The 115,343-nt window shown below is 40.3% G+C and carries 112 protein-coding genes, 3 rRNA genes, 1 pseudogene and 1 other annotated feature (1 of these 117 running past the window's edge); of the genes and pseudogenes, 81 read left to right on the forward strand and 35 right to left on the reverse strand.

Translation table 11 applies throughout. The features are described 5' to 3' along the window. The 10 genes from IQ283_RS11590 to IQ283_RS11640 all read left to right on the forward strand — a co-directional run. Positions 1-645, forward strand: a 16S ribosomal RNA gene (locus IQ283_RS11590); the annotation flags it as partial. 234 nt (positions 646-879) lie between these two features. After that, positions 880-3,808 (forward strand): 23S ribosomal RNA (locus IQ283_RS11600). A 117-nt stretch (positions 3,809-3,925) separates the two neighbouring features. Beyond that, positions 3,926-4,042 (forward strand): 5S ribosomal RNA (rrf, locus tag IQ283_RS11605). A 742-nt stretch (positions 4,043-4,784) separates the two neighbouring features. After that, positions 4,785-6,203 carry a cryptochrome/photolyase family protein gene (locus tag IQ283_RS11610; protein ID WP_194220320.1) on the forward strand — a complete coding sequence of 473 codons (1,419 nt, stop codon included), beginning with the start codon at positions 4,785-4,787 and terminating at the stop codon, positions 6,201-6,203. Positions 6,204-6,309: 106 nt separating this feature from the next. Continuing rightward, positions 6,310-7,800, forward strand: a complete 1,491-nt coding sequence (locus tag IQ283_RS11615; RefSeq protein ID WP_242057329.1) for a spore germination protein — start codon at positions 6,310-6,312, stop codon at positions 7,798-7,800. Positions 7,801-7,812: 12 nt separating this feature from the next. Further along, a complete protein-coding gene (locus IQ283_RS11620) occupies positions 7,813-8,904 on the forward strand; it encodes a GerAB/ArcD/ProY family transporter (RefSeq protein ID WP_194220322.1) in 1,092 nt (363 codons plus the stop codon). Next, positions 8,901-9,962, forward strand: coding sequence for a Ger(x)C family spore germination protein (locus IQ283_RS11625; protein ID WP_194220323.1), 1,062 nt, complete (start codon positions 8,901-8,903; stop codon positions 9,960-9,962). Before IQ283_RS11620 ends, IQ283_RS11625 begins: the two co-directional genes overlap by 4 nt. A 133-nt stretch (positions 9,963-10,095) precedes the next feature. Continuing rightward, positions 10,096-11,604, forward strand: a complete 1,509-nt coding sequence (gene hutH, locus IQ283_RS11630; protein ID WP_194220324.1) for a histidine ammonia-lyase — start codon at positions 10,096-10,098, stop codon at positions 11,602-11,604. Positions 11,605-11,686: 82 nt separating this feature from the next. Next, positions 11,687-12,187, forward strand: coding sequence for an Lrp/AsnC family transcriptional regulator (locus IQ283_RS11635; RefSeq protein WP_194222199.1), 501 nt, complete (start codon positions 11,687-11,689; stop codon positions 12,185-12,187). Then, a complete protein-coding gene (locus IQ283_RS11640) occupies positions 12,184-13,365 on the forward strand; it encodes an aminotransferase (RefSeq protein ID WP_194220325.1) in 1,182 nt (393 codons plus the stop codon). The genes IQ283_RS11635 and IQ283_RS11640 overlap by 4 nt, the downstream gene beginning before the upstream one ends. Positions 13,366-13,402: 37 nt before the next feature. Here the strand turns inward: IQ283_RS11640 and IQ283_RS11645 are convergent, their stop codons facing one another. After that, positions 13,403-13,645, reverse strand: coding sequence for a hypothetical protein (locus IQ283_RS11645; protein ID WP_194220326.1), 243 nt, complete (start codon positions 13,643-13,645; stop codon positions 13,403-13,405). Between the two features lie 262 nt (positions 13,646-13,907). Between IQ283_RS11645 and queD the strand changes: the two genes are divergently transcribed. From queD to queC, 3 genes are read left to right on the forward strand one after another with little or no spacing between them, the layout of a single operon-like run. Next, the gene (gene queD / locus IQ283_RS11650) at positions 13,908-14,384 is read left to right on the forward strand and encodes a 6-carboxytetrahydropterin synthase QueD (protein ID WP_194220327.1); all 477 of its coding nucleotides are present in this window, start codon (positions 13,908-13,910) and stop codon (positions 14,382-14,384) included. Next, complete coding sequence (locus IQ283_RS11655; RefSeq protein WP_194220328.1) at positions 14,377-15,105, forward strand: 7-carboxy-7-deazaguanine synthase QueE; 729 nt, start codon at positions 14,377-14,379, stop codon at positions 15,103-15,105. Before queD ends, IQ283_RS11655 begins: the two co-directional genes overlap by 8 nt. Position 15,106: 1 nt before the next feature. After that, positions 15,107-15,781 carry a 7-cyano-7-deazaguanine synthase QueC gene (gene queC / locus IQ283_RS11660; protein ID WP_194220329.1) on the forward strand — a complete coding sequence of 225 codons (675 nt, stop codon included), beginning with the start codon at positions 15,107-15,109 and terminating at the stop codon, positions 15,779-15,781. 182 nt (positions 15,782-15,963) lie between these two features. Here the strand turns inward: queC and IQ283_RS11665 are convergent, their stop codons facing one another. Further along, a complete protein-coding gene (locus tag IQ283_RS11665) occupies positions 15,964-17,049 on the reverse strand; it encodes a citrate synthase/methylcitrate synthase (RefSeq protein ID WP_194220330.1) in 1,086 nt (361 codons plus the stop codon). Positions 17,050-17,164: 115 nt separating this feature from the next. On the opposite strand from IQ283_RS11665, the gene IQ283_RS11670 reads away from it, so the two are divergent. After that, positions 17,165-18,043 carry a LysR family transcriptional regulator gene (locus IQ283_RS11670; protein WP_194220331.1) on the forward strand — a complete coding sequence of 293 codons (879 nt, stop codon included), beginning with the start codon at positions 17,165-17,167 and terminating at the stop codon, positions 18,041-18,043. A 140-nt stretch (positions 18,044-18,183) separates the two neighbouring features. Here IQ283_RS11670 and IQ283_RS11675 read toward each other — a convergent pair whose 3' ends face one another. Further along, positions 18,184-18,585: a hypothetical protein gene (locus IQ283_RS11675; RefSeq protein WP_194220332.1), complete on the reverse strand. Its 402-nt coding sequence runs from the start codon at positions 18,583-18,585 to the stop codon at positions 18,184-18,186. Positions 18,586-18,696: 111 nt separating this feature from the next. Here IQ283_RS11675 and IQ283_RS11680 point away from each other — a divergent pair, with 111 nt between their 5' ends. Then, entirely contained in the window at positions 18,697-19,527 is an 831-nt protein-coding gene (locus tag IQ283_RS11680) for an SPL family radical SAM protein (protein ID WP_194220333.1), read from the forward strand. Positions 19,528-19,586: 59 nt separating this feature from the next. Here the strand turns inward: IQ283_RS11680 and IQ283_RS11685 are convergent, their stop codons facing one another. Continuing rightward, a complete protein-coding gene (locus IQ283_RS11685; protein WP_194220334.1) occupies positions 19,587-20,750 on the reverse strand; it encodes a S1C family serine protease in 1,164 nt (387 codons plus the stop codon). Positions 20,751-20,772: 22 nt separating this feature from the next. Continuing rightward, positions 20,773-21,930, reverse strand: coding sequence for a zinc-ribbon domain-containing protein (locus IQ283_RS11690; RefSeq protein ID WP_194220335.1), 1,158 nt, complete (start codon positions 21,928-21,930; stop codon positions 20,773-20,775). 699 nt (positions 21,931-22,629) lie between these two features. Between IQ283_RS11690 and IQ283_RS11695 the strand changes: the two genes are divergently transcribed. From IQ283_RS11695 to coaW, 8 genes are all read left to right on the forward strand, one after another. Next, positions 22,630-23,214: a TetR/AcrR family transcriptional regulator gene (locus IQ283_RS11695; protein WP_194220336.1), complete on the forward strand. Its 585-nt coding sequence runs from the start codon at positions 22,630-22,632 to the stop codon at positions 23,212-23,214. Between the two features lies 1 nt (position 23,215). Then, positions 23,216-23,539 (forward strand): DMT family transporter, encoded by a 324-nt coding sequence (locus IQ283_RS11700; protein WP_194220337.1) that lies wholly within the window; start codon positions 23,216-23,218, stop codon positions 23,537-23,539. Between the two features lie 12 nt (positions 23,540-23,551). Beyond that, positions 23,552-23,869, forward strand: a complete 318-nt coding sequence (locus IQ283_RS11705; protein WP_194220338.1) for a DMT family transporter — start codon at positions 23,552-23,554, stop codon at positions 23,867-23,869. A 56-nt stretch (positions 23,870-23,925) separates the two neighbouring features. Beyond that, complete coding sequence (locus IQ283_RS24290) at positions 23,926-24,054, forward strand: RAxF-45 family protein (RefSeq protein WP_276511833.1); 129 nt, start codon at positions 23,926-23,928, stop codon at positions 24,052-24,054. A 197-nt stretch (positions 24,055-24,251) separates the two neighbouring features. Further along, positions 24,252-26,111 carry a ribosomal protection-like ABC-F family protein gene (gene abc-f / locus IQ283_RS11710; protein ID WP_408962616.1) on the forward strand — a complete coding sequence of 620 codons (1,860 nt, stop codon included), beginning with the start codon at positions 24,252-24,254 and terminating at the stop codon, positions 26,109-26,111. Continuing rightward, positions 26,108-26,914, forward strand: a complete 807-nt coding sequence (locus IQ283_RS11715) for an aminoglycoside N(3)-acetyltransferase (protein ID WP_194220340.1) — start codon at positions 26,108-26,110, stop codon at positions 26,912-26,914. Before abc-f (IQ283_RS11710) ends, IQ283_RS11715 begins: the two co-directional genes overlap by 4 nt. A gap of 152 nt (positions 26,915-27,066) precedes the next feature. Next, the gene (locus tag IQ283_RS11720; protein WP_194220341.1) at positions 27,067-28,908 is read left to right on the forward strand and encodes a PAS domain-containing sensor histidine kinase; all 1,842 of its coding nucleotides are present in this window, start codon (positions 27,067-27,069) and stop codon (positions 28,906-28,908) included. A gap of 142 nt (positions 28,909-29,050) precedes the next feature. Then, the gene (gene coaW, locus IQ283_RS11725) at positions 29,051-29,857 is read left to right on the forward strand and encodes a type II pantothenate kinase (protein WP_194220342.1); all 807 of its coding nucleotides are present in this window, start codon (positions 29,051-29,053) and stop codon (positions 29,855-29,857) included. A gap of 60 nt (positions 29,858-29,917) precedes the next feature. Here coaW and IQ283_RS11730 read toward each other — a convergent pair whose 3' ends face one another. Next, positions 29,918-31,030, reverse strand: a complete 1,113-nt coding sequence (locus IQ283_RS11730) for a diguanylate cyclase (protein ID WP_194220343.1) — start codon at positions 31,028-31,030, stop codon at positions 29,918-29,920. 144 nt (positions 31,031-31,174) lie between these two features. Here IQ283_RS11730 and IQ283_RS11735 point away from each other — a divergent pair, with 144 nt between their 5' ends. From IQ283_RS11735 to IQ283_RS11750, 4 genes are all read left to right on the forward strand, one after another. After that, entirely contained in the window at positions 31,175-31,849 is a 675-nt protein-coding gene (locus IQ283_RS11735) for a response regulator transcription factor (RefSeq protein WP_194220344.1), read from the forward strand. Continuing rightward, entirely contained in the window at positions 31,846-33,213 is a 1,368-nt protein-coding gene (locus IQ283_RS11740) for a sensor histidine kinase (protein WP_194220345.1), read from the forward strand. Before IQ283_RS11735 ends, IQ283_RS11740 begins: the two co-directional genes overlap by 4 nt. 166 nt (positions 33,214-33,379) lie before the next feature. Beyond that, positions 33,380-36,451, forward strand: coding sequence for an efflux RND transporter permease subunit (locus IQ283_RS11745; protein WP_194220346.1), 3,072 nt, complete (start codon positions 33,380-33,382; stop codon positions 36,449-36,451). 98 nt (positions 36,452-36,549) lie between these two features. Continuing rightward, positions 36,550-37,050 (forward strand): carboxymuconolactone decarboxylase family protein, encoded by a 501-nt coding sequence (locus IQ283_RS11750; RefSeq protein WP_194220347.1) that lies wholly within the window; start codon positions 36,550-36,552, stop codon positions 37,048-37,050. A 181-nt stretch (positions 37,051-37,231) separates the two neighbouring features. Here IQ283_RS11750 and IQ283_RS11755 read toward each other — a convergent pair whose 3' ends face one another. Continuing rightward, positions 37,232-38,983, reverse strand: a complete 1,752-nt coding sequence (locus IQ283_RS11755) for an N-acetylmuramoyl-L-alanine amidase (protein WP_194220348.1) — start codon at positions 38,981-38,983, stop codon at positions 37,232-37,234. 552 nt (positions 38,984-39,535) lie between these two features. Here IQ283_RS11755 and abc-f (IQ283_RS11760) point away from each other — a divergent pair. Further along, positions 39,536-41,218, forward strand: a complete 1,683-nt coding sequence (gene abc-f / locus IQ283_RS11760) for a ribosomal protection-like ABC-F family protein (protein ID WP_194220349.1) — start codon at positions 39,536-39,538, stop codon at positions 41,216-41,218. Here the strand turns inward: abc-f (IQ283_RS11760) and IQ283_RS11765 are convergent. Further along, a complete protein-coding gene (locus IQ283_RS11765; RefSeq protein WP_098442379.1) occupies positions 41,215-41,397 on the reverse strand; it encodes a hypothetical protein in 183 nt (60 codons plus the stop codon). The two genes, abc-f (IQ283_RS11760) and IQ283_RS11765, sit on opposite strands and share 4 nt — an antisense overlap. 126 nt (positions 41,398-41,523) lie before the next feature. Between IQ283_RS11765 and IQ283_RS11770 the strand changes: the two genes are divergently transcribed. Both IQ283_RS11770 and IQ283_RS11775 read left to right on the forward strand, forming a co-directional pair. Further along, entirely contained in the window at positions 41,524-42,261 is a 738-nt protein-coding gene (locus IQ283_RS11770) for an MOSC domain-containing protein (RefSeq protein WP_322098327.1), read from the forward strand. A 263-nt stretch (positions 42,262-42,524) separates the two neighbouring features. After that, positions 42,525-44,216: a M3 family oligoendopeptidase gene (locus IQ283_RS11775; protein ID WP_194220350.1), complete on the forward strand. Its 1,692-nt coding sequence runs from the start codon at positions 42,525-42,527 to the stop codon at positions 44,214-44,216. A gap of 69 nt (positions 44,217-44,285) precedes the next feature. On the opposite strand, the gene IQ283_RS11780 is transcribed toward IQ283_RS11775, so the two are convergent. Then, the gene (locus IQ283_RS11780) at positions 44,286-44,567 is read right to left on the reverse strand and encodes a hypothetical protein (RefSeq protein ID WP_194220351.1); all 282 of its coding nucleotides are present in this window, start codon (positions 44,565-44,567) and stop codon (positions 44,286-44,288) included. A 171-nt stretch (positions 44,568-44,738) separates the two neighbouring features. On the opposite strand from IQ283_RS11780, the gene IQ283_RS11785 reads away from it, so the two are divergent. Together IQ283_RS11785 and IQ283_RS11790 are read left to right on the forward strand one after the other, a co-directional pair. Next, positions 44,739-45,227, forward strand: a complete 489-nt coding sequence (locus IQ283_RS11785) for an NUDIX domain-containing protein (RefSeq protein WP_242057330.1) — start codon at positions 44,739-44,741, stop codon at positions 45,225-45,227. 11 nt (positions 45,228-45,238) lie between these two features. Further along, entirely contained in the window at positions 45,239-45,646 is a 408-nt protein-coding gene (locus IQ283_RS11790; RefSeq protein WP_194220352.1) for a GNAT family N-acetyltransferase, read from the forward strand. 108 nt (positions 45,647-45,754) lie between these two features. Here the strand turns inward: IQ283_RS11790 and IQ283_RS11795 are convergent, their stop codons facing one another. Then, positions 45,755-46,351 carry a DedA family protein gene (locus IQ283_RS11795; protein WP_194222202.1) on the reverse strand — a complete coding sequence of 199 codons (597 nt, stop codon included), beginning with the start codon at positions 46,349-46,351 and terminating at the stop codon, positions 45,755-45,757. 214 nt (positions 46,352-46,565) lie between these two features. Between IQ283_RS11795 and IQ283_RS11800 the strand changes: the two genes are divergently transcribed. The 3 genes from IQ283_RS11800 to IQ283_RS11810 all read left to right on the forward strand — a co-directional run bounded on the left by IQ283_RS11800 (position 46,566) and on the right by IQ283_RS11810 (position 48,151). Next, positions 46,566-47,345: a hypothetical protein gene (locus IQ283_RS11800; RefSeq protein WP_194220353.1), complete on the forward strand. Its 780-nt coding sequence runs from the start codon at positions 46,566-46,568 to the stop codon at positions 47,343-47,345. Between the two features lie 86 nt (positions 47,346-47,431). Continuing rightward, positions 47,432-47,929, forward strand: a complete 498-nt coding sequence (locus IQ283_RS11805; protein WP_194220354.1) for a GNAT family N-acetyltransferase — start codon at positions 47,432-47,434, stop codon at positions 47,927-47,929. 66 nt (positions 47,930-47,995) lie between these two features. Beyond that, entirely contained in the window at positions 47,996-48,151 is a 156-nt protein-coding gene (locus IQ283_RS11810) for a hypothetical protein (protein ID WP_194220355.1), read from the forward strand. A gap of 70 nt (positions 48,152-48,221) precedes the next feature. On the opposite strand, the gene IQ283_RS11815 is transcribed toward IQ283_RS11810, so the two are convergent. Then, positions 48,222-48,857: an FMN-dependent NADH-azoreductase gene (locus tag IQ283_RS11815; RefSeq protein ID WP_194220356.1), complete on the reverse strand. Its 636-nt coding sequence runs from the start codon at positions 48,855-48,857 to the stop codon at positions 48,222-48,224. Positions 48,858-48,969: 112 nt separating this feature from the next. On the opposite strand from IQ283_RS11815, the gene IQ283_RS11820 reads away from it, so the two are divergent. The 4 genes from IQ283_RS11820 to IQ283_RS11835 all read left to right on the forward strand — a co-directional run bounded on the left by IQ283_RS11820 (position 48,970) and on the right by IQ283_RS11835 (position 51,816). Continuing rightward, a complete protein-coding gene (locus IQ283_RS11820) occupies positions 48,970-49,545 on the forward strand; it encodes a DNA-3-methyladenine glycosylase I (protein ID WP_194220357.1) in 576 nt (191 codons plus the stop codon). After that, positions 49,545-49,922 (forward strand): DUF4937 domain-containing protein, encoded by a 378-nt coding sequence (locus IQ283_RS11825; RefSeq protein ID WP_276511834.1) that lies wholly within the window; start codon positions 49,545-49,547, stop codon positions 49,920-49,922. Before IQ283_RS11820 ends, IQ283_RS11825 begins: the two co-directional genes overlap by 1 nt. Continuing rightward, the gene (locus IQ283_RS11830; protein WP_194220359.1) at positions 49,919-50,521 is read left to right on the forward strand and encodes an SGNH/GDSL hydrolase family protein; all 603 of its coding nucleotides are present in this window, start codon (positions 49,919-49,921) and stop codon (positions 50,519-50,521) included. Before IQ283_RS11825 ends, IQ283_RS11830 begins: the two co-directional genes overlap by 4 nt. A 65-nt stretch (positions 50,522-50,586) precedes the next feature. Continuing rightward, the gene (locus IQ283_RS11835; RefSeq protein WP_194220360.1) at positions 50,587-51,816 is read left to right on the forward strand and encodes an MFS transporter; all 1,230 of its coding nucleotides are present in this window, start codon (positions 50,587-50,589) and stop codon (positions 51,814-51,816) included. Here the strand turns inward: IQ283_RS11835 and IQ283_RS11840 are convergent. The 3 genes from IQ283_RS11840 to IQ283_RS11850 form a co-directional block, all read right to left on the reverse strand. Continuing rightward, complete coding sequence (locus IQ283_RS11840; RefSeq protein WP_194220361.1) at positions 51,733-52,557, reverse strand: AraC family transcriptional regulator; 825 nt, start codon at positions 52,555-52,557, stop codon at positions 51,733-51,735. The two genes, IQ283_RS11835 and IQ283_RS11840, sit on opposite strands and share 84 nt — an antisense overlap. Positions 52,558-52,578: 21 nt before the next feature. Beyond that, positions 52,579-53,196, reverse strand: coding sequence for an NUDIX hydrolase (locus IQ283_RS11845; protein ID WP_194220362.1), 618 nt, complete (start codon positions 53,194-53,196; stop codon positions 52,579-52,581). A 77-nt stretch (positions 53,197-53,273) separates the two neighbouring features. Further along, entirely contained in the window at positions 53,274-53,651 is a 378-nt protein-coding gene (locus IQ283_RS11850; RefSeq protein ID WP_194220363.1) for a thiol-disulfide oxidoreductase DCC family protein, read from the reverse strand. Between the two features lie 148 nt (positions 53,652-53,799). Between IQ283_RS11850 and fabG the strand changes: the two genes are divergently transcribed. From fabG to IQ283_RS11865, 3 genes are all read left to right on the forward strand, one after another. Next, on the forward strand, positions 53,800-54,561 hold the full coding sequence (gene fabG, locus IQ283_RS11855) for a 3-oxoacyl-ACP reductase FabG (protein ID WP_194220364.1): 762 nt from the start codon (positions 53,800-53,802) through the stop codon (positions 54,559-54,561). A 111-nt stretch (positions 54,562-54,672) separates the two neighbouring features. Beyond that, positions 54,673-56,394, forward strand: a complete 1,722-nt coding sequence (locus tag IQ283_RS11860) for a pyruvate oxidase (protein ID WP_194220365.1) — start codon at positions 54,673-54,675, stop codon at positions 56,392-56,394. A gap of 70 nt (positions 56,395-56,464) precedes the next feature. Then, positions 56,465-56,851: a gamma-glutamylcyclotransferase family protein gene (locus IQ283_RS11865; protein ID WP_194220366.1), complete on the forward strand. Its 387-nt coding sequence runs from the start codon at positions 56,465-56,467 to the stop codon at positions 56,849-56,851. 66 nt (positions 56,852-56,917) lie between these two features. On the opposite strand, the gene IQ283_RS11870 is transcribed toward IQ283_RS11865, so the two are convergent. Beyond that, positions 56,918-57,511: a hypothetical protein gene (locus IQ283_RS11870; RefSeq protein WP_194220367.1), complete on the reverse strand. Its 594-nt coding sequence runs from the start codon at positions 57,509-57,511 to the stop codon at positions 56,918-56,920. A gap of 209 nt (positions 57,512-57,720) precedes the next feature. Here IQ283_RS11870 and IQ283_RS11875 point away from each other — a divergent pair. Beyond that, a pseudogene (locus IQ283_RS11875) lies at positions 57,721-58,218 on the forward strand (NUDIX hydrolase). Positions 58,219-58,289: 71 nt separating this feature from the next. Here IQ283_RS11875 and IQ283_RS11880 read toward each other — a convergent pair. Further along, complete coding sequence (locus tag IQ283_RS11880) at positions 58,290-59,177, reverse strand: DMT family transporter (protein WP_194220368.1); 888 nt, start codon at positions 59,175-59,177, stop codon at positions 58,290-58,292. Between the two features lie 242 nt (positions 59,178-59,419). On the opposite strand from IQ283_RS11880, the gene IQ283_RS11885 reads away from it, so the two are divergent. Further along, a complete protein-coding gene (locus tag IQ283_RS11885; protein WP_194220369.1) occupies positions 59,420-60,244 on the forward strand; it encodes a DUF368 domain-containing protein in 825 nt (274 codons plus the stop codon). 36 nt (positions 60,245-60,280) lie between these two features. Here the strand turns inward: IQ283_RS11885 and IQ283_RS11890 are convergent, their stop codons facing one another. From IQ283_RS11890 to IQ283_RS11900, 3 genes are read right to left on the reverse strand one after another with little or no spacing between them, the layout of a single operon-like run. Next, a complete protein-coding gene (locus IQ283_RS11890) occupies positions 60,281-60,736 on the reverse strand; it encodes a GtrA family protein (protein WP_194220370.1) in 456 nt (151 codons plus the stop codon). 16 nt (positions 60,737-60,752) lie between these two features. Continuing rightward, positions 60,753-61,895: a glycosyltransferase family 4 protein gene (locus tag IQ283_RS11895; RefSeq protein ID WP_194220371.1), complete on the reverse strand. Its 1,143-nt coding sequence runs from the start codon at positions 61,893-61,895 to the stop codon at positions 60,753-60,755. 30 nt (positions 61,896-61,925) lie between these two features. Beyond that, a complete protein-coding gene (locus tag IQ283_RS11900; protein ID WP_194220372.1) occupies positions 61,926-63,074 on the reverse strand; it encodes an NAD-dependent epimerase/dehydratase family protein in 1,149 nt (382 codons plus the stop codon). Positions 63,075-63,508: 434 nt separating this feature from the next. Here IQ283_RS11900 and IQ283_RS11905 point away from each other — a divergent pair, with 434 nt between their 5' ends. Next, positions 63,509-64,687, forward strand: coding sequence for an MFS transporter (locus tag IQ283_RS11905; protein ID WP_194220373.1), 1,179 nt, complete (start codon positions 63,509-63,511; stop codon positions 64,685-64,687). A gap of 109 nt (positions 64,688-64,796) precedes the next feature. On the opposite strand, the gene IQ283_RS11910 is transcribed toward IQ283_RS11905, so the two are convergent. Both IQ283_RS11910 and IQ283_RS11915 read right to left on the reverse strand, forming a co-directional pair. Continuing rightward, positions 64,797-66,371: an IS1182 family transposase gene (locus IQ283_RS11910; protein WP_194218178.1), complete on the reverse strand. Its 1,575-nt coding sequence runs from the start codon at positions 66,369-66,371 to the stop codon at positions 64,797-64,799. A 177-nt stretch (positions 66,372-66,548) separates the two neighbouring features. Then, a complete protein-coding gene (locus IQ283_RS11915) occupies positions 66,549-66,737 on the reverse strand; it encodes a hypothetical protein (protein WP_194220374.1) in 189 nt (62 codons plus the stop codon). 140 nt (positions 66,738-66,877) lie between these two features. Here IQ283_RS11915 and IQ283_RS11920 point away from each other — a divergent pair, with 140 nt between their 5' ends. The 5 genes from IQ283_RS11920 to tyrS all read left to right on the forward strand — a co-directional run bounded on the left by IQ283_RS11920 (position 66,878) and on the right by tyrS (position 70,851). Next, a complete protein-coding gene (locus IQ283_RS11920) occupies positions 66,878-67,081 on the forward strand; it encodes a helix-turn-helix transcriptional regulator (RefSeq protein ID WP_194220375.1) in 204 nt (67 codons plus the stop codon). Between the two features lie 2 nt (positions 67,082-67,083). Further along, on the forward strand, positions 67,084-67,458 hold the full coding sequence (locus IQ283_RS11925; protein ID WP_194220376.1) for a permease: 375 nt from the start codon (positions 67,084-67,086) through the stop codon (positions 67,456-67,458). 76 nt (positions 67,459-67,534) lie between these two features. Next, positions 67,535-67,885, forward strand: coding sequence for a hypothetical protein (locus tag IQ283_RS11930; RefSeq protein ID WP_194220377.1), 351 nt, complete (start codon positions 67,535-67,537; stop codon positions 67,883-67,885). Positions 67,886-68,259: 374 nt separating this feature from the next. Beyond that, positions 68,260-69,195 carry a ferrochelatase gene (gene hemH, locus IQ283_RS11935; RefSeq protein WP_194220378.1) on the forward strand — a complete coding sequence of 312 codons (936 nt, stop codon included), beginning with the start codon at positions 68,260-68,262 and terminating at the stop codon, positions 69,193-69,195. A 128-nt stretch (positions 69,196-69,323) separates the two neighbouring features. After that, positions 69,324-69,547 (forward strand) — a binding site (T-box leader). A 56-nt stretch (positions 69,548-69,603) separates the two neighbouring features. Continuing rightward, positions 69,604-70,851, forward strand: coding sequence for a tyrosine--tRNA ligase (gene tyrS, locus IQ283_RS11940; RefSeq protein ID WP_194220379.1), 1,248 nt, complete (start codon positions 69,604-69,606; stop codon positions 70,849-70,851). A 38-nt stretch (positions 70,852-70,889) separates the two neighbouring features. On the opposite strand, the gene IQ283_RS11945 is transcribed toward tyrS, so the two are convergent. Together IQ283_RS11945 and IQ283_RS11950 are read right to left on the reverse strand one after the other, a co-directional pair. Beyond that, a complete protein-coding gene (locus IQ283_RS11945; RefSeq protein ID WP_194220380.1) occupies positions 70,890-71,648 on the reverse strand; it encodes a FixH family protein in 759 nt (252 codons plus the stop codon). Positions 71,649-71,891: 243 nt separating this feature from the next. Next, the gene (locus tag IQ283_RS11950) at positions 71,892-72,698 is read right to left on the reverse strand and encodes a GNAT family N-acetyltransferase (protein WP_194220381.1); all 807 of its coding nucleotides are present in this window, start codon (positions 72,696-72,698) and stop codon (positions 71,892-71,894) included. Positions 72,699-72,821: 123 nt separating this feature from the next. On the opposite strand from IQ283_RS11950, the gene IQ283_RS11955 reads away from it, so the two are divergent. After that, the gene (locus IQ283_RS11955; protein WP_194222203.1) at positions 72,822-73,493 is read left to right on the forward strand and encodes an HAD family hydrolase; all 672 of its coding nucleotides are present in this window, start codon (positions 72,822-72,824) and stop codon (positions 73,491-73,493) included. Positions 73,494-73,497: 4 nt separating this feature from the next. On the opposite strand, the gene IQ283_RS11960 is transcribed toward IQ283_RS11955, so the two are convergent. Beyond that, positions 73,498-74,025 carry an isochorismatase family protein gene (locus IQ283_RS11960; protein ID WP_242057331.1) on the reverse strand — a complete coding sequence of 176 codons (528 nt, stop codon included), beginning with the start codon at positions 74,023-74,025 and terminating at the stop codon, positions 73,498-73,500. A 175-nt stretch (positions 74,026-74,200) separates the two neighbouring features. Between IQ283_RS11960 and IQ283_RS11965 the strand changes: the two genes are divergently transcribed. Continuing rightward, positions 74,201-74,620, forward strand: coding sequence for an organic hydroperoxide resistance protein (locus tag IQ283_RS11965; RefSeq protein ID WP_194220382.1), 420 nt, complete (start codon positions 74,201-74,203; stop codon positions 74,618-74,620). An 81-nt stretch (positions 74,621-74,701) separates the two neighbouring features. Here the strand turns inward: IQ283_RS11965 and IQ283_RS11970 are convergent, their stop codons facing one another. Then, on the reverse strand, positions 74,702-75,541 hold the full coding sequence (locus IQ283_RS11970) for a transporter substrate-binding domain-containing protein (RefSeq protein WP_194220383.1): 840 nt from the start codon (positions 75,539-75,541) through the stop codon (positions 74,702-74,704). Between the two features lie 238 nt (positions 75,542-75,779). Between IQ283_RS11970 and IQ283_RS11975 the strand changes: the two genes are divergently transcribed. From IQ283_RS11975 to IQ283_RS11985, 3 genes are all read left to right on the forward strand, one after another. Then, a complete protein-coding gene (locus IQ283_RS11975) occupies positions 75,780-76,013 on the forward strand; it encodes a hypothetical protein (protein WP_194220384.1) in 234 nt (77 codons plus the stop codon). Positions 76,014-76,210: 197 nt separating this feature from the next. Continuing rightward, positions 76,211-77,800, forward strand: coding sequence for a BCCT family transporter (locus tag IQ283_RS11980; protein WP_194220385.1), 1,590 nt, complete (start codon positions 76,211-76,213; stop codon positions 77,798-77,800). 138 nt (positions 77,801-77,938) lie between these two features. Then, entirely contained in the window at positions 77,939-78,292 is a 354-nt protein-coding gene (locus IQ283_RS11985; protein WP_194220386.1) for a hypothetical protein, read from the forward strand. Between the two features lie 83 nt (positions 78,293-78,375). On the opposite strand, the gene IQ283_RS11990 is transcribed toward IQ283_RS11985, so the two are convergent. Together IQ283_RS11990 and IQ283_RS11995 are read right to left on the reverse strand one after the other, a co-directional pair. Continuing rightward, positions 78,376-79,185 (reverse strand): ZIP family metal transporter, encoded by an 810-nt coding sequence (locus tag IQ283_RS11990; RefSeq protein ID WP_194220387.1) that lies wholly within the window; start codon positions 79,183-79,185, stop codon positions 78,376-78,378. 181 nt (positions 79,186-79,366) lie between these two features. Then, a complete protein-coding gene (locus IQ283_RS11995) occupies positions 79,367-79,939 on the reverse strand; it encodes a thioredoxin family protein (protein WP_194220388.1) in 573 nt (190 codons plus the stop codon). A 152-nt stretch (positions 79,940-80,091) separates the two neighbouring features. Between IQ283_RS11995 and IQ283_RS12000 the strand changes: the two genes are divergently transcribed. The 16 genes from IQ283_RS12000 to IQ283_RS12075 all read left to right on the forward strand — a co-directional run bounded on the left by IQ283_RS12000 (position 80,092) and on the right by IQ283_RS12075 (position 94,187). Further along, positions 80,092-80,649, forward strand: a complete 558-nt coding sequence (locus IQ283_RS12000; RefSeq protein ID WP_194220389.1) for a tyrosine-type recombinase/integrase — start codon at positions 80,092-80,094, stop codon at positions 80,647-80,649. 15 nt (positions 80,650-80,664) lie between these two features. Then, complete coding sequence (locus IQ283_RS12005) at positions 80,665-82,137, forward strand: potassium/proton antiporter (protein ID WP_194220390.1); 1,473 nt, start codon at positions 80,665-80,667, stop codon at positions 82,135-82,137. 170 nt (positions 82,138-82,307) lie between these two features. Further along, the gene (gene nei / locus IQ283_RS12010; RefSeq protein WP_194220391.1) at positions 82,308-83,132 is read left to right on the forward strand and encodes an endonuclease VIII; all 825 of its coding nucleotides are present in this window, start codon (positions 82,308-82,310) and stop codon (positions 83,130-83,132) included. Between the two features lie 78 nt (positions 83,133-83,210). Beyond that, positions 83,211-84,200, forward strand: coding sequence for a LacI family DNA-binding transcriptional regulator (locus IQ283_RS12015; protein WP_194220392.1), 990 nt, complete (start codon positions 83,211-83,213; stop codon positions 84,198-84,200). Beyond that, positions 84,193-85,083 (forward strand): ribokinase, encoded by an 891-nt coding sequence (gene rbsK / locus IQ283_RS12020; protein ID WP_194220393.1) that lies wholly within the window; start codon positions 84,193-84,195, stop codon positions 85,081-85,083. The genes IQ283_RS12015 and rbsK overlap by 8 nt, the downstream gene beginning before the upstream one ends. Further along, complete coding sequence (gene rbsD, locus IQ283_RS12025) at positions 85,080-85,472, forward strand: D-ribose pyranase (RefSeq protein ID WP_194220394.1); 393 nt, start codon at positions 85,080-85,082, stop codon at positions 85,470-85,472. The genes rbsK and rbsD overlap by 4 nt, the downstream gene beginning before the upstream one ends. Positions 85,473-85,486: 14 nt before the next feature. Further along, positions 85,487-86,977, forward strand: coding sequence for a sugar ABC transporter ATP-binding protein (locus IQ283_RS12030; protein WP_194220395.1), 1,491 nt, complete (start codon positions 85,487-85,489; stop codon positions 86,975-86,977). After that, complete coding sequence (gene rbsC / locus IQ283_RS12035; RefSeq protein WP_194220396.1) at positions 86,970-87,923, forward strand: ribose ABC transporter permease RbsC; 954 nt, start codon at positions 86,970-86,972, stop codon at positions 87,921-87,923. Before IQ283_RS12030 ends, rbsC begins: the two co-directional genes overlap by 8 nt. A 10-nt stretch (positions 87,924-87,933) precedes the next feature. Beyond that, positions 87,934-88,857, forward strand: coding sequence for a ribose ABC transporter substrate-binding protein RbsB (gene rbsB / locus IQ283_RS12040; RefSeq protein ID WP_194220397.1), 924 nt, complete (start codon positions 87,934-87,936; stop codon positions 88,855-88,857). Between the two features lie 99 nt (positions 88,858-88,956). Continuing rightward, positions 88,957-89,976 carry a phosphotransferase enzyme family protein gene (locus tag IQ283_RS12045; protein WP_194220398.1) on the forward strand — a complete coding sequence of 340 codons (1,020 nt, stop codon included), beginning with the start codon at positions 88,957-88,959 and terminating at the stop codon, positions 89,974-89,976. Between the two features lie 64 nt (positions 89,977-90,040). Continuing rightward, positions 90,041-90,976, forward strand: a complete 936-nt coding sequence (locus IQ283_RS12050; protein ID WP_194220399.1) for an aldo/keto reductase — start codon at positions 90,041-90,043, stop codon at positions 90,974-90,976. Positions 90,977-91,107: 131 nt separating this feature from the next. Beyond that, positions 91,108-91,299, forward strand: coding sequence for a hypothetical protein (locus tag IQ283_RS12055; protein WP_194220400.1), 192 nt, complete (start codon positions 91,108-91,110; stop codon positions 91,297-91,299). A 6-nt stretch (positions 91,300-91,305) separates the two neighbouring features. Further along, the gene (locus IQ283_RS12060) at positions 91,306-91,731 is read left to right on the forward strand and encodes an NUDIX hydrolase (protein ID WP_194220401.1); all 426 of its coding nucleotides are present in this window, start codon (positions 91,306-91,308) and stop codon (positions 91,729-91,731) included. 143 nt (positions 91,732-91,874) lie between these two features. Next, positions 91,875-92,564: a Na-translocating system protein MpsC family protein gene (locus IQ283_RS12065; RefSeq protein WP_194220402.1), complete on the forward strand. Its 690-nt coding sequence runs from the start codon at positions 91,875-91,877 to the stop codon at positions 92,562-92,564. A 139-nt stretch (positions 92,565-92,703) separates the two neighbouring features. Further along, positions 92,704-92,889: a hypothetical protein gene (locus tag IQ283_RS12070; protein ID WP_194220403.1), complete on the forward strand. Its 186-nt coding sequence runs from the start codon at positions 92,704-92,706 to the stop codon at positions 92,887-92,889. Positions 92,890-92,969: 80 nt separating this feature from the next. After that, entirely contained in the window at positions 92,970-94,187 is a 1,218-nt protein-coding gene (locus tag IQ283_RS12075) for a protein phosphatase 2C domain-containing protein (RefSeq protein ID WP_194220404.1), read from the forward strand. A 61-nt stretch (positions 94,188-94,248) separates the two neighbouring features. Here the strand turns inward: IQ283_RS12075 and chrA are convergent, their stop codons facing one another. Then, positions 94,249-95,436 carry a chromate efflux transporter gene (chrA, locus tag IQ283_RS12080; RefSeq protein ID WP_194220405.1) on the reverse strand — a complete coding sequence of 396 codons (1,188 nt, stop codon included), beginning with the start codon at positions 95,434-95,436 and terminating at the stop codon, positions 94,249-94,251. A 12-nt stretch (positions 95,437-95,448) separates the two neighbouring features. Then, positions 95,449-95,757, reverse strand: coding sequence for a PadR family transcriptional regulator (locus IQ283_RS12085; protein WP_194220406.1), 309 nt, complete (start codon positions 95,755-95,757; stop codon positions 95,449-95,451). A gap of 328 nt (positions 95,758-96,085) precedes the next feature. Between IQ283_RS12085 and IQ283_RS12090 the strand changes: the two genes are divergently transcribed. The 4 genes from IQ283_RS12090 to IQ283_RS12105 all read left to right on the forward strand — a co-directional run bounded on the left by IQ283_RS12090 (position 96,086) and on the right by IQ283_RS12105 (position 101,659). Then, positions 96,086-97,570, forward strand: a complete 1,485-nt coding sequence (locus tag IQ283_RS12090) for an MDR family MFS transporter (protein WP_194220407.1) — start codon at positions 96,086-96,088, stop codon at positions 97,568-97,570. Positions 97,571-98,002: 432 nt separating this feature from the next. Then, complete coding sequence (locus IQ283_RS12095; RefSeq protein WP_194220408.1) at positions 98,003-99,961, forward strand: LTA synthase family protein; 1,959 nt, start codon at positions 98,003-98,005, stop codon at positions 99,959-99,961. A gap of 213 nt (positions 99,962-100,174) precedes the next feature. Further along, entirely contained in the window at positions 100,175-100,996 is an 822-nt protein-coding gene (locus IQ283_RS12100) for a hypothetical protein (RefSeq protein WP_194220409.1), read from the forward strand. Between the two features lie 297 nt (positions 100,997-101,293). Continuing rightward, entirely contained in the window at positions 101,294-101,659 is a 366-nt protein-coding gene (locus IQ283_RS12105; protein ID WP_194220410.1) for a cupin, read from the forward strand. Between the two features lie 64 nt (positions 101,660-101,723). Here the strand turns inward: IQ283_RS12105 and IQ283_RS12110 are convergent, their stop codons facing one another. Next, positions 101,724-101,924 (reverse strand): cold-shock protein, encoded by a 201-nt coding sequence (locus IQ283_RS12110; protein WP_098442444.1) that lies wholly within the window; start codon positions 101,922-101,924, stop codon positions 101,724-101,726. A gap of 478 nt (positions 101,925-102,402) precedes the next feature. Between IQ283_RS12110 and IQ283_RS12115 the strand changes: the two genes are divergently transcribed. The 5 genes from IQ283_RS12115 (at position 102,403) to dhaM (ending at position 106,322) form a co-directional block, all read left to right on the forward strand. Continuing rightward, entirely contained in the window at positions 102,403-103,215 is an 813-nt protein-coding gene (locus IQ283_RS12115) for an STAS domain-containing protein (RefSeq protein WP_194220411.1), read from the forward strand. A 324-nt stretch (positions 103,216-103,539) separates the two neighbouring features. Further along, the gene (locus IQ283_RS12125; RefSeq protein ID WP_194220413.1) at positions 103,540-104,175 is read left to right on the forward strand and encodes a YczE/YyaS/YitT family protein; all 636 of its coding nucleotides are present in this window, start codon (positions 103,540-103,542) and stop codon (positions 104,173-104,175) included. Between the two features lie 129 nt (positions 104,176-104,304). Continuing rightward, a complete protein-coding gene (dhaK, locus tag IQ283_RS12130) occupies positions 104,305-105,303 on the forward strand; it encodes a dihydroxyacetone kinase subunit DhaK (RefSeq protein WP_194220414.1) in 999 nt (332 codons plus the stop codon). 12 nt (positions 105,304-105,315) lie between these two features. Further along, positions 105,316-105,936 (forward strand): dihydroxyacetone kinase subunit DhaL, encoded by a 621-nt coding sequence (dhaL, locus tag IQ283_RS12135; RefSeq protein ID WP_194220415.1) that lies wholly within the window; start codon positions 105,316-105,318, stop codon positions 105,934-105,936. Further along, on the forward strand, positions 105,936-106,322 hold the full coding sequence (dhaM, locus tag IQ283_RS12140) for a dihydroxyacetone kinase phosphoryl donor subunit DhaM (protein ID WP_194220416.1): 387 nt from the start codon (positions 105,936-105,938) through the stop codon (positions 106,320-106,322). The genes dhaL and dhaM overlap by 1 nt, the downstream gene beginning before the upstream one ends. Before the next feature lie 56 nt (positions 106,323-106,378). Here the strand turns inward: dhaM and IQ283_RS12145 are convergent, their stop codons facing one another. The 5 genes from IQ283_RS12145 to IQ283_RS12165 all read right to left on the reverse strand — a co-directional run bounded on the left by IQ283_RS12145 (position 106,379) and on the right by IQ283_RS12165 (position 113,743). Beyond that, positions 106,379-109,546, reverse strand: a complete 3,168-nt coding sequence (locus tag IQ283_RS12145; protein WP_194220417.1) for a bifunctional cytochrome P450/NADPH--P450 reductase — start codon at positions 109,544-109,546, stop codon at positions 106,379-106,381. A 73-nt stretch (positions 109,547-109,619) separates the two neighbouring features. After that, entirely contained in the window at positions 109,620-110,192 is a 573-nt protein-coding gene (locus IQ283_RS12150; protein WP_408962595.1) for a TetR/AcrR family transcriptional regulator, read from the reverse strand. 307 nt (positions 110,193-110,499) lie between these two features. Then, positions 110,500-110,979 (reverse strand): site-2 protease family protein, encoded by a 480-nt coding sequence (locus IQ283_RS12155; RefSeq protein ID WP_194220419.1) that lies wholly within the window; start codon positions 110,977-110,979, stop codon positions 110,500-110,502. Positions 110,980-111,205: 226 nt separating this feature from the next. Beyond that, positions 111,206-112,306 (reverse strand): M24 family metallopeptidase, encoded by a 1,101-nt coding sequence (locus tag IQ283_RS12160; RefSeq protein ID WP_194220420.1) that lies wholly within the window; start codon positions 112,304-112,306, stop codon positions 111,206-111,208. Between the two features lie 42 nt (positions 112,307-112,348). Next, entirely contained in the window at positions 112,349-113,743 is a 1,395-nt protein-coding gene (locus IQ283_RS12165; protein ID WP_194220421.1) for a sodium:solute symporter family protein, read from the reverse strand. Positions 113,744-114,287: 544 nt separating this feature from the next. Here IQ283_RS12165 and IQ283_RS12170 point away from each other — a divergent pair. Next, a protein-coding gene (locus tag IQ283_RS12170; protein ID WP_194220422.1) for an MBL fold metallo-hydrolase crosses the window boundary here: on the forward strand, positions 114,288-115,343 show its 5' portion. It continues 354 nt past the right edge of the window; the window shows 1,056 of its 1,410 coding nt (coding positions 1-1,056); it begins with the start codon at positions 114,288-114,290; its stop codon lies beyond the right edge, outside the window.

Below are 115,343 nucleotides of genomic sequence, written 5' to 3' on the forward strand. Positions count from 1 at the left end.
AAGGTTGAAACTCAAAGGAATTGACGGGGGCCCGCACAAGCAGTGGAGCATGTGGTTTAATTCGAAGCAACGCGAAGAACCTTACCAGGTCTTGACATCCTCTGACAATCCTGGAGACAGGACGTTCCCCTTCGGGGGACAGAGTGACAGGTGGTGCATGGTTGTCGTCAGCTCGTGTCGTGAGATGTTGGGTTAAGTCCCGCAACGAGCGCAACCCTTGATCTTAGTTGCCAGCATTTAGTTGGGCACTCTAAGGTGACTGCCGGTGACAAACCGGAGGAAGGTGGGGATGACGTCAAATCATCATGCCCCTTATGACCTGGGCTACACACGTGCTACAATGGACGGTACAAAGGGCAGCAACACCGCGAGGTGAAGCGAATCCCATAAAGCCGTTCTCAGTTCGGATTGCAGGCTGCAACTCGCCTGCATGAAGCCGGAATTGCTAGTAATCGCGGATCAGCATGCCGCGGTGAATACGTTCCCGGGCCTTGTACACACCGCCCGTCACACCACGAGAGTTTGTAACACCCGAAGTCGGTGGGGTAACCTTTATGGAGCCAGCCGCCGAAGGTGGGACAAATGATTGGGGTGAAGTCGTAACAAGGTAGCCGTATCGGAAGGTGCGGCTGGATCACCTCCTTTCTATGGAGAATTACGAAGGTAACTTACGTTACCAACCTTACATGAGCGTTTCGTTTAGTTTTGAAAGAATGATTTATTCTTTCAAAATAGGTGAAGTGATGAAGCTTAGGCGGATTCAAGTAGTAGCCTTGTTCCTTGAAAACTAGATAGCACAAACAACGACATCCAATAATTATTTTTATGCAATAACTTAGTAATAACTGATGCGTGATGGCTTACGCCACACAAATCGAAGGTTAAGCTACTAAGGGCGCACGGTGGATGCCTTGGCACTAGAAGCCTAAGAAGGACGGGACGAACACCGATATGCTTCGGGGAGCTGTAAGTACGCTTTGATCCGGAGATTTCCGAATGGGGGAACCCACCATCTTTAATAGGATGGTATCCATTTCTGAATACATAGGGAATGGAAGGCAGACCCGGGGAACTGAAACATCTCATTACCCGGAGGAAGAGAAAGCAAACGCGATTTCCTGAGTAGCGGCGAGCGAAACGGAATCAGCCCAAACCAGAGGGCTTGCCCTCTGGGTTGTAGGACGTCTCTTTGGAGTTACAAAGGCACGGATAGACGAAGCGACCTGGAAAGGTCCATCAGAGAAGGTAACAATCCTGTAGTCAAAATCCGATGCCCTCCGAGACGGATCCTGAGTACGGCGGGACACGTGAAACCCCGTCGGAATCCGGGAGGACCATCTCCCAAGGCTAAATACTCTCTAGTGACCGATAGTGAACCAGTACCGTGAGGGAAAGGTGAAAAGCACCCCGGAAGGGGAGTGAAAAAGAACCTGAAACCGTGTGCCTACAACTAGTTGGAGCCCGTTAATGGGTGACAGCGTGCCTTTTGTAGAATGAACCGGCGAGTTACGATCCCGTGCAAGGTTAAGCTGAGAAGGCGGAGCCGCAGCGAAAGCGAGTCTGAATAGGGCGAAATAGTACGTGGTCGTAGACCCGAAACCAGGTGATCTACCCATGTCCAGGGTGAAGTTCAGGTAACACTGAATGGAGGCCCGAACCCACGCATGTTGAAAAATGCGGGGATGAGGTGTGGGTAGCGGTGAAATGCCAATCGAACCTGGAGATAGCTGGTTCTCTCCGAAATAGCTTTAGGGCTAGCCTCGCGGCAAGAATCTTGGAGGTAGAGCACTGATTGGACTAGGGGTCCTTACCGGATTACCGAATCCAGTCAAACTCCGAATGCCAACGATTTATCCGCGGGAGTCAGACTGCGAGTGATAAGATCCGTAGTCGAGAGGGAAACAGCCCAGACCACCAGCTAAGGTCCCAAAGTATACGTTAAGTGGAAAAGGATGTGGCGTTGCTTAGACAACCAGGATGTTGGCTTAGAAGCAGCCATCATTTAAAGAGTGCGTAATAGCTCACTGGTCGAGTGACGCTGCGCCGAAAATGTACCGGGGCTAAACGTATCACCGAAGCTGTGGATTGTCTTACGACAATGGTAGGAGAGCGTTCTAAGGGCTGTGAAGTCAGACCGAAAGGACTGGTGGAGCGCTTAGAAGTGAGAATGCCGGTATGAGTAGCGAAAGACAAGTGAGAATCTTGTCCGTCGAAAGCCCAAGGTTTCCTGAGGAAGGCTCGTCCGCTCAGGGTTAGTCGGGACCTAAGCCGAGGCCGAAAGGCGTAGGCGATGGATAACAGGTTGATATTCCTGTACCACCTCCTTTCCGTTTGAACGACGGGGGGACGCAGAAAGATAGGGAGAGCGCGCTGCTGGAAATGCGCGTCCAAGCGATTAGGCTGGTGAATAGGCAAATCCGTTCACCGCGCGAGCTGAGTCGTGATGGCGAGGGAAATTTAGTACCGAAGTCCTTGATTCTACGCTGCCAAGAAAAGCCTCTAGTGAGGAAAAAGGTGCCCGTACCGCAAACCGACACAGGTAGGCGAGGAGAGAATCCTAAGACGATCGGGAGAACTCTCGTTAAGGAACTCGGCAAAATGACCCCGTAACTTCGGGAGAAGGGGTGCTTCCTCGGGTTTATAGCCCAGGGGAGCCGCAGTGAAAAGATCCAAGCGACTGTTTAGCAAAAACACAGGTCTCTGCAAAGCCGTAAGGCGAAGTATAGGGGCTGACACCTGCCCGGTGCTGGAAGGTTAAGAGGAGGGGTTATCCCTTACGGGAGAAGCTCTGAATCGAAGCCCCAGTAAACGGCGGCCGTAACTATAACGGTCCTAAGGTAGCGAAATTCCTTGTCGGGTAAGTTCCGACCCGCACGAAAGGTGCAACGACTTGGATACTGTCTCAACGAGAGACCCGGTGAAATTATAGTACCTGTGAAGATGCAGGTTACCCGCGACAGGACGGAAAGACCCCATGGAGCTTTACTGTAGCCTGATATTGGATTTTGGTACAGCTTGTACAGGATAGGTAGGAGCCATAGAAGTCGGACCGCCAGGTTCGATGGAGGCGTCGGTGGGATACTACCCTGGCTGTACTGACATTCTAACCCAGCACCGTGATCCGGTGCGGAGACAGTGTCAGGTGGGCAGTTTGACTGGGGCGGTCGCCTCCTAAAGTGTAACGGAGGCGCCCAAAGGTTCCCTCAGAATGGTTGGAAATCATTCGCAGAGTGTAAAGGCACAAGGGAGCTTGACTGCGAGACCTACAAGTCGAGCAGGGACGAAAGTCGGGCTTAGTGATCCGGTGGTTCCGCATGGAAGGGCCATCGCTCAACGGATAAAAGCTACCCTGGGGATAACAGGCTTATCTCCCCCAAGAGTCCACATCGACGGGGAGGTTTGGCACCTCGATGTCGGCTCATCGCATCCTGGGGCTGAAGTAGGTCCCAAGGGTTGGGCTGTTCGCCCATTAAAGCGGTACGCGAGCTGGGTTCAGAACGTCGTGAGACAGTTCGGTCCCTATCCGTCGCGGGCGCAGGAAATTTGAGAGGAGCTGTCCTTAGTACGAGAGGACCGGGATGGACACACCGCTGGTGTACCAGTTGTTCCGCCAGGAGCATAGCTGGGTAGCTACGTGTGGAAGGGATAAGTGCTGAAAGCATCTAAGCATGAAGCCCCCCTCGAGATGAGATTTCCCACAGCATTAAGCTGGTAAGATCCCTTAGAGATGATGAGGTAGATAGGTTCGGGGTGGAAGCGTGGCAACACGTGGAGCTGACGAATACTAATCGATCGAGGGCTTAACCGATTAAATTGGAAAACGTTGCGAGTGCTATCTAGTTTTCAGGGAACACCTGAAACAAGGAAGTTCGATTAAGTGCCACCACGTCCTGTGGTGAACATCGAACGGCTAACATCCTGTTAGTCTAGTGATGATGGCGAAGAGGTCACACCCGTTCCCATGCCGAACACGGAAGTTAAGCTCTTCAGCGCCGATGGTAGTTGGGGGATCTCCCCCTGCAAGAGTAGGACGTCGCTGGGCAACTAAGAGAAGCGAGAGACTTGAGAGGTTCTCGCTTTTTTGTATCTATAAAAGTGTTGAAAACTCGCAAGAGAAAAAAGCTTCATGTCAAACAATCAAAACTTCTTCGAAAGCTTCGTAGGGGTGGGAGAAGCAAGAAATTCGAGGAAGCAAGTGATGTCAGACCGGAGTGGATATTCGAGAGATCCATGAGGATCTGGCATCGCGCAGCTGACGAAGAAGTTCGCCGCTTATCGCGCCCCGTATGAGAACACGGAAGTTAAGCTCGAGCGCCGATGGTAGTTGGGGGATCTCCCCCTGCAAGAGTAGGACGTCGCTGGGCAACATAAGAGAAGCGAGAGACCTGAGGGTTTCTCGCTTTTTTTTGTTTGTTTTTTCACTTTCGCGGAATTAATGGGTAATGATAAGCTTATTGGTATTATAAAAATGACAGAGATTTCTTAAAAGAACAGGTGAATTGTATAAGATAATGCCTTAAAATCGAGGGAAAGAACTAGAATCTACTATTAATGGAGTGAACCCTTTTGGAACAGCTTCTTTTCAATCTTAATCATTGTAATAACAATTTGGTCAATGATTAAAGTGTTACATATCGCGTTTAAGAGATTCGAACAAATTATTCATTTGTCTTATAGGTAGATCACTTATTTAGTAGCTACAGTATCGTTAGTTCGCATCTATAGCACATTCAAACTGTAAACCACCCTTTCTTCGAACTAAAATGATAGTAGAGGTGAATGTGATGAGTGAAATCGTTATCGTTTGGTTTAGACGGGATTTTCGTTTAAACGACCAAACTGCTCTTGAAAAGGCTATCGCCTATTGTGAAGAAAATGATGCTAACTGGGTAGGGATTTTCCAGCTTGATCCCCATTTTACGAATACAATCGATCTCCACCACGATTATTTCTTTCAGACGGTGGCTGAATTTCAAGAACGCTGTAAAAACGAGAAACTTCCCTTTCAAATTAGCTATGGAACTCCAAAAGATGTATTTGATAAGATAACGGCTCGTTTAAATGTAACGGCCATTTTCTTTAATGAAGATGAAGCAGGAAACGGAGCGAAGCGCGATCATGAAGTGAGTAACTTGCTGAAAGAGAAGGGTATTAAAGTATTTTCTTATAAAGATTACTACCTTCATGGTTCTAAAGAAGTTAGGAAACATGATGATACGATGTATAAGGTATTTACGCCCTATTATAAGCAATGGCGGACGTTAAGAAAGCCACCAGTCATTCAGAATGATTTTAAGAAGGTTAAGAAGTATGCTCATTCGTTAGATCATACCCTTGATCCTGAATCTGAAGCCGAATTTGCAAATATTTTAAATAAGTGTGAAGCAAATTGGCAAGCGATTGGTGAAAAGAGTGCAACTCAACGGGCGAAGCGTTTTGTGAAAGAAAGAATCAAGGATTATGATAACCATCGAGATGTTCCTTCACTTGTGGGGACAAGTAAGTTATCACCGTATTTAAAAACAGGTGCTCTCTCTGTCCGCACCCTTTTTCATATGGTATCAGAATATGATCATAAAGGGGCAGAAACGTTTATTCAGGAACTTTCCTGGCGTGATTTTTATGGAATGGTTCATTCAGAGTTTCCTGAATTTCGAGATCGTGAATTTCAGTCCAAATATCGAGGTATTCCGTGGAATGACGATGAAGAAAAATTGCAGAAGTGGAAAGAGGGTAAAACCGGCTTTCCAATCGTTGATGCTGGAATGAGGCAACTAAATCAGGAAGGCTGGATGCATAATCGACTTCGTATGATTACAGCTTCATTTCTTACAAAAGATTACCTTATCGATTGGAGACTTGGTGAGCGTTACTTTGAGGAAAAGCTGATTGATTATGATGAGTCTTCCAATACTGGAGGGTGGCAGTGGGCATCTTCTACTGGTACAGATGCTGTCCCTTATTTCCGTATCTTTAATCCGACAACTCAGGCAGAACGATTTGATCCGTACGGTGTTTATATTAAGAAGTACGTTGAAGAGTTAAAAGATGTGCCTAAGAAGTATATCCATCAACCATCAAAAATGACTGAAGAAGAGCAAAAGGAAAATAACTGTGTCATTGGGGAAGATTACCCACTTCCAACTGTGGATCATAAAGTACAGCGCCAAAAGGTGCTAAGTGTTTATAAAGAAAGAACGTGATAAAAAGGTCAGGTGCTATATACGCGCCTGATCTTTTTTGATGGATAAGAGGACAAGAAATGCGCATGCTAATTGGAAGAGAATGTTAAGTGCGGAGCTGATTCATGTGAAATGGTTTAAGAAAGGCGCTTCTGAAAAGCCATCTACGTTAGAGGAAATGATAAAAGACCTTAAACAATCGATCGATTTTGTGGCATATGAAAATAAAGCGAGCGATCAGCCTTATCGGTTAATCTATTTTGCATCGCTTGTTGATTCTGAACAGCTCCACCGTGACATATTGCCAGTGATTAAAGAATGTAAGTCAAAATCACTTGAAGACTTAAAAGGCATTCTTCCAATCGAAAATATTGAGATTTCATCAGAGCTATCAGTCATCCAAGAACGGTTGTTAGAAGGTTATCTTGCCATCCAACTTTCACGAGGTCAAAAGGTTCTCCTTGTAAACATTAGTCTTCGCAAATCAAGAGATTTATCTGCTCCTGAAATTGAATTTAGTGTGATGGGACCGAAAGAAGGTCTAGTCGAAGATCTTCATACAAATATGAATTTAATTCGTAGAAGAATCCCGCATCCCAGGTTGAGAATGAAAGAGATTACCGTTGGAACGATTAGTAAAACGAAGGTTGTCGTTGCCTTTATTGAGGGTGTGGCTAGTGAACAGAATATTAATACCGTTATGCAGCGCCTCGAGGATCTCGATTTTGATATTATTTCTGACTCTTCCTTTATTGGTCAGATGTTAGAAGACAATTCTCTGTCTGTTTTTCCGCAAATGATTGATACGGAGCGAACGGATCGTATTACAGGACATATGAATTTTGGTGCATTTGCGATCTTAACAGAAGGGTCTTCTAATGCTCTAATTGGTCCAATTAATTTTGGGCAATTGTTAGTATCCTTTGAAGATTACTATCTTGGATGGAATATTGCTTCCTTTTTTCGTGTCGTCCGCATGATTGCCATTCTAGCGTCGATTATCGCTACTCCTTTGTACGTTGCAGTTTTAACGTATCATTATGAATTATTTCCTTCTAAGTTATTAGCAACGTTAATTTCATCAAGAAGTGACATCCCTTTCTCTCCTGTTATTGAAGTGTTTTTTCTTGAAGTGACAATCGATTTGCTACGAGAGGCGGGGGCAAGGATGCCGACGAAGGTTGGGCAAACACTCGGTATTGTAGGAGGTATTGTTATTGGAACGGCTGCTGTTGAGGCTTCTTTAACTAGTAATATTCTGTTGATTTTGGTTGCCTTATCAGCTCTTGCTTCTTTTACAACACCAGTTTATCGCATGACTAATACGATTCGTTTTTTACGCTATCCTTTAATTGTGTTCGCACAATTTCTTGGCTTAATCGGAGTAGCGCTGTTTGGACTATTTATTCTAACGCATATGATCAGGTTAACATCATTTGGAAACCCATATCTCGCGCCGCTTTATCCTCCGAGGGTAAAAGATTGGTACGATTCTTTCTTTCGTTTACCTTATGTCATGCAAAAAAACAGATTTCAATTTTTTCGAGGGAAACAGACGAAGCGATTTGAGGATAAGAAAAAACGCCAAAAGCATCATTTGGATTTCGATGAGCAGTAGAGGGTGAGTTGCATGGAACAGAGCAAGCGAAATGATCTTCTTATATCTCCCTTTCTGATCATGTTTATTATTCACAGTAATCAGGTGGGAGTTGGGATACTAGGCTTTCCTAGATATATCGCGGCTTATGCAGGAAATGATGCCTGGATTGTCGTTATTATTACAGGTGTTGTTTTTCATGTGTTCATATGGATGATGTATCGAATTCTTAGTGATGGTTCTTACGACATTATTGACCTTCATAATAAGTGGTTCGGGAAGTGGATTGGATCGTTTTTTAACATTGCACTAATGATGTATTTACTGTTAGGGACGATTGTTATTCTTCGTACGTTTATAGAAGTCATTCAGGCCTGGATGTTTCCTGAACTAGCCACTTGGATACCTGTAGGAATGTATTTGTTGTTAACGTATTATGTGCTTGCTGGTGGATTTCGAACGGTAGCAGGAATCTGTTTCTTTGGAGTGATCATTCCAGTTTGGTTAGTATTTACGGCAACGGCTCCTCTAAAATTCTCTACATTTAGCAATTTGTTTCCCATGATGGATCATACATTACAGGAATTTGCTCTTGGAACAAGGCAGATGACGCTAAGCTATGTTGGCATAGACATCTTATTACTTGCTTATCCATTCCTAAAAAATCCGAAGAGCTCTCGTATGTGGGCACACATGGGCGTTTTATTAACGACATTGATTTACACGATGGTTATGGTAATTTCTCTTGCATTTTATAGCGAGGGGCAACTTCAGCAGTCTATATGGTCTACGTTGATTGCGTGGAAAGTTGTAGAGTTACCATTTGTAGAGCGATTTGAGTATATTGGAATTACATTCTGGTGTTTCGTTGTTTTTCCTAATATATGCTTAACAATGTGGGGAGCAAGTCGAGTTGGAAAAAAGGTGTTACATATAAAACAAAAGTACTTTGTTTTCATTTTGATTGCGTTTGTTTTTACAGCGTGTGTGATGGTTACGAATCGTGACCAGGTGGACTATCTTAATACGATTACTTCTATAATAGGCACCTATGTTTATTACTTTTATATTCCATTTATTTTCCTATACAGCATGATTTGGAGGAGAGTGAAAAGGCGAACATGAAATATTGCAGCTTAATAGTCCTTTGTATCCTTCTGACAGGATGTGTAGCAGAGGAAATAATTGATGAAGTACCCATTCTATTTATTGTTGGCTATGACAATGGTAAAGAAGGGAAAATCAAAGGAACGATCTCTCTCCAAACGTTTGATCCAAATCAAGAAGTTGAGACAAGATCATTTGAAGCTGAGGCATATACGAGTAAAGGACTTCGCAATCAATTAAGCGGTTTACCTAAGCCCATTTCGATAGGGAAGATGGCGGTATTGTTATTTAGTGAAGATATGGCTGAAGAGGGAATCATAGATGTGCTAGATAGTTTTCTAAGAGACCCAGCAGCTGGTCGTCTCATTTATGTTGGTGTAGTAGAAGGGAGTGCAGGCGAACTCATCAAAAATGAGTTTCAATATTTACAGGGAATCGGCCCATTTCTACAGAATCTTATTAAACAATCGATTGAGTATGGAAATATGCCCCAAAATAATATTCACTTGTTTGATTATAAATATTATGGCGATGGGATGGATCCAGTCGTTCCTATACTTAAGAAGGAAAAGACTGAAGTAAAAATAACTGGTTTAGCTTTGTTTGAAGATGAGAAAATGGTTGGAAAATTGAACTTGGACGAAATGTTTATGTTCGCATTAATTAATAAAAGTTTTAGCGCAGGTTTATATGAGTTAGAACTTCCAGATGGAGAGTATGCAAATCTACAAAAGATCAAATCAAAAGTGAAGTATAAGGTGAAAAATGGGAATACCAATCCTTCAGTAAACATATCAATTAAGTTAAATGGAAATATTGTAGAGTACACAGGGGATAAGTTGAGTAAAGAGACAAAACAAGAAATTGCAAAAACGCTTGAACGTAAAGTGAAAGCGCATGGTGACGAGATGGTTAAGAAATTTCAAGAATTAGGAATAGATCCTTTCTCAATCGGTGATCATGCTCGTAGTCAGACTAGAAATTTTGATTTTAAAAAATGGTATGACCGATATCCTGATGTTCCTGTAACGATTGATGTTAAAGTGAATATTGGAGAATCAGGAATCATTGATTGAGGAAAGGTGTGAAGGGCTCATGAGCAATTACACACAATATAGGAAAAAAACTCGTTTTAAAAATCGATTCGATTTTTAAAACGAGTTTTTTATGTACCTTTACTTAGATAATATGGTAGAGGAGTGGTAGTAAATGATTTTACTCGATGGTTATCAGTTATCATTAAATGATCTTAGAAAACTTTTATATAACGGTGCGCGCGCTAGTTGTTCGAAAGAGAGTCTAAAGCGAGTTGATCAAAACAGAAAAGCAGTGGAAACGATTGTTGCAAACGGGGAGACAGTGTACGGTATTACAACAGGATTTGGCAAGTTAAGTGATGTTCATATTCAAACTTCAGATGTTGATCAGCTTCAGTTGAACCTTATTTATTCCCATGCATGTGGTATCGGTGAACCCTTTCCACCTCTTGTATCAAAAGCTATGCTTTTGCTTCGAGCGAATGCTTTACTGAAAGGATTTTCAGGAATTAGGCGTGAAGTGATTGAAAGACTATTGCTTTATGCCAACGAAGAAATTCTACCCGTTGTACCGCAGCAAGGATCACTTGGAGCAAGCGGTGACCTGGCCCCTTTAGCTCATCTTGTTCTTCCGTTATTAGGTGAAGGAGAGGTATTCTACCGGGGAAAGCGAGAGAACGCGACTGTTCCAATGAAAGAGAAAGGAATCGAACCGATTAAATTAACCGCTAAGGAAGGTCTTGCGCTTATTAATGGCACACAGGCGATGACGGCGATGGGCGCTGTCACTTATCTTGAAGCAGAAAAACTCGCCTACGAAGCGGATGGTATCTCATCTCTTACATTAGAAGCCTTGAGAGCTATTACAGACGCCTTCGATGAGGACATTCATTTGGTCAGAGGTTACCCAGAACAAGTGGATGTGGCTAGAAGGTTAAGAAAGCTATTAAAAGGGAGTCAGTTAACAACGAGGCAAGGAGAGATAAGGGTTCAGGATGCTTATTCCCTCAGATGTATTCCTCAAGTTCATGGTGCCTCCTGGCAAGCCCTTGCTTATGTAAAAGAAAAACTTGAAATTGAAATGAACGCGGCCACGGATAACCCACTTATTTTTGATGGGGGCGCGAAAGTACTATCGGGAGGGAATTTTCATGGACAGCCCATTGCCCTTGCAATGGATTTTCTTTCGATTGCGATGGCTGAATTTGGGAGTATTGCAGAACGTCGTATTGAACGGCTCGTGAACCCGCAATTGAATGATCTTCCTGCATTCTTAAGTCCCAAACCAGGGTTACAATCAGGGGCAATGATTATGCAATACGCAGCAGCATCTCTTGTCTCAGAAAACAAAACCCTTGCCCATCCGGCTTCAGTTGATTCCATTCCATCCTCAGCCAATCAGGAGGACCATGTTAGTATGGGAACGATTGGCTCTCGTCACGCTGCACAAATTACAACAAATGTGAGAAGAATTCTAGCGATTGAAGCGATTTGTGCAATGCAAGGAATTACCTATCGAGATCCCACAAAGCTTGCACCAAAAACGAAAAAAATATATGAAGCAGGAAGAGGCATTGTTCGAGAAATAGACTGCGATCGGATTTTTTCATATGATATCGAACGATTGACCGATTGGTTAAAGGAAAATGGGGATATCGAGAAAATTGTGATAGGTGTGTAGGAACATCCTTCCGTGCAAATAACAAAATGAAATAAAAGTAGAAGAATGATATAGTAGATGAAATAGATGGAAAGCAGGGGGCATTACAGTGAATGAAAAAGAAATCGAAATCCTAGAAATTTTAGAGGATAATGCACGCGTACCAATGGATGTTTTAGCTGATATGGTTGAATTATCAGTTGAAGAAGTAGAGAAAATCATTAAGAAACTTGAAGAACAGGATATTATTTTAAGCTATTCATCCGTCATTAATTGGGATAAAACTTCTGGCAAAGACGGTGTTGCAGCCATGATTGATGTGAAGGTAACCCCAAAAAGAGATGTTGGCTTTGATGAGATTGCTGAGCGTATTTATCGTTTTCCGGAAGTGAAAGCGGTGTACTTAATGTCAGGAGCGTTTGATTTGTCTGTTCAGATCGAAGGGAAAACGATGAAGGAAGTTGCTTTCTTTGTTTCTAACAAGCTTTCAACACTTGATTCAGTTTTGTCGACAACAACGCATTTCTTACTTAAAAAATATAAACACGACGGTGTAATTTTTGAACCGGAACAGAAGGATAAGCGGATTGTGGTGTCACCATGAAGGAAGTTCAACAGCAGTATATTTCTAAAACAGCTTCTCAATTAAAACCTTCAGGTATCCGAAAATTCTTTGATCTTGCTTCCCAAATGGATAATGTTATTTCACTTGGTGTTGGTGAGCCAGATTTTGTTACACCGTGGAATGTATGTGAAGCGGGCTACGCTTCACTTGAAAGCGGCTATACAGCTTATACGGCAAATGCAGGTCTGCTAGAGCTAAGGGAAGAAATTTCGTCTTACTTAGATGAACAATTTTCACTGAGCTATTCAGCTGAATCACAAATCATATTAACTGTTGGAGCGAGTCAGGCGATTGATCTGGCTTTTCGAGCGGTGATTGATCCGGGTGATGAGGTTATTATTGTCGAACCAGGCTTTGTTGCTTATTCACCAGCTGTAACGCTCGCAGGTGGGAAACCTGTCTCTTTGGAAACAAAGGCAGAGGACGAGTTTAAAATAACGCGTGAGTCGCTTGAAAAAGTGATTACGAAGCGAACAAAAGCGATCCTTCTGTGTTTCCCGAGTAACCCTACTGGTGCCACAATGTCTGAAGCAGAATTGAAAAACGTAACAGACATCATTGAAGAACATGACCTACTCGTACTTTCGGATGAGATTTATGCGGAATTAACGTATGATGAGACGCATTATAGCATTGCCCGAGCTGATGGCATGAAAGAGCGTACAATTCTTATTTCAGGTTTCTCGAAGGCATTTGCTATGACAGGTTGGAGACTTGGTTACGTGACGGGTCCTGAAGAAATCATTGCGGCGATGTTGAAAATTCATCAGTATACAATGATGTGTGCGCCGACAATCGCTCAGCACGGGGCACTCGAAGCTTTGAAAAGTGGAAGAGACGATCTTGAGAGAATGAAGAAAAGCTATCGTCAGCGAAGAAACTTTCTTGTTAAAGCATTTAACAACATCGGACTTTCCTGTCATATGCCAGGTGGTGCATTCTACGCATTTCCATCCGTACAGGCAACTGGGATGACATCAGATGAATTTGCTGAAAAGTTATTAGAAGAAGAGCAGGTTGCTGTTGTGCCAGGGCATGTCTTTGGTGCTGGTGGAGAAGGCTATGTGCGCTGTTCTTACGCAACGTCAATCGATTCTTTGCAGGAAGCTGTTAAGCGAATCGAACGGTTTGTTAACCGTCACAATTCAAAGGGATAATTAGGAACGCCGTCCTCAGTGAGGACGGCGTTATGTATTAATAGGAAGTTGGATCCTCTTTGCTTGTTGAAATACTTGAAGACGTTTGTTTGGAAAGTAACTGTCTGAGCAATTCATTCTGCTCTTGATCAGCAGCGTTCTTTCTTTTCATATAGCTCATCGCTTTAAATAGGAATACGATCGTTAATACAACGATAAATAAAATAATGACCATATATAGAAAACCAAATAATCCAAAAAGCATGCCAAATCCATCCATGCCACCACTATTAGACATCATCAAATCACCTCCTCATCTGATGTTGATTTTACCACTATTTCCTAAATTCCAAACGCGGTATTTTCCTTCAATAGAAGAGCTTTAGCATACGTCTCCTTTTCTAATATGACGTGTTATGATATTATTATCAAGTTGGAGAGTTCGTAATTCCCTCCTCTCGTAAAACAAAACTAGGGACCGTGAAAAGTGTAGCCCAGTTCTCTGATTGGAGATGGGGTTTTTCATGCGTCTCCCTTACTGAATAAAGAAGGGGGCTTTTTTTATGTCTTTTATGATTCCAAAGAAAGTTGAATTACTTGGAGAAGATATTCAGAAAAGCGAATTAAAGTATCATCATAAACGAGTAGCGGTAACAAAGGAATTTACATTCGATGCTGCGCATCATTTGCACTGCTACGAAGGTAAGTGCAAAAGCATGCATGGTCATACGTATAAAGTGGTCATCACAATCAGCGGATTTGTGAATGAAATCGGCATTTCAGTGGATTTTGGTGAAATTAAAACCCTGTTTAAAGAAGTGATTGATTCGAAGTTGGATCATCATTATTTAAATGAAGTCCTTCCGAACATGAACACGACAGCTGAAAATATGATTGTTTGGATGTGGGAGCAGTTAGATCAAGCTCTGACTGAGCGCAATATGAAAGATCTTGGTCAGCGCATCGAAGAACTAGTTCTCTATGAAACACCAACAAGCTACGCAACGCTGAAGCGGGAATGGATGGAAGAAAATGAGTAAATGGGTGCTACCGGAACAATCCGAATATATGAAGTGGGAACTACCGATGGTGGAGGTGTTTGAGACAGTAGAAGGAGAGGGAACGCGCGCTGGTTTTCCAACAGTATTTGTACGCGTCTTTCACTGTAACTTGCGCTGTAGCTGGTGTGACACGCCGTATAGCTATGCACCGGATAAAGCTGAATACACAGGCTCAATTGCCTCTATAATCGATCAAATCAAACAATATAATAGCCGTCACATCTGTTTTACAGGTGGGGAGCCGTTAATTCATCGTGAGAAATCAATGGCGCTTATTCAAGCGATGGTAGATCTTCCACATATTGAAGACATTCATATCGAAACGAACGGAGCGATTGATCTTACGCCATATGAAGCGGTTCGAAAAGGTGATGAAGCCTGGCAGGAGAAAGTTCGTTTTGTGATGGACTATAAGCTGCCTGATTCTGGTGAACAGCATCGCATGCTTCACGAGAACTTTGAACTTCTTGATAAACAAGATGAAATTAAGTTCGTGATCGGCTCTGATGAAGATTTCACAGTAGCAACTGAAGTTGTCTCAGAAAATCATCAAAAAGGTCAGGTATTGTATAGTCCAGTGTGGGAAACCATGCCTCCACACAAACTTGTTGAAAAAATTCTAGAAGCAGGACTAAGCAAAGTGAAGCTAAGTATGCAGCTTCATAAGATTATTTGGGATCCTAATAGAAGAGGTGTGTAACGTGAATAAAAAAGCAGTGATTGTATTGAGCGGTGGTTTAGATAGTACAACATGCATGGGAATCGCGAAGGAAAAAGGCTATGAGCTTTATCCGATTACATTCCACTACGGCCAAAAGCATAACCGAGAAGTAGAGCAGGCGAAGAAAGTAGCGGAATATTACAATGCACCCGATCATCGCATTGTGAACATTAGTTTTCTAAATCAAATTGGGGGCAGTGCCCTTACGGATGATTCCATTGATGTACCAACAGATATGGATGAAGACGAGATTCCAGTTACTTACGTGCCAGCTCGTAATATGATCTTTCTTTCACTTGCCTCTGCTTACGCAGAAGTGATTGGAGCTGAAGCGATCTACATCGGTGTATCTGCCGTTGACTACAGTGGATACCCGGATTGCCGACCAGAGTTTATTGAAAGCATGAATGAAACGGTTAATCTAGCTACAAAAGCTGGAGCAACAGGTAGTGAAATGAAGATTGATACGCCGTTAATTAACTTGACGAAAGCAGATACGGTTAGTGAAGGCTTACGTTTAAGCGTTCCTTATGAACTAACGACATCTTGCTACAATGGTGAAGAAGAAGCATGCGGCGAGTGTGATAGCTGTCGTCTGCGTCTGAAAGGCTTTGAAGAAGCTGGAGCGGTAGATCCGATACCTTATAAAGTGTAATAAAAAGCTGCCGGAGGATACTCCGACAGCTTTTTTTGGTTTGGCCAATAAAAATGAGAATTGGCCAATAAAATGGGATTTTGGCTCATATATTTCAGTTTTGGCCAATATACTCAGAATTTGGCCAATAAACTTCCAACGGAGGAGTGGTTCGACATATAGCGCGGGTGACAGGCACCCGCTTACTCAGGCATTTCCCCGCTATAAACAGAAGATGGGCGGATGATTCGGTTATTGTCATTTTGCTCGTACACGTGTGCGATCCAACCTGCCGTTCTGGCTGCTGTAAATGTTGGGGTAAACAGTTCTGTTGGTAGCTCGATCGCTCTTAAGATGGCCGCTGCATAGTACTCCACATTCGCATAAAGTTTTCGGTCAGGTTTGTACTCCTGGAGAAGGCGTACTGCCGTGTCTTCTACTTCGTGTGCAAGTTTAAACTCAGCATCGTCATAGAAGTCTGAAGTAATCTCGCTTAAAGCGGCGGCACGGGGGTCGCGCGTTTTATAAACCCGATGTCCAAAGCCCATTAGCTTCTCACGATTTTCAAGTTTACGTCGCAATACTTTCTCAGCATCGCCGTCGCGCTTAATTTCTTCTAATAAATCAATAACCCCAGTTGGCGCCCCGCCATGAAGAGGTCCTTTCATAGCGCCAATAGCCCCTGTAATAGCTGATGCGAGATCACTTTCAGTTGATGAAATCACCCTAGCTGTAAAGGTAGAGGCGTTTAATCCATGCTCCATCGTTAAAATGAAGTAGGCAGTTAACGCTTTAATGTGATTTTCCTGAGGACGTTCTCCTGTCAACATATATAAATAGTTCCCAACGTGAGACAACGTTACGTCTGGCTCGATCTGAGATAATCCATTTTGATTGCGGTAGCGATAGGCAATAATAGTTGGAACGATACTCAGTAGGTGAATTCCCTGTTCCTGTGTCGCTGGGAACTGATATGAGTGATCTCCCATGGAAGATAAGACCGTTCGAATAACGCTCATCATCTCCATTTTTTCAGGTAAACGATTTATGATTTCCTTCTGATTTGGTGATAAGTGTCTTGCTTCACCAAGTGCGGAGGTGAAAGCAGCTAGCTGTTTTTCAGTAGGAAATGAACCATTCCATAGGAAGTAGGCGGCTTCTTCGAATGATTTTTCTTTCGCAATTTCTTTTGCCCAGTGTCCTCGATAGACAAGCAAACCGTTCTCTCCGTCTACAAGGCTGATATTGGAATCAGCCGCAATGATTCCTTCTAATCCGGCATGAATCATAAACTCAACTCCATTTCATTCGTCTTGTATCTAGTGTATCGATTCGATATGATTATGACTAATAAATAATTACTGAATAATTAATAGAGAAACGCTATCAATAAGGGTGATAAGAATGAATCTAAACTGGTTGAAAACATTTGTCACAGCTGCTTCGTATGAAAATTTCAGGGAAACATCGGAAAAACTCTATCTTGCTCAACCTACTGTTACGGTTCACATTCAACAACTTGAAAAGCAGATTGGCAGTAAGCTATTTATGAAGAGCGGTAGAAGAGTGATGCTCTCTGAAGCAGGAAGACAATTTCTTCCGCATGCGAGGGAGTTAGTTGAGCAGTATGAGACAAGCTTACGTCATATGAACGGGTGGAGGCAGGGGTACCATCGAAAGTTGACGATTGCTGTATCCCCTTTAATTGCTGCTACGGTTCTACCTAACGTCCTTCAGCAATTTATGAAAGCTTATCCATCGATTGAGGTCGTTGTAAAAGTAAGTGAGTCTAATGAAATTGGAGAGATGATCACCAAGAATGATGCAGATTTTGGTCTTTCAAGAATGAAATCTTTGCAGGCATATGTGAAAAATGAACAAATTGGAGCCGATCCGATTGTTTTAGTTGTGCCACACGATGGGGGAGATGCGGAAACGAGTCTGCCTTTATCTTTAAGTGAGTTTTGTTTGAGATCAACGTTACTCACGCATAATCATCCTGATTATTGGGAAGATCTTTTAGTTGAGCTACGTTCTAAATATGACGGTGTTCGAACGATGGTGGTATCGCAAGTACACATTACAAAGCGATTTATTGAGGAAGGGCTTGGGTTCTCTTTTTTACCATGGTCATCTGTTCGGCGTGAGGTATTTGAAGGGAGAATTCTTCAAGTGGATACTGAGGAAATCAAACTGCCTGAGGTTCACACATACATGGTCTATCAACATCTTTCGGAGGAAACAGAAATATTTAAACAATTTATTGAGAAAAGCATGAATTAAGCCCGATCAGCGTCCTGATCAGGCTATACTCTTATTTTCCGAGTGTGAAATAAGAGTGTGGGATGGTTGCGTGTCATAGATCCTAACGGCTAGCTTACACGCTTGAGTAGTATGTGCGAAGTAAAAGAAAATATACACATTTAGTAAGTAGTTAGTCCCCAAACTTTCCAACCCCTTTCCTCTTTAGAAGCAAAAAGGTGCATGCGTACGGGGAGCTGAGAAGATTTCTTTGTTACGAGGACATCAATGAGGTAAGTGTGGTTTGCGACTTTTTTTTCACAGGTTTTAACAGCTGGCGCGTAATAGGGTGACTTCTTTTTTAAAGGTGACATGCTAATGATCTGCCATGAATTTGTATCGGGAGTATTGGCCATTAAGCCTGAAAGAATCGTTGTAGCTTTCATTGTAAGGCCTTTTTTTGATGCCGATTGATCTAGTGATGTTGGACACTTTCCTTGAATGAGCTGAATCGGACCAGCTGCATAAGCATGAATTGGTAAAAGAAGAAGTAAGAAAAGGAGACAGCTTACTGTACGTTTCATCAATTTATACCACCTTTCACCTTTACCGTGCCCGCTTAGTGAAAAATTATTCGTAATAATCGAATGCATGTTCGGTTTATGGTACACTAATGGAAGAAGGAGGGATAGCCATTGCAGCCTTCAATTCAGAAGCGAACATCTCGGTCTATTTTAACAAAAGGTAGTGGATTTCTTAATGGATATAGTCACACTCTGAACCCTTACGCTGGATGTGCCTTCGGTTGTTCTTATTGCTATGTAAGAAGAATGCCTATTGCCCTTTTTAGGGAAGAGGATTGGGGAGAATGGGTAGATATTAAAGAAAACGCTGTGGATCTTGTGAAAAAAGAGATTCCGAAAGCTCGGAAAAAAGGAGAAGTATCGATTTTTATGTCTTCTTCGACAGATCCTTATCAGCCTATTGAATTTAAGACTGATTTAACAAGAGGATTACTTGAGGCTATGGTAGAAGAAATGCCTGATTTTCTATTTCTTCAAACCCGCTCTCCACTCGTCACTAGAGATATTGATTTGTTAAAAAAATTCGGCAAAAAGGTTCTGGTCAGTATGACAGTAGAAACAGACCTTGATTCAGTGCGCAAAATTTTTGCGCCATCAGCACCGCCAATTGCAGCAAGGTTAAAGGCGCTACAAACGTTACGAGCAAACGGTATTCCTGTACAAGCGGCAGTGGCACCACTTCTCCCGTGTTCTGAACATTTCCCTAAGAAGTTAGCTGAAGTAACGGATCGCCTCACGCTTGATGACTTTTTCATGGGTGATGGGAGCGGTGGTAAAAGAACAGAGCAGCTTGGCATTCGTAAGCTCTTTGAAGAAGCGGGTCTAGAAGGTTGGTATCAACGTAAAGCCTATTTGAAAATAAAGAAGCGATTACAGGCCTTTTTTCCTGATAGCGCCATTTATATTTCTCAAGAAGGTTTTTCACCTCCAGACGAGGGCTAGTTTAAATAAATAATAACAAATAGGCTAGAGAATGTACCTCTAGCCTTATGTTGCCTACTTTACTTTAATTTTTCAGCCTTACCACTTAGAATTTTCAATTGGTCATTTTCATAACCAACCTGGTAAGTGACGTTGTATAGAGAAGTTGTTGTCTTCTTATCCTCGGTTCGTTCTTGTGCTTTAATAGTAGCTGTTACCTTTACTTGATCATTCGTTTGATTTAAACTTCCGGTCATATTTGAAACTTCCACGTCAAGGGTATGGATATAGCCACTTCGAAAATCTTCATACAGCATTTCACTCTGCCAGCGACTGCCAAGTAAGGAGTAGCCAGTGACATAGTCTTGAGTAGACAAGCTTTCATAGAAATATCCAATAAGATAGGTAGCATTATTTTTAAAGTCTTCTCCTGTGAGTCCCTGTGGTGTTGATACTTCTTCCTTACTTTCATCATCTACCGTTATTTCTACTGGGTCATCAGACCAATTTTTAATTTGCTCAATAACGTTGGGGAGCGGAATGCTAAAGCCGATTGCCCCTGAGTCTGTTCCTGCGGAATTAATGGCGATTGCCTCTCCTGTATTTGCATCAATAAGGGGACCTCCGCTGTTACCTTTTGTAATTGGGGCAGAGATTTGATAGATATGCTCATAGCGATAGGGCTCTAAGATGAATTCTCGATCGAGACCACTGACAATCCCTGTTGTAACGGTGTTCTGAAGTCCGAGTGGGCTACCAAGAGCAATGATATCGTCCCCAACTTCCGCCATGCGCTCTTCTGCAACAATTAGGGGATCATTTCCCTCTAGTCCTGGAACGCGAATCACCGCAACATCTATCGTATCACCCATACCAATGATTTGAGCTTCGAATTGTTTAGCATCAGAGGTTTTAACGGTAATCTTTTGAGCGCCTTCGACAACATGAGCGTTCGTAATGACGTCTCCGTTCGTATTGTAGAGGAAGCCTGATCCAGAAGAAGTGCCATCTTTTAAGGCGACTTCAATTTGCACAACGCTTTTTTGTGTCTCATGAATGACGGATTTTAAGTCTGAATCATTCTTTTGGTTCTCTGGAGCATTTGTTTTCTCTCCTAGAGAAGATGTTGCTTCAACGGTTGTATTCGAATAGTAATCATGTAAAAAATAAAAACCTGCGCCGCCCCCAATCAGAATAAAGAGGGAGCTTGCAAGGGATAGTAGCAAAGCCAATTTCTTAGACATCCGTCTTGAATACTCCTTTCTGCTAATCCAAGTACCATGTGAAATGATCAATTTCGACTGTGAATTGATCAAGATCCTTCACGTCTTCACCTACATCGTAGATCATAAAGTCAAATTTACCTGTATCGTCAGGATAAAGTTTGTCGGGGTTAATATAAACCTCCCCTTTATCAAACTCTTTTCCATCTCCGTCCAATACTTTATAAGAAGCCCCGATCGAATTGACGGGAACAGTGGCTTTGCTTGTGACCGTACCTGTTACTTTTAATTCATTGTAATCTGTCACCTTTGTTTCTAATTCATTGAGCTCAATCGCGCTTGTACGATTCATTTCTTCTTCTTTTGCTGCAGCAACCATAGCATGTTCAATTCGCTTCTGTTGCTCCTCCTCAAACGAATTTCGTCTCTTTTCAATTACGGTTTGGAGGTTTGATAGCTTTTCGTTACCTTTATTGATTTCTAAGCCTTCTTCTACTGAGTTTAATGCTTCCGTAAAGTGGTTCTCTTCCAAATAACCATTTGCTTCATTAATTGAGAAGTCGACAATTTGATTTCGAATTTGTCCGGCTATGTCTTGGGCTTCATCTACTTGTAAACTTTCAGCCCTTGTTAACACAGGTTTCAATTCATCAATGGATTCTTTCCCTTTCATATCATACTTTAATTCGGCAACCATCACAGTTGTCCGAACCGTTCCGATGTCTTCTTGTAAAGTAGAGAAAAGATCACCTTTATAGGATGCTGAGGTTTGCTCAGCTTCTTTAATCAAATCTAAGGCATTACTGTAGTTATCTTTTTTTCTTGCGGTTTCCGCCTGTTTTAAAGTCTCTTCAACGTTTAATGCGATCGTTACAATATTTTCGTTTTTTTGGGCAGCTGGGAAACGAGGTCGGTTTTTTTGGGCCTCATTAAACTCATTTTGTGCTTCTTCCAGCTTGCCGTTTTTAGCTAATTCCTCTCCCTTTTCAAAAGAGCGAATCGCTGCCTTTGACGTTGATTCTTCATAAAAATAATAGCCGGCAAGTGTGCTAGAAAGAAGAAAAAACACCATCACTGGTAACCAACGCCACAGAATGGATAGGCTATGCTTAGATTTATTTTGAGTGACTAGTTCTTTTCCACAAGAGAAGCAAAATTGTTCATCATCGCCTCTTTTTTTTCCACAATGTGGACAGTACATCCTTATTCCACCTGCTTTCAATCTCAATTGCTAGTTATATTTTGACACATTTCCCTTGTAAGGGAAATATTTTTCAGTAGGTTGTTGGGGAATTGAAATATAAAGCAATTTTCGCTCAAATCGAGTAAGAGCTTACTTATAAAATAGCCTATAAAGTGGGGGAGGGATTGATTCAAAAGACATATTTTTTCTTGCTATGATTAAAAGTGAACAGATTGTACTAGTTCAAAGGACATTAAATGATAAAAAAGAAGTTACTTCGTTCGATTGTACCGGTATTGAAGGACCTGTTCACACCTATACTCCTTTGATAAGATGACCCTAAGACCCCCTTTCAAATATTCCGTTACCAGGAAGACCGGCATTTGCCGGTCCTTTTTTTGCCCCGATATATGTGTAGCATTCATTTTCGCTATAATCGATCAATGACAAATCACTCTCTTTTTTGTAGATAATCCTAGAATAAGAATGAAATGAAAAAAATCTTCTTTTTTTGAAACCTCATGAGGTAGTTGCTCGTCTAATTAGTTGAAAACCCTTATTCCCTTAGATGTAGCCACTACGATATTTACCTAGTGGCTGCTTTTTTTTTGTGATCGTTGCATATGATAGGTATTGTTGATATAATAACTAACGAGTGGTAGGCAAATGCCTGCGTTTTTTATTTGTTAACAACTAACGATCGGTAGGTAATGATATATGAAAAAAGAATCGACTCAGGATCGAATTAAAGAGGTGGCCCTCATTCTATTTGCACGTAATGGATTTGAAGGGACTTCCCTTTCGGATATTGCTAAAGGAGTAGGCATAAAAAAACCTTCCTTATATGCGCATTATAAAAGTAAAGAAGATTTATTTTTAGGTGTGATTCATAAAGTATCAGTTGATTACAATGCGTTTTTTGTAAAGACGGCTGAACGATTAAGCAATCAATCACCTGAGAAACAATTATATGACCTTCTTCGTGAAAATACAGAGTATTTACGGAATGATGAAATGGGACTTATTTTCAAAAGAATGATGCTATTTCCACCAGAGTCGTTACGGAAGGAAATCGCTCAAATGTTTGAAAAAACGGAGAATGTGATGAAGAGAGTGATTAAGTCTATTCTCGAGCAGATGCTCCCAAATGAGGAATGGGAACGAGTTTTTGATGCTTATTTATGTTTACTTGACGGTATGTTTGAACAAATTTTCTACTATTCACCTGAAGAACATAATAAACGGTTAGAAAATTCCTGGACTCTATTTATTAGAGGCGTTCATAGTAAGGAGGAGAAATAAGATGGCATGGATCTATCTTGTGATCGGTGGTCTGATGGAAGTATTATGGGCTATTGGATTAAAATATTCAGATGGCTTTACGAAACCACTTATAAGCTTGTTAACGATCGTTGGTATTGCAACAAGCTTTTACTTTTTCGCTAGGGCATTAAAATATTTACCTGTAGGTACAGCATACGCCATATTTACAGGATTAGGCGCAGCAGGGACAGCTGTGATTGGAATGATGTTCTTAAATGAATCGATTAGTTTCATAAAACTATTTTTTATCTTATTGCTTATTTCTTCTATTATCGGTTTGAAGTTAAATGCAAAGGAAGCTTAGGAGGGAAGCAAAATGGCATGGATTGCATTGTTAATCGCTGGTCTAGGTGAAGTTGGCGGTGTTATTAGCTTGAAGTTATCAGAAGGGTTTACAAAATTAAAGCCTTCTATTTTTACAATTCTTTTCGGAAGCATGAGCTTTTTTATGTTGTCTTTATCATTAAAAGCTCTACCGGTAGGAACAGCCTATGCGATATGGACTGGCATAGGATCAGCGGGCAGTGTATTGATCGGTATGTATTGGTTTAAAGAACCCAAAAATAGAATGCAATTAGTGTTAATATCTTGTGTTGTCATTTCTGTCATTGGTCTTCGCGTAGCTGAAGGTTGATTTTGTCAGAGCATTCAGATAGAATGAAAGTATTAATTTAAGGAGGTGAGGAAGGGATGTCTAACGCTTTTGTACGTACGGAATTTATGGATTATGTATCAATTTGCCGTGCGATTTTTCATGAAGTAGCTGCCGATGGGACAGGTGTGTCCAAAAACAGCAACTTCATAGGAAACAAAGCGTAAGGCTCTCTTACCCTGCTTCAGGCGGAATGTATAAATTTACTGAAAAGAGAGCGGCAAATTTGTCGCTCTTTTTTATTTGCTTTAAGTATCTTAAGGTTTTAGTAGACTTAAAGTGAAATGATGCCATATTCAACCACAGGTGAGGTGTATCCTTATCTGTGGTTTTTTGTATGCTTATCTGAATGAAAGGACTGATTATAATGATCGTTACAGCACAAACGATTAGTAAGATGCTTGGTGGGACTCTTATTTTTGAACATATATCTTTTGAGATAAATGCGAAGGAACGTGTAGGTATTGTTGGAAGGAATGGTTGTGGAAAGACGACTCTTTTTCAATTGTTAGCAGGTGTTGAGCAGGTAGATGATGGAATGATTTATTATAAAAAAGGGACAGAGATCGGATACTTAGCCCAAATTCCAAACTATCCAGGGGTACTGGTAGAAGATGTCTTAAGAAAAGCTTTTAGTGATCTTGTAGAAATGCAAGAACGAATGAACGTACTTGAATCTCAAATGGCGAATGGACAAGAAACCAAACGTGAACTCAAAGAATATGGGCAATTGCTTGAGAGTTTTACTTGTATGGGAGGATATGAAATAGATTCATCTATTCAAAGTGTAGCGAATGGACTTGGTATTCAGCATTTGTTGAATGCATCATTCGATCGTTTGAGTGGAGGAGAGAAGACAAAAATAAGTCTAGGGTTACTGTTATTAAAAGAACCAGATTTGCTCTTACTTGATGAGCCAACAAATCACCTTGATGTGGAAGCGGTTGAGTGGCTTGAAAGCTTTTTGAAGCAATATAGTGGAACGGTCTTAATGATCTCACATGATCGGTATTTTCTTGATGAAGTGGTTACGAAAATCATGGATCTTGAAGATGGTGAGTTAACCGTCTATCACGGATCTTATAGTGAGTTTGTAAAGAAAAAAGAAGAGCTGTTGCTCACAGAGTTTGCTGCCTATCAGGAACAGCAAAAGAAAATCAAAAAAATGAGAGAAGCGATCAAACGTTTAAGAGAGTGGGCTAATCAAGCTAATCCTCCGAATGCCGCCCTTCATAAGCGTGCAAGAAATATGGAGCGTGCTCTAGAGCGTATGGACAAATTGAGACGTCCGGTTTTAGATCGGAAGAAAATTGGCCTGGACTTTGAGGTGAAGGAGCGCAGTGGAGAAGATGTTCTCTCTTTTGAAAATGTTACAGCGGGTTATAAACAAAACGTATTATTTACTGAAGTTGATTTGCACGTAAGGTACGGTGAGCGGGTCGCTATTGTTGGGAGAAACGGAAGTGGAAAGACAACGCTTCTAAATGTTCTGCTCGGAAATGTAGATCCTTCTATTGGACAAGTAAAGGTAGGCGGAAGTGTGAAAATCGGTTACCTTTCTCAACATGTCCTAGAAGATCGTGGAGAAGAACGTGTCATTGATGTCTACCGTGAATCAGCAAAAGTATCAGAAGGAGACGCTAGACATGAATTAGCTCGATTTTTATTTTACGGATATGACGTTTTTGCTAAGATTTCTTCCTTGAGTGGTGGCGAGAAGATGCGTTTACGTCTTGCTGAATTGATGAGTAAGGATCTAAATTTATTAGTTCTTGATGAGCCAACAAATCATCTCGATATTGACTCCAGAGAGGTATTAGAGGATGCGATTGAGCGCTTTCCTGGGACGATCGTTTGTGTCTCGCATGATCGCTATTTTCTGAATAAGTGTTTTCCAGTGACATATTGGATTGAAAATCAACACCTTTACCAGCATTTGTATAGTTATTCAGAAGCTAAGATAAAGCACGAGGAAATGATTAATGGTTGGAGGTCAAGGAAGAGTATAGTCCCGTCACCTCCCATTCAGAAGGTGGAAAATAAAACGAAATCGAATTCAATAGAATGTGAGCTTGAGGAAATTGAGTCCCTGATTGATCAAATCGATCAGATGCTTAATGAAATGAAGGACCTTACAGAGCTTCAAGCCTTATTTGATGAAAAAGAGAAGCTGAGCATCAAACGAGAATCATACTATGACATCTTACTGGAGGAAGAATCATGACAGAGAGAAATGTAATGAATAAGGTATATTTCCCCCTTACAATCGATAGTCTTGAAAAAGATTTGAAAGAGCTTGGGGTAAAGGACGGAATGACATTAATCGTTCATACATCTTTAAGCTCGTTAGGATGGGTATGCGGGGGTGCAGAAGCTCTTATATTAGCATTGATAAGAGCTGTTGGAGAAGAAGGAACGATTGTCATGCCAGCGCAGTCAGCGAGTAATTCAGAGCCAGCAGACTGGATGAATCCGCCAGTTCCAGAAGAGTGGTGGCCTATTATTCGAGAGAATATGCCAGCATTTTGCTGTGATACCACTCCTACGCGTGGCATGGGAGTGGTAGCGGAGTTGTTTAGAACATTCCCAGGTGTCGTGCGCAGTTATCATCCGATGTATTCGTTTGCTGCCTGGGGCAAACATAAATACTTCATTACAAATGACCATTCAATTGAGAATGGTTTTGGAGAGAACTCTCCTCTTGGAAAGATATATAAGCTTGATGGAAAAATCCTTATGCTTGGAGTAGGTCATGATAGTAACACTTCATTTCACCTTTCTGAACACGCTTCAACCAAGAAGGAACGCTCAGAAAAGTCTGCAGCATTAATCGAAAATGGTGAACGAGTATGGAAAACATATACAGAGATTGATTATGATTCAGATTGCTTTGATCAAATTGGGTTTCAATTTGAAAATAAAGAACACTTTAGAAGAATGAAGATAGGTGCTGCCATATGCAAACTTTTTAATCAACGAGATCTCGTTGATTTTGGACGTAGGTGGTACGAAGAACGTTCTAATTGAATAAAGGAGGAGAAGATAACGTCATTTGTTATCTTCTTTTTTTGAATTAAAGAATAGTTGCAGGAAAACGGCTATTTTTAAAGAAGATATGTAAGTATTCATATCCCTCAAAAGACCCGCTGCACGAATATCATATTTTAGAAGGAGAAGCTATGAATCATAACGAGAATACAGCTATCTATAGACGTTCGGGCCCTCCTCCTGAGAATGAAACTAAGGAACCGAGGGATGATAAATTAGCAGGATTAGTTAAGTACTACGAAAGTTCTACTACAGCACTAGTTGTTCAAAAAGAAGAAAAGTGGCTTTATTTAAATGATGCGGCCGTTCATCTTCTCGGGTTTGAACACTTCAGTGAACTCGAAGGTAAGTCAATTTGGGAGACGGTTCATCCAGAAAATAGAGAGGTTGTTTCAAAGCGGATCGAAGCTTCTATTAATGGTGTTAACCCTGGAGTGCTCGTTCAAAGATGGTTGAAAAAGGACGGATCCTATATCCCTGTTGAAGTTACTGGGATTCCTGTGGAGAATTTTCTTGGGCAAACGACAGCGATTATTAAAAAGGTGGATTATGATCGTGCCAATGTACAAAATACTCTTGAAAACTATCAACTCATTACAGAGAATATGAATGAAATTATAAGCTTACTTGATCCTAAAGGAAATCTACTATACGTTTCACCTTCATATAGAGCCTACGCAAGAGAAGGAATTGAAGATGAAATTGGACGTAGTTCAATTCGATATGTGCATGAAGAAGACAAGGAACGTGTAAGAAAAGAATTTTTTAAATTAGTCAAATATCGACAGCCACTTATCATTCAATACCGCATGCAGCGTAAGGATGGGATATATCGTTACATTGAATCACAGGGGACATGTATTTCTAATGAAAATGAGCGATCTTATGTTGTCGTTTCAAGAGATGTTACGGAGAGGCATGAGGCCGAAATGCTGCTTCATTGGAATGAAAAAAAGCATCGTATGATTCTAGAACATAGCAATGATTTAATTTGTATGATGAATAATGAAGGAACATCTGTTTATGCATCACCTTCTTATAAGGAAGTATTAGGATATGAACAGAATGAAGTTGTAGGAAAAGATATTTTAACATTTATTCATCCAGAGGATTTTGAAAAGTGTCAGAGAGCCATTCAGAAATTAACTGAAACCAAACAGCCTATTACGACTATTTATCGTAAACTGCATGCTTCTGGACATGATATTATACTTGAAGCAAAAGGAATGGCCGTTATTGATGAAGAGGGAAACGTCAATCATTTCGTGTTTATTTCAAGAGATATCACTGAAAAGATTCAACTTCAACAATACCGCGAAAATATTGAGAAACTTGCATTGATAGGGGATGTAGCAGCTGGATTTGCCCATGAAATTCGGAATCCTCTTACTTCCATAAAGGGGTTTGTAAAGCTTCTAGCAAGGCAGGAGGAAAGTGATCGTACGTATCACCAAATCATTGAAGATGAGCTTACCAATATCGAAGAAGTTGTGAATGGCTTTATTTCTCTTGGTAAGCCTGAGGCTTCTGAGGTAGCTGAAGTAAGTTTGCTGAAGCTAATAAAAAACGCGATTACAGTCCTTACGCCACAAGCTTCATCAAAAAACATAAGGATTAATATAAGTAGTCAGCTCAAGTCAATTGTTATTCGATGTCAGAGAAACCAAATGAAACAGGTATTTATCAATATTCTTAAAAATTCGGTTGAAGCCATTGAGCAAGACGGACAAATTGATGTGATTCTTGAAGAAAATCAGAATGGGGTCATCATTGAGATTCATGATAATGGCATGGGAATTGACGAAGAACGTCTCGAGCGGATCGGGGTCCCTTTCTATACCAATAAAGAAAAAGGAATTGGTCTTGGAATGACTGTTAGTAATAAAATCATAACCGAGCATAGAGGACGACTTAAAATTGAGAGTAAGCCAGGACAAGGTACAAAGGTATTAATTCAACTACCGAAAGAGTGATCCATTCATTCGTGCAAAGCCCCTCTATCCTTTCAAAGGATAGAGGGGCTTATTTTGACTCTTTCTGACTATGTTTTACTTGTTCAAACGAACTGGGATAGAATAAAACTATCTCATTAAAATAGGGAAAGAAGGGGTGAGTATGGCAAACAAAATAGGCATCGATGCTGGTGGGACGTTAATTAAAACTGTGCATCTTGAGAATGAAAAATACTGCTATCAGACTTTTTCAACGAGTAATATAAGCGATGTTGTGTCATGGGTAAATAACCATAAGGAAGCAAAGTTAATGATTACTGGTGGGAAGCAAATGGCTCTTGCTAAGCTTGTGGAAAATGAAGTCGAAATGGTTCCGGAATTTGAAGCGACTACATCAGGCTTCCGAGCTCTAGTGGATCGAGCAAAGCTTCATTTACCTGATAACTATTTAGTAGTGAACGTTGGCACTGGTACATCCATTCATTCTGTTAATGGCCAGAGTGCTGAAAGACTTGGAGGAACTGGAGTAGGCGGTGGAATGCTCATGGGACTTGCTTACTTATTGACTGGGCGAACAGATTTTCATGAGATTACTCGACTAGCAGAAAAAGGTGATCGAAATGGCATCGATTTAAAGGTGAAGGATATATATGGAGATGCCTCGCCCATTGGCGGTGATTTAACTGCCAGTAATTTTGGTTTCATTGAGCGGATGAAGCAGCAAGAAGTAAAGGATGAAGATGTGCTGGCATGTTTAATTGGAATGATTTCTGAATCGATTTTAATGATGGCTATCCCATTTGCGAAAACCATATCTACGTCAAACATAGTATTTATCGGTTCTACTTTTCAATCGAATCCATTATTTAGACAGCAGCTTGAACGTTTTGAGGAATTATTTGATATCAAAGCTTACTTTCCACATCTAGGGCAGTTCAGTGGAGCGGTCGGAGCATTATTGTATCGTTAAACGGGGTTCATATAGAATCATTAGATTGGAAAATGAAAAAGGGGCAGGAAGCCCCTTTTTTTAATATTCATAGACTTTCATGGTTTGTTCATTTGAACAGATGCGATTTCGTCCGCTTCGCTTTGCGTGATAAAGCGCTTCATCTGCTTCCCGATAAAGTTGAGCAGGAGATTGAACAGTTTCGGGAAAAGTACTTGCACCGAGTGAAGCGGTGATATGAATACTTACATCCTTATTGATTGCAAATGAATTTTCCTCAATCAAGGATCGGACCCGTTCTCCAATCTCCAATGCCTCTCTATTAGTGCAATCCCCTAATAAGATGGTAAATTCTTCTCCGCCGTTTCGAGATACAATGTCATTCAATCTGGCGGCACTTCTAAGCGTCTTACCAAACTGTGTCAAAACAATATCTCCAGATGCATGGCCATATGTATCATTCACTTTTTTGAAATGATCGATATCAATCACTAGCAATGATAAGGGCTTTTCATCGTTCGCAGTTGCTTCCTGTATGGCGCGATTTAACGCGTCATCGAAACTTCTTACGTTGTTTAACCCGGTAAGGGGATCGATAGTAGCACTCTTTTTGTATTCTTTAAACAGATGATTTATTTTTCGTAAATGCTCTGTTGTGTAAATCGCCATTACTCCTGTCACAGTGGATGTAATCCAGAAGAGAACGTTGATTTCACTAAATAAGCTTTTTATATCAAGTAGCAAGTAGACGATTAAGATACTGAAGACGAGATTGGAATAAAGGAGCATCCAGAGAGCTTTGATGAAAATCCCAACCTTCCATTCTCTAAAGATAAGGTAACCGATATAAAGAGAAGTTAGCAAACCAAGTGAAACAAAGGAAGAAAGATTTATTCCAATGATAAAGCGCGTTATTTGGATCACAATAAGAGCAATAACTCCAGGAACTGGACCTCCATATAAGGTGACTAGTAAAAGAGGGATATGTCTTAGATCGACAATGGTCGTTGCATCAACTTGAATGCTATAAATCATTAGGAAAACCCCGATTATTCCAGCATACAAACCACTAAGGAATTTTCTTTTCAAAGAAGATGTCGGCGCTAGATTTTCTTCTCTAAAAAATTGATAATAAATAAAAAGTAGAGCTAGTATAATCATCATGTTTACAAAAAAGTCATGTATTAACTGCATTCGACTACACCTCGAATTTCTGGTGATTTCTTTCGCCTTTATTTTACCATTTTCAATAAATAACGGGTTCGTTTTTATCTACTCGTTCATTTTCTATTCACACTAGGCCATTACACTATCAATATAGAAAAGGAGCTAATGATCATGATTACGATATTACTGGCAGACGACGATCCCAACATTCTTAATTTAATGGCTCTATACATAGAAAAAGAAGGATTTGTTGTTAAGAAAGCTTCAGATGGAAAGGAAGCAGAAAAAATCCTCGAGACTGATAAGATAGATCTCGCAGTTATTGACATTATGATGCCCCATATAGATGGATGGCAACTATGCGAAGAAATTAGAGCTTATTACGATATTCCAGTTCTCATGGTTTCGGCAAGAGGGCAGGCCTCTGATAAAGTGAAAGGTTTTAAACTTGGAACTGATGATTATGTCGTCAAACCATTTGATCCTATTGAACTTGTTATGCGCGTAAAAGCATTATTACGGAGATACCACATTCAAAGTGCGAAGAATTTATCAATAGGGTTATTTAAAATGGATGCAGAATCATTTGAAGTAGCACTTGGAAAGGAGAAAATTTCTTTGCCAAAAAAGGAGTTTGAACTTCTGTTTAAATTAGCCAGCACTCCAGGTAAGATTTTCACGCGAAACCAATTGATTGAATCAATATGGGGTTATGATTTTCAAGGAGACGATCGAACGATAGATGTTCATGTTAAACGAATCAGAGAGAGGTTTAATAGTAGGGACACCCCTTTTGTTATTAAAACTATGCGTGGACTGGGGTATCGACTGGAGTTAATCAAATGAAGCGATCGATCTATCTCAGGAGTGTCGTTATCTATATAGGGGTCGTTTTGATTAGTCTCATTCTTTCTTTTTGGATTATGAATGTTTTTTATATTGATACCATCCGAGAGCGTCTCCAAGAAGACATTACAGAAGTTGGACGTCAAACGATCACCTTATATGAGAATTCCAATTATACGGATCCAGTTGAATTTATCGCTAATATCCCTACGTTTAACTATAATCTCATCATTTACGATGAATCTGGTAAAGCGCTCAATCCTAATGACAACGGGCAGTGGGGAACCTCCAATGACCAAATTAAAAAGGTGTTGAACGGTGGAGTTGTTCGTGTGAATGATCGGTCAGTTTCCCCTCCGTCACAACTAAATGTTGGTTTACCATTTCAGGACAACGAAAGTCGGTATGCTCTATTTATTAGACCTGACCTTTCATTTGAAGAAAATACGATTAAACGAGTGATGCTAACGACATTATTACTTGTCCTTATAATTGGAAGCTCCATCTTTGTCATATTAATGAGGTATGTCGTTCGTCCAATTCAACACCTGACAGAAGCGACAAAAAAAGTAGCTGTAGGTGATTTTACTGTTCGAATAAATAGTGAACGTCATGATGAGATTGGTGACCTTTCAAGAAGTTTTGATCACATGGCGCACGATTTAAGTCATCTAGAAGAAATGCGTCAGGAATTCGTAGCAAATGTTTCTCATGAAATACAGTCTCCACTTACTTCGATCGGGGGCTATGCTAGGGTATTGCAGGATAACATGTTAGAGGAGGTTGAGAGAAAGAAATACCTTAGTATTATTCAAAAAGAAACAGAACGCTTATCTAAATTAAGCGAAAACCTTTTGAAAATGACGACACTTGATGCGGATGATCCTATATTTCACCTTAGAAGCTATTCAATTGATGAACAGCTCAGGGAAGTGATTGTATCTCTTGAAGCGATGTGGGCTGAAAAAGGGATTGAGGTTGAAGTTGATTTGAAGGAAGTACAAATCGAAGCCGATTATGATCAACTAAGCCAGGTTTGGATAAATTTACTATCAAATAGTATTCGGTATACGGATTCAAATGGTGTTATCTCTATTCAAATGATAGATAAAGTAGAAGAAGTGATCGTAGAAGTAAGAGATACAGGGAGTGGTATACCGGAAGAAGACCAAGCTTATGTATTTGACCGTTTTTATAAAGCGGATAAAGCAAGATCGGGTAATGGAGGTAGCGGTCTTGGCCTTGCGATTGTTCAACGAATCGTTCATCTTCATCAAGGGAATATTTTGCTTGAAAGTAAGGTAGGCATTGGTACAACGATCACTATTACACTCCCTAAACTGAAAAAGCGAGAAGAAACGTAAGTGTTTCTTTTCGCTTTTTCTATTTATTCCTAGTGATAAATTTACGCAAAGATTTGCGGTTGGGAGATGGAGATAATAAACAGCACTAAAAGATAACAAATGTTTGTTCATAATGCGTTCATTTTCGCGTCGTATACTGATGTCAGATCAAGAAGGAGTGAATGAGATGAAATTTCTTACTAGATTTAGTTTAAAGAATACGATTGGTGTTTTGCTATTGACGATTCTTGTATTGGCAGCTGGAATCATTTCTACTAATCAGATAAAAGTAGAGACTTATCCCGATGTCACATTCCCTGCGCTTATTATTCAAGGGGTCTATCCGGGTGCTTCAGCAGAGGCAGTTGAACAGGAAGTGACGACCCCCGTGGAAGATCTACTCGAAAATAGCACGAAATATGATGACTTAACGAGTACATCTTCTGAAAATGCCAGCACCATTTCTCTCATGTATCCGTTTGGTACGGATATTGAGGAGACGAAACGAGAACTTGAAGATATCGTTTCGAAAGCGGATCTTCCAGAAGAAGCCGAAGTTAAGGTCATCAGCATGTCCGCAGGAGCGAGGCCAGTGTATGAAGCTGCGCTCTCATCAGAAGATGCGGATGCTCTGCAACAAAAGCTTGAAGATGTGATTGTTCCAGAGCTTGAAGGCCTTGCAGGAGTGAATAGTGTAAGTTTAAGCGGAGCAAAGGAAACGACACTCTCTATTAAAGTGAATGAAGAGAAGGCAAGTGAGTATGGGCTAACATTAAATGATATTAAAGATAAATTAACACAGAGCGAGTATAGCCTTCCTCTTGGATCAGTTGACGACGAAGACACGACGATTCCAGTCAAACTACAAGGCTCTATTGACTCCCTTAAAAAATTAAAAAACACAAAATTTGCAATTGAAAGCAGTCAGTCACCACAAGGGGCACAGCAAAATTCACCACAAGATAGTAAGGAAGTTGTTCTTAAGGATTTTGCTGACGTTACGGAAGCATCAGAGAAGAATGAAATTTCTAGGTTTAATGGACAGGAAAGCTTTCTCATTCAGGTAACAAAAAGTCAGGATGAAAATACGAAGGACGTTGTCGATAAAGTGAAAGAAGTCCTTGGTGAATATGAGACAGATGATGTGCAGTTATTTACCATCCTTGATCAAGGTGAAGAAGTAGAAAAATCAATTTCTTCTCTTCTTAAAGAAGGTGGATTCGGCGCACTGTTCACAGTCATTGTTATTCTCTTGTTCCTGAGAAACATTCGTGCAACCATTATTGCGATTATTTCTCTACCAATTTCTATTCTAGGAACAATTGCCCTCCTCGATCAGTTTGGCTACACGTTGAACATTATGACGTTGGGTGGTCTTGCAGTTGCTGTTGGGCGGATTGTAGATGACAGTATTGTCGTCATTGAAAATATATATAGATGGCGTCAGGAGAATAAAGAAGAGTTGTCCAACAAAGCTTTAACCTACTATGCCACAAAAGAAGTATTAGGGGCTATTGCTTCTTCTACCATTGCGACACTCGTTGTATTCTTACCTCTCGCATTTGTTGGGGGCATACTTGGTGAATTCTTCAGGCCATTTAGCTTGGCTGTCGTTTTCTCAATCTCGATTTCACTCTTAGTTGCACTGATGTTGATTCCGGTTCTCGGGAGTGCATTCTTTAAAAAAGTGAAGCATCACGATAAGGAATCAAGATTAAGTCATTTATATGAACGTTTTATAAGAAGGGCACTTAAGAAAAAAGCGCTCGTCATTGTGACATCCATTCTATTACTCGCAGGTTCTCTTGCGATGATTCCCGCACTTGGCGTTTCATTCTTACCAGCGGGGGAAAGCGATTCTTTCGAGTTAAATGTATCACTGCCTCCTACAACACAGCTTGAAGATACAAATGAGGTTGCAAGTCAAATAGAAGATTATTTGGATGAGAAAGAAGAAATCGACTATAGTCAAGTATCAATCGGAATGTCAAGTAGCCCAATCCCAGGCGAAGGGGGAGGACAATCAAAGGATAATGAAACGACTGTCTTTATAAAACTTTCGAACAGTGATGACCTTCAAACTACATTAGAGGCGTATGAAAAGGATGTACAGAACATTGTAGAAGAAGCTTATGAAGAAGGTACTGTTAAAGCAACAGAAGTGCAACAGGAAGGTCCACCGAGCGGAAACGCGATTGATGTTAGCTTGTATGGAGACGACCAGGAGAAGTTGACAGAAGCAGCTACTCAAGTTGAGGAACTTCTATTACAAGACAGAGAATTAACAAACATTTCTAACAATCTTGAAGAAGTTCAACCAAAATGGACAATGACGCTCACTGATGAAGGTGAAGATGCGAATGTTAATCCATTCCAGATTATGCAACTTGTAAATAGTCGTTTGCAACCACTTGATGGCGGGACAATTGAAATTGATGACCAGAAGTGGAAAATGTCTCTTTCTTATAATGAAGAAGTAACATCGAAGCGGGAGTTGGAAGAGCTTCAGGTTCCAACTGCAGATGGAGTGCAACCATTATCAGATCTTGCTTCAATTGAAGAAACGACAGCACCAGTAACGCTTTATCATGATGATGGCAGAACGTCTGCTTCAATTTCAGCTGATATCAAGTCCGATGATACTGCACAAATTTCACAAGCTGTTGAAGAAGATCTCAGTGTACTTTCTTTACCAGAAGGCGTTGATATGGAAGTTGGCGGTGGTCAGGAGATGATTACTGACGGCTTCGCTGACCTGGGACTTGCGATGATTGCAGCGATCCTTCTCGTATTTTTTGTATTAAGTCTAACCTTTAGAGGAATTATTACACCGATCGTGATTCTATCCTCATTAATATTTGTTCCAATCGGATCATTAGCTGGACTACTGATTGCAGGTCAAACGCTCTCTATGAGTGCGATGATTGGGATGCTTATGCTGATTGGTATTGTAGTCACGAACGCAGTAGTGTTGCTAGATCGCGTAGAAACGAACCGAATGAACGGTTTAGAAATGACAGAGGCTTTAGTTGAAGCGGCGAAAGTGAGATTGCGTCCAATCATCATGACGGCTCTTGCAACGATCTTTGCCCTCATTCCTCTCGCGCTTTCTAATTCAGCATCAGGTCTCATTTCAAAGGGACTTGCGATTACGGTTATAGGCGGACTGACTACCTCTACATTATTAACACTCGTTTTCGTCCCGGTTTTTTATGCAATGATCGGAAAATATCGTCGAATGAAAAAAGAAACGTTTTAAAACCAACTCATCCCACTGTGCTTCTTAGCACAGTGGTTTTTTTGAAAAACAAAATTATTTGTTATGATAAAGAATGGATTAAGAAAGGATGATAGAAAATGCCATGGATTAAACCAGCTAAACAGTCAGATCTAAAGGATCTTGAAATCTATAAAGATCTTGAACATCCTGTTCCTGTTTTTAATCGACTTATTGCGAAAAGTCCTGACGTTTTTTCAGCGTTTATGCCTTTAGCAGCAGCTGTTAAAGCAGGTGTGTTGAATGAATTTGAAACGGAAGCAGTTGTCGTATTTGTGTCTCATTTGAATGGTTGTGAGTTTTGCTATACGGGGCATGGAAATTTATTAAAAGAAATCAGTGGAGATGAGTCTATACTTGAGGAGCTTGAAAGATATGCAAGCTCAAGTGCTTTTGACAGTCATTTAAAAAGTATACTAAGCTATGCCGAGAAACTTGTTACGAACCCGAAGAGTCTAGAGAAAGCGGATCTTGAGAAATTAAAAGAACATGGATACAGTGAAAAAGAAATCGTTGAGATTAATCAACTTATTGCATATACGTCTTATACTAATCAGACTTCGATTGGTCTTGGGTTATAAATTATAGAAGGAGATAACGCAACAAATAGAATGATTGAAATTACAACAACGGCAGGGCTTATCCGTATAAAAGGATGTGAGAGCATTAAGCTGAATGATATATTGTCAGAAGCTCAAATTGGACAATAGCTTAAGACGAAACAAAAGGGAGTCTCCTGACGGAAGCTCCCTTTTTTATTATTTAATTTGTTTTATAGTAATCTAAAACGCCTTGATAGATGCCATCAGCAAGCTCTTCACGATAAGACTGTGTAAGAAGAAGCTTGTACTCTTCATTATTTGTTAAGAACCCAACTTCAACAAGAACACTTGCCATTCTTGACTCTCGAATAACAGAGAAACTCTGGTTCTTAACACCACGATTGCTTGCCTCCGTTACTTCAATTAATCGTTTTTGAATGCTTTCTGCAAGAGCTTTACTTTCTGCAGAGCTATATTTATCGTACCAATATGTTTCAATTCCGTGAGCAGCTTCACTTGCTGCATTAGTATGCACGCTAATAAACGCGTCGGCATTCAAGTTATTAGCGATATTCGAACGTTCTCTCAGTTCTAAGAACGAATCATCTCTTCGCGTCATGACAACGTTAGCTCCAGCTGACTTAAGTTTCTTCTCTAAATAAAGAGCTACATCCAGATTGATGTCTTTTTCAAGAAGTTTTCCATTACTTGCACCTGGATCATGATCTCCATGTCCTGCATCGACTACGATCGTTAAGTTGTTTAAAAGATTACTGCTTTTAAGGATTAAGTAACCACTGTGCACGTAAGCTACTTGTCCCTGATACTTAATTTTAGCCCAATCGCCTGAATACCCATAAATATCAACTTCAGCGTTACGAGGCAATGCACCGATTCTTGTTCCGTTCATTTCTGGTGAAGTTCGAACATTCAAGCTTGAAGCTGTAACAATTCCAGTTTCTAAAACAACTTCTTCAACTTTGTCTTTCATTTTATAAGAATCTACGATACTAGAAGGAATAGCTGCTTCTCCACCCAGTACCATCAAGGAAGAAGCGTTTTGATAGAGATAAGTTTGAACGTCTGGAATTGGTCTCGCATTATGAGCTAACACAACTGGTGCGTTAAATTTCTCTGCTAAGGGTGCTGCAGCTACAGCATCAGGATAATCTTCTTTATCTTGTTGAACCGAAATTCCTCTAGCTAAAATATAAGAAGAGTTTGATGAGAAAAAGGCTTTATTGACTGCAATGTTTGTTAGGAAACGATCGTCACCAGCAAGACGAATAACCTTCTTGCCCTGCTGTTCTAATTTAGTAATGACAGCGTCTGAGAGAACGGCATTTCCTCCGATTACGTAAACAGTCTTAATACTTGAAGGAAGCGATGGAGCTTTTGTCTCAGTTGTTAAATAGATTGGATAGTTTTTCATAGCAGCTACGCTTGATGCTGAAAGGGAGTCTGCTACTTGATTTCCATTTACCACAATAGCGGTAGATGACTGATCTAGCCCTGATGCTTTATTAATAGCGTTGGCCGTCTCGTAACGAGTGGATCCTTCAACTCTTGCTACTGTATATGTCTTTTTTAACTCATCTTCAATCCCTTGACTGATGGCAGTTGTTCCACCAAGGATATAAATCTTTTTCGCGCCAAGACGGTCGAGTTCTTTTGACACTTTGGCATCAAGTCTAGATGAGGCTGTTAATAAAATTGGTGCTTGTTTTACTCCCGCAAGTCCTGAACTTGCTAAAGCATCGAATGGCATATCTGATCGGGTAAGGATAACCGCCTTTTCAGCTGTTGCAAGCTTACCTGGTGATACCTTCTTAGAAACTTCAAGAGCTGTATCAATTCTGTTTGCACCACTAATACGTTCAATTTCACCACTTGCAGATGTTTTTTCTGGAAAACTCATTCCTGTAAAAATTAAAAGAACGGCCATAATAAACGTAAGAATTTTACTCCGCACGATGTGTATTCCCCCATATTCTATGTTTCTATTTTTCTTATGTACGCAGTGACGTCACAACAACGGACGAATTGGCCTCCCTTCAAAATTAGTATCAAATGGAAAGTATTTCTTAACTATTTCTAATATCGGTTTGGAATATGAGACATTATAGGGTCCTTTTGTACTAAAAAAGGATAAAAATCGACTGATTTTCTTAAATTCCTCAACAAAATTCGATTTTTTAAAGGCTATTCATTTTATAAATGGCTAAAAAAGAATTTGACATCGCTTACATAATTCTTTAAAATAATGGCAACTAAAGACGAAGGGAATGGTTAAGGAGCGATGAAGAACTAATCTTATTTATTCAGATCTAATTTCAAATTGTGAAATTGATTTTCTGGAGAATAGGATTAGTCTGCCCTTTTTAATCACTTGTGCTGGCGAAAACATGCTTCTTTGTGATGCATTTTTTCGGTGGTATGGGAAATTGGAACGACAGGCCTCTCCAGGTAATGGGGAGGTTTTTTTCTCCTCAAAACATTGAACTGAAAATTTGGGGGAGATACTGTGAACGTTATTTCGATAAGAGGATTGAAAAAAAGCTTTAATGAGAACTTGTTATTTAATCAAGTGAACCTTGATATTCATAAGGGAGAGCGCATTGGAATTGTTGGACCGAACGGTGCTGGTAAAACAACTTTAGCAAGAATAATCGTAAAAGAGATCGAGCCAGATGATGGGGGAATTACTCTCAAAGGTGATATCGGTTATCTGAAGCAGTCGGTTGACCAGACAGGGATGGTTGAGCAATATGGGCTGGAAGTCGATTCTTCTGACTTTAAAAGGGAAAAGGAGTTAGGATTACGCCCTATTCCAACTAATGAAGGAGCGGAACATTTAAGCGGTGGGGAAAAGTTAAAACTAGTGCTCACAAAGATTTGGTCTACTCATCCGGATTTATTAATACTAGATGAACCAACAAACCACCTAGATGGAAAAGGCGTAAGTTGGTTAATTCGAGAGCTCCACTCTTTTAAGGGAGCTGTTCTTGTTATATCTCATGATCGTTATTTTCTCGATCAAACGGTTGGCAGAATCCTTGAAGTTGAAGGTGGTAACATAAGCGACTATCAAGGAAATTACACGGCATATCGAGCCGAAAAGCAAAGAAGATACGAAGACCAGCTCCATCATTATGGAGCGCAACAAAAAGAAATAAAGCGAATAGAAGGTCAGCTTGCAGGATTAACGAATTGGTCTGAAAAAGCACACGGTGAGTCAACAAAACAGGAAGGGTATAAGGAACATTACCGCATGAAAGCAAAGAAAATGGATCGTCAGGTGAAGTCGAAACAGAAGAGACTTGAGAAGGAACTGCAGAAAAATAAAGTGGAAGAACCTGATCAGGAGAAAGAAGTACGCTTTCAATTTCAGGCGAATGATACACGTGGTAAACGCGTATTAGAAGCGTCTAATGTCGGAAAACGTTTTGAAGATCGATGGTTATTTCAAAAAAGTTCTTTCTACATGAAGTCTGGGGAACGAGTGGGGATTGTTGGTGAAAATGGTTGTGGGAAAACCACCTTATTGCGAATGCTGCTTGGAATGGAGGCGCTTAGCGAGGGAGAACTGTGGAGTAGTCCAACGCTTCAGATTGGCTATCTGTCACAGGATGTGCATGATCTTCCTGAAGAAAAAACTCCGCTTGAAGTTTTAAACGTAGCAACTAAGGAAGAGATCTTTCGGGCAAAATCGATTTTTGCTTCGATGGGAATGGGAAGAGATCGAATCAATGCCGCCATTAATCAACTCAGTCTTGGAGAGAGAACAAAACTGAAACTGACGCGTATGTTGATGAACAAATATGATCTTCTGATACTCGATGAGCCTACAAACCATTTAGATTTGCCTTCACGAGAGCAATTGGAAGATACACTGCAAGAGTTTACGGGAACTCTTCTCATTGTTTCGCATGATGTTTATTTTATGGAGAAAATGTGTGATCAGCTTCTTGTATTTGAGAATCAACAGATTAAAAGGGTTGAGAGGAATTTAGCGGAATATCGAAAAAGAGTGCAAGAAAAAAGCTCTTCTGTTTCTTCAAAAAAGGAAGAAGAACAAAAGATGCTTCTTGATAACGAAATATCTGCGCTGATTAGTAAGATTAGTCTTTTATTACCTGGTGATCCTGAAATAGCTGAGATTGATCAAAAACTGGCCATTTTACTTGAGAAGAAAAGGTCTCTTTAGACGTCTTCTACTGCAAAAAAACGTTCTACCGAATATAAGTCTGCTTTCGGATGATTGCGAAGAAGAACATATCCTTCACGCTGTGCCTCTTCGAAATTATCATATTCATCTTCTGAATGAAAGATCGCTCTTCGCCTTTCATTATAGAGGGTAATGGAGTAGTATTCTTTTATTTCCATTCGGATCTCTCCTTTTTTCCTTTGTTTCTACTAGTTTTATGCAAATCTCTTATTGTTTATACTAGACTTATAGGAAAAAATGAGATTCTTTCTCTTTGGATATACTAAGGAGGAAGAAGGGAGCTGATGATCATTCAAATTGGAACAATTAGTGAGATGATGCGTCATCCTGTGAAGTCGATGACAGGAGAACGCGTTACTCAGACAATGGTGATGAACTATGGCCTTTATGGCGATCGAAGTCATGTGATTTTAGATGAGAAAGAATCGTTTTTTACGATTACACAATTTCCACCACTCGTGCGTTATCAAGCATCGTTCAGTGCACCGGAATCACTTGATGCTTATCCTGAACCAGTCATCACGACACCAGGAGGAGAAACGTATAAGTGGTCTGATTCGACCTGGCTACGTGAAATAGAAGAAGAATCTTCAAAGCAGCTAACGAAAAAAGTTTATCATCCGGAAAATGTTCCAATAGGACCGATTGAAGAAGAGCATCTTTTAATTGTGACGGATGCTTCTCTTGATGCGTTATCAGCATCCTGGGGTAAAAAAACAGATGAAAGACGCTTTCGACCAAACCTTAAAATTTCTTTGTTGGAGAAAACGCCATTTGTAGAAGAAACGTGGGAAGGAAAAGTTCTACAAATCGGAAAAGAAGTGATGATTGAAATCGTAAAACCTTGTGAGCGATGTATGATTATCACCATTGATCCTGAGACTGGAGGAAAACATCCGGACCTCTTGAAGAAGGTTGCAAAAGAACATCGGAATTTATTTGGAATGTATGCGAAAGTGATTCAAACGGGAAAAATTAATGCGAATGATGAAGTGTGGATAGTCGATCAGAAAGAAGGATAATATTTCAATCAAAGAATTGGCGTTTTTACGTTATAGATCATAATGATACGGGTACAAGCATGAATGAAGCCCCGTCCTTGGATGGGATGCTTCGTTTTCCACACAGGAGGGGTCCCATCCACGGGGTGGGGTCCCATTTTTGTGTCTTCTGGTTTAAGCCTTTCATAAATGTGGACTCATGAGAAAGGATATGACATATCCTGTCAGAAAATTCTGTGGTAAACTATGAAATGGTACATAAAAGCATCTTAAGGGGGAAGCTGATGAGTACGTTTTATGTTGAAAAGTATGATTTTAAAAATCCTTCTATTCTTGAAGAAGAGTTTAAATCGCTCCTCAATCAGTCGATTCATTCTGCTGATGAATTAGAAAAATGGGTGATGAGCTTATCTTCATTAATGGATGGTGTGGCAGAAGGACTTGCCGGACACTATATTGATTTCCAGTGCCATAGCAGCAGTGAAGAAGCAAAAAAGACAATAGAGCACGATCAAGAATACATAGAACCTATGGTAAAGCGATATGAGGGGCTTTTTGATGAAAAGTTTCAGGAGTCCCCTTACAAATCGCAGCTGAACCAAGAGTATTATAAACAATTTCTTCTTCGGAAAGAAAATGCAATGACGCTTTTTAATGAGGAAAATATTAACTTAGAAGTTGAAGAAGATCGCATCGTTAATCGTTATTTTGAGCATACAGGTAGTCTCTCATTTCATTGGGATGGCGAAGAAAAAACACTTAGTGAAATGTTTTTAATGATGCAGGATGGGGATCGGGAAGTTCGCAAAAGCGCTATGGAAGAAATCTTCACGACGCTCTTAACGAAAAAAGACGACTTACAGGAAATTATGGACGAGCTGATTCAGCTCCGTCAGAAAAAAGCTGAGAATGTGAATCTCGATAATTACAGAGATTATATGTTTAAGAAATACGAGCGGTTCGATTACACACCAGAGGATTGTAAATCTCTAGCTGAGGCAGTTCGAAAGCACGTTGTTCCTCTAAAAGAAAAGCTGCAGAAAAAGCATCAGCAAGAGCTTGGTATTGAAGAGTATAAACCATGGGATACGAGGGCTGTTCCGAAAGATAAGCAGCCGCTTCGTCCATTTAATAAAATCGAAGAGCTAATCAAAGGCACATCTGATATTTTCGATAAGCTTTCTCCGCGCTTCTCTTATCTTTTAAACGAGATGAATGAAAAAGGTGCACTTGATCTCGAAAGTCGGAAAGGAAAGGCGCAGGGAGGTTTTTGTGAGTATCTTCCGGTTTCTGAGCTTTCCTTTATCTTTATGAATAGTACAAAGTCACAGGATGATTTTATTACGCTTCTTCATGAGATGGGTCACTGCATTCATAATGATTTTAAGCGTAATCAAATGCTATCAGCTTATCAAGATACGCCTATGGAGTCAGCTGAGCTAGCAAGCATGTCGATGGAACTCTTAACGATGGACTACTGGAATCTGATGTATCAGGATGAAAAGGAATTGCTAAGAGCTAAGAAAGATCAGCTTGAAGGGTTAATCCTCTTCCTTCCTAGTGGTATCGTGGTGGATCAGTTTCAGCACTGGATGTATGAGAACCCAAATCATACGAGCAAAGAACGTAGCGAGAAATATATGGAGCTATCGCGCACATATGATTCCTCCTATGTAGATTGGACAGGGCAGGAAGAATGGATTCAGAATAACTGGCAGTTGATTCTGCATATTTTTGAAGTGCCGTTCTACTATATTGAATATGTTATTGCCCAACTTGGTGCGATCCAAATGTATCGCCAGTATAGAGAAAATCCAGAACAGGCTCTAGAGAATTACAACCGTGCCTTATCACTCGGAAGCTCTGTGTCGTTATCCGAAGTGTATGAAGCGGCAGGTATCCATTTTGATTTCTCTGAAACGATGATCAAAGGATTGATGGATTTTATTTCAACTGAATTAGATGCACTATCGTAATAAATAAGGAAGCCCTTCTCAAACATAGAGAAGGGCTTTTCGATATCGTCTACATTCATAAACGCTTCTTTACTTGTCATCAATCGTCCATACTTTGCAGCTTGGGCACTGGATGATTTCAAAACGATCTTTTTTCAGTTCATCCATCCACTCTTCCCAGGAGTTATGCTCAGGTGACATTTCCAGCGTTTTAACTGTTTGCAATTCGTCTCCATCGCTATTCGTACAGGTGCATTCCACAATCGCAAGCTGTGACTCTTGATAGTCATCTTCTTTCGTATTTTCAACTGACCAGTTGATTAATCGCTCATTCATTGGATTGCGTTCTTTGTAATGTGTGCGGGTTAACATGGTATCACTCCTTTTCCTAACTTGGGCGGCATGACTTACGCGATCATGTCTTCTATATTGGATGTTACCCTGTTTCTTAAAAATCATTCATCATAGTATAGTAGGTTCCTAACTCAGAATGATATATACTGTCATCATAGACGAAGATAGGATTTGCTGGAGGTGGAATGGATGACAACGATAAAAGCTACTTTACTATCCATGGTTATTTTACATAATAGAGAAAAAGATGAAATTCTCTTACTTAATCGACCTCCTGAAGCAGGGTTTCCTGGCTATATCGGTCCAGGCGGGAAGATTGAACTCTCAGAAAGCTTTGCCGAAGGTGCTGCAAGAGAACTTTATGAAGAAACGGGATTTATTGTTCATCCTTGCGATCTTACATATAAGGGAGTCGATGAATTTATTATTCCAGATGAAGAGTTTCGGTACATCGTGTTTAATTATGTAGCTACTTCCTACTCTGGTAGTAAGCACCCCGATCCACCAGAAGGTGAATTAATGTGGGTGAAGAGAAATTTAGTTCATACGCTTCCTATGCAAGATTGGTTTAAGCAGAGACTGCCAAAGTTCTTTGAGGAGGGAACGTTTGAAGTTTCTGTAGAATACGAGAGAGGAAGCGAGATTCCAGTTAAGGAGACGAGAAGAACGCTCGGATGAGGAGGATTTGAATGATACAAAGAAGAGATGGGTCACGAGGTTTCATTCGAAAGAAAGTTGTTGAATATAACAAACAGAAGCTTTCATCTGCAGTTAAAACCCCGCTTGAAGAAATCGCATTCGTCATAGAAGAAGAGGATGAAGTGGTTGGCGGGATTTCCGCAACATTGTTCTGGCAGCACCTTCATATCGATTTTCTTTGGGTGACAGATGAGAAGAGAGGGAACGGTGTTGGAAGGAAACTTCTCCAACAAGTTGAAAGACTTGCAGAGGAAAAGGAATGTCGACTTATATTGCTTGATACATTCAGTTTTCAAGCACCTGGATTTTATCTAAAGGAAGGGTATGAAATTTGTGGTAAAGTAGAAAATCATCCTCAAGGTCATACCCAATATTTCTTGCAAAAAAAACTTAGCTAGTGCACTAAGTGCCTCATCATTAGTCGTAAGAGAATGGAATTAGGTGAATAGGTAAACTTTGCTTGAACGATTGCTTAGTATACTTATGGTAGGCAATTTTTGTTAGAATTAGCGAATGAGTCGCCTCTTCATAATAAGTAGAAAGATGTAACAGATAAGAAAGAATCCTGCTCCGAGACTAACTGGTAACGTATAAATTCTTGCAGCAGAATGAATCTGGGACCAGTTGTCACCGAGCTGTATTCCAATATATAGGAAGAGAATGGACCACGGAATCATAGCCAGGATCGTATAGAAGGTAAATCGCACGATCGACATTTTAGCAATACCTGCTGGAATAGAGATCGCGTGACGAACGACAGGAATAAAACGAGCTGTAAAGATGACGCTCACGCCATTCCGATCGAACCAGGTTTCAGCAATGGCAAGATGCTTTTGAGAAATAAACAGGAATTTTCCATAGCGTTCTAAGAACGAACGTCCACCAAAACGGCCGAGCCAGTATAAAAAGAGCTGAGCGACTGTGCCACCGATCGTTCCAGCAATAACAGCACCAGTAAAACGAATCGTTCCTTCAGATACCATATATCCTCCATAAGCGAGTACGAGTTCACTCGGAATGATTTCAATCATTAGAGCAAGGGCGATGCCAGGGTAACCGAGCTGTAGCAGCCACTCTAAACATTGATGAATAAGGGTTTCTATAGTTAACAACTCCTTTCATGGACAAACGAATGACTTGTTTTCAAGTGTATTGTCCACATAGGATTGTTAGACCTTCGAAAATAGCTATCCTCGTAAAATAGAAGGTGCTTTCGAACAATTATAGAACCCGAAATGTAAGCAATCCGGGTAATGTTCGTTCTCAGAAGAGGATGGCAATAGAGTAGAGAGGTGAAAAGTCAGGATGTTAACATCCATGAAGAAATTTCTTGCGACACTAGATCAGCCTATGCAAGCGAAAACGGGAAAAGAAAAAGTACTAACGGTTCTTTCCATTATTGGATTCATTTTATTATTATATCTTGTGGCGTTTTCCCCATTTATGTTCAGGTTGTTCTTAACGTGTCTTAGCGTCGGCGTTTCGCTATATGTTATTAAAAAAATTCATGATTTTGATGCAAAGTTAAAGGGTGAGCAGGTAGAGGATACGGCCTCTTCAACTACTACAGCAGATGATCAGCTTTCATTTTCACTTGAAAACACGGCTATCGAGGCAGAATCGATGGAGGAAGCTGAGAAAGAGCGTGAACTTGAGCAGATCAATAGTGATAAAACGATGCTTTTTGAAGAGCTTCTTTCTAAAGCGGATCTTGATGAAATAGAGAAAGAAAGCTATCGTAACAGGATGCAGCATAAGGAATCTGAAAGCAATCGGATCAAGCAAGAAGTGCTTTTATTTAAAGATAAAATTCAAAAAGCAGTCATTGATAAGAAGGGACTTTTCATTAAAGAAACCCCTGATATGAAGCTGGTTGCTGAGTTAATTGGGATTGATTCTGTTGAATCTAGTTCATTTGTTGAGTTAAATGAAGAGCTTCGACTCATTTATAACGACATTCCAGAATCAAAGCGGAACACTTTAATCGAGTATGAGCTAGTGAACGATGAGTTTGAATTAACGAGACTCGGATATAAAGAACTTATGAAAGAAGTAAGAAAGCTAGAGAAGAAAACAAGGCCGGTTGTTGAGCAGTAAAACCAGGGAAAACGCGTATAATCCTTTATACGCGTTTTTCTTATGGTAAGCTGTAAAGACCAGTTATAGGAAATGAGGACAAACAAATGAAAATTAGACAAATTAGCCCAGATGATGCCGAAGCATTTGTGAAGCTAATAAAAGGTGTGGAGAGCGATTCCCCATTTATGCTCTTTGAAGACGGCGAGAGAAAGACGACAATAGCTGAGCAGCGTGAGCGGATTGAAAAAATGGAGAGTGATCGTCATTCTCGTATATTCGTAGCTGAGAATGCTGGTGAATTGATCGGCTATCTAATTGCGGTGGGCGGACAGGCGAAGCGCAATCAACATAGCGCCTATCTAGTGATAGGAATTAAAGAAGAGTATCGAGGACAGGGAGTGGGATCCGAGTTATTTGTTGAATTAGAGAAGTGGGCAATGACTCAAAGCCTACACCGCCTCGAATTAAATGTGGTCACACGAAATGAAGGTGGATTAGCTCTTTACAGGAAAGCAGGTTTTGAAGTGGAGGGCTTGAAACGTCACTCACTGTTAATAGATGATGAATTTGTTGATGAATACTATATGTCGAAGCTGCTATAGAATTGCAACTAGATCTCATAATTAGATCGTTCTTCAACCATACTAGAAATGGAAGGAGACGATGAAATGTTTGATCATACAAAACATATCCCGCTAGAGGGTATACCAGGAGAAATGAACGTGAGTGAAGTCCCCCAACAGAATGAGGAGATCGCTGAAATGAGTTTCCCTTTTGATTACAGTTTAATGATTCCGCTCGACCACTCGTTAAGGGATGAATAAAAAAGCGCAATGTGCGCTTTTTTATTTTGGGGAATTGCTATTTCAGAGGCACGAACGAATACTGTATTTCTTAGAAAGTCTTTGCAGCTTGTTTCGCTTCTTCCATCGCCTTTTTCTTGATTTCTTCAGCTTTCTCAGGCATTTGTGCCATTCCTTCAGCAATGACTGATTCAACAGAAGGGATGCCTAGGAATCCAAGTACGGCATGTAAGTACCGATCTCCGAATTCCATTTCTTTTGCAGGCCCTTCTGAATAGATGCCACCTCTCGCTTGGATGTGAAGGGCTTTCTTATCAGTTAGGAGACCAACTGGACCTTCTTTTGTATATTTAAAAGTCTTGCCAGCAATAGCCACTGTATCAATGTAAGCTTTTAATTTAGGGGGAAAGCTGAAATTCCAGAATGGCGTAACAAAGACATATTTATCTGCTGATATGAATTGATCTGTAAGGTCGTTAATTTTACTGACTTTAAGCTGTTCGTCTCCTGATAAATGATCAAATGCATTTCCCTGCTGCAGCTTTCCCCATCCGTTAAAAACGTCAGTATCAATATAAGGAAGATCAATATTATAAAGATCTAGCTTTACGACGTCATCATTCTGATGTTTTTCCTGGTAGGTTTCAAGGAAAACTTCCCCTATACTTAAACTGAAAGATTCTTTTACCGGTTTTGGATTCACGGTAATATAAAGCAATCTAGCCATCACGATCATCTCCTTTGTTATCGCCACTTAGTATGGCTAGCGTAGGAGAAAGTATTCAACTGGATTAGCGTTAAGAAATTGTAGGCAACTAGCCTTTATTGGAGGTAACATTATGAACCGTTGTGCATGGGTGAATGAAGAAGAAATTTATAAAGAGTATCATGATCATGAGTGGGGAGTTCCTGTTTATGACGATCAAAAACTTTTTGAAATGCTCATTTTAGAAGGAGCGCAGGCGGGGTTAAGTTGGATTACGATTTTGAAAAGAAGAGAGAATTATCGAGCTGCTTTTGATCAATTTATTGTTGAGAAAGTAGCGACTTATGATGAGGACAAAATACAAGAGCTACTCCATAATGAAGGCATTATACGGAATAAATTAAAGGTGCGCGGAACGGTAAAGAATGCGAAAGCATTTATGGAGATTCAAGAAGAGTTCGGAAGCTTTTCATCATACATATGGTGTTTTACGCAAGACACACCGATCATTAACGACTGGAAATCGATAGAGGAAGTACCAGCAGAAACAGAACTTAGCAAGAAGATTAGTAAAGATATGAAAAAGCGTGGTTTTACATTTGTAGGACCTGTTATTATATATAGCTTCTTGCAAGCTGTTGGTTTGGTCAATGATCATACAACTGACTGCTTCAGACATCCTGATCTTAGTGAAAAAGCTCAACAGTGATGCTGATTAAAAAAATAGTTTGCAACGTGCGAGAAGGTCAGGAAGCAACTTTTTCTAGTGGGCAAGAACGCTGGATTGAATTGCGAAATGACGAAGGGTTTATAGCTCAGTACGGTGGCTGGTCAGAAGGAAACGTGGCGATTATTATTGGTTTTTGGAAAAGCACCCAATCCTACAACCATTTCATGAATGATGATCATGATGCCATCTATCTAAAAACAAATCAACAGGGAAGTATTGAATCGATTGATGTTCAACTTGAGGAAACCGATGTGAGGGATATTGAACAATACGCAAAAAGCTGGATGTTAGAGCAGCATAGTAAGGTAAATGAGCGATGGACCATTACGACTGAGAACCTGGAGGAGCTTATATGAAGTGGTTGTTTATCGGGGATAGTATTACGGATTCAGGCAGAAACCAGGACCCTGAAGGACTTGGTTATGGATATGTAAGGATGATTAAGGAAGGGATAATAAAGCAATTCCATGTGGAGATCATCAATAAAGGCGTGAGTGGTAATCGAATCACTGATCTTGAAAGTAGATGGAAACGGGATGTTTTAGCGTTGGAACCTAATCTGATTTCCATTTCCATTGGCATTAACGATGTGTGGAGACAATTGGATCATTCTGAGATGGAGCAGGTGTTGCCAAGTGAGTTTGAGGAGATATATGAACGACTTTTAATGGAAGTAAATGATGGTATCGTGCAAATTGTCTTAATGGAACCAACGATTATTGAAGAGAATATCTCTTCAAAAGGAAATCAGCTGCTTATGCCTTATGTTGAAATCGTTCGCAAGTTGGGAGCTAAGTTTGGCGCAATTGTTGTTCCTACTCATGAAACTTTCCTACAAGCGCTAGGGGAAAAGAAAGATACTCTCACAACGGATGGCGTTCATATGACTTCAGAAGGCAATCGTCTTATGGCTGATACATGGCTGAAATCATGTGAAGACAATTTATTGCGTTAAATTGTAGCAAGATCTTATAAGATAAATCACCTCTTTCTTTTTATGATAGAGGGAGAGGTGATTTTATGTATATCAAATTAATGTTCAATCAAAACATAAGGTACTACTTGCTCGGAGGAGGGATTTCAAAGCTAGGCGATGTCCTTTCAGGTATGGCGTTTCTTTTTCTTGCTTATGAGATAACCGAATCTAAGGTATTGACGACTGGAATGGCGATCGCAGAAACTCTACCTTATTTACTCTTTGGGTTGATAGGAGGGGTGATCTCTGATTGGGTACAGAAGAAGAGAATGCTCATTATTTTAGATTTTGTCAGAATTCCATTAATTGGATCTATTGTTTTGTTCTATTACGCAGATTTGTTAGGATATGCTTATTTACTGTTTGTTAGTTTTCTCATTCAATCGATTGGTTGCTTCTTTAACCCAGCTCATCGTGCTTTGCTGCCTCTTATGACAGAAGAGAAAGAACGAACATCGGTTAATGGATTGAATGATACACTTCAAAGAGGCGTTACGGTCATAAGTCCTTTTCTTTCAATATGGATTCTTACAACGCATGGTGCTGTCCATTTTTTTACTATTGACGCTATAACTTATGGATTGAGTGCATTCTTTCTTATGAAATTACAAGTGAAAGAAACCATTTATAATGGGAAAAAATCCTTGAGCGGAGTCTGGCGCTCAATCGTATCGTTTACTAAATGGGCTGGTGGGAATATCACCCTGAAGCATTTGTTTCTAAGTACTTTTGTAATTGTATTTCTTAATACCTGGGTTTGGGAAGTGGGGCTCCTACTCGCGCTTTCAGATATGACCTCGAGGAGTGAAGAGATTTATAGTTTGATACTAGGTTTGTTTGGTGCAGTTGTGATTGGAACAAATTTAGTCATTCCTTATATTGTAAAGGAAATGGATTTAAAAACATATATGATTGGTGCTTTCATTTGGGGAGCGGGCGTATTTTATTATGGCGTATTATACGAGTTAGAACATTTTTTTGTAGGTGCTATTCTAGTAGGAATAGGGATTCCGATAGCTGGACTTGCAAGAGTTTATCTCCTGCAAACCATCGTACCGAAAGAGCAGCTTGGAAGAGGGTTTAGCACGAACGCTGTGCTACTCTATCTTGCTAATACTCTTTCATTGGCTCTATTTGGTGCATTCGCTGTTCTTCTGCCAATTCAAGTTATAATGGTTGTTAGTGGAATGTTAATGATGCTCATTAGTATCGTCTATCTTATAGGAACTACTACGGATTTGAGAAGGAGATTTTCCATACAACTTTTTAAATAGATGATTGTAAGAAGAAAGATTCTTGAATCCTGATGAAAAAGCAATTGATAGAATTGATTCACTAGAGTGAAGAAGCTTTTCCTGACTTTTCATAATGCGATAAAGTTGCAGGAATGAATAAGGCGAAATACCAAGCGCTTCTTTAAAGGAGTGAGCGAATTGATATTTCGAGAGTCCTGTCAGGTTAGCGAGCTGATCAAGCGACCAGTCTTCTTGAAACCCTTCTTTCATAGCTGTAATAGCAGTAGTTAGCGGAAACTTAGCTGAAGGGATGGGGAGCTCCTGTTGATGCAATCCTGGAGCATGCTTGAGCATGAGGATAACGAGTTGTACCGCACTGTGCTCAAGGAAGTAAGTACTTTCTTCGGCTTGCAAACCATTTCCCATACAATCTCGTACAAAAGAAGCCCACTGCTGAAGCTGTGGATGATAATAAGGAATAGACGCAAATTCAGGAAAGCGTACACTGAGATTGAGATCTTTTGCTACTTCTTGAAAAATAGTTTTATCCAGTTCAATTAGAAATTTTTCATCCGTAACGTTAAGTTGGCGATGGGTATCACCTGGGTTAAGGACATAGAACTGTCCTTTATCAATTGAAATATCACCACGTGGTGTTTCGTAAAGCCCTGACCCCTGGTGAGAGAATATAAACTTATAACAATTATCACTTCTCCAGCTTCGTTCTTGTAATTTGTCTTTCCTCATAAGAAGAAGGCCATTGTTAAATGGTTTAATCATTGTGATAGCTCCTTATTTCACTTAATCAAAAACAGGTGGAAGGGTAACGTTGTTATGGAGATTATAAAGCATCCCAACCTGTGATTCAGTTATTCTGCCAGTCGACAAAGGGGGAAGCTCGTCTTGAGCGAAAAAACCACAGTCACTTGTTTCGATACTTTCGGCCGCATCTCCACCGACTAGCTCACACTCAATCATCACCTTATAAATATGGTAAGGCGATGGTGGGTGAGGGTGTTTTTTGTGATCGAGCACGGCAAGAAGTCGCCGTGCTTCTACAATGTATCCTGATTCTTCCTGAACTTCTTTTACCGCTACTTCTCCTGGCGTAAAACCTACGTCACCCCAGCCGCCGGGAAGGGACCACTTGCCATCCGCTTTTTCTTTAACGAAAAGCAATTTACCTTCACGAAAAACAGCTGCACGAACATCTACTTTAGGCGTTTGATAGCCAGTTTCATTCGTGAAAAGTTCGCTAATTGTTTTCATATCATATTCCGTGTAGGTTTCCATGATTTCAGCACTTAGCTGTCTCAGTTCAATATATCTTTCATAATCATAGTTATCCTGCGTATAAGTTAGCCCTTCTTGAGCAATGGATTGAATTTGTTTTGCCCAGGTAAGCCATTTTTCTTCCATATCAAAGCATCCTTCCAAACTAATTCTCTGACAAATAGTATTCTAGAAAAAAGTATAAACGCCTGCTTTTAAAAAAATTATTCAAAACGGGGCTCTGAATAACGTCCAAACCAATCATAACGGTTTTTTGAAAACCAGATATAGAATGGTGAACCAAGCTTATCAATAAAAGGTAAGTATAGTAGTAAAGAGAGAGGTACCGTTACAGGAAGTGCCATTAACAGTCGTCTTACCGTATAAAAGCCTGCATGAAGGTTCCCAGATGTCGTGAGCATATGAATTTCATCATACATTCGTTTGTGGCGAAACTGCATATAAGGATAGTCTTCCGGGTGCTCCTCAATTTCTTGGACCGGTATCCATTCGATCTTATTAAACCAGTCCAGTTTGCGAAGTGATTTCTTTACATAAAAACAAAAAGGACATTCAGCATCATAGAAAACGAGATGTTTCATCGCGATAGCCTCCAATATAAATAATTCATTCTCCTACTCTTTTCACTTATTATCCCAATTTTAAACTGGATGACAATAGTTGACAGAAAATTGTAATATTATTATAGTTTAATTAGAGTTAAGAAAACGCTTACAGGAGTGAGGTTGAGTGAAACGACTTGAAGGTAGAGTGGCATACATAACTGGTGGGAGCAGAGGGATCGGTGCGAGCATTGCAGAAAAGTTTGCAGATGAAGGGGCTAAGGTATACCTTGCCGATGTGAACGAAGAAGCCCTTTCTATAACAAGAAAGAAATTAGAAGAGAAAGGCTTCTCGGTTATGACAGGAGTTGTGGACGTTACACAGCGAGAGCAGGTAGAGTCAAGTATGAAAGAAGCGGCTGATGCATACGGCTCAATTGATATTCTTGTAAACAACGCTGGAGTTATTCGAGATAATCTATTATTTAAAATGAGCGATGAAGACTGGATGACGGTCATGCAGGTACATCTTACTGGGAGTTTTTATGCTTCAAGAGCGGCACAAAAGTATATGGTTGATCAAGGATATGGTCGCATCATAAGTCTATCCTCTACTTCTGCACTAGGTAATCGTGGACAAACGAACTATGCAGCTGCCAAAGCGGGCATTCAGGGGTTAACCAAAACGCTCTCACTCGAGCTTGGTAAATATGGCATTACGGCCAATGCTATTGCGCCAGGATTTATTGAAAGTGATATGACAAAAGCAACGGCCGAACGACTCGGTGTTGAATTTGACCAGTTTATTGAATACAACAAAAAGCAGATTCCAGTTGCTAGAACAGGGAAACCTGAAGACATTGCGAATGCTGCACTCTTTTTTGCTGATGAAAACTCATCCTTTGTTAGTGGACAAGTTCTTTATGTTGCAGGTGGACCACGAACGTAATATCGATAAAAGCAGTCCAACTGGGCTGCTTTATTCTTTTCTCTGACGTTTCACTGATCCTATAGAGGGGTACTTTCCCATTATGGATAAAGAAACGAAGGAGGAGTCATGATGTTTGATAAAAATGCTGGCGAGATTTTACTAAATACACTCTCTGAATGGGGAGTAGATCATGTGTATGGTTTACCAGGAGATTCGATTAACCACTTTGTGGAAAATTTAAGAAATGCTCAAGACCGTATGAAGTTCATTCAGGTTAGACATGAAGAAGTTGGTGCCCTTGCAGCAGCATCGTACGCGAAAATAACAGGCAAAATAGGTGTCTGCCTTTCTATTGCGGGACCAGGAGCAGTTCATTTGATGAATGGTCTTTATGATGCGAAGGCTGACGGTGCACCAGTTCTCGTTATTGCTGGACAAGTCGCAAGCGACCAACTTGGAACGGATCAATTCCAGGAAATTAACCTTGAACGAATGTTTGATGATGTATCTGTATTTAACCGCAGGGTGGAAACTGCGGCATCGTTACCTGACTTAACTCATCAAGCTATACGAACAGCTGTTGAGAAAAAGGGCGTAGCGATTCTTACAATTCCAGATGACCTTGCAGCTGAGAAGGTAAAACAAAAGGTAGAGAATACGTCCCTCATTCGCTCGAAAGCAGTTGTTCATCCACATGACTCCAATTTAAATGAAGCTGTCGCTATGTTAAATGAAGCGAAGCGACCGGTCATCTTAGCAGGAAAAGGCTCTAAACATGCGAGAGAAGAACTGTTAAGCTTTGCAGAAAAAGCAGGAGCCCCGGTTATTTTAAGTTTACCAGGTAAAGGAGCTATTCCAGACGTTCATCCTTATAACCTTGGTCAACTCGGTCAGATTGGAACGAAGCCTGCTTATGAAGCAATGGAAGAAACTGATTTACTCATCATGGTCGGTACGTCATTCCCGTATCGCGATTATTTACCTGATAAAGCAAAGGCGATCCAGGTTGATATTGACCCAACTCAAATCGGGAAACGTTATCCTGTAACGGTAGGATTAATAGGAGATGCCAAGTGGACGTTATCTTACTTAACCGAGCATACTACCTACCAGGAAGACCGTGAATTTATTGAAAAATGTCAGGACAATATGAAAAACTGGTGGGCTCATCTTGAAAAGATTGAATCGGAACAGTCTACACCAATTAAACCACAGCAAATCATGCCACAACTTCAAAAAGTTTTGGATGATGATGCCGTCTTGTCAATCGATGTAGGGAATGTGACAGTTTGGTCAGCAAGGCATTTACGCATCACGAATCAAAAATTCATCATTTCCTCATGGATGGCGACGATGGGATGCGGTCTTCCAGGAGCGATTGCAGGTAAGATAGCTCATCCAGATCGTCAGGCCGTAGCGATTTGCGGTGACGGTGGTTTTACGATGGTGATGCAAGATTTCTTAACAGCTGTGAAATATAAGCTACCTATGATGGTTGTCGTCTTTAACAACGAACGTCTTGGTATGATTAAATATGAACAGCAGGAAATAGGGAACATAGATTATGAAACGGAATTAAAAGACTTTAACTTTGCCGCATTTGCTGAAACAGCTGGCGGGGAAGGTTACCGCGTCGAAAAGTATGAAGAATTGCTTCCAGCTTTTGAACGAGCTGCGAAATCACCGAAGCCTGTTATTGTCGACATTGTGATTGAAGAGCAGCCGCCTCTTCCAGGTAAAATCACGTATGAACAGGCAGCAAGCTATTCGAAATACATGCTCAAAAAAGCATTTGAAGAACAGGAAATTGATATGCCACCGCTTAAAAAGGCATTGAAGCGAATTTTTTAATTAAGTTACTGGGGAGCCCGCTTATTGGCGGGCTTTTCGCTATAGCTATGGAGATAAAGGAGAGACAACCATGCATCTTGTATTTTGCTATGGAACGCTACGATTAGGAGAAAGCAATCATGGTGTCATAAAAGAAGCTGCTCTAAAAGAAAGCTTCTGTTGGACAAAGGGACAGCTTTATGACACACAGGATGGTTACCCTGCTTTAGTTCAAAGCGAGGAGCATAACGTATATGGAGAAGTCTACGAGGTGGATAATCAGTTACTAGAAAGAATTAATATTCTCGAAGGTTATCAGGAAGGGCGCGATCATAACTTGTATGACCGTGTCATGCAGGAAATCGAAAGTGAGCAAGGAAGTTATGAAGCCATTACTTATATTATGAAAAATCCAGAAAAGCGTTTTATCGAAATACCAGGTGGAGACTGGATAGCGTATCGGAAAGATAAAAGGTAACTAATCGAGACTAGCACAATGAAAGAAAGCACACCTCCCAAAATGGAGCGTGTGCTTTTTGAAAAATTAGTCCGTTAGAATCATATAATCTTCAGGAATGTGAAGGGTTGTTTCATAATAAGCCTCATCTGAGTAGTGATCTGAAATGTTTTTTTCAATCATTCTGTAAGTTAAATAGGGCTGTTGAATTGGTTCTTTTAAAATCGTCGCTTCAACAATTTTTTCTTGTTTTTCACCAGTATCCGTAGTGGTGACTAACTCGATCCAAATTGGAGATATGTCTTCATCTACATAATTTGATTTTATGCCGTTATCAGGGTCTTTCAGTAATTGGGAAAAATCCTCAACTTGTTCGTTGTGCTCATGTAAAGACTGAAGATAAGGGGCGAGTGTATTTTCTTTCCAAGATTTCTCGTTCATTGAAAAATCATAGCTGTTTAACGTGTACGATAAATACCCTATGATGAGTAAGATGATGAACAGGAAGGCTCCTCTAAATAGAAATTTTGATGGGGATAAGATGTTACGGTTACGGATCAGGTGCATAATAAAAATGAGTCCAACGATGATCCATAATACCTCGGATATGATGGTGAGTGGAGCATCTGAGAGCTTTTCCACTTCATTATAGCTTTCAATGACTTGATTGATTGTTGGCATGCTTACTTTCCTCCTGAATGTCAGAGAAACATTAATTGTTCCTTTTATTCAACTCTACTATCGTTTTAAGACGACTTGCTCATTGTAACAGTAATTTAACTGTTTTATCCATATGGAGTGAATGTTTAGTAAAATAGATAGGTGATTGTTTTAGGTTTTTATCAAACTTATATTATTGGATCAAATTATGAGAAACTAGGTGACGGTACATGCTTCAATATACGATTTGTTTTATCAAAAGAAATCAAGATCTTCTCCTATTAAATCGACGCAAAGCCCCAACAATGGGTCTCTGGAACGGCGTTGGTGGGAAGCTAGAACAGAATGAAACGCCGTTTGAGTGTATAATAAGAGAAACCTTTGAAGAGACAGGGATTGAATTAGAGAGCGTTACCTATGCAGGGAATGCTCTTTTTTATAGTGAGCAGGGCAACTCAGGTATGTACATTTTTATCGCGGATTTACCAGAAGGAATGGTTCTTACTACACCTATAAATACGGCAGAAGGAATACTAGACTGAAAACGAATTGATTGGATTCTAGATGAAGATAACCAGGGTGTAGTAAGCAATCTGCAGAAGTTTTTGCCCGAAGTACTTGGAGGAAACTATTTACAGGAGCACAGATTTATCTATCACGATCATCAAATGCAATCTTATTCGGTCTCTCCACTCGTAGAGAATGAAGTCAAAACAGTTCACAAATGAATCGGTCATAGGAAAACAAAAAAAGAGAGGCAAACTTAAATAGAAGTTTGCCTCTCTTTTTATTATGTGAATCAATGCGAAGTTTGTGGTTGTCTCTTCTCAACCTTTTTCGCTTCACGGTTGTTACGTATAAACATATAGAACGAAGCCGAGAAAATGATAATATACCCAATAATACTCCAGGCATCAGGTATTTGACCGAATAGCACAATGCTGATTAAAGCAGAGTAAACGACGGTCGAGTAGAAGAAAATTGAGATTTCTCGAGCGGGTGCAAATTTATAGGCTACGGTGAGCCCAAATTGTCCAAGCGTTGCGAATACGCCCGCTAATAATAGATAGATCAGCTGTTTTGTTTCCATTGGTTCATAGAAGATAATCACGAATGGCAATAATACTACGGTTGAGAAGAATGAGAAATAGAAAACAACCGTATAGAACTTTTCACGCTGTCCAAGAACCCTGAGTACTGTATAGGCACCTGCAGCAAAAATAGCAGAAAGCAGTCCGGAAATATACGGAACTGTCTCGACTGAGAACTGTGGCTTTATAATTAATAGCGTTCCGATGAAAGCGATGATGATCGCAATGATCTGGAACCGTTTCGCTTTTTCTTTTAAGAAAAGAGCGGAAAAAATAATTAATAAGAAAGGACTAAGCTTATTGAGCATGTCGGCATCAGAGAGGACAAGGTTGTCAATCGCGTAGAAATAGAAAATGATTCCTAGTGTTCCAAGCGCTGATCGCAGGAGCAAGAATTTCTGGTTCTCCTTTTTACCGAATAGTCTTTCTTTGTAGTACATCACAAAGCCAAATGAAATGATGGCAGAGACGGCATTTCGAAACATCGTTTTTTGAATCGTTGGCACGTCACCTGATAGCTTTACAAAAGCAGCCATCATCGCAAATCCAAATGATGATATTAGCAATAGGATAATTCCTTTATTTCGGTCACTCATCAAATTCCTCCAGTTTGTCAATCACTTCTATCACTTTACTGCAAAGGAATCCTCTTTTTCAACTACAGAGCTTAAAGTAAGAAATGTCACAAAATTGATTCATTCTTTCTAGAAGGGATTGTGGCATAGTAGAAGGGTGATTGAACCTTTTCGAAATCGCGTTGATAAAAATGTTCGGTTAATGAGAGGGTATATATGGGTAATGTAGGTACTAGACATAAAGCAAAAGGAGAAACGTGATCATGTTTGTGTGGCGCAATATTTATCGAGGATTATTAATGGGCGTAAGTGATTTAATCCCTGGCGTAAGCGGTGGTACGATTGCCATGGTGCTTGGCATTTATAGAAGACTGATTAGCGGTATTAATGGATTGATGAGTAAGAATTGGAAAAAAGAACTTGGGTTTTTTATTCCCCTTTTAATAGGCGTAGGACTTGCTTTACTGCTCGTTAGTCAGCTTATGGAGAAACTGCTCGAGCATTATCCACAGCCTACGTTCTTTTTCTTTATTGGCTTAATTATTGGGGTTGTTCCTTTTCTATTAAGAAAAGTAGACTATAAGAAAACGTTCGAGCCTTTCCATTATGGATTGTTAATTGTAGCGGCGATTTTAATTGCTTCCACTTTGTTTCTAAAAGGGGATGGATCAGGAGAGGTGATGAAATCGTTAAGTATGGTTGATTACATCATTCTGTTTTTCTCTGGCTGGTTAGCTAGTACAGCGATGATTCTTCCTGGAGTAAGTGGCTCTTTTGTCTTATTACTGCTTGGGTCATATCAGACTGTTATCCACGGTCTTTCATCGTTTCAAATTCCCCTCTTACTAACGGTAGGAGCAGGCATTATTATTGGATTAAGCTTAACAGGTAAGGTCATTGCTCACTTACTTTCAAAATATACGGTTTCGACTTATGCCGTTATGATTGGTTTAGTGATCGGCTCAGTCGTTGTGTTGTATCCAGGATTTCAGTCAGATGTTGGACTTGCGGTAGTTAGCCTCTTAACATTATTGTGTGGACTTGGCGCAGCTATGGTACTTGGGAAAATTGAACATAAGGAAGAATAACAAAAACCGCAGGAAAGCCTGCGGTTTTTGTGTGTTTTATTGCTCTTCTTGCTTTGGTTTTGTATGAGGAAATACAAGATGTTTCATCATAAAGAAGCTTGAAGCAGAAGAGAGGAACATGGCTAGTCCTTTTGAAATATTACGTTCAATGTAGCGTGGCAGCGTGATCCATTCGAATATCAAGAGAGCGCCATAAAAGACAAGGTTGCTAATACCAAGTGCGATGATGGCCTGAACTAGAAATAACAGCACCTGTTTTTTGTCATGGATCGCTTTTGAAGGGAACGTAAGCTTGGCATTCCAGAAATAGCTGTTAATGATCGCCAGAACGTATGAAATTGTGTTGTACATAATAAGCTGGATTCGATCATCTGTTGGAAATAACAGCATGAGCAGGTTTAAAGCACCGATATCAACTAGTGCATTCATCACACCAATTACACTGAAACTCATCACCTGTTTAGAACCCTTGCCAATTCTCTGCTGCTTCATATACTCATCCTTCTATCTATTGAATCGCCTGCTGCTGTTCTTCTTGCTTTTGCTCAATGGCGGACTCATAGAAATCAAGTAGCTGTTGAGCTGGACCTCGCCAACCGTAATCTCTAGAATGCTCGTAAGCTTCTTTTGACATTTTTTCTAATAGCCCTTTTTCCTGAAGGCGATTAATGACTTCAGTGAGGTTACCGTTCGTTCCTGAACGATAGAGTAGACCTGTTGAACCATCCTCAACCTGTTCGTTCGTTGGACCAGATTCTGCGGCAATAACAGGAAGGCCACTTGCCATCGCTTCAAGTATGACAAGCCCGAGCGTTTCAGTCGTTGATGGAAACATAAACGCATCTGCAGAAGCATAAGCTCTTGCTAGTTCTTCGCCGTGTAGAAAACCAGTAAAAGATACGTTGTCAAGATGACCGAAGTTCTTTTCGAGTTCACCTCGATAAGGGCCATCCCCAACAATCGCCAGGTGAGCATCTGGCTTTCCTTCAAGCATCGGAACGAGCGAATCGATTTCTTTCTCGAATGCAAGTCTTCCGACAAAGAGGAGAAGGGTTTTATCTGGATTGTCGTTTGATAACCGTCGTCTCATGTCGCTGTCACGAAGTTCAGGATTAAACCGTTCAGTATCAACACCGCGTTTCCACAAATGCATGTTATAGAAGTTTTGTTCATTTAATTCTTCTAATATGGCTTGTGATGTACAGAGGTTAATATCCGCTTTGTTGTGCATTCTTCTAAAGTGCCACCAGAGAAGAGGTTCCGACCATGACATATTGTAGTGATCAGCGTATTTAGGAACGTGAGTATGATAAGAAGCAATAAGCGGAACCCCTAGTTTCTTACCATACTTGATACCAGAATAGCCCATAAAAGCCGGGTTAACGACATGTACAAGATCAGGATCAAACTCCTCTAAATAGGTTTTAATCACACGAGTTGGCATGCCGAATTTCCGATGTTTATATAGAAAGAATGTACGAGGCTGAACTCCATCAAAACGAATATTCCGATAGCTGCGCACTCCTAAATCTGGAGCAATGACCTGAATATCATGCCCTTGATCAATTAAATAATCGATCGATGCACGAAGTCTTGTCACCACGCCATCTGTTGAAGGAAGGAATGTCTCTGTTACGATGGATATTTTCATAAGAACACCTCAGTTAGTATTGTGCATCTTTTACTTCCAGGTCACGTTAGGAAGAACGTTTTCTTTCAGTACGCGGTCTTTGTATTTGAGAGCTGTATCAAGCGTTCTCGAAATGTGTTCATCTGTTAAAAGAGAAGGCTCAAGACCAAGATCAATTAAGCTTGTGTTTACAGCGTGATAGTAGTGCTCTTCTTTCTCAACACGAGGGTTCTCAAGGTGATCGATGTTCACATTGAGTCCTTTAGCTTCAGCTACACGCTGAACTTTCTCAGCCAGTTCAAGTACAGAAAACTCTTCAGTAAACTGATTGAACACGCGGAATTCGCCTTTGTCGGCCGGGTTTTCTGCTGCAATTTCTACACAGCGAATCGTGTCCTTAATGTTTAAGAAAGCGCGCGTTTGTTTACCAGATCCGTACACTGTTAAGTTATGGCCAATTGCTGCTTGAATGATGAAACGGTTAAGGGCTGTACCAAATACACCATCGTAATCTAGGCGATTGATTAAACCTTCATCGAGTTCATCTTCATCTGTATGAAGTCCATAAACAATTCCTTGATTTAAGTCTGTTGCACGAATGCCCCATATTTTGCAGGCAAACTGAATATTATGGCTATCATGTACTTTTGATAAATGATAGAACGATCCCGGCTGTTTCGGGAATGGAAGAACGTCTTCACGTCCTTTATGTTCTATTTTTATGTATCCTTCTTCGATATCTATGTTAGGCTGTCCATACTCACCCATTGTGCCCAATTTAATTAAGTGACAATCAGGTGTAACTTCTTTAATCGCATAGAGCACGTTCAAGTTACCAACAACGTTATTCGTTTGTGTAAATACCGCATGCTCACGATCGATCATAGAATATGGTGCTGAGCGCTGTTCAGCAAAGTGAACAAATGCTTCAGGCTGTACTTGCTTGAAGATTTCTTTTAAGAAGTCATAGTGCATCAAATCACAATCATACGTTGCAATATGCTTACCTGATTTTTCTTCCCATAATTTCACGCGTTCTTCAAGGGGTAAGATGGGGGTGAGTGAGTTCGATCGAAGCTCATCATCCCATTTACGGCGTACCATGTTATCAATGATCGTAACCTCATGGCCCTGTTTTGATAAGTAAAGTGCGGTTGGCCACCCACAGAAACCATCTCCGCCTGCTACAATAATTCTCATAGATTTTACCTCCATCACAATGGTCGATTTAGTTGTAGATATCCTTGCTTTATCAAATATTTACGATAGCATTCCTCAAGATGGCATTCAACTCGCAACAATCAATTTACGAAATCTTTAAACCAATCCGAAAATGTATCATTATTTCTTTCCCTAAAAAGAGTATCACTACACCTTTTAGTTTGCATGAAACACTTCATAAAAACAATTAATTAATTTAGAAAATTCAAAACGATCGTTTTAGGTATATGTTAAAATGGAAAAAAACGCTATTAAACGAATTATCTCATCATAACGCCTACTATTTTTTTCATTCGTACTAGCAACTGTTATCTGGACATTAAAAGACATTGAAGAATAGGAGTGATTTTCCCTATGTAAACTGACTACCCTTTAGTTCATTTGTAAGACCAAAATAAAAAGGGGTAGTTATGATGAGACTACGTTCATTTCGTTTCTTGTGGATTGGCCAGGGGTTTGCCAACACGGGAGATGTTCTATATATTGTGGCGCTAATAGCTGTTCTTTATCAATCAACAGGTTCAGCACTTTATCTTTCCCTGCTACCATTTACTATTACGATCGCTCGATTTGTAAGTGGAATGTGTGCACCGCTAGTCTTGAACCGCTTTTCGTTAAAAGGATTACTAGTCGGATCACAAAGTATAAAGACAGTGTTGTTGGGGATGCTTGGCTTGTCTTTATGGCTTTTTGATCCTTCAATACTGATTATTTTAGTTCTTGTTTTTATCATCGCGTTTCTTGATGGGTGGGCCGCACCTGCTCGAAATGCCATGCTCCCTCAACTCGTTACGGAGGATGAGCTTGCGAAAGCGAATAGTTTTGTAGCGGTTGTTGATCAGTCCATTCAATTTGGCGGTTGGGCACTCGGTGGTATTCTTGTAGCAGCAACGTCAGGCTCCTTCGTTATATGGGTTACCTTTGTGATGTACGTGATTTCCACACTGATGATGGGGTTAATTGTTGTGAAGGATTACAGAGAAAGGAAGACGAAAATTCATATGATGAGCGGATGGAGGTTGATTTGGAAGCATCCTGTTCTGCGTATATTTCACATTATGATTTTTATTGAAGCGATAGCAAATGTCGTTTGGATTGCTGCTATCCTTTATATTTTTGTCGAAGAAGTTCTTATGAAATCAGAAGCGTGGTGGGGATATCTTAATGCGTGCTTTTTCATCGGCTTGATAGCAGGTGGAATGGCCGTATCCAAATACACTAATTGGATTGAACGTTATATGAAAGAAACGCTTCTCGCCACGTGCTTCGCGATTAGTGTTTTAACGTTTGTTTTTGGTTTAATAAGTGTTCCTGTGATTGCACTTCTGTTAACTGTGCTCTCAGGAATGGTGGAACAAATAAAATCAATTGCGATGGTGACATTCATCCAAAAGAAATGCCCGAAAGATTCACTTCCTGAAGTTTTTAGCGCTCAAAGCGCTCTGATATCCATTACGTTCGGTCTTGGCTCTTTGCTATACGGTTTTCTTGCTGAGACGATTAGTGTTCCATTTGTTTTTGCTTTATCAGGAGTTTTACTATTAGCATCGGCTTTTTACTTATTGAAGAGCATGCACTACTTAACAGAATAATAAAGTAGAGAGGCTGGGACATAACTAGCCTGAAATCGATAAAAAGGTTCCGTTCATCGTTTTTGACGAACGGAACCTTTTTTGTTTGGTTATTCCTAAGATTATTGGATCACTCCGCATTCATGGCGGTATACTTTCTCAAGTTCACCGCCATGAGCGCAAAGCCCATTTCATTTTTGACCTTCTCTTTGCCCCTTACGGACATCCGAGTGAAACCCAAAATAGCCTTCAGAAATCCAAAAACTGGCTCTACATCGATTTTCCGTTGACCGTAGATTTCACCTGTTTTTTCATCCGAAAGCAGCTGTTGAATCATATTCTTTTGTTCTTCCCATTTGGCGTTATAGAAGATCTTTCGATTCGTCCCGTCTTTTGCTTTTGTACAATGAGAACGGAACGGACAACCGGTACAGTTTTCACTTTCATATACTTTAAATTCTCGTGTGAAGCCACCTCTGTCAGTGCGATGAGAAACGTATCGGAATGGCAACTGTTTTCCATTCGGGCATGTGAATGTATCTTCTTTTTCATTGTAGTCCCAATTGGATACGTGAAACGCATCCTTCCTATAGCTTTTCTTCTTCTCTTTTCGATAGGTATTATACGTGATGAGAGGCGTGCGCTTGCGATTTTCCAGCACATCTATGTAGTTTTCTTCGCTCCCATAACCGGCATCCGCAACGACATACGTAGGCAATTGAAAGAAATCCTTTTCTACACGATCAAGAAACGGAAGAAAAGTACGTGTATCCGTTGGGTTTGGAAAGATATCGTATGCGAGTGTATATTGACCCTCCGTCGCAATTTGAAGATTGTAACCGGCTTTGAGTTGCCCGTTTTTCATATAATCCTCTTTCATACGCATGAACGTGGCATCGTGATCGGTTTTGGAATAACTGTTCCGTTCTTTGAAGATAGCCATATCGTTTTCGTATTTTGTTTTGCGCAATACGAAATCCTTCATTTGTTTAAGGAACTGCTTCGGTCCTTTTCGCTCTGAACGAAGCTGTTTTCGTTCGGTTACATCGGCACTGGTTTCAATCTTCTCATTGTATTCTCCGACTTTTTCTTCTAGCTTTTCTTCTATTTTAGAAAGTTCTTTAATGGAAAGTTGTTCTGGACTTTCCCGTTCGATTTCGGGGATCACTTCTTTTTTAATCAACTCATCGTACATCGCATTCGACTTTTCAATCAGACTCTCGCTGTACCTTTCAATAGCCTTGCGCCACACAAATGTAAACTTATTGGCATTCGCTTCAATCTTCGTACCATCAATAAAGATCGCTTCATCATCAATGAGGTCTTTTTGAACGAGCTGACAACGAAACTGTACGAAGCCCTGACGAAGAAGTTCTTTGACTTCTGGGTGAACACGGAACCGATTGATGGTGCGATAGCTGGGTTCATACCCTTGCGCTAACCACATCATCCGAACGCTATCTTTGAGGAGACCTTCAATCTTTCTTCCTGAAAAAGCCGATTGGGTGTACGCACATAAAATAACTTTCATCATCATACGTGGGTGATAAGCAGGGCATCCCGTATCACGCAGGAACGCAGAAAAAGCTTCATCCGGAATCTGTTCGACCAACTCATGGACGGCATAGGCAATATCATTTTCTTGTAATTTCATTTCTAAATCTAGGGGCAAAATCACTTGATTCATGTTATAATCTTTAAACATAAGGGCACCTCCGATGGTTATTGTGTGGTAACTATAATTTTATCAGAGGTTGCCCTTATTTTATTGTTAAATTAAGATGAAAATATAAAAAGAGTGGCCCTGCGAACAAATTCTTTGTCCGCAGGGCCACTCTTATTTTAATTTACTGGGTTTTGTCCCAGCCTCAGTTTAAGTTGGTTATCGATTTTTGTCCTTATTCCCCGTTACATCAATGGCAGGTGTATTGTTGCCAAGGTAACTTGTGGGTTGAGCTGGCTCTTCGCCATAGAAGTCTTCATTGATCTTTTCATCAACAGTGACAGGTGCTTGTCCTTTGTAGAATGAATCGTTTATCTTTTTGTTTGTTTGTGTTGTCTCACGCTTCATTTTTTACCTCCTGATTTCGTTAGGATCTTTCTAGCATGTGTAGTGAACGGAGGATTATGATTCATCACGATGTAAAGTAAGCTTTACGTAAAGTTCACTTTACTTTATAATGGAAGATGAGAAGTAAGGAGGCTTTTTAGTTGAAAAATGTACTCCGTGAGAAAAGAACAGAAAAGGGATATTCCCAGGATCGCCTAGCAGAAATACTTGGCGTATCAAGGCAAACGATTATTTCAATTGAGAAAGGTAAGTACAATCCATCTCTACCGCTCGCACTTGAAATGGCGAGATTGTTTGGAACGATTGTGGAGGAGATTTTTTATTTGGATTCTGAGGGGGATTAGAAGTGGCAATGAATAAAACGTATATCGGATTCGGCGTTTTTTTTGCGTTGAATGCTTTATTACTGATTAGTGTTGGCCTTAGCACAGGAAATGAGCCTATTCCTGTCAGTTATATGATGGTTGGTATGTCTATTATGACCTTTTGCTTAAGCTATCTTCAGCCGCAGTTTAAGGCACGGGACGAGCGAAGTCGAATGATTCGAGAGAAGGGGATGTTTTATTCGTACTTTGCTGTACTAGGTTATATCATGGTGTTTCTTTTTCTTCTACAATTCAACATAGTGAACATTAGCTCAGTAACAGTGCTGAGTGCATTAGCCGCCATGTTGATTAGCACAGTCTTTGTTTCCATGGTGATCATCGCTAAAAGACATTAATTTTTATCACGATGATTAAAGATGGCAAGAATCGGGAAACCCCTTTTGTGAGATCATAAAAAGGAGTTGGATTGACATGAGTAAATCATTACAAGCTTATTTTACAACAGAGAACGATGCAGAGAGTGCAAAAGCTGATTTGCAGGCTTATTCGGTAAGTCAATTGTCAGTTGAACATATTCCAGAAGATCAAAAACTTAGTATCGATACACCAGTTCAGGGACAGGGAACAGCTACCCCGGCTGGAGCAAATAACGATTTGTTTTTCTCTAATGAAACGCCAACAGGCAAGCAAGAAGAAAATGCTGATCCATCTGAGCAGGCGGACAGAGAGTTTCGCTACGTGTTAGCTTTTAATACAGAAGAGCAAGACGACACGGATCTGCGTGAAGTTGTATCGAAGCATAATGGCGCAATGGAAAAATAGATAAATTGGAAAAAGCTGCGCAATGATGCGCAGCTTTTTTTATGGGTGAAGTGGGGGTACCGCACCTGCCACCCGCTTGATTACCGGGTTATTCAACCACAGTATGAAATCTGAAAATGGTGGATAGGATGAAATAGAAGTGGAGGAAGAGAAAGACAGAACGCTTAATGTTCGCTATACTGTGATAGGAAGCGCATCGGAAGTGGCAAAATACATAAAGGTTTGCTTCAATAGGAGTGACACAAAACGTTACGAATTTATAGTCAGATTCCTTTGATTCAGGGGAGAAAAAAAGGTATACTGATACCTAGATAATAATGATTATAAAAAGATAGTTTATTTAATTAATCACTGTATGAGAGGGGAACACATTCATGGCTAAAAAGACAATGGGATTACTTGTAATGGCGTATGGAACGCCTTATAAAGAAGAGGATATTGAACGTTATTACACACATATTAGAAGAGGCCGCAAGCCATCTGACGAGCAGTTAAAAGATCTTCAGGACCGTTACAAAGCAATCGGTGGAATCTCACCACTTGCCAAAATTACGGAAGATCAGGCGAAAGGGCTTGAAGCTCACCTTAATGAAATTCAAGATGAAATTGAGTTTAAGCTTTATATCGGATTAAAGCATATCGAACCTTTTGTAGAAGATGCGGTACAGCAAATGCACAATGATGGTATTGAAGAAGCCGTTAGTATTGTGTTGGCGCCTCACTTCTCTACATTTAGTATCAAATCTTATAATGGACGAGCAAAAGAAGAAGCTGGAAAACTAGGTGGCCCAGTTATTCATTCTGTTGAGAGCTGGTATGACGAGCCTAAATTTATCTCTTATTGGGCGAAACGTATTAAAGAGATATTTGAGGGAATGGCAGATCAAGAACGCGAGAAATCTGTCCTAATCGTTTCCGCGCACAGTTTACCTGAAAAAATCATTGCAAATGGAGACCCTTATCCAGACCAATTGAAAGAAACGGCAGATCTTATCGTAGCAGAGTCAGGTGTGAAGAACGTGGCGATTGGTTGGCAAAGTGAAGGAAACACTCCAGATCCATGGATTGGACCAGACGTACAGGATTTAACAAGAGATCTTTATGAAAAACAAGGTTTTACATCGTTTGTTTATGCTCCAGTTGGATTCGTAGCTGATCACTTGGAAGTATTATTTGATAACGACTATGAATGTAAAGTTGTAACAGATGAAATCGGTGCAAATTATTATCGACCAGAGATGCCAAACGCACAGGAAGAATTCATCGATATTCTTTCAACTGTCGTGTTAAAAGAATTAAATAAACAATAATGAAAAAGGCGCAGTCTTGCAAGGCTGCGTTCTTTTTTGTGAGAAATTCCTAACTGCTCTTGAAGAAACAAATTGACAATTAGTATAAAAGAAGATAAAGTAATGAGAAATTCATGCATCGTAAATAACAATAGGCTAGGAAGAGGAAGCAGTAGCGTGTTATGACGAGTAGTGTCAGAGAACCAGTGGTTGGTGTGAACTGGTACAGTCTAACCGTGAATTACCCCTCAGAGCCTTCTTGATGAACAGAGTGATCTAACTAGTCAGGAACGGGAAAACCGTTATCGTATTCGAGCCGGAAGAAGTTATTTCTTCAATCAGGGTGGTATCGCGTGTAAGCCACGTCCCTACTATATAGAGGGGACGTGGCTTTTAATATGAAATTTAATAATTAGGAGGTCGACAGGAATGAACTCAGTCATGGATCAATTAACAGAAGAACAAAGAAAGGAAATGGAAAGACAATATGAGGTTTATACACATGGAACGAGTCAAGTCATTCCTGGAGATGAACTTAAGCATAAAATAGCCACTTCGATATTTAAGAATAAGCCACTTAAAGTGAAATTGGGTCTTGATCCTTCTGCGCCCGATGTCCATATTGGTCACACCGTTGTGTTAAATAAGTTAAGGCAGTTTCAAGAAAATGGCCATATCATCCAACTCATTATTGGAGACTTTACAGGTAAAATTGGTGATCCCACTGGAAAATCAACAGCAAGAGTGCAGCTAACGGATGAAGAGGTGAAACGAAATGCTGGAACTTATCTTGAGCAGTTTGGTAAGGTTCTTGATCAAAGCAAAGTGGAGCTCCACTACAATGCGGCGTGGCTATCTGAACTAAAGTTTGAAGACGTTATTGAACTCGCTGGGAAAATAACGGTTGCTCGTTTACTTGAGCGCGATGATTTTGAAAATCGAATGAAGGCGAATAAGCCTGTCTCGCTTCATGAGTTCTTCTACCCTTTAATGCAGGGCTATGATTCTGTTCATCTTGAAAGTGATATTGAGCTCGGTGGAAATGATCAGTATTTCAACGTTTTAATGGGACGTCACCTTCAAGAGCAGTTTGGAAAAGAGAAGCAAGTTGTCTTAATGATGCCTCTTCTAGAAGGATTAGACGGGGTTGAAAAAATGTCTAAATCCAAAGGGAATTACATTGGAATTACAGAGAAGCCCTCAGAGATGTATGGAAAAGCGATGTCGATTCCTGATGAGCTGGTCGTCAAATATACCGAATTAATCACGGATCTATCTCTAGAGGAAAAGCTTACGGTTCGAAAAGAAATTGAACAAGAAGAAATCCATCCAAGAACAGCTAAAATGAATCTAGCTAAGACAATCGTTCGCATGTTTCATGGAGAAAATGCTTCTGAAAAAGCAGAAGTGGAGTTTCAACAAATCTTTCAGCAAAAGCAGCTTCCAACCGATATTGAGGAAGTCATATGGGATGGAGATCGGATGGTAACTGTGCCAACATTGATCGCTAAACTAGGCATGCTACCTTCAACAAGTGAAGCTAGACGAATGGTGAAGAATGGCGGTATTAAGCTAAATGAGGTAAAAGTAACAGAAGTGAATGAGGAAATTGAAGTGAAAAATGGATTGGTCATTCAAGTGGGCAAAAGAAAATTCAAGAAAATAAAACTAGCATAGTAAAAATCCTCCCCCTCGAATAGAGGGAGAGGATTTTATTATTCTGTAATGGTGACACTTTCTTCGGTATGTTCATGAAGACCTTCATCGTTCTCTACATGGATGGTAACGGTGTAGTCACCAGCTTCATTAAAAGAAGTCGCTCCTTCGTATTCGCCATCCTTCATTTCTTCAGCGTCAACCCACTCAGCTTTTTCTTCATCTACTTTCGAAATTTCAAAGCGAACGTCAGCGCCAGTTAAAGCTTCTTCGTCTTTTTGAAGGTGTGCCATGAACGAAACATCTTCATTCGCTTTTATCTCTTCGGGCTTCATAAGATGGATGGATACGTCGCTTTCGTGTTCGTGCGCGTGTTCATCAGTTTCAGAAGCAGCTTCTTCTTCAGAACCGACCATAATTTCATTTTTCGGCATCGTATGTAAGTCGCGAGCTGTCACGTGAGATTGAACGAAGTATTTACCAGCATCGTCGAGTTCCTTTTCAGCAGTATAAACGCCTTCGCCATCATGAGAAGCTTCGATCATTTCGCTATCTTCTTTGGAGCCTTCTTTCCATACTTCAAACATAACTTCGTCAGCATCGTCTACCTTTTCTTCTCCCTGTGTAACCGTTGCAGAAAAAGTAACCTTTTCACCTTTTTCTACTTTTTCAGGAGTATCTAGTGCAACATCAAGTGTTTCGACCTGAGTTTCCTCTGCCGTCGAGGCGTTGTTAGACTCAGTTGCATTATCCTGTCCGCACGCTGCTAGCACCATAGAAATGCTAAGGATAGATACCCATGATCCGATTTTTTTCATAACAATTTTTCCTTCCCTTCATTTCTTACGTCCATTTCTGAATAAACAGTATGGCCACTTCAGTAATCTTGTAAACCTTATTCCACACTATAATAGTAAGAAAGTTATAATCTAATCTCAAGGCTAATTCACGAATAGTTGTGTCTAGCAGGCGACAAAAGAGATTGATAGAGGTTTTATATGTTTAAATCTAAAAGAGACAATAAAAAAAACGATCCTTATTGAAAGCAAGGATCGCAGAGATTAAACAAGAGCTTCTTTAGTTTCAAAATGAATCATCATCCATTTCTCGATATCTTGAAAGCCTATTCGCTTGTAAATGTTTCCTGCCTCTGGATTATCATAGAAAAGACATAGGACTTTTCCTTCCTTAAGGACGTCATAACAAAGCTTACTTGTACATTTTGAAGCATAGCCTTTTCGTTTATAATTTGCCAATGTACAAACACCAACGATCATCGCTGATTGAGAATTTTCTGCTGCGGTAGAAGCTGCTGACACGGGCTTCCCATCTTCCTCAATAAAATATGTTCTTGATACTCCTTTTTCCTGATTTCGTCGCTTTTCTTCTACGGTCTCAGATGAGTCAAACTCACCAATTTGTTCATGAAGAGAATGGATGTGACTTAGGTCAAGCGATGAGGCGACTTGTACATTGCTGAGGTTATCGAGGGCAAGTTCGTTAGTACTCTCACATTTCGCATAGAACAATTCACGGCTTGAACGAAAAGAATGGGAAACAAAGGGTTGTATTTGACTTGTGACTCGTTTAAGGCCTGACATCATAAGGAAATCGCTGTCTTCTGAAATCACTTTTCCAAAACCTTTTGCGTCAAAATCATCAGGTGCAAACGGAATATAGTTTTTTTCATATTTTAATAAAACAGCTCGCAATGTACCATCCTCTAAGAAATCACCCCAAAGCTTCTGGAAAGGTTGATCATACCCATAAGCTTCGATATCTCCTAATATGAACAAGTTCTCTGCGGCGTGTGGTGTTAATAAGGAAAGGCATTGAAGATGATCGTTTTCAGTTAATCTTCTAATCAATTGATAGTTTCCCCCTTTCTAATTCTAACAACCAATTTTACATAAAATAACACAAATGTAAATAGATTATGAAAATTTATGCTAATCTAAAATATGATGGAATTTAGAAGGGAAATGAGGCAATTGATAAAAGGCATTCTTTTTGATTTTGATGAGACGCTTTTGAATAGGAAAGACTCAGTGAATATCTTTATTCGCGACCAATATAAACGCTACCTCACATCTTTAGCAGACATAGAGGAAGAACAGTTTTGCTCACGTTTCATTACTTTAGATAACAATGGGTATACGTGGAAAGATCGCGTTTACGAACAGCTAGTAGATGAATATGAACTAACAATATCTTCAGAAGCGCTTCTAGAGGATTATATTCGTTCCTTTCACCTTCATTGTAAACCTTTCTATGGTTTGATCGATATGCTTGATCGCTTAAAAAGCAGTGGGTATTTGCTAGGTTTAATCACCAATGGAAGAACAGCATTCCAGTATAGAAATATTAGTGCTCTGGGAATTGAAAACTATTTTGACGTTATTCTTATTTCTGAACAAGAGGGCGTGAAAAAACCAGAGAAAGTGATTTTCCAGCGTGCCCTTGAGCGGCTTGATTTAAAAGCTTCTCAAACCGTCTTTATTGGGGATCATGAGATAAATGATATAAAGGGTGCTAGTGACGCTGGAATGAAAACAATTTGGAAGAAACGGTTTAATACATCCGAAGAGTTAGGAGACGCCTCGATTCAATCGTTACTAGAAATTCCACAAGTGTTGAATGAGTGGAAGCGATTAGGCATGTAGAAATTTAGCGTAATCTATCAACAAATTGATCTGTTGAGATCGTATCTGCAAACCATTGAAGTGTCTGGTTATGGTGCTGAATGATTTTTTTTGCGTTTAGTAGAGACGTGTCCCAAGTACTGTGAGCATCTTCAATTAAACTGATAGAAAATCCTTTACTATAGGCGCTCCTACATGTTGAATCCACACATACTTCTGTTTGAATACCAGATATAACAAGATGATTGATGTTTTTGGAATGGAGTTTTTCTTCCAGGCGAGTGAGGTGAAAGGCATCTGGTGTTGTTTTGTAAATTACTTCATCTTCCTTTTCGATGGTGAAAAAGGGGTGAAGCTCCCAATCAATCGTGTTCCGCTTTAGGTACTTTCCATTTGTTTCATGCTGGATATAGTAAACTGGTATGCGTTCTGATTTGGCGGAGGCGGTGATTTTTTTTAAGTTGTATAGTAGCCTGGCATCTTGGTAGACGGAAGACCCGCGATGAAACATTCCATTTTGGACATCAATGAGAAGCAGAGCAGTAGTGTTCAATCATTTTCCCCCTTAAATAAACGAACAAACGTTCTTATATAATCATACTCCGTATTTGAACGAAAATCAACCGAAATATGGAATGAAAGCATGCTTTTGTAAAAGTAAGACGTTTAAAAGGGAGGAGAAACGGGGACATTTTAGTTGTATGCAAATTAGAAGGAGCTGATATTCAATGAGTAATGTAATGTTTACTTCACAAGCAACTGCAGAAGGCGGACGTAATGGACAAGTTAAATCTTCGGACGGTTTAATTGACTTAAATCTTGTTATGCCAACAGAGAAATCAAGCGAAACGGGCTCAAACCCTGAGCAACTGTTTGCTGCTGCTTATGCGGCTTGCTATGATGGTGCGTTAAATCTTGTGGCATCTAAGAAGAAGATGGATATTGATTCGAAAATCACAGCAGATGTTAGCTTATTGAAAGATGAAGCTGACAACGGCTTCAAAATCGGCGCAGCTTTAAATGTAGAAATTAAAGGTGTAAGCCAAGAAGATGCAGAAATGCTCGCAAAAGAAGCTCACAAAGTATGCCCTTACTCCAAGGCAACGCGTGGCAACATTGACGTAGAAATTAATGCAAAAGCTGTGTAATAGATGAAAGCCGTTCTCCAACAGAGGAGAACGGCTTTTTTTCTTATCTAAAATCTGCTTTTAAACTATAAGAGAAGTAAGTTATTTCTGGAATTCAATATCTTCTGGGAGTTCTGTTACATCAGCCCCGTTAAAGAACGTCTTTGAAAGATCACGGATCGTTCCGTCTTCAAGCATTTCTTCAATTACTTCATTCACTTCAGTAATAAGCTTTTCGTTTTCCTTATTCATCAAAAGCCCGCCTTCACTTGGCATATATTGAATATCAGGATGAATGGTAAGATCAAGTTCAGGAAATGCCGCTAGAGCCAATCGCTGCAAGTAAACATCATTTAAAATGACATCGGTTCTTCCATTGTCAACGTCGCGAAGGTATTGCTCATTTGTCGCATTATCATAGATTACTTCTTCAGCGCCTTTTTCCTTTGCGAGTTTCATGAAGTTCGTTGTAGCTGCACCGGCTGCTTTCTTTCCTTCTAAATCGTCAATTGATTCAATACCGGATAGATCATCCGCACGAACGATAGCTGTGCCGTAAGAATGTTTGTAAGGCGTAGAAAGAGCGAATTTTTCTTTGCGCTCTTCTGTAATGCCGATATCATTAGCTGCCATATCAACTTTCCCTGTTTGAACAGCTGTCAGCATTCCATCAAAGCCCATTTCAACAAATTCCACTTCTAAATCCAAACGGTTGGCCAGTTCTTTCACGATTTCTACATCAAATCCGGTTAAATCGTTTGTTTCTTGCTCGTGATAAGATGTTGGATAAAGTGTACCAGAAGTCGCTATTTTAATTGACTCAGCATCCTGGATCTCTTCCCAAGCTGTTTTCTTTTCTTCTTCAGAGTTACTATTGTTGCACGCTGCTAAAACTGAAACGGCTATCAAAACGAGCAACAGAAAAAAACGATTCGATTTCATAAGCATGTCCCCCTTTTTTAAACCAGAACATTACCATAGCAAAGTAGCTTCAACTTAAGCAAACCATTTGTCCTAAATATTTCTAGTTATAAAACTGATGAGAGGCACTACCGTATAGGTTTGAATGAGGAGAATGATTCGGGTGAGACGTAATACCCAGTTTAGTTTATAGATGAGGGGGTAACTGAACCTTAATTAAATTTTTTGGAATTAATTCACTAACGGAAGGGGATTAGCTGTGAAACATTCTGTGGGGACTTTTATGCATCGGTATTCCGTTGTGCAACATCAAACACAGGTTGCGATTCAACATTCGAAACGGTCATCTAAGAAGAAGATAGATATTCGGAAGCTTTCTCAAATGACCGGTTTTTCTGAAGAACAAATTCTAGAATCGATGGAGTTCAGTGACCCAAATGTAAAAGTTTCTCGTCCGACTCTTCCGAAGCAAACTCTTTATTTGGACGTTTAATAGAAGGTCACATAAATGATGTTTGATTGAAATCGACTGCTAAAGTCGATTTTTTGTTTGTCTAAAATTTGGCGAAAAAAGGGTAAATCTGGTTAGTTTGAATTTTATAAGGGTAAATGATAATGTAGTCAGACTAGTGAAAAAATGATTGGGAAATGTCGAATTTGACTTTGCTACCAATCTGAAAGGAGAGATCTATGAAAGAAAAGGAAAGTCAAAGAAAGAACCCGGTCTTTTGGGTGTCGGGGATAGTTGTATTGTTACTGGTAATATGGGGAGCTGTGGTACCTAAGTCATTTGCATCCGTAGCAAGTTCAGTGTACTCGTTTACAACGAATGCATTTGGCTGGTTTTACTTAATAGCGGTTATTTTCTTCGTAGTTTTTTGTTTCTATTTAGCTATTAGTAAATACGGTAAAATTCGCTTAGGTCCAGATGATGAGAAACCTCAATATCCATTCTTCACCTGGATTGGCATGCTGTTTAGTGCTGGTTTTGGAGTTGGTCTTGTATTCTGGGGTGTCGCAGAGCCAATGACGCATTTCGCTAATCCACCAGCAGGTTTTGGTGTTGAAGGAGAGACAGAGCAGGCAGCAAAGCTTGCCATGCGCTATTCTTTTTTCCATTGGGGAATTCACCAGTGGTCGGTCTTTACGGTTGTAGGGCTTGTGATGGCTTATTTCCAATATAGAAAAGGTCGTAAAAGCTTAATCAGTGAAACGATTTCAAGTAAGTCTAAATCAGGAAGAAATGCACCGTGGAAGAAAATTATTAATATTCTTGCGGTCATTGCAACGGTGATGGGTGTAGCCACATCACTTGGATTTGGTATTCTGCAAATCAATGGTGGGCTGGATTATATGTACGGACTTCCGCAAAATGCGGTCGTTCAAATTAGCATTACAGCCATTCTTTTCGTCTTGTATATGGCATCTTCAACCACAGGGTTAAACAAAGGTATCAAGTACTTAAGTAATTTAAATTTAGCTTTAGCTCTTATCTTAATGCTATTCGTTCTTTTTCTTAGACCAACTGTTTTTATACTTGAGAGCTTTACATTAGCATTAGGTGGGTATATTCAGAAGTTCATTGAGATGAGTTTCTTTATGACCCCTTATCAAGGTGGAACATGGGTGAAAGAATGGACCGTGTTTTATTGGGCATGGGTCATTGCGTGGTCGCCATTTATTGGAGCTTTCGTTGCTCGTGTCTCTAAAGGACGTTCCATTCGCGAAATGATTTTTGGGGTGCTGATCGTCCCACCGTTTATTGCTATGGTGTGGATAGCTGTATTTGGAGGAGCGGCTTTCCATCTCGATCTATTTCAAGGAACAGCGATTGCCGATGCTGTTAATGAGGATGTGACAAGTGCATTATTCGTAACGCTTGAACAATTTCCGTTAACTCAAGTGTTATCGACGCTATCTATCTTTTTGATTTGCGTCTTTCTTGTTACTTCTGCGGATTCGGCTACTTTTGTTCTCGGTATGATGACATCTGACGGTGATTTGAATCCTTCTCTATTTTCAAAGCTTGTTTGGGGAACGCTTATTGCAGCTATTTCAGCAGTATTGATTATTAGTAGTGGTCTTCAGGGGCTTCAAACGGCTTCGCTTGTTGCTGCGTTACCATTTACAGTAATCTTAATTATCATGTGTTTTAACCTGTTTAAATCATTACGTAATGAAGCGAAAGAAGCAGAAGGAAAAAGAGAAAAAACGTTACTGAAAAAATTAGCCGAAGCTTCTAAAGAGAAAAAAGAAAGTCGTCAAAAACAATCTTCTTAAATTGTGATTTCCTCAGAAATTAAAAAGTAACTATATCCCTATTGCCTATGTTTCTTGTAGACTAAAGGTGTATGTGCTTAGTTTCGAGGTAGACTTAGGCCCCTATGTCACGAACTTGTGAACGAAAGAGGATTGAGAATGTCGGATATTTTATGGATTTTGTATCTTGGAGTACTTGGAGCACCAGCGATCGGGTTTTTGTTAAAAGGAAAGTATAAGACCGCTTCAATGAAGATAGACTTTCTCGTGTCAGCAACAACTTGGACAGGGTTATTTGGATATGTTACTGAAATCATCATAGGCCCAACGCTATTATGGAAATTTGTTTTTTTCCTTGGTTTACTTTGGGATCTTCTATTTGTCCTCTACTTTGATCAAAGTGATGAAGCGATCGAGGGAATGAGTGAGAACACAGTAAAGATGACAACCGTTATCTTTTCGATCATAATGCTTATTCCTCTCTATTATGGACTATTTCGCTATGCATTTTAAAATGCTGTGCTAAAACCAGAAACATTTACTAAAGGTATTAGAAAAGGCGCGTCATCCTATTAGGGATGATGCGCCTTTCTTTCTTAACCTAGTGCTACGTCAAGGACCATCATGACTGAAAAACCAATCATTAATGAGATAGATGCGATCTGCACATTCCCTTTTTCTTGTGAGCCAGGGATGATTTCTTTTGCTACTACGAAAATCATTGCTCCAGCAGCAAAGCTTAGTGCATACGGTAGTAAAGGTTGAATGTAGATAACCGCTAAGGCACCCACTACGGCAGCAATTGGCTCAACAATTCCTGATAGCTGCCCGTAGAAAAAGCTTTTGGCTCTGGACATACCGTCACCTCGAAGTGGAACAGCAACGGCGGTTCCTTCAGGGATATTTTGTATCCCAATACCGATTGCAAGCGCAATGGCACCAGCAAGTGTGGAGGTTGAAAATTCTGCAGCAACAGCTCCGAATGCTACACCAATAGCTAGACCTTCTGGAATATTGTGCATTGTAATGGAGAAAACAAGCATCGCTGTGCGGTGTTTTGCTTTTTTATCTTTAATTTCTTTAAAGTACAAATCTTCATTAATGTGAGGCAAGATGCGATCTACGAGAAGAAGGAAAAACCCTCCTAATAGAAAACCAACAACTGCAGGAATATAGCCTGGTACTCCTTGTTGTTCAGCCATTTCAATTCCGGGACTGAGCAGGGACCAAAAACTTGCAGCGATCATAACTCCGCCTGCGAATGCGAGCATACCATCAAAGACTTTCTGATTGACGGTTCTAGTAAAGAATACAAAAGATGCCCCAAGTGCTGTGGCGCCCCATGTAAACAACGTAAATAAGAATGCCTGTGTTACAGGACTTAATCCAACAATCCAATCACCCATGAGTAAACTCTCCTTCTAAGAATCTATCTATTATTTCCTATCGTCATATTTTTTGCATTCAGGAAAAATCTATACCCTCAAGTCTAATGCGACTGGTGTCGACTGTCAACATTAGTGAATTGCATAGAGCAATTCAATAATGACATGAAAAAAGCCCGGCATTTGCCAGGCTTTGGAGCTATTATTTTGTGACTGTTACCGATTGACTCAGCATTGCGAGCATATCATCCTTTATATATGTCCACATGTCATGATCAGTCGTAAAACGTTCAGTCGTTTCGCTTATAAAAGAAAGAAAGGCCTTTTTAAAGTTCGGATCTCCTTTTGGAGGAAGCGCCTGTTTGGCTTGATCCACATAAGCTTGAACTTCAGGAGCACGTGGTCCCCATCTTCCAACTTCATTTCCATTTGAATCAATCAAGACGATGATCGGAATCGATCTCGCTGTTCCATTCGTTAAATAGAGATCCATCAATTCGAGATAGTTATCGCGGATAAAATATTTGCTTTCTATTAAAGCCTCATCAGCCATTCTCATGAAAATAGGAAGGTTTACCATCGCATCACCGCACCAGTCAGCTGTTATCACAAGGGCACGTAGTTTCTCAGATTGAAGAGAATGAAGAAATTCAAGATTGGATTTTTCGAGCTCGAAATGGTTGTAGATGGTTAATAGATCATCTTTATGCTCGTCCATACTATGAATGTATTGTTGCATCGTCATACCCTGGTCAAACCAATTTGTTAGATTCATTGATAGCCCTCCTTTATTCCTACACAGTTATTATACTACGAAAGAGACACGAATTCCTTTTTTACAGAGGAGCATTCTTTCAAAGAAGCATATCAATAGTGACATAACCTATGCTGTGATACAATTGAGTCACATTAAAGGATGTGATAAGAGTGAATGCCGTCGAAGCTATCAAAAATACAAAACAGATCTATCATTTAAAAGAAGCGTTAATAAATCGATCAAAACGGGATTATTTGCTTTTCATTCTCAGTATTAATACCGGTATTCGTTTAACACCTCTTTTACATCTCACTCTTCATGATGTTATGAACAATGAGTCTTTCAAAGATTATCTTGAATCCTCTATCACAGAAACAACAGATATTTACCTCAATACAGAAGTGAAGCGGGCGCTTACACGCTACATGGATAATCAACCTCAAAAGACAAACTATTATCTTTTTCATACGAAAAAAGACCCGACACACCCTATTACAAGACAGCAGGTTCATCGAATCTTATCCCAGGCTGGGAAAGAGGCGGGATTAGATCAACCGATTAGCTTCCATAGTTTAAGGAAAACATTTGGTTATCAGGCCTTTCAACAGGGAGTTGCTGTGTCATTAATTCAGAAGATATATGGTCATGCAACTAGAAGTGAAACATTAAAATATATTGGTATAAATTCTGCTCAGATTCCGAAACTGAAAATTGATGTTCATTTATAGAAGGGAGGGAAACCGATGGAGACGAATATAGTCATTTTATTTAGCGCCATCTTTTTAATTGGCGGAGTTCTAATGGCGAAGTTTTCTTCTCGTTTAGGCGTACCGGCACTCGTATTATTTATTATCGTTGGAATGATATTTGGTAGCGACGGACTTGGGTATATTTATTTTGATAACGCGTCACTCACGCAGTCACTTGGCATATTAGCGCTCGTACTCATTCTATTTGATGGTGGTTTGCAAACAGAATGGCGTCGTACAAAGGCTGTTCTTCCCATTTCATTATCGTTGGCAACAGTAGGGGTACTTGTGACTTCAGGCTTATTTGGTGTAGCTGCCAAAATGATTCTGGATGTTAATTGGAATGAAGCGCTGCTTCTAGGTGCGATTGTAGGGTCAACAGATGCGGCCGCCGTTTTTGCCGTATTGAAGGGGAAAAACATTAAGCGGAAACTGCAATCTACGCTCGAAGCAGAGTCGGGCTCAAATGATCCGATGGCGATGTTTCTAACACTTGCTTTATTACAACTTGCCATTGGAGAGAAAACATTTGGTGCATCCGTGATTCTTTCATTCTTCTGGCAAATGGGAGCTGGACTCTTATTAGGCGTGCTATTCGGATATTTAGCATCATGGGCAATGAAGAAAGTCGAATTGGGATCGAACGGTTTATATCCTGTTCTTTCGATTGCTATTGCCTTAATTACATACAGCGCGACAGATTTGATTAACGCAAGCGGTTTGCTTGCCGTTTATGCTGCTGCCCTTGTACTTGGTAATACGAAAAGTCTTCCGTATGGACAAGCGATTTTCCGGTTTCATGATGGGATCGCATGGATGATGCAAATCTTGATGTTTATTATGCTGGGTCTCCTTGTAAATCCTTCTGAATTATTTTCAACTTGGATTGTATTAAAAGGATTAGCTCTTTCTCTCATCTTGATTTTTATTGCTCGTCCGATTGCAGTGTTTCTTTCGAGTCTACCGTTTAAATTTACAATAAAAGAAAAAAGCTTCCTTGCTTGGGCAGGATTAAGAGGGGCAGTACCGATTGTGTTAGCAACCTTCCCACTACTTGAAGGGTTAGAAAATAGCCAGCTTTTCTTTAATCTCATATTCTTTATTGTCCTTACATCAGCTCTTGTTCAAGGGGCAACCATACCATTTGTGGGGAAAAAGTTAGGTTTAACAGGTCCTGAGGTACATGTGCCTTCTCATTCTCTAGAGCTGGTTTCATCGACAACGGTAAATGCAGAAATGATTCCCTATACGATTACTTCTTCTTCTAAATTGATTGGAGAAGAACTATCCGATATATCCTTCCCGGATAAAGTGCTCGTTAGTGCGATTATTCGAAGAGATGAGCTGATTGCGCCATCTGGAGATACCAAAATCAAAGTCAACGATGTGCTTTATATTCTCGTGGAGAATCAAAAGAAATCAGAGTTAGAAAAAGTATTAGGGATCCGCAAGACCATTGGTGGATAAGAAAAAAACTAGTAGGTATCACTGAAGGGGTTCTCCATTGGAGAGCCCCTTCAGCCGTTTAGTTTATAGAAGGAAGGGGAAAATTTTATCATTGAAGGATGTTGTTCCTAAACCATCCCTCTTCAAATCAAATGAAAAAATCTACGAATCCAGAAAGAAGGTCATAGATTATGCCTGAAGGTCCAGAAATTAGAAGAGCTGCGGATCAGGTGGAAAAAGCATTACTGAAAGGACGCGTGATGGATGTTTTCTTTGCATTCGAACAGCTAAAGGGCTATGAATCCTTATTAAGTGGAGCGGAAGTAAAGAGGGTAGATACGAAAGGAAAGGCAATGCTCATTCGTTTCGATAACGGCTATACAATATATTCCCATAACCAGCTATATGGAAAATGGGTGATTCGTAATGCCTACAACTATCCAAAAACAAATCGGCAGCTTCGCTTAGCGCTACATAATGAGAAGAAGTCAGCTTTGCTTTATAGTGCATCGGATATTGAAGTTCTACGCGATGAAGAAGTGCCTCTTCATCCATTTATAGCGAAAGTTGGACCGGATTTGCTTAGTGAGGAAGTAAGCGCTGAACAATTGAAGGAACGATTTGAATCAAAGGAGTTTTGTAGAAAAAAGTGGACATCGTTACTATTAGATCAATCGTTTATAGGTGGAATTGGTAACTATTTAAGAAGTGAAATTCTCTTTCTGGCAGGAATTCATCCTGATTTACGTCCAATGGACTGCACAGATCAGCAATTAGAAAAAGCTGCTGAGGCAACGATCACTCTTGTTGAACGGTCATATAGGCATAACGGGATTACAAACGATATTGATCTTGCTATGAAGTTAAAGGAAAAAGGACAGACGCGTTCGAAATACAGGCACTGGGTCTTTAATCGTGAAGGAGAGCCGTGCCGAAATGATGGAACAGAGATTCAAAAAATCAAAGCGGGCTCAAGAAGATTATACTTCTGTCCTACGTGTCAGTCGAAAATATAAGAAAAAAACTTGCAAGCGGATTCATGCTTGTGGTAAATTATCTGTAACCGGTTACACAATGTTGAAGGAGTGAAGCAAATGGCTACAATTCGAGATGTAGCAGAGCAAGCAGGCGTATCTGTTGCTACCGTCTCTCGTGTATTAAACGATAATGGTTACGTTGGTGCAGAAACGAGAAAACGCGTGATGGATGCGATCAAAAGCTTGAACTACAGTCCAAATGAAGTAGCGCGCTCACTCTATAAACGAGAATCACGTCTTATAGGATTGCTTCTACCAGATATTACGAACCCTTTTTTCCCTCAGTTAGCGCGGGGGATAGAGGATGAAGTCAATCGAGCAGGATTCAGGTTATTACTTGGAAATAGCGATGAAGAAGCAACGAAAGAGTTGGATTACATTCAAACCTTTTTACAAAATCAAGTTGTTGGCATGATTTCAGCAACAAACAATACAGACAATGAGAATTATACAAATCTTGATCTGCCTGTCGTCTTTCTAGATCGTGTGTCAACACAACATCCATCTGTTTATGCTGATGGAATTGAAGGGGGACGGCTTGCAGCGAGAGCACTAGTTGAGAGAGGCTCAAAAAGAATTACTCTCATTAAAGGGCCTGCACATGTAAAGCCTGCGATGGATCGTTTTCAAGGAGCACTTGCAGAATTAAGTGAAGCGGAAGTTGATTTCTCTGTTCTCTCGACAACGTCTTATGCATTTGATGATGCGGGCACATGGGCTGAAGAGCTTTTTGCAAAGCATCCAGATACGGACGGAGTGATTGCAAGTAATGATATTGTTGCCATTGCGATTTTGCATGAAGCTCTTCGTCTCGGAAGAAGCATACCTGACGACTTACAATTGATTGGTTACGATGATATTCCATTCAGTAGCCTGTCCTATCCGTCATTATCAACGATCAGGCAGCCTGCATACGAAATGGGAAAAGAAGCAGCAAAGTTACTTTTGCGAATGATCCGCAAAGAAAAAGAAATTGATCAAACGATTCAATTACCAGTGACATTAATAGAACGAAATACGACAAGAAAGGTTGATCCAAATGCGTAAAGCTAAAATAGCCGTCATCGGAAGCTCTTCTATGGATCTAGTAGTTACTTCTAAGAAACGTCCAGGAGCAGGAGAAACGGTATTAGGAGAATCATTCAAAACTGTTCCAGGTGGTAAAGGGGCTAACCAGGCCGTTGCTGCAGCGCGTCTTGGTGCAGAAGTTTATATGATTGGCTGTGTAGGAGATGACCATTACGGTGAGGCAATCTTAAATAACTTTAAGAAGAATGGTGTTAAAACCAACTATGTGGAACCGGTTACAGGAGTGGAGAGTGGAACAGCTCATATCATTCTTGCAGAAGGTGATAACAGTATTGTTGTTGTCAAAGGAGCGAATGATCATATTACCCCTTCATATATCACTAAAGCAGCTAAGCTCATTGATAGCTGTGATCTAGTGATGATTCAGCAAGAAATACCTGAAGAAACGGTGGAATATGTAGCAGAGCTATGTGAGGAAAAGCAGGTTCCGTTGCTACTTAATCCAGCACCTGCAAGGGAAATCTCACAAAAGGTGATTGACGGTGCAACCTATATCACACCAAACGAACATGAAGCGGACGTTCTTTTTAATGGTCAGCCTCTTAGTGAATCGTTACGTACTTATCCTGAAAAAGTGTTCATTACGGAAGGGGCAGCTGGCGTACGCTACTTCAATGGGAAAGAAGAGGTGCTAGTTCCTTCTTTTAAAGTGAAAGCTGTTGATACGACAGGGGCAGGAGATACGTTCAACGCAGCGTTTGGTACAGCGATCGCAGAAGGCAAGGACCTGATAGAAAGCATTACGTTTGGCAATCGTGCCGCTTCTCTATCAGTTACTAGTTTTGGAGCACAGGGCGGCATGCCTACCCGTGAAGAAGTTGAAAGGAAGCTATCAGAATGAAACGAAGAGGAATGTTAAATAGTCATATTTCGAAAGTACTTGCAGATCTTGGGCATACAGATCAGATTGTCATTGCAGATGCTGGTCTCCCGGTTCCTGACGGTGTGAAGAAAATCGACCTTGCCTTAAAACCAGGTCAGCCTGCTTTTACTGACGTTGTGAACGAACTTCTTAATGAAATGGTTGTTGAACGCGTCACGCTTGCTAAAGAAATAGAAGGCAATCAGAAGGTATATGATTGGCTAAAAGGTAAGCTTCAAGATACAGAACAAGATTATGTGGATCATGAAGTATTTAAGGAGAAGACGAAGCAAGCAAAAGTTGTCATCCGTACAGGCGAGACAACGCCATATGCCAACTGTATTCTTCATTCAGGGGTAATCTTTTAAACGAGGTGAGCAGCATGCAAATTAGCATGAAGGAAATTCATAAAGCATTTGGCGCAAATAAAGTACTTGAAGGTGTGAACATTGACATCCAGGATGCCGAAGTTCATGCGCTTATGGGAGAGAATGGAGCAGGGAAATCGACGCTCATGAACATTCTCACAGGACTTCATAAGAAAGACAGCGGAACAATCGTAATAGATGGACAAGAACGCGTTTTTGATAACCCAAAAGAAGCAGAAGAAAACGGTGTCGCTTTTATTCATCAAGAGCTGAACATTTGGCCAGAGTTAACGGTGTTGGAGAACTTATTCATCAATAAGGAACCGGTTACATCTTTGGGACTCATTCATACGAAAAAAATGAAAGCGATTGCGAATGAGCAATTTAAGAAGTTAGCTATCTCGATTCCTCTTCAGCAGGAAGCTGGGAAATGCTCGGTTGGGCAACAGCAAATGATTGAAATTGCCAAAGCGTTAATGACAGATGCAAAAGTAATTATCATGGATGAGCCGACTGCAGCGTTAACAGAACGCGAAATACAAACGTTGTTCCAGGTTATTCGGTCTCTAAAGAAAAGCGGTGTTTCCATCGTCTACATTTCTCACAGAATGGAAGAGATTTTCACCATTTGTGACAGCATTACGGTTATGCGAGATGGAAAAACAGTCGATACAAAGCCTATTCCAGAAACGAGCTTTGACGAGGTTGTTCGCAAAATGGTGGGGCGAGAATTAACGGATCGTTTCCCTGAACGGTCACCTAAGCTTGGAGAAACGATGTTGGAAGTAAAGGGTTTATCCAGAAAAGGTGTGTTTGAGAATGTTAGTTTCTCAGTAAGATCAGGGGAAATTGTTGGTGTATCCGGACTAATGGGTGCAGGAAGAACGGAAATCATGCGTACCATTTTTGGACTCGATGGGAAATACACTGGTGACATTCTACTGAATGGCAAACAAGTTGTTATTAAAAGTCCCCACCAGGCTGTTCAGTTGGGGCTAGGTTTTATTACGGAGGATCGGAAAGAAGAAGGTCTTGTGCTCGATTTCTCGCTAAAAGATAACATTGCTTTACCAAGTCTCTATAGCTTCGCACCAAAAGGGTTAATCAATGAGAAGAGTGAAGAAGATTTCGTGGAGCTGTTGATTAAACGACTAACGATTAAGACGGAGTCAGCTAAAACAAGTGCCAAAAACCTTTCTGGAGGTAACCAGCAAAAAGTAGTTATTGCGAAATGGATTGGTATCGGTCCAAAAGTCCTCATTCTTGATGAACCAACTCGAGGCGTTGACGTCGGCGCCAAACGAGAAATCTATCAGTTAATGAATGAGTTAACCGATCGAGGAGTGGCGATTATCATGGTTTCCTCAGAGTTACCTGAAGTGCTCGGAATGAGCGATCGCATTCTTGTTTTCCGTGAAGGTCATATGACTGGTGAAGTATCAAAAGAAGAAGCAACGCAAGAGAAAATAATGACGCTGGCAACAGGAGGTCAAGAAGATGAATAATGCGCTAAAAACAAACCATGTTGGGAATATCATGCAGAAGCTTGGACCGCTATTAGGCTTACTCGTTTTAGTTGTAACCGTTTCCATCATGAACCCGAGTTTTTTAGAACCACTGAACCTATTGAATTTACTTAGACAAGTAGCGATCAATGCTTTAATTGCTTATGGTATGACATTTGTTATTTTAACAGGTGGGATTGATTTATCTGTTGGTTCGATTCTAGCGCTATCAAGTGCGCTTATGGCAGGGATGATGGTATCCGGAATTGATCCGATTCTAGCTATTCTCATTGGTTCATTGCTTGGTGCTTTAATGGGTATGGTTAACGGACTATTGATTACAAAGGGAAAGATGGCACCATTTATTGCAACGCTTGCAACGATGACGATGTTCAGAGGGTTAACGCTAGTGTACACGGATGGAAATCCGATTACAGGTCTTGGCGATAGCTATGCTTTCCAACTTTTTGGAAGAGGTTATTTCCTCGGTATTCCGGTTCCAGCGATTACGATGCTGCTTTCTTTCGCAGTGCTTTGGATTATCCTTCATAAAACACCATTCGGAAGAAAAACTTATGCCATTGGTGGTAATGAGAAAGCTGCCCTTATTTCAGGCATTAAAGTCGATAAAATTAAAGTGATGATCTATTCACTTGCAGGTCTACTGTCAGCTCTTGCGGGGGCAATTCTAACGTCTAGATTGAATTCAGCACAACCGACGGCAGGTACATCTTATGAGCTTGATGCCATTGCGGCCGTAGTATTAGGGGGAACAAGCCTTTCCGGAGGACGAGGATTAATTGTTGGTACGTTAATCGGTGCCTTAATTATCGGTACGTTAAACAATGGTTTAAATCTACTTGGAGTATCTTCATTCTTCCAGATGGTTGTTAAGGGTATTGTTATTATCATTGCTGTGCTAATTGATCGTAAAAAAGCAGCTTAGGAGGATTACTATGAAAAAGCTATTGCCACTTCTGCTTAGTTTGTCACTGCTTGTGCTTGGAGCGTGTTCGCTTCAGCCACCTGAATGGGCCAAACCGAGTCAGGAAACGGATATAGAAGATATTAAAATTGGTTTATCTGTTTCAACGTTAAATAATCCATTTTTCGTTTCGATGAAAGATGGCGTCGAAGCAGAAGCAAAGGAAAATGGAATGGATGTTGTTGTTGTCGATGCGCAAAATGATGCGGCAAAACAGATTAACGATGTAGAAGACCTTATTCAACAAGGAGTCGACGTTCTATTAATTAATCCAACTGACTCAGCTGCGATTTCAACAGCTGTACAATCAGCGAATAGCCTCGGTATTCCCGTCGTTACTCTTGATCGCTCAGCTGAAAAAGGTGATGTGGCGACTTTAGTATCCTCTGATAATGAAAAAGGAGGAGAGATGGCTGGAGAGTTTCTTGTTGAACAGCTGGGTGAAGGCGCTAAAGTAGCTGAGCTTGAAGGTGTACCGGGTGCTTCCGCTACTCGTGAACGTGGTCAAGGATTCCATAATATTGCGGATGAAAAGCTTGATGTTGTGGCAAAACAAACAGCGAACTTCGATCGTACGGAAGGGTTAAATACGATGGAAAACTTGCTTCAGGGTAATCCGGATATTAAAGCCGTTTTTGCTCATAACGATGAGATGGCGCTAGGCGCTATTCAGGCAATCCAAAGTTCAGGTAAAGATGTTCTAGTTGTTGGATTTGATGGAAACGAAGATGCGATTAATAGCATTAAAGATGGTAAGCTATCTGCAACAGTGGCACAGCAACCTGAAGAGATCGGTTCTCTTGCTGTTCAGGCAGGCGTCGATGTACTAAAAGGAAACGAAGTAGACGAAACGATACCAGTGCCTTTGAAACTTGTTACAGAAGAGACAGAATAACAGTTAACGCTCCCACTATTGGGGGCGTTTTTCTGTTTAAAAGGAAATGTGAGACGAGAGTCGAAATTATTTATAGTAGAAAACAAGGAGGTTGTGGAGATGGAAGCGTGGATTGAAGCAATGTTCTCCCAAACGTTTGTCGATGAAGCGATTGATCGGTTTGGTATTCAGAAGATAGGTGTGAAAAAGCTAGGGGATTTCGAAAACTATGTCTTTGAAGTAGAAGAAAAAAACACCTCCTGGATCCTTCGCTTTACTCATAGCTCACATCGCACAATAGAAGAAGTGAAGTCGGAACTCGTATGGGTCAATCATTTATACGATGAAGGCGCTCATGTAGCGCGCGCTTATCCTTCAAAATACAATAAAATGATTGAGATCTTTTCGTCAGAAAATGGGCAGTTCTTTGCCTGTCTATTTAATAAAGTACCGGGAAGAGCGGTTAAAGTTGATGATCCTATATTTGGATCTCCCTTGTTCGAAGCATGGGGAAAGGAAATTGGGAAACTGCACGACATTTCGATGAGAAATCAGGTTTCAGTTAAGAGACAGAGGTGGGATGCAGGTGACCTGCTTCAATTCGATCGGTATCTTTCAAAAACAGAGGATGCCCGAATTATTATAGAAGGTAAAAGATTAATCGAAGAGATACAGACCTTTCATGAAACGGGAAAAACGTTTGGTCTCATTCACTCAGATGTCCATTATGGCAATTTTCATTTTGATGGTAAGAGTATTCATCTATTCGATTTCGACGATAGTATGTATCACTACTATATTAGTGATATTGCGATCCCTGTTTATTATGCTGTCTGGCAAAAGTGTGGAACAGCTTCGCTTACGGAGCGTTCAACCTTTGCGACAGAATTTTTAAGTTCATTTTTGAAAGGATATCGAGAAGAAGTTCACGTCTCAGACGAGTGGCTCAAGACCATTCCTTACTTCCTGCGATTAAGAGACTTTGAGCTTTATACTGTGTTTCATAAAAAGTTTGATGTTGAACTGATGAGTGTAAAGGAGAAAGGGATGTTGGATGGCATTCGTTCGCGTTTGATGCGATCCGAAATAATAGCGAAACCAGCTTTTGAAGAATTAAAAAACCGTATTGAAAACACGTAGCGATGTTTTCCAATTAGTAAGAAGTGGTAATGTACTTTTGCGAAGCTTTTAATAGAAAGGATGAATGAAAGTGGCAAAAGTACAAATTGGAAAATCAGGTTTACAAGCAAATCCGATCGGATTAGGTACGAACGCGGTTGGTGGACATAACATTTATCCGAACTTAAATGAAGAAACTGGGAAAGATCTCGTAAGGGCAGCACTTGATAATGGAATTAACTTACTTGATACAGCCTATATATATGGACCAGAGCGTTCAGAAGAGCTCGTTGGTCAAGTTATTAAAGAGCGAGGCAGTCGCGACGATATCGTCCTCGCTACGAAAGGGGCTCATGAATTTAAGGGTGAAGAGGTTATTTTAAATAATTCACCAGCCTTCTTGAAGCAATCAGTTGAGAATAGCTTGAATCGCCTCCAAACAGATTACATCGATTTATTTTACATTCATTTTCCTGACGAAGATACTCCGAAAGCCGAAGCAGTAGGAGCTCTAAAGGAATTGAAAGATCAAGGCAAAATTAAATCAATTGGTGTATCTAACTTCAACTTGGAGCAGTTGAAAGAAGCGAATAAAGATGGATATGTTGATGTTCTTCAGAGTCACTATAACTTATTCCATCGCGAAGCTGAGGAGGATCTCCTTCCTTATACGGCAGAACAGGGCATTTCTTTTGTTCCATATTTTCCACTTGCCTCAGGACTTCTAGCTGGTAAGTATGATGAGAATACAACCTTTGATGATATTCGTGCTAAGGATCCTTTATTCCAGGGTGAGGCATTTAAAGAGAATCTTAGAAAGGTTGACCAGGTTCGCGAAATGGCAAACGCAAAAGGCGTTGAGGTTCCTCATATGGTGCTGGCATGGTACTTAACTCGTGATAGCATTGATGTCCTGATACCAGGAGCCAAACGTCAAGAGCAGGTCGTTGATAACTTAAAAACGCTTGATGTGAAGTTAACGAGTGAAGAAGTACAGCGAATCGATCAAATTTTTAAGTAAGAGAGGGATTAACCAGAGGATATAATGTCCTCTGGTTTTTCAGTGTCATTAAGGTGCTTTAAGTGGTAATGTTTATGTGAAAGTGGATTCTTACTGCGGTCACCTTACTCACCTAAAAGGAGGACTTCGAATTGAAAAAAGGCGTGCTCTTTACTCTTACTCTTTCTCTCGTTCTCATTGCTATCCTGCTTATTTTCCTATTTGAAGATGATCGAGCGGCACGTCCTGGGATGATCATGTCTCTCGGTGCCCTTGCTGTGGTATTTCAGCGCGTTGTCTGGTTAGTGATGAAGAGGAAAAAGAAGAATCAAAAAAGGAGGTAACTCGATGTGATTAAAGTGAAAGCGCTCGGCCTTCTATTTAGAGAAGATCAGATTCTTGTTGAAGTTTTTTATGGAAAGCATTCAAATGGTTTAGGAGGTTATTATCGTCCATTAGGTGGGAATATAAAGGTAGGAGAGCTCTCCAATGAAACGGTTGTGAGAGAATTTAAAGAAGAGCTAGGTATCGATATAAAAGTGGAGAAATACATAACTTGTCTCGAAAATAGATTTCAAATCGATCAGAAATGGACTCATGAAGTGATTCAATTGTATACGGTTTCGTTTATAGATGAGACTCATTATTTGAAAGAAAGATTTTCCTTTATCGAACAAGAAGCCGCGGCACAATGGCTAGCGGTCGAAGACATACTGAATGATAAAGAATACTGTTATCCTAACGGATTAGACCATGTGTTGAATCAGTTGAGATAGGGAGTGTTTTTTCCTTCACAACGCTCTGTCATCTAATTGAAATATCAAAATCAATCCATATTCTTTCATTGGTTAGGAAAGACTACTATAATGATTAATGGATGGGGAATAATATGTTCCTGTCTAAACAAAGGATGAACATTATGGAACGTAAATCAAATGAAGCTGAGATTGCAAGCTATGTTGGCAAACTGTTAAGAGATAATTTTGGAAAAGGGCCAGCGTCCGTTTATGTGTCGATACAAGAGCCTTATATGACAATCTATTTTCGTGACTTTCTAGCACCAATGGAACGTGTTCTAGTCGATCAGAAAGAAGATATGCGTGTTGAAGAAACAAGAGATCTTCTCATGCAGGGATTACTACCTGAGATTAAGGCGTCCATCCGCGTGATGGCAGATCTTGAAATCGAGTTATTCTACCATGATTGGTCGCTTCATAACCGATCAGGCATCATTATTGGTGTGATGAAAGACGTAAATTCATTTGAAGGACGCGAACTTGAAGGATACAAAGAAAAAGAACAAGTTCATGATGAGATCATTCGCGTTAGTAAGCTTGCAGAAAAAGCGCCTGAAAACGTAGACTCTTGTAAGCTGAATGATCGTACGTTAGTTGTTCTTCGTGAAGGTATTCTCGTTCGGATTGAAAAAGAGTTAATTCGCGATGGTTTTGAAGAGGAACTAAAGCTAACAAAAAGGCGGCTTGAAAAAGGGTTGCTTCATGATCATCAATTCGAATCGATTCTTTCCGCAAAAGTGGAGGATATCTTTGTAGACTGGGATTTTAATTTAGATAAAAGCTACATTATAATTATTATGAAACCAAATTAAGATTAGGTGGAAATAAACTGGGCGATAGAACCAGTGATAAGCCGAAAAGAACCAGGTCCCTGGTTCTTTTCGGCTTTTTTTATTTTCTTCCTAGTTTGTTACGTACTTATCATCCGAAAATGATTCAAGGAGGAAAATGATGAAATATTTAATTGATCACTCAAAACGAGTGATTCACCGCACACCTTTCGCTGGAGATCAATGTGAATTCCATACTACTCCTGTTCAAGAAAGGGAGGGGACACATGACCCTTTGTATCTTCGAAAACTGGTTGAAAAAAAATCTTATGAAATATGCAGTTTTTGTAAGGGTAGTCTTCAATAATATAAAGAAAGAAGGAGGTTCCCCCTTGAATTACGAATGTTGTAAGTATGTTGAAGCAATCGAATTGAGGGGGAACATTAGTGTTAAGAAAAAGAGCGGGAGTTATTCTTATCGAGAATAATCAGATCGCGTTAATAGAGCGAAAGCGAAATGGAAAAGTATATTATGTGATTCCAGGCGGCGGGATTGAGACTAACGAAACGCCTGAACAAGCTGCAAGAAGAGAAGCTGTTGAAGAGCTTGGGGTAGAGGTACATCTGTCAGAGCTATACTGTACCCTTCAGGATAGAGAAGATTATTACTATAAGGCTAGTATCATGCAAGGGGATTTTGGAAGCGGAACAGGGGATGAATTTACGACGGCTGATCATCGTCGAGGAACGTATAAGGCTGTTTGGGTATCGTTAGCTAAATTAAAGACTTTGAATGTATATCCGGAAGAACTGGTCCAATCTCTTGAAATCAATATGGGTGAGACGGAGCAACTTGAGAAAAACAGTAGGAAAGGAAAGCATTTACGATGGGTAGGTAGTGAGAAAGCATATCTAGATGAGCCATCGTGTTCTCAGGTTGGGCGCGTTCATGTCGGGCGATTTGGTGGAAATTCATCAGCTGGCCAAACGAAGAACGAAGATGGATCTCTTGTTTGGAATGGCGGTGATTGGGAATTAGCCATGGTTTTAGATGCGCATAAAACCGCCAGTAGTGCAGCGCTTATTCTAGATGAGTTTGAGCGAAACCGTTCGATTATCTCAAGCATTATAGCCAAAGAAACGAGAGAAGCGATGAGTGAATTGCAGCCAGCAGTCTTAGCGCTTTTCCAAGATGAAGACTTTAAACAAAAATGCAGGGAAGTAGAAGGAGAAACGGCATGCTTGCTCGTTGTTAGAAAAAGCAAGTATTTATGGTGGTTCTCAGTTGGTGATTGTTTGTTGTTTCTAATGCACGCAGATTTAGAGGGGCTTGGGGAAGCGGTTCAAAACCATCGCAGTTTCTATGAGTGGGTTGGTGAAGTGAACACCTTTGATACAATCGTTCCATGCTTTAGCACAGGAACAAAGGAGCTGAGAAAAGGTATAAATCGTATCTTTTTAACAACGGATGGACTACTTGAATGTCCGGGTTCGAATTTTCATCAACCAGTGGAAGTGACCGATCGATTGAAGGGCGATTTAATTAAGGAGGATATCCATAGGTTATTAGAGGAAATAAAGAATAAGAAAGTAAGAGACAGTACGACGATTTTAGCGTGGGACATTAATATAGTTGAAGATGGTTTGATGCCAAGTGATCAATAAAGGCCATGGAAGTAACGATAGTTAATGAAAGAAGACGTTGCTATTGCGACGTCTTCTTTCATTAACTTATAAGCTGAATCACATAACCACCGATAACTCCGATTAAAACGATCATCCATGCTGGGAGTTTCCAAATTGAAAGGAGAGCGAATAAAATCGCTGCAAGGGCAAAGTCTTCTCCTTTTATTATGGCACTTTTGAAAACGGGATCATAAAAGGCAGCCAATAGTATTCCAACAACGCTCGCGTTCACTCCGATTAATATTTTTTGGAAAGAAGCGCGTTTTCGTAACTCGTTTAGAAAAGGGAGTGCTGCCGTGATCAATAGGAAAGACGGTAAGAAAATCGCCACTGTGACGACAATAGCACCTGTAATACCTTCGAGCATCGTACCCAGGTAGCTAGCGAACGTAAACAGTGGGCCTGGAACAGCCTGGGCCATTCCATAACCAGCTAGAAATTGATCAGCTGAGAGGAGTCCCTGGGGAACAATTTGGCGTTCGATCATCGGAAGCACAACATGGCCACCTCCGAATACAAGTGCTCCTACTCGAAAGAACATGTCAAATAAATGAAGCAGGGCGTTATCGGTAAAGCTGTTGAGTATAGGCAAAGCGATTAAAAGCGTTACTAAAAGGATAAGCGCACATACACCAACTTTTTTTGATAAAGAAACAGGAAACGGTTTTAAGTTAGATTCTGTCTTATCATTGAAAAGACGTAACCCAAGCAGTCCAGCGCCTACGATAATAAGTAGTTGCATCCATGCTGAGGGGTAGAGGAGCATAATGAGTGCTGCCGCTAATGCGATCGCGATTCTCGTTCGGTCAGGTGTGAGTTTCTTTCCTAGGCCAATGATGGCATGTAGAACGACAGCAGCCGCGACAATTTTTAAACTATGAATAAATGTCCCATCTCCGAGTGAGAAGGTTTGATAAAGCATGGCGAAGATGACAAGAATAAGGATGGATGGCATCGTGAAGCCAAACCAGCATAGAAAGCCACCGAGTATCCCGCCGCGCATCATTCCAATTGCGATTCCTACTTGACTACTAGCGGGACCAGGCAAAAATTGACAAAGTGCAATGATGTCAGCGTACATTTTATCATCAAGCCACTTTTTTCGATCGACATATTCATCTTTAAAATAGGAAAGGTGAGCAACTGGTCCTCCGAATGAAGTAAAACCAAGTCGCGATGATACAAGAAGTATTTCAATAAATGTTTTGAAGCTATGTTTACCAGGCATGTTTGTCCTCCATTAGTCTTTAATTTCTTTAAATAGCTCATAGGCTTTTGATTGAGCTTCTGCTAAGACCAGTTCACCTTTATCGGTCGTGCGATAGTATTTTCGAATTTTCCCATTTACGTTGCTTTCTGCTTTGGTCAGCAGTTCGTCCTTCTCCATACTGTGAAGGATCGGATATAAGGTCCCTGAGCTCATTTCATAGCCATGTTCACGCAGTTCTTCAAGCATCCACGTTCCATATATCGGTTCTTCCTTTGCATGATGGAGAATATGGATTTGAATGAAGCCTAGAAAAAGCTTTCGTAGAATTTTATTATCCAAAAGCAGCCACCTCTCTGATATCTAAAGTCGATATCGGATTACGATATTGACTTTAAATATTATTGTATAGTGGAGTAGAAAGTTAAACAAGCTCTTGCCAATCTTATTTACAAACCTTTAATATTTCGGTCTGATTAGGGTAGGAGTGAAGGAGCAGTAAGCTGATTCAATGAATCCTATTTTTAAAGGAAAGAATAAGCTAATTTCTTTTATTACTTCTTCAGGTATAGTAAGATATGGACTGTTGTTTAGAAGACATCTGAACGGTAAATCCTAATAGAAATACAGCTTTTAGTACGCAACCGTCATAGAAAAAGGAGGGGAATAGATGGAGGAAAAACAAACATACGAATTTTTGGCTGACGATCCGAATTTCAACGTCAAACCAGTCATGATCTCTCTTATTATCGGAGCGTTTTTTGCCATCTTAAATGAAACACTATTGAATATCGCGTTAACCACTTTAATGGAGAAATTTAGTGTAACGCCTGCCACAGTTCAATGGATGGCTACTGGATTCTTGCTAGTGATGGGGATATTAACTCCGATCTCGGCTCTTCTTCTTCAGTCGTTTACAACGAGACAGATGTTTATCGGTACGATGACCGTATTTACAATAGGAACGCTCATATGTGCGATCGCGCCAACTTTCGGAGTTCTCTTAAGCGGACGACTTTTACAAGCAGTTGGTACTGGATTATTAATTCCAATTATTTTTAACACCTTTCTTCTTATATTCCCGCCAGAACGACGCGGTACTGTAATGGGGACAGTAGGGCTTGTTATTATGTTTGCTCCTGCAATTGGGCCAACTCTTTCAGGCATTATCGTCGATCAGCTCGGCTGGCGTTATCTCTTTATTACGGTTATTCCTTTTGCGTTATTTTCAATCGCATTTGGATATAAATTCCTGAAAAATGTTGGAGAGGTAACAAAGCCAAAAGTAGATGTGCTTTCCATCCTTTTATCTACTATTGGATTTGGGGGAATTGTTCTAGCGTTTAGCTTTGCCGGAGAGGGAGAGGTTGGCTATTTAGCACCACAAGTCTTTTATCCTCTCGTTATTGGAGTTATCTCCCTCGTTATTTTTGTGATCAGGCAGCTGAAAATAGAAGAGCCGATGCTGGATGTGCGGGTTTTTAAATATCCGATGTTCACTGTAGCCGTATTATTGTTTATCATTATCATTATGGCCATGTTCTCATCAGAAATTATCCTTCCGATGTACATGCAAGGACCGCTAGCATTATCTCCTCAAACGGCAGGGTTGATTCTCCTTCCGGGAGCGCTGTTAAATGGATTGATGTCACCGGTGATGGGGAAATTATTTGATAAGTTTGGTCCAAGAAAACTAATTATCCCAGCAACGTTTGTCCTTGTTGGTGTGATGTTTACATTTAGTAAGTTAGGGATAAATACATCGATTACGTTAATCGTTGTAACTTACATCTTACTCATGCTATCGATTTCAGCGATCATGATGCCAGCTCAAACGAATGGATTAAATGGTCTTCCGAAAAAACTCTATCCGCATGGCACGGCCATTATGAACACGCTCCAACCTGTTTCAGGAGCGATCGGTGTCTCTGTATTCATTAGTATCATGACAACACGACAACAGACTTATCTCGATAATGCTTCAAACCCAGCAAACCCACAAACCATTAGCGAGTCACTCGTATCAGGAGTTGAACTTGTCTATCTTGTAGCATTTGGTTTTGCTATAGTCGGTTTCTTAGTGGCTCTCTTTATTCGAAAAGCTTTACCTGAAGATAAAACAGGTCAACCTGAAGCACAAGCTGTTAATGAATAAGAAAAGCGTCTCTCTCGAGGCGCTTTTTTAGTTGTCACAACTCTGTAACCAAATATGCGACTTTATGCTTTTTTGTAGAAAGTGAAAATGTAATATAATTGAAAAGATGTAGAAGTTTTAAATGAGTTTAAGAAAGAGAAAAAATATAATGGAGGTATTTTACATTTATATTCCGAATAATGTATATCCCTTTCCTTATTTTCTCTAATCTTTAACAGTAGCGTTACGATTCGCGAGGTAACTTTACTAATGTGTTAAAAGAACGTTTTCATAGAATGACAATGATTTATGCTCTCCTGTAGTGGAAGTTGACATTAAATTTTCTAGGGAGTATTATACTCAAGTATTAGGATTTAAAAAGAATTTACAAATTTACAATTAAAATAGATTAAAAAGTTATTTGTATCACATATAAGGAGGTCTTCAACTGACATGCGAAATAAACTAAGCAGTCAGATTAATAAGCCATGGACCCTGTTCATTGGTGTGATTCTATTATTCTGGTTAAAAATGTACGCTGTCTATCAGACTGAATTTGATCTTGGAATTCAAAATGGTATGCAATCGTTCCTATTAGTCTTAAACCCAATTAGTTCATTACTTCTATTCTTTGGATTTGCGCTGTTCTTTAAAGGACGTAAACGAGCATGGGCGATTCTCATTATTGATTTTGTACTTTCATTTATTCTCTATGCAAACGTTGTGTACTACCGATTCTTTAATGACTTTATTACACTACCGACTGTGATGCATACAAATGATGCAGGAGAATTAAAAGATAGTGCTTTTGCTTTAATGCAGTTCTCGGATGCTTTCTATTTTATTGATACACTGCTTATCCTTAGCTTGATTTTGTTTAAAGTTATCAAACCACAAGTAGCAATGAAAAAGAAAAAGATCGCGCTTGTATTCGCCTCAGCAGCTGTGTTTTTTACAGTGAACCTTGGGCTTGCTGAAGCCGATCGTCCTGAACTTCTAACGCGTGCATTTGACCGTACGTACATTGTAAAGTACCTTGGACAGTTTAATTATCAAATTTTTGACGTCGTTACGACGGTTAAGTCAAGCTCTCAGAGTGCTTTCGCAAGTAGCGATGATTTAACGGACGTAAGAAACTTCGTAGAGGCAAACCGTACAGAACCAAACCCTGAGTATTTCGGTAAGGCTGAAGGGATGAATGTGATTTACATTTCATTAGAATCACTTCAAAACTTCGTGATCGGAAAAGAAGTTGATGGTCAGGAAGTAACACCATTCTTAAACAGTCTTATTGAAGATCAGAATACGTTCTATTTCGATAATGTTTTCCACCAGGTTGGGCAAGGGAAGACGTCTGATGCAGAATTTATGATGGCGAATTCTCTCTATCCATTACCAAGTGGATCTGTAGCAATGGAAAAAGCACGTAACACTTACCAGGCACAGCCTGCGATTCTTGAACAAAAAGGCTACTCAACAGCTTCCCTACACGGTAATGGGAAAACATTCTGGAACCGTGATGAAATGTATAAGTCATTTGGTATTCAGAAATTCTTTGATTCAAGTTATTACGATATGAATGAAGAAGATGTTCATAACTATGGTCTTAAAGATAAGCCGTTCTTTGAACAATCCATTCCATATCTTGAAAGTCTAGAACAACCGTTTGAAGCGAAAATGCTTACTTTATCAAACCACTTTCCGTTTACAATGGACGAAGGTGATGTTGATTTCCCAACACCTGAAACAAATGACTCAGTCGTAAATGGCTATTTCCAAACAGCAAAATATATGGATGAGTCGATTGAACAATTCTTTAATGATTTGAAAGAATCAGGTCTGTACGATAATACAATGATCGTCATGTATGGTGACCATTATGGTATTTCTAATAACCATAATACGGCGATGTCAGAGGTAATGGGAGAAGAGGTTGGCGCATATGAAAATGCTCAATTACAGCGTGTCCCTCTTTTCATTACGGCCCCTGGCGTAGAAGGAAAGCAAGTACATGAATATGGTGGTCATATGGACGTTCGTGATACCGTTCTTCACCTACTAGGTGTTGAAACAGATGATTTTATCTCATTCGGATCCGATCTTCTTTCAGAAGATCACCGTGAGATTGTACCTTTCCGAAATGGCGATTTTGTAACACCAGAAGTAACATCTGTCAACGAGAAGTGCTATGCGAATCCTACAGGAGAAAAAGTAGACGCAGAGGCATGTGAGCAGGCAGGACAGTTTGTCGAAGAGTCACTGGAACTATCAGACAAAGTCGTCTATGGTGACCTACTTCGTTTCTATGAACCTGAAGGCTTCACTCCTGTTGATCGTAACGATTACAACTATACTGTGGATCAAATGGAACCAGTACAAGAAGATCCAGCTCAAGAAAAAGAACAGAAATAATCGCAAAGCAACCTGCCTTATGTGGCAGGTTGCTTTTTTATGTGCAACATTGGTGCAACCTGTTGAACCACGTTTTTGACTTATTCAAGTTAAACATAGCCTATCTCCATCTAAAGATGTAGATGAAAATAAGTAAATAGCTAGAGTTTTTGTTGCTTTAAGTAGGTTATTATTTCCATATAGATATCAATCTTTGGAAAGAGGGAGATAGGAATGAAACGACCGATCTGTATCACTTGTGGGACGCAATATGAGCTGATGGAAAAGAATCCAGATACATGCCCCATATGTAAAGAAGAAAGGCAATACGTTAACCCTGAAGGGCAAGAGTGGACAACATTGGAGGAAATGCAAGCAGCTCAATTTCAAAACCAGATCATTGAGGAAGAAAAAGGACTACATAGTGTGACGACAGCCCCCACCTTTGGGATTGGACAAACAGCTTACCACATTCAGAGTAAAGGTTTTAATCTGCTTTGGGATTGCATTTCTTACATTGATGCAGATACTATCCAAAAGATCAATGATCTTGGTGGCTTAGATGCAATTGCTCTTTCGCATCCCCATTATTACTCTGCACAAGTCGAATGGGCAGAAGCGTTTAACGTTCCCATTTACATTCATGAAGATGATTCTGAGTGGGTGATGAGAGAGTCTGAAATGATTCGTTTTTGGAGTGGGGAGGAATTAAAGCTAACGTCTGATTTAACAATTTATCGCCTTGGCGGCCATTTCCAAGGAGGAGCAGTTCTTCATGTACCAGAAGGCAATGAAGGAAGGGGCTTGCTTTTAACAGGAGACATTATTCAAGTTGTAGCTGATCAAGAGTGGGTAAGCTTTATGTATAGCTATCCAAATCTAATCCCATTGCCAGCATCAAAGGTGGAAGAGATGACGCGAAAGGTGAATTTGCTAAAATATGATCGACTATACAATGCGTTTCATCGTAGTGTGAAATTCAATGCTGATCAATCTGTTCAGCTATCGGCGACTCGATATATAAAAGCGCTTGAAGGTAAGTTGTTTCATACGTGAAGAGAAAGCTTTGATAGTTTATACTGTTGATTCTCGATTATTGGCTCAATCGAGTGTAAATGGTCATAAAATCAATAATGTTTATCGCCTTGGTAAAGTACAAATTAGCAGGGAAATCCCATTATAAATCGAATACGGTTACAAGAATGACTGAATGAGGAGGGGAATGAGTAATTTAAGGAGGTTTCAAAATAGGAATAAGTGGAAATAAAACATTACTATGGTGATATAGAACGGTCCTTCAAAGCTACTGTAGAAAAGATGAAGGTGCTAGGTCTATATGAGGAGGTAGCACATATGAAGATTTATCATTTTGGTGAATCGGCAGGAAAAGAAATAACGAAGTTCGGATCAAACTTCATCATGTCCCGAGTTTCACAAACAGAGGGAAGCGTACATATTGGAGTTATGTATTTAGACAAAGAAGGCATAATTGGGTTCCATCAAGCTGTGACGCCTCAATTATTGTTAATCATCAAAGGTGAAGGTATTGTAAGAGGAGAAGAGGATGAGTTAATAAAAGTACGAGAAGGAGATGCTGTTTTTTGGAATAAAGACGAATGGCATGAGACCACATCAGAGAATGGATTGACTGCCATTGCGATCGAAGGGGAAGTGGATCCAGAGTTATTTATGAAGGAGAAGGAGCAACCGGAAGCGTAAGAAAGAACAGCTAAAAAGATAATAAAAAAGCTCTTCCGCCGGGGAAGAGCTTTTTTTATATGATTTACGCTTTAACTACGTTAGTAGCTTGTGGTCCGCGGTTACCTTGCTCAGTGTCAAAAGTAACTGTTTGACCTTCTTCAAGAGTTTTGAAACCTTCGCCTTGAATAGCTGAGAAATGTACGAATACGTCGTCTCCGCCTTCAACTTCGATGAAGCCAAAACCTTTTTCTGCGTTAAACCATTTTACTGTACCTTTGTTCATGTGTGTATCCTCCAAGTGCATTTTGCACAAATATTACTATTACTGCTCTACATAATCATTTGAGATGTAAGTACTTCCTAAAGTAGCCTGCTCTTTAATAATCAGTACCGAACAACAATAATTAACCTTAGTATAACACGTCTCCCAAAAAAAGCAAACCTCTTCTGAAAAATCGTTCTTTTTTACTTCCATACAAAGGATCGTATCGATAAGTTTTAATACTAGTAGGTATTGAAAAACATTGATCAAACAGGATTTTAGTGTCGTTCTAGCATTGAAGATATGATGGAAATCCCAATTTAAAAATTATTTGGTTGAAGTAATTGTTCGTCACGGGTAGTAAAAGAAACTCCAATCAACTGTGAATATTGATCGTACCCTTAAATATTAATGAAGATGGAATGAAGTTTTTAATGTAAAATGAAATAGGTTCATCTATTATAAAGAAGAGATTCGATTTATTATCGGAGGTTAAAATATGCCAGTTCAAGAATCGATCATTGAACAGGAAGTTCAAATGATCGGGAAGCAGCTAGAAGCAAGAAAGTTAGATATTGCCAAAGGCTTACTTAAGCCAGGAGCTGATAACGCAGAAGCATTGCAATTACATACTGAGCTTGTTCAGCTTTGCGCTGATGCGATTCTAAGTGGTTTAGAAACAACAATGCCGCGATTAACAAAGTGGGGAAGAGACACGGGGGAGCTTGCCGTTCAATACGGCTCTGAGTTAGATCAGTCACTAAAAAATACTTCAGAAGTTCGACAGGCTATTTGGTCGGTGGTTGAACTTGTGACGATCGAAGCGAATCATACTATCCAAAGTGTTTTTAGAGTAGGGAAAATCATTGATAACATGCTTGATCATGCTGTTTATGCCTATAGCACAGCATACGTGGAATCATTTAAGAATACGCTTAGCCATGCACAGGAAGTTTTTCTTGAGCTTTCTGTACCGGTTGTTCCGATTCTTGATGGTGTTGCAGTATTACCAATTGTTGGCGATATTGATACGCATCGTGCGAGTCTTCTGATGGAAACAGCTCTAAGAGAATCAACGGAAAAACGATTAACGCATTTATTTATTGATCTTTCTGGCGTAACCATCGTAGATACAATGGTCGCAAATAACATCTTTAACATTATTTATTCACTTGAACTTCTAGGAGTCAAGGGGATTTTAGCAGGTATAAGACCAGAAGTCGCTCAAACAATGATCCATCTCGGAATCGATTTTTCTTCTATCCAAACACACAGTACGTTAAAACAGGCTCTTGCCAAGCATATTTTTTAAGAATAGATGAGCAGGATCATCCCCAATAATCCATAGATGAAATGCTGTCCAATACGGGCAGTATTTTTTTGTGTAACTAACGAAAATATTGGAATGTTTTTTTAAAGTAAAATCGATTGACGTTGGAGTCAATCGCTAATAAAATGGTCTCGAAAAATCTTAGTAAGATCCTCTCTTCCAAAAAGTATGAACATGTCGTCTCAAAGGACAGGCGGTATGCAACGCCTGATTGGCTTAGCCAGTCAGAAGAGGGAATTAAGATGCTTTCTCTAAGCGTCATGCTATCAGATTTTCTTTATTTTTAGTGGAAGGGAGGAGGTCGTAATGTTTTATCGAATTACGGTTTATCTTCTAGGTATGTTTATTAACTTTTTTGGTGTTGCACTAGTTATTCATGCAACGCTTGGCGCAGGATTTTGGACTTCGTTCTTTATAGGTCTTTCCGATTTAGCTGGGTTAACAGTTGGTTTCTGGTATGGTTTATTTCAAATACTGGTTATATTCCTAAATGGGAATTTAATGAAACAAAAGCCAGAGTATGGAGCGATCCTACCAATTATTTTAGAAAGTTTTATTTTGGATTTCTGGTTAGAGATTGTATTTTCATCCGTTCAGTTAGCATCAGCACCGCTGATGGCAAAAGTAGCGATTCTTATTGCAGGGATGGGAGCGATTGGGCTAGGAGTGGCCATCTATATATTGCCACAGTTTCCACGTGCACCGTTTGATCAGCTATTTCTCGTTATTAGCTCTAGATTTAATCTTAGCTTACAAATGGGACAGACAATTGTCGCCGTTGTTATGGCTTCACTTGCGCTAATGATCGGAGGGCCTGTCGGCGTTGGGACCATTGCACTCGTATTTTTACTTGGCCCAATCATTCAGTTCTGGTATGAAAGGGCTTATCCGCTGTATTACGTGCTATACCCAGCGCAAGCACCACATGAAGAATATTTATAAAATCATACGTTAAAGGCGCTTTTGTGAAAAAACAGAAGCGTCTTTTTTATAGTGAGAGGTCTTTCAATTTTATTTCGACTTTTGCGAAATCTAAAACACGGGTATAACCATTCTGGGAGGGATAAACTGATGAAGAAAATAATTAATCAACCAGACGACGTTGTAAGCCAAATGCTGGACGGAATGGTGAAAGCTCATCCCGAATCCTATCAAAGACTGGAAGGTACAACTGTCCTCGCAAGAAAAAATCTGTCTGAAAACAAAGTAGGTATTGTTAGCGGTGGAGGAAGTGGACATGAACCTGCACATGCGGGATTCGTTGGAGAAGGTATGCTTGATGCAGCTGTTAGCGGAGAAGTGTTTACGTCTCCTACACCAGATCAGATGTTAGAAGCGATTAAGGCGGTTGATCAGGGGGCTGGAGTTCTCCTTATTACTAAAAACTACACTGGTGATGTTATGAACTTTGAAATGGCAGCCGAGATGGCGGAGGACGAAGGCATAACTGTCGAACAAGTGATTGTTAATGATGACGTTGCGGTAGAGGATAGTACTCATACGACAGGTCGAAGAGGCGTAGCAGGAACTATTTTCGTTCATAAGATTGCAGGGGCAGCTGCACAAGAAGGTAAAACACTGAAAGAAGTGAAAGCGCTTGCTGATGAAGTGATTCATAACGTCAGATCAATGGGGGCAGCGCTTCATCCGGCCCAGGTTCCGGGCTCAGGAAATCCAGGATTTGATATAAAAGAAAATGAAATGGAGCTTGGGATTGGCATTCATGGTGAGCCTGGAATGGAAACGATCGGACTAGTTTCGGCCGATGAATTGGCAGAGCGTCTTGTAGAAGAAGTACTAGCCGAACTAGAACTAAAACAAGGCGATGAAACAGCGGTTATTGTGAACGGAATGGGAGCAACTCCATTAATGGAACTATACATTCTAAATAATCGTATTCATGATCTCTTAAAGGAAAAAGGCATTAAATCGGAATTGACGTTAGTGGGCAACTATATGACTGCCCTTGAAATGGCAGGTGCTTCTTTAACAGTTCTAAAATTAACGAATGAACTAAAGAAATACGTGACAAACCCATGTCAGACGATTGCATGGACGATAAACGACTAAGGAGGGTCATGTATGTTTACGGCAGAGATGGCTAGACAATGGATCAAAGAGTCTGCTAAAAAGATAGAATCGAATAAAGAACAGCTAACTGATCTTGACCAGGTACTGGGTGATGGAGATCATGGGCTTAATATGACAAGAGGCTTTAAGGCGGCTGTCGAACAGCTGAATGAAGAGACGGATGAACCAGGGAAAGTACTGAAGGCTGTTGGAACGAGTCTGTTGTCTAAGATAGGCGGTGCTTCAGGACCGCTTTACGGCACTCTTTTCATGAAAGCTGGAAATCAGTTAGAAGGAACAGAAGTGCAGCTTAGCGACCTTTCTTCAAGTCTTCGAGTTGGCGTGGATGGAATGAAGAAACGAGGTAAGGCTGAGCGTGAAGAGAAGACGATGATCGACTTACTTGAACCTGTCATTGAGTTAATGGAAGAGAAGGGAAATGAGCTTACACCTGCTCATTTGATCGACAAGGCGAAGGAAGCGCTTGAGCATGTAAAAGAGTATGAAGCCAAGAAAGGCAGAGCGGCTTACTACAAAGAAAAATCAAAAGGGAAACAGGATGCGGGGGCGCAGTCTTCTTATTATCTAATAGAATCCCTTGCGACAGTTCTCGATAAGGACGGTGAAGCTTAATGGTCAGTCTTGTCCTGGTATCACATAGTCCTGATATTTCAAAGGGATTGAAAAAGATGCTTGATGAAGCACAGCCTGAAGTTACTGTGCTCGATGCTGGAGGAACAGATGATGGTGAAATGGGAACGAGTGCTATTAAGATTCAAACCTCTATTGAAAAGGCGGATCATGGGGATGGCGTCGTTATTCTCGTGGATTTCGGAAGCTCAGTCATGAATGCAGAGATGGCGATCGATTTAATAGAGGATGCTCATTCCGTCAAGATTGCAGATGCGCCATTGATTGAGGGCGCCTATAGTGCGGTGATGGAAGCTGGATTTGGCAAGTCACTAGATGAAGTGGTGGAATCAGCAGTTCATGCAAAAGATATGAAGAAAGTGCAGTGAAAAGAAGAATTGAAAAAAAACAGCGCATCCGCCTGGATGCGCTGTTTTTCTAAATTTTAAGCGCCAGCCCATACGTCTTTCGCATATCGGCCGTCTCGCTCAAGTTCTTCTAGCCATTGAATCGCTTCTTGCTCAGTTGTTTCATACATCGATTGATAGCTTGTGATAATCGTTTGCTCAACTTCAGGAGCCATATGGCTACCGTCGCCGCAAACGTACAAGCGTCCACCATCTTTTAGAAGTGGGATAACATCTGTAGCGTTATCGGATACAAGATGTTGAACATACGTTTTGTCTTTTCCAGGGCAACGAGAGAAAGCTGTGTGAAGGGTAACAAGTCCATCTTTTTCAGCTTGCTCTAGCTCTTCCTGGTATAAGTAATCATGTTCAGGATTACGACAGCCGAAGTAGAGGTGAGCAGCACCAAGCTTGACGCCCTGCTTGCTTAATTCACGACGTGCTTGAATGAACCCTCTAAATGGCGCAATGCCAGTTCCAGGTCCAATTAAGACCATTGGCGTTTCTGGATCTTCTGGAAGCTGGAAGTTGGACTGTGGCGTGTTAATGAAGCAGGCCACTTTGTCACCAAATTCACGCGTTGCCAGGTAGTTAGAGGCAACACCTTTGTACTCTCCTTTACCATTCCATGCAGTGTCTCGAACGACACTAACAGTCATGCTCGCTTCTCGCTCTTTGTAAAGCGGAGAACTAGAAATGGAGTAGTAGCGAGCTTTCAATGGTGGAAGCAGTGCAATGAATCGCTCAAATGGAATCTCACAAGCCATGTACTCCTCAACGAGTTCAAGCATCGTAACGCGTTTCTCAAGAACTTCTTTTTTATATGTGTCATCTTCAAGTAATTGCTCGAGCTCCACAACATGCGGTGGGCAAACTGTATGTGCAGCTAGCGCACGTATTTGAGAACGAGTTGCTGGTTCTTGAAGCTCTACATAAGAAGAAAGAAGTTCCTGGAGTTTCACTGGTTTGTCAGTAGGAAGATGCGCTGCTTTACCAGAATCTCCAGTCAGTAGCACGTGATCATGACCATTTAAAGAGAAGCGCTCGAGGACGCGGTTAACCATGTTATCACTGTTTTGTGGAAGGATACCAACATGATCACCTTCCTGGTATGAAGCGCCATCAGGAAGCATAAGTTCAATGTGACGCGTGCTTCTGCCGCTCTCTGTATGCTGTAATTCTACATTTCGATTAATAATAGCAGTGAAAGCATGATGTGTTCTAGCGAGAGGCGTATCACTTACGCCACTCACGAAGCTCATAGAGATCGCGCTGTTTTCTGCGTTATTTTCATTTAATTCTATATTCATCGCTTCTGCGAGATTTGGCCAAAGCGTTGCTTCCCATTTCTCATAATCGCCTTCAAAGTCATCACTTGCATCGCCAAATCCAGTTTCAGCCATTCGCTTTGCACCTTTTTGAGATAACTGCTCGTCGATGAAAGAAGGGATACGTTGATAAGTGTTTGCCCAGTTACGGTCACCGCAACCAAATACAGCATATTGCACACCATTTACTGCTCCATCTTCCATCTCATCGAGCCACTGTACAAATTCATCCGCATTGTCTGGAGGATTTCCGTTATAGGAAGCAGACACAATCAGAACAGCCCCGTCCTGTGGAAGTTCATTCACATAATCGTTCAGTGGCCCAACTTGAGAGCTAAAGCCTTGTTGTCGACCAGTCTCAGCAAGGTCACGTGCAATTCCTTCAGCTGTGCCAAGGTTTGAACCATATAAGACAAGAAGAGGAGTGCCGTGCGCATTTTCAACTGTTTCCGGTGCAGCTTTCTTGTCTTTTTTTACAGGTTCAGCAGCTTGCGTAACAAAAGAAATCGATTCTTTTCGCGGCTTCACCTTCATTTTCATGCCGTCAGGTTTTAGTGTTAATGTTTCTTTTACATCTAGCTGATAATTCGCATGGTCAATTAGGTCGAAATTCTGGATAATCATACCAAGCAACAGCGTAGATTCATGAAGAGAGAACTGTTGTCCGATACAAGCACGCTGTCCATTACCAAATGGTTTAAAAGCATGGGCCGGGATAGATGATGGGTCTTCAAAGCGCTCTGGAATAAATGATTCGACATCTTCACCCCAGATGGATTTATCACGATGAAGTTCTGGTAAGAGAAGTGTGAAATCATCACCTTTTTTAACATCATATTCACCGTTTAACGTGGTGTCTTCTTTCGCATAAAGAGTAAACGCAGGAGCCGTTGGCCATAACCGAAGCGTTTCATTTAAAATCATTCGGACATATTTAAGCTGTTTCACTTGCTTATAGTCAGGAATTCCATCTCCAACAACGCGATCGACTTCTTCCTGTGCTTTGGCTAGTTTGTCAGGGTTGTTCATTAAGTAGTAAAGGGTAAATGAAAGCAAACCGCTGGTAGTTTCGTGCCCAGCTATTAAAAAGGTGATGATTTGGAAACGAATGTTTTTATCATCAAGAGGTTCACCTGTCTCTGGGTCTTTTCCTTTTAACATATGAGATAGAAGATCATCTTCACCCTGATCCCCGTTTTTCTTACGATCGGCGATTAAGTCATCGACAAGATTGAACATATAGTCAATGTCTTCTCGAAACTGCTTTTTAGATCTTACCATTAGTTTATCTTGAACGCCGAGACGTTGTGATTGATTCATTGCTTCATCTAGCGCACGAACCATAGCATCGACAAATTCATGATTATTCTCTCTGTAGAAGCTATTAAAACGAAAGTCGAATCCACAAAGACCAATGGTATCAAGCGTTAAGCGAGTCATGTCTTCAGATACATCGACCTCTTCATCAGGATTCAATCGTGCCCATTTTTGAATAAGCTGTGTGGCAATATCAACCATTTTATTATGATAGCCTTTCATGGCCTGTTGGCTAAAGCTTGGTAGAAGAATATTATGGGCTTTTTTCCAATTTGGTTCTTCCGTTTCGCTTGTAAATAGACCATCTCCACCGAAAGCACGAACTTTTTGGAGGGCAGGTCCTACTTTTTTGTCAAACCGCTTCTCGTCGGTAATTTCAGCGACAAGATCTGCGCTAGAAACGAATGTACTTGTGCGGCCAGGGAATTGAAATTGGTAGATTGGCCCGAATTCTTTTGCTAGCTTCATAAACGATTGAATAGGTTTTTCTTTATCAATAAGAGGAATGCTTCCTAAAGGTCCATATGTGCGGGGCTGTGGGAACGATTTCTTAGTAGTCATGTTTAAATCACCTCATCTATAAATTAGCGGAATGAACGTTCATTCATTTCGCTTTATGAAGAGCAAATGCTCTTCACGAATGTGATCTTACGGAATCCCATAAGCTATTCTCAATACCTGAAAGAAGCTCTGGGTCGGGATGAAGTTCACCTGCTCTTACAAGATTCTGAAGTTCTAGAAAAGCTCCATAAAGGATGGCGATTAAGGCTTCAGAAGGCAGGTTTCGAATTACTGATTGTTGTTTACCAATATCAAAGAAGCTTCTTAATAGGTTCAGCAGCTGTGTGAAATCTTCCTGACTTTGACTATCTAGGAAGTGTGCGGCACTATGCTTTTTAATAAAATAGAGCGCATGTTCATTTTGATTTGTAAACAAAATCATGGCTTTAAATATATGGTGAAACTGATCACGAACGGACTGATGATAAGGAAATTGATCCTCAATCGTCTTTGTAAATGTTCGAACATAATCTTGAAAAAGGGTGTTAACGAGCACCTCTTTATTCTCAAAATAACGGTAGATCGTGCCAGCACCCACATTAGCTGAGGTGGCAATCATTGGCACGGTAGTCGCATCAAAACCTCGCTCGGCAAATAAAGCAAGAGCGCTTGTCATAATGTTTTCCCGCTTATTTTGGGTCGTCACAAGCATCCCCCTTTCTTACACAACATACGGAATGAACATTCATTCCCTTTCTATTTTAAACCTATTGGAAAAGCTTAACAATAAAGCAGAGGACCTAAAAAGATTGAAGATCTTGTTAACTAAAGGGTCTTAAAACCCATGAATATGCAAATCATTGGAAAAATAATCATTTGAAACCATGATGTGGTATTTGAGGAGGTTTATTTTACCTTTGATGGTAGTCATCATAAAAGGGGGGTTCTCAAGTCATAAAAAGAGCCACTCTTCGGACGAAAAGTGGCTCTTTCTATGAAAGTTATGTCATCAATCAATCGATTGGATCTTCTGCTTTTCCGTAACGGAGTACATCAATAATAGCCATGCCATCGCTTGGTTTACCAGAATCATTTCGATAAGGCATGAGAGAGAAGAAGATAAAGTAGATGGAGAAGTAAGTGAATTGATAGAAAAATAGGTCTACTGGAAGGACTTCCGCATAAATCAATGCGTTCATAATAAGGACGACAATGATGTTAAATAAACTACCTGCCGCATAGATGGCAACGTGTGCCCATGTCTTGTTATAAGTGAGATCCTCGTACTGACACCATCCTTCCATAAAGTACTTCTTTTTAACTTCTAGAGGTCCGATATTAAAAATGGTCTTGCCAGTGCCGATACAGAACTTAATTTTTCCTCCAAAAACCCTTGCAACAAGAACGTGACCAGCTTCATGTAGTAGAGTAATGATCGGTAATATAATGAAAAAGTTCACGAAGAACATTGGGATATCGCTTAAGGTAAACATTTAAAACCTCCAAAGTGGTATTGTGGTAAATATAAAGTGCTGTAAGAAAAGCGTTCCCGTATCTGATGTGTTTGTAACACGATTAGAAGATGTTCTATTTATCAAAAAGTTTAGCTTACGTGAATGATGGAGATGAGAAAATAATCATGTAGACGAACAAAACGAAACACTAGAAGGAATTCACCATATAAAAAAAAACGCCCTATGAAAGGCGTTCCTTCGGAGCTTATTCAATAATTTGAAGTTCTTTCGGATACTTTGTTAATGTTTCATACCCTGTTTTCGTAACAAGAACATCATCTTCAATTCGAACCCCGCCTACTTCAGGTACATAGATGCCTGGCTCGATCGTATATGTCATTCCTTCAACTAGAAGAGAGTCGTTGTTTTCACTCATAGATGGATATTCATGAACTTCAATTCCAATTCCATGACCGATGCGATGAGGGAACTGGTCTCCATATCCAGCGTCTGCAATGATTTGTCTCGCCGTTTTATCAAGATCCCCAAGTCTTGTTCCAGGTTGAGAGATATTGAGCGTTTCAAGCTGCGCGTTCAATACGACATCATAAATTTCTTTTTGCTTTTCATTCACCTCTTTATAAGCAACTGTTCGGGTAATGTCTGAACAATAGCCATCTAACACCACACCAAGATCGAATAAAACGAGGTCGCCTCTTTTTAGCTTACGATCGCCAGGGTTACCGTGTGGCTGTCCTGCTTTTTCACCGAAAAGCACCATTGTTGAAAAGGACATTTCACGAATTCCTTTTTTCTTAAGTTCGTACTCAATCGTTGCAAGAACTTCCATCTCAGTACAACCTTCTTGGAGCGCTTTAACTCCCGTCTCAACTCCGAAGTCTGCTAGTTCAGCAGCTCTTCTTAGGATCTCTAATTCTTGCTCATCTTTAATCAAACGTAGTTCGTGAAGTTTCTCTTCAGCACTTGTAAATGAAACAGATGGATAACGTTTCATAATTTGTTCAGCGCGTCCATAAGAGAGTGTTTCTTTCTCTATAGCTACCTGATTCGCTTCTTTAATACCGCGACTCTTCAAGGCATCATGGATAAATTCCCATGGATCATCGGCATCTCCATGTCCGATAATCTCATGTTTCCATCCTGCATCTCTTGCTTGAGATACTTCCATTCCCGGACAAACTAGAAATGGCTCTGCATCCGGGAAAATAAATAAACCTAATAGTCGTTCATGTGGTTCACATTCAAAGTTGGAAAGATAGAATACATTGGAAGAAGAGTGAACAAACGCAAAGGTTTGTCCAGTTTCTCCTAGCCAATTCGAAAAGTTCTCTAAACGATGATTCATTTTTTTCACAACCTGTTCTTTAAAATTTGTATGACTACTGATTTATACAGACTTTGTTTTATTTGTCGTTAATAATGTTACGACAATTAATACGATAACAGCTACTGGAACAGCGAAAAGAACACTATTTAGTTCAAATGGTTTTGCAAGTGGGATTTCCCAAACAAGCGTTGTCACCACACCGGCGATCATAGAGGATACACCGCCATAAAGGTTGACGCGTTTCCAGAAGAAGACAGCTAATACGGCAGGAGTAATACCAGCTCCGTAAACGGTATAAGCATACATTTGAACAGATAATACTGTAGGGAAGAAGCTAATAATGACATAAGCAAGAACCCCGAGGATGACGATGAACCATTTGGTCATGACTAACAACTGCTTATCAGTCGCATCCTTTTTTAAATATTTTCCGTACAGATCATACGTGACGTTTGTAGCGGCAGAAAGAAGGTAAGAGTTACCTGTAGTGATAATAAATGCTGTTGCTGCTGTTAATAAAATTCCCCCGACAAACGTTGGCATCACGACAGTTGTTGCCATCAGTGCCATCCCTGGATCAATATCAGGGAAGATAGAACGTGCTGCAAAAGCGATTAAACTAATTGTTGGAGAAATCAGAAGCATCGCCACGAGCCAACCAATTTGGGCTTTTTTCGATGAACGATCTCCACTTGATGAAGCCAACCGCTGATACATGTTTTGGTCAGCCAATAATAGAAAGAGAGAAGGTAATAAATAACCTAATAATTGAATGTTCGATAGCTGGCCGCTAAATGTTAAGTGTTCTTTTGGTACATTCGCCAGGATGCTGTCCCAACCACCAGCAATAATAAATATGGTTGGTAATGTAATTCCTAGCCCGACAACCATTAAAATGGCACTTACAGCGTCAGTAGGAGCTACCGAGCGTAATCCACCAATCGTTGCTAGGAAGATGATAAGAGCAGCACCGATAATAGTACCTGTTTCAACTGAAATACCTGTTGTCAGATTCAGAATGAAACCAAACCCTTTCATCTGATAGGAAACAATTCCTACATAGGCAAGAATAATGATAATGCCTGCCAGCGTCCTCGCGAATGAACCGTATTTTTCCTCAAGAATTGAAGATACAGTATATTTCCCAAATGCTCGGATTCTTGGAGCAATGATATAAAGAATCAAGATACCTACTATCGTTGGAATGGCCATAAGAAACGCAGGAATAATGCCATAGCTATATGCCATGGACGTTTCGCCACCTGAGATGCTTCCACTACCTGTCCAGGTTGCTAGCAGTGTACCCGTTAATACTAGAGCACCAAGTCCTTTACCAGCGAGAATAAAATCCTCACTATTTGACACTTTTTTAGAGAAATAAATTCCAAGTCCCACCATGAGAATGCCATAAGCGATAACAAACCATAGAAGGTTAGGATTGTGTGTAATTTCCATTACGTAAACGTCACTTCCTTGTCTTAGTTGTGTTTTTTCTTAGGTGCGCACCGTTAAATATGCTATCACAACAAATTGGGTAATAAAAAAAGTGGGAAATAATCTCTATGGAATACTTTGGGAATATAACTGATGACAATCTAAATACACACTACTTTATTCACCTATTATTGGTCATTATTTGTATTTAATAGAAAACAATTCAAGTAAAGTAGTTATATAGTACTGAATCGAAAAACTTTGTAGATTAAATAAAAGCGCTATTATTTGGATTTTTAATATAATTTAAACAATTTAAGAATCGATAAACATGTGAATTGAAGTAAAGACTAGAAAATGACGTTCTGTTAAGAGCTATTTATTGTGTTCAAGATTGGAAATAATCCAGAGCACTCTTTTTTCTTTAGAAGGGGAAAATGAGGTTTTGAAGAACTAGTTATTCAGGGTATAAAGCAAGAAGGTTGATGAAAAGTTTAAAAAAGTTTATGATGAAATCAAATACCCTGTGGGGTAATTAACAATACGTTTTCGGGAGGATTAAATCATGTATTTACGTACTTTCTTTGATGAGAAATTGGCACAGTATTCTTATATGATCGGTTGTCAACGAACTGGTGAAGCGCTTGTGATTGACCCGGCGCGTGACGTGACACCGTATTTAGAAACAGCGAAAAAGGAAGGGTTTCACCTTGCGGCCGCAGCTGAAACGCATATACACGCCGATTTTGTATCAGGCGCTAGACAATTAGCTGAAAAGCATGACGTGAAATTATATTTATCAGATGAAGGAGATCAAGATTGGAAATACGGTTATCTAGAAGGATTAAATGTCGAACTAGTAACGGACGGTTCGATTATTCGCGTTGGTAATGTAGAACTTCGCGTGATGCATACCCCAGGCCATACCCCGGAAAGCATTTCGTTCGAACTCACTGATCGCGGTGGTGGCTCAGAAGTACCAATGGGCATTTTCACAGGAGACTTTGTCTTTGTGGGTGATATTGGTCGTCCGGATTTGCTTGAAAAAGCCGCAGGCGCTGTTGGTACAGCGGAAACTGGAGCGAAGGCGATGTTCCAATCACTTCAAAAATTTAAAGAGCTACCAGAATTTCTAACGGTTTGGCCAGGACACGGTGCAGGTAGTGCTTGTGGGAAATCTCTTGGTGCTGTGCCGCAATCAACAGTGGGCTATGAGCTCCGAAATAATTGGGCTTTGAAAGAAGAGAACGAAGGGGAATTCGTTAAAGAACTATTAAACGAACAGCCAGAAGCCCCAACATACTTTGCCGTTATGAAAAAGGTGAATAAAGAAGGACCTAACGTGTTATCAGGGGAAGAACTAGAAAAGATTATGAATGTTGATGAGTTCCGTGCGCTTGCATCGAAGGACAACACAACAATCGTTGATACACGTCCTGCACAGGATTTTGCAGATGGGCATATTGATGGAGCGATTAATCTTCCATTTAATAAAGCCTTTACGAATTGGTCAGGCTGGGTTCTAGATTATGATCACGATCTTCTCCTCATTGCAGACGATGAGCAGGAAGATGAGATTGTGAAGGCCTTACATTCGATTGGCATCGACCATATACGTGGC

Source organism: Pseudalkalibacillus hwajinpoensis (assembly GCF_015234585.1).
In the GTDB taxonomy this organism is placed as follows: domain Bacteria; phylum Bacillota; class Bacilli; order Bacillales; family Guptibacillaceae; genus Guptibacillus; species Guptibacillus hwajinpoensis_B.

Coding starts and splice junctions, on each gene's coding strand:
- IQ283_RS11610 (WP_194220320.1), top strand. CDS start 4,785: ATGAGTGAAATCGTTATCGTTTGGTTTAGACGGGATTTTCGTTTAAAC.
- IQ283_RS11620 (WP_194220322.1), top strand. CDS start 7,813: ATGGAACAGAGCAAGCGAAATGATCTTCTTATATCTCCCTTTCTGATC.
- IQ283_RS11625 (WP_194220323.1), top strand. CDS start 8,901: ATGAAATATTGCAGCTTAATAGTCCTTTGTATCCTTCTGACAGGATGT.
- hutH (WP_194220324.1), top strand. CDS start 10,096: ATGATTTTACTCGATGGTTATCAGTTATCATTAAATGATCTTAGAAAA.
- IQ283_RS11640 (WP_194220325.1), top strand. CDS start 12,184: ATGAAGGAAGTTCAACAGCAGTATATTTCTAAAACAGCTTCTCAATTA.
- IQ283_RS11645 (WP_194220326.1), bottom strand. CDS start 13,645: ATGATGTCTAATAGTGGTGGCATGGATGGATTTGGCATGCTTTTTGGA.
- queD (WP_194220327.1), top strand. CDS start 13,908: ATGTCTTTTATGATTCCAAAGAAAGTTGAATTACTTGGAGAAGATATT.
- IQ283_RS11655 (WP_194220328.1), top strand. CDS start 14,377: ATGAGTAAATGGGTGCTACCGGAACAATCCGAATATATGAAGTGGGAA.
- IQ283_RS11665 (WP_194220330.1), bottom strand. CDS start 17,049: ATGATTCATGCCGGATTAGAAGGAATCATTGCGGCTGATTCCAATATC.
- IQ283_RS11670 (WP_194220331.1), top strand. CDS start 17,165: ATGAATCTAAACTGGTTGAAAACATTTGTCACAGCTGCTTCGTATGAA.
- IQ283_RS11675 (WP_194220332.1), bottom strand. CDS start 18,585: ATGAAACGTACAGTAAGCTGTCTCCTTTTCTTACTTCTTCTTTTACCA.
- IQ283_RS11685 (WP_194220334.1), bottom strand. CDS start 20,750: ATGTCTAAGAAATTGGCTTTGCTACTATCCCTTGCAAGCTCCCTCTTT.
- IQ283_RS11690 (WP_194220335.1), bottom strand. CDS start 21,930: ATGTACTGTCCACATTGTGGAAAAAAAAGAGGCGATGATGAACAATTT.
- IQ283_RS11695 (WP_194220336.1), top strand. CDS start 22,630: ATGAAAAAAGAATCGACTCAGGATCGAATTAAAGAGGTGGCCCTCATT.
- IQ283_RS11700 (WP_194220337.1), top strand. CDS start 23,216: ATGGCATGGATCTATCTTGTGATCGGTGGTCTGATGGAAGTATTATGG.
- IQ283_RS11705 (WP_194220338.1), top strand. CDS start 23,552: ATGGCATGGATTGCATTGTTAATCGCTGGTCTAGGTGAAGTTGGCGGT.
- IQ283_RS24290 (WP_276511833.1), top strand. CDS start 23,926: ATGTCTAACGCTTTTGTACGTACGGAATTTATGGATTATGTATCAATT.
- IQ283_RS11715 (WP_194220340.1), top strand. CDS start 26,108: ATGACAGAGAGAAATGTAATGAATAAGGTATATTTCCCCCTTACAATC.
- IQ283_RS11720 (WP_194220341.1), top strand. CDS start 27,067: ATGAATCATAACGAGAATACAGCTATCTATAGACGTTCGGGCCCTCCT.
- coaW (WP_194220342.1), top strand. CDS start 29,051: ATGGCAAACAAAATAGGCATCGATGCTGGTGGGACGTTAATTAAAACT.
- IQ283_RS11730 (WP_194220343.1), bottom strand. CDS start 31,030: ATGCAGTTAATACATGACTTTTTTGTAAACATGATGATTATACTAGCT.
- IQ283_RS11735 (WP_194220344.1), top strand. CDS start 31,175: ATGATTACGATATTACTGGCAGACGACGATCCCAACATTCTTAATTTA.
- IQ283_RS11740 (WP_194220345.1), top strand. CDS start 31,846: ATGAAGCGATCGATCTATCTCAGGAGTGTCGTTATCTATATAGGGGTC.
- IQ283_RS11745 (WP_194220346.1), top strand. CDS start 33,380: ATGAAATTTCTTACTAGATTTAGTTTAAAGAATACGATTGGTGTTTTG.
- IQ283_RS11750 (WP_194220347.1), top strand. CDS start 36,550: ATGCCATGGATTAAACCAGCTAAACAGTCAGATCTAAAGGATCTTGAA.
- IQ283_RS11765 (WP_098442379.1), bottom strand. CDS start 41,397: ATGGAAATAAAAGAATACTACTCCATTACCCTCTATAATGAAAGGCGA.
- IQ283_RS11770 (WP_322098327.1), top strand. CDS start 41,524: ATGATCATTCAAATTGGAACAATTAGTGAGATGATGCGTCATCCTGTG.
- IQ283_RS11775 (WP_194220350.1), top strand. CDS start 42,525: ATGAGTACGTTTTATGTTGAAAAGTATGATTTTAAAAATCCTTCTATT.
- IQ283_RS11780 (WP_194220351.1), bottom strand. CDS start 44,567: ATGTTAACCCGCACACATTACAAAGAACGCAATCCAATGAATGAGCGA.
- IQ283_RS11785 (WP_242057330.1), top strand. CDS start 44,739: ATGACAACGATAAAAGCTACTTTACTATCCATGGTTATTTTACATAAT.
- IQ283_RS11790 (WP_194220352.1), top strand. CDS start 45,239: ATGATACAAAGAAGAGATGGGTCACGAGGTTTCATTCGAAAGAAAGTT.
- IQ283_RS11800 (WP_194220353.1), top strand. CDS start 46,566: ATGAAGAAATTTCTTGCGACACTAGATCAGCCTATGCAAGCGAAAACG.
- IQ283_RS11805 (WP_194220354.1), top strand. CDS start 47,432: ATGAAAATTAGACAAATTAGCCCAGATGATGCCGAAGCATTTGTGAAG.
- IQ283_RS11810 (WP_194220355.1), top strand. CDS start 47,996: ATGTTTGATCATACAAAACATATCCCGCTAGAGGGTATACCAGGAGAA.
- IQ283_RS11815 (WP_194220356.1), bottom strand. CDS start 48,857: ATGGCTAGATTGCTTTATATTACCGTGAATCCAAAACCGGTAAAAGAA.
- IQ283_RS11820 (WP_194220357.1), top strand. CDS start 48,970: ATGAACCGTTGTGCATGGGTGAATGAAGAAGAAATTTATAAAGAGTAT.
- IQ283_RS11825 (WP_276511834.1), top strand. CDS start 49,545: ATGCTGATTAAAAAAATAGTTTGCAACGTGCGAGAAGGTCAGGAAGCA.
- IQ283_RS11830 (WP_194220359.1), top strand. CDS start 49,919: ATGAAGTGGTTGTTTATCGGGGATAGTATTACGGATTCAGGCAGAAAC.
- IQ283_RS11835 (WP_194220360.1), top strand. CDS start 50,587: ATGTATATCAAATTAATGTTCAATCAAAACATAAGGTACTACTTGCTC.
- IQ283_RS11840 (WP_194220361.1), bottom strand. CDS start 52,557: ATGATTAAACCATTTAACAATGGCCTTCTTCTTATGAGGAAAGACAAA.
- IQ283_RS11845 (WP_194220362.1), bottom strand. CDS start 53,196: ATGGAAGAAAAATGGCTTACCTGGGCAAAACAAATTCAATCCATTGCT.
- IQ283_RS11850 (WP_194220363.1), bottom strand. CDS start 53,651: ATGAAACATCTCGTTTTCTATGATGCTGAATGTCCTTTTTGTTTTTAT.
- IQ283_RS11860 (WP_194220365.1), top strand. CDS start 54,673: ATGTTTGATAAAAATGCTGGCGAGATTTTACTAAATACACTCTCTGAA.
- IQ283_RS11865 (WP_194220366.1), top strand. CDS start 56,465: ATGCATCTTGTATTTTGCTATGGAACGCTACGATTAGGAGAAAGCAAT.
- IQ283_RS11870 (WP_194220367.1), bottom strand. CDS start 57,511: ATGCCAACAATCAATCAAGTCATTGAAAGCTATAATGAAGTGGAAAAG.
- IQ283_RS11880 (WP_194220368.1), bottom strand. CDS start 59,177: ATGAGTGACCGAAATAAAGGAATTATCCTATTGCTAATATCATCATTT.
- IQ283_RS11885 (WP_194220369.1), top strand. CDS start 59,420: ATGTTTGTGTGGCGCAATATTTATCGAGGATTATTAATGGGCGTAAGT.
- IQ283_RS11890 (WP_194220370.1), bottom strand. CDS start 60,736: ATGAAGCAGCAGAGAATTGGCAAGGGTTCTAAACAGGTGATGAGTTTC.
- IQ283_RS11895 (WP_194220371.1), bottom strand. CDS start 61,895: ATGAAAATATCCATCGTAACAGAGACATTCCTTCCTTCAACAGATGGC.
- IQ283_RS11900 (WP_194220372.1), bottom strand. CDS start 63,074: ATGAGAATTATTGTAGCAGGCGGAGATGGTTTCTGTGGGTGGCCAACC.
- IQ283_RS11905 (WP_194220373.1), top strand. CDS start 63,509: ATGAGACTACGTTCATTTCGTTTCTTGTGGATTGGCCAGGGGTTTGCC.
- IQ283_RS11910 (WP_194218178.1), bottom strand. CDS start 66,371: ATGTTTAAAGATTATAACATGAATCAAGTGATTTTGCCCCTAGATTTA.
- IQ283_RS11915 (WP_194220374.1), bottom strand. CDS start 66,737: ATGAAGCGTGAGACAACACAAACAAACAAAAAGATAAACGATTCATTC.
- IQ283_RS11930 (WP_194220377.1), top strand. CDS start 67,535: ATGAGTAAATCATTACAAGCTTATTTTACAACAGAGAACGATGCAGAG.
- hemH (WP_194220378.1), top strand. CDS start 68,260: ATGGCTAAAAAGACAATGGGATTACTTGTAATGGCGTATGGAACGCCT.
- tyrS (WP_194220379.1), top strand. CDS start 69,604: ATGAACTCAGTCATGGATCAATTAACAGAAGAACAAAGAAAGGAAATG.
- IQ283_RS11945 (WP_194220380.1), bottom strand. CDS start 71,648: ATGAAAAAAATCGGATCATGGGTATCTATCCTTAGCATTTCTATGGTG.
- IQ283_RS11965 (WP_194220382.1), top strand. CDS start 74,201: ATGAGTAATGTAATGTTTACTTCACAAGCAACTGCAGAAGGCGGACGT.
- IQ283_RS11970 (WP_194220383.1), bottom strand. CDS start 75,541: ATGAAATCGAATCGTTTTTTTCTGTTGCTCGTTTTGATAGCCGTTTCA.
- IQ283_RS11980 (WP_194220385.1), top strand. CDS start 76,211: ATGAAAGAAAAGGAAAGTCAAAGAAAGAACCCGGTCTTTTGGGTGTCG.
- IQ283_RS11985 (WP_194220386.1), top strand. CDS start 77,939: ATGTCGGATATTTTATGGATTTTGTATCTTGGAGTACTTGGAGCACCA.
- IQ283_RS11990 (WP_194220387.1), bottom strand. CDS start 79,185: ATGGGTGATTGGATTGTTGGATTAAGTCCTGTAACACAGGCATTCTTA.
- IQ283_RS11995 (WP_194220388.1), bottom strand. CDS start 79,939: ATGAATCTAACAAATTGGTTTGACCAGGGTATGACGATGCAACAATAC.
- IQ283_RS12005 (WP_194220390.1), top strand. CDS start 80,665: ATGGAGACGAATATAGTCATTTTATTTAGCGCCATCTTTTTAATTGGC.
- nei (WP_194220391.1), top strand. CDS start 82,308: ATGCCTGAAGGTCCAGAAATTAGAAGAGCTGCGGATCAGGTGGAAAAA.
- IQ283_RS12015 (WP_194220392.1), top strand. CDS start 83,211: ATGGCTACAATTCGAGATGTAGCAGAGCAAGCAGGCGTATCTGTTGCT.
- rbsK (WP_194220393.1), top strand. CDS start 84,193: ATGCGTAAAGCTAAAATAGCCGTCATCGGAAGCTCTTCTATGGATCTA.
- rbsD (WP_194220394.1), top strand. CDS start 85,080: ATGAAACGAAGAGGAATGTTAAATAGTCATATTTCGAAAGTACTTGCA.
- IQ283_RS12030 (WP_194220395.1), top strand. CDS start 85,487: ATGCAAATTAGCATGAAGGAAATTCATAAAGCATTTGGCGCAAATAAA.
- rbsC (WP_194220396.1), top strand. CDS start 86,970: ATGAATAATGCGCTAAAAACAAACCATGTTGGGAATATCATGCAGAAG.
- rbsB (WP_194220397.1), top strand. CDS start 87,934: ATGAAAAAGCTATTGCCACTTCTGCTTAGTTTGTCACTGCTTGTGCTT.
- IQ283_RS12045 (WP_194220398.1), top strand. CDS start 88,957: ATGGAAGCGTGGATTGAAGCAATGTTCTCCCAAACGTTTGTCGATGAA.
- IQ283_RS12050 (WP_194220399.1), top strand. CDS start 90,041: ATGAAAGTGGCAAAAGTACAAATTGGAAAATCAGGTTTACAAGCAAAT.
- IQ283_RS12065 (WP_194220402.1), top strand. CDS start 91,875: ATGGAACGTAAATCAAATGAAGCTGAGATTGCAAGCTATGTTGGCAAA.
- IQ283_RS12070 (WP_194220403.1), top strand. CDS start 92,704: ATGAAATATTTAATTGATCACTCAAAACGAGTGATTCACCGCACACCT.
- chrA (WP_194220405.1), bottom strand. CDS start 95,436: ATGCCTGGTAAACATAGCTTCAAAACATTTATTGAAATACTTCTTGTA.
- IQ283_RS12090 (WP_194220407.1), top strand. CDS start 96,086: ATGGAGGAAAAACAAACATACGAATTTTTGGCTGACGATCCGAATTTC.
- IQ283_RS12095 (WP_194220408.1), top strand. CDS start 98,003: ATGCGAAATAAACTAAGCAGTCAGATTAATAAGCCATGGACCCTGTTC.
- IQ283_RS12100 (WP_194220409.1), top strand. CDS start 100,175: ATGAAACGACCGATCTGTATCACTTGTGGGACGCAATATGAGCTGATG.
- IQ283_RS12105 (WP_194220410.1), top strand. CDS start 101,294: ATGAAGATTTATCATTTTGGTGAATCGGCAGGAAAAGAAATAACGAAG.
- IQ283_RS12110 (WP_098442444.1), bottom strand. CDS start 101,924: ATGAACAAAGGTACAGTAAAATGGTTTAACGCAGAAAAAGGTTTTGGC.
- IQ283_RS12115 (WP_194220411.1), top strand. CDS start 102,403: ATGCCAGTTCAAGAATCGATCATTGAACAGGAAGTTCAAATGATCGGG.
- IQ283_RS12125 (WP_194220413.1), top strand. CDS start 103,540: ATGTTTTATCGAATTACGGTTTATCTTCTAGGTATGTTTATTAACTTT.
- dhaK (WP_194220414.1), top strand. CDS start 104,305: ATGAAGAAAATAATTAATCAACCAGACGACGTTGTAAGCCAAATGCTG.
- dhaL (WP_194220415.1), top strand. CDS start 105,316: ATGTTTACGGCAGAGATGGCTAGACAATGGATCAAAGAGTCTGCTAAA.
- dhaM (WP_194220416.1), top strand. CDS start 105,936: ATGGTCAGTCTTGTCCTGGTATCACATAGTCCTGATATTTCAAAGGGA.
- IQ283_RS12145 (WP_194220417.1), bottom strand. CDS start 109,546: ATGACTACTAAGAAATCGTTCCCACAGCCCCGCACATATGGACCTTTA.
- IQ283_RS12155 (WP_194220419.1), bottom strand. CDS start 110,979: ATGTTTACCTTAAGCGATATCCCAATGTTCTTCGTGAACTTTTTCATT.
- IQ283_RS12160 (WP_194220420.1), bottom strand. CDS start 112,306: ATGAATCATCGTTTAGAGAACTTTTCGAATTGGCTAGGAGAAACTGGA.
- IQ283_RS12165 (WP_194220421.1), bottom strand. CDS start 113,743: ATGGAAATTACACACAATCCTAACCTTCTATGGTTTGTTATCGCTTAT.